At 36.6% G+C, this 115,343-nt stretch carries 117 protein-coding genes (2 of these 117 running past the window's edge); 43 read left to right on the plus strand and 74 right to left on the minus strand.

The window, feature by feature from the left end; translation table 11 throughout:
• Positions 1 to 912, plus strand: partial view of a PAS domain-containing protein gene (locus ACMAYS_RS04860; protein ID WP_392991225.1) — the 3' portion only. It extends 264 nt beyond the left edge of the window; only the last 912 of its 1,176 coding nucleotides appear in the window; its start codon lies beyond the left edge, outside the window; it ends in the stop codon at positions 910 to 912.
• Positions 902 to 1,282 (plus strand): response regulator, encoded by a 381-nt coding sequence (locus ACMAYS_RS04865; protein ID WP_412462853.1) that lies wholly within the window; start codon positions 902 to 904, stop codon positions 1,280 to 1,282. Before ACMAYS_RS04860 ends, ACMAYS_RS04865 begins: the two co-directional genes overlap by 11 nt.
• Here the strand turns inward: ACMAYS_RS04865 and ACMAYS_RS04870 are convergent.
• A complete protein-coding gene (locus ACMAYS_RS04870) occupies positions 1,279 to 2,193 on the minus strand; it encodes a universal stress protein (protein WP_412462854.1) in 915 nt (304 codons plus the stop codon). The two genes, ACMAYS_RS04865 and ACMAYS_RS04870, sit on opposite strands and share 4 nt — an antisense overlap.
• A gap of 137 nt (positions 2,194 to 2,330) precedes the next feature.
• Between ACMAYS_RS04870 and ACMAYS_RS04875 the strand changes: the two genes are divergently transcribed.
• Positions 2,331 to 3,731 carry a hypothetical protein gene (locus ACMAYS_RS04875; protein WP_412462855.1) on the plus strand — a complete coding sequence of 467 codons (1,401 nt, stop codon included), beginning with the start codon at positions 2,331 to 2,333 and terminating at the stop codon, positions 3,729 to 3,731.
• On the opposite strand, the gene ACMAYS_RS04880 is transcribed toward ACMAYS_RS04875, so the two are convergent.
• The 5 genes from ACMAYS_RS04880 to ACMAYS_RS04900 form a co-directional block, all read right to left on the minus strand.
• Complete coding sequence (locus ACMAYS_RS04880; protein ID WP_412462856.1) at positions 3,728 to 4,567, minus strand: methyltransferase domain-containing protein; 840 nt, start codon at positions 4,565 to 4,567, stop codon at positions 3,728 to 3,730. The two genes, ACMAYS_RS04875 and ACMAYS_RS04880, sit on opposite strands and share 4 nt — an antisense overlap.
• An 83-nt stretch (positions 4,568 to 4,650) precedes the next feature.
• Positions 4,651 to 5,046: a response regulator gene (locus ACMAYS_RS04885; RefSeq protein WP_392991216.1), complete on the minus strand. Its 396-nt coding sequence runs from the start codon at positions 5,044 to 5,046 to the stop codon at positions 4,651 to 4,653.
• The gene (locus tag ACMAYS_RS04890; RefSeq protein ID WP_412462857.1) at positions 5,043 to 6,353 is read right to left on the minus strand and encodes a sensor histidine kinase; all 1,311 of its coding nucleotides are present in this window, start codon (positions 6,351 to 6,353) and stop codon (positions 5,043 to 5,045) included. Before ACMAYS_RS04890 ends, ACMAYS_RS04885 begins: the two co-directional genes overlap by 4 nt.
• A gap of 87 nt (positions 6,354 to 6,440) precedes the next feature.
• Positions 6,441 to 7,634 (minus strand): DEAD/DEAH box helicase, encoded by a 1,194-nt coding sequence (locus tag ACMAYS_RS04895; RefSeq protein ID WP_412462858.1) that lies wholly within the window; start codon positions 7,632 to 7,634, stop codon positions 6,441 to 6,443.
• A 40-nt stretch (positions 7,635 to 7,674) separates the two neighbouring features.
• Entirely contained in the window at positions 7,675 to 8,286 is a 612-nt protein-coding gene (locus tag ACMAYS_RS04900; RefSeq protein WP_412462859.1) for a hypothetical protein, read from the minus strand.
• Between the two features lie 160 nt (positions 8,287 to 8,446).
• Between ACMAYS_RS04900 and ACMAYS_RS04905 the strand changes: the two genes are divergently transcribed.
• Positions 8,447 to 9,454 carry a cytochrome-c peroxidase gene (locus ACMAYS_RS04905; protein WP_103216634.1) on the plus strand — a complete coding sequence of 336 codons (1,008 nt, stop codon included), beginning with the start codon at positions 8,447 to 8,449 and terminating at the stop codon, positions 9,452 to 9,454.
• 5 nt (positions 9,455 to 9,459) lie between these two features.
• On the opposite strand, the gene ACMAYS_RS04910 is transcribed toward ACMAYS_RS04905, so the two are convergent.
• Positions 9,460 to 10,008, minus strand: a complete 549-nt coding sequence (locus ACMAYS_RS04910) for a GNAT family N-acetyltransferase (RefSeq protein WP_158246771.1) — start codon at positions 10,006 to 10,008, stop codon at positions 9,460 to 9,462.
• Positions 10,009 to 10,122: 114 nt separating this feature from the next.
• Here ACMAYS_RS04910 and ACMAYS_RS04915 point away from each other — a divergent pair, with 114 nt between their 5' ends.
• Positions 10,123 to 10,959 (plus strand): protein-L-isoaspartate O-methyltransferase family protein, encoded by an 837-nt coding sequence (locus tag ACMAYS_RS04915; RefSeq protein WP_412462860.1) that lies wholly within the window; start codon positions 10,123 to 10,125, stop codon positions 10,957 to 10,959.
• 8 nt (positions 10,960 to 10,967) lie between these two features.
• Here ACMAYS_RS04915 and ACMAYS_RS04920 read toward each other — a convergent pair whose 3' ends face one another.
• Entirely contained in the window at positions 10,968 to 12,332 is a 1,365-nt protein-coding gene (locus ACMAYS_RS04920; protein WP_412462861.1) for an ATP-binding protein, read from the minus strand.
• Between the two features lie 298 nt (positions 12,333 to 12,630).
• Between ACMAYS_RS04920 and ACMAYS_RS04925 the strand changes: the two genes are divergently transcribed.
• On the plus strand, positions 12,631 to 13,221 hold the full coding sequence (locus ACMAYS_RS04925) for an HAD-IB family hydrolase (RefSeq protein ID WP_412462862.1): 591 nt from the start codon (positions 12,631 to 12,633) through the stop codon (positions 13,219 to 13,221).
• 99 nt (positions 13,222 to 13,320) lie between these two features.
• Positions 13,321 to 13,965: a hypothetical protein gene (locus tag ACMAYS_RS04930; RefSeq protein ID WP_392991204.1), complete on the plus strand. Its 645-nt coding sequence runs from the start codon at positions 13,321 to 13,323 to the stop codon at positions 13,963 to 13,965.
• A gap of 4 nt (positions 13,966 to 13,969) precedes the next feature.
• Here the strand turns inward: ACMAYS_RS04930 and ACMAYS_RS04935 are convergent, their stop codons facing one another.
• From ACMAYS_RS04935 to ACMAYS_RS04945, 3 genes are all read right to left on the minus strand, one after another.
• Positions 13,970 to 14,890: a glutaminase gene (locus tag ACMAYS_RS04935; RefSeq protein ID WP_103216628.1), complete on the minus strand. Its 921-nt coding sequence runs from the start codon at positions 14,888 to 14,890 to the stop codon at positions 13,970 to 13,972.
• A gap of 69 nt (positions 14,891 to 14,959) precedes the next feature.
• Positions 14,960 to 15,709 carry a substrate-binding periplasmic protein gene (locus ACMAYS_RS04940; RefSeq protein ID WP_412462863.1) on the minus strand — a complete coding sequence of 250 codons (750 nt, stop codon included), beginning with the start codon at positions 15,707 to 15,709 and terminating at the stop codon, positions 14,960 to 14,962.
• A gap of 83 nt (positions 15,710 to 15,792) precedes the next feature.
• On the minus strand, positions 15,793 to 16,131 hold the full coding sequence (locus tag ACMAYS_RS04945) for a MerR family transcriptional regulator (RefSeq protein ID WP_412462864.1): 339 nt from the start codon (positions 16,129 to 16,131) through the stop codon (positions 15,793 to 15,795).
• 57 nt (positions 16,132 to 16,188) lie between these two features.
• Between ACMAYS_RS04945 and ACMAYS_RS04950 the strand changes: the two genes are divergently transcribed.
• A complete protein-coding gene (locus tag ACMAYS_RS04950) occupies positions 16,189 to 16,950 on the plus strand; it encodes an MBL fold metallo-hydrolase (protein WP_412462865.1) in 762 nt (253 codons plus the stop codon).
• A 16-nt stretch (positions 16,951 to 16,966) separates the two neighbouring features.
• Here the strand turns inward: ACMAYS_RS04950 and ACMAYS_RS04955 are convergent, their stop codons facing one another.
• From ACMAYS_RS04955 to ACMAYS_RS04965, 3 genes are all read right to left on the minus strand, one after another.
• A complete protein-coding gene (locus tag ACMAYS_RS04955; protein WP_392991196.1) occupies positions 16,967 to 17,716 on the minus strand; it encodes a type 1 glutamine amidotransferase domain-containing protein in 750 nt (249 codons plus the stop codon).
• A gap of 89 nt (positions 17,717 to 17,805) precedes the next feature.
• Positions 17,806 to 18,774: a cupin domain-containing protein gene (locus tag ACMAYS_RS04960; RefSeq protein WP_412462866.1), complete on the minus strand. Its 969-nt coding sequence runs from the start codon at positions 18,772 to 18,774 to the stop codon at positions 17,806 to 17,808.
• A 52-nt stretch (positions 18,775 to 18,826) separates the two neighbouring features.
• Complete coding sequence (locus ACMAYS_RS04965; RefSeq protein WP_392991193.1) at positions 18,827 to 19,126, minus strand: hypothetical protein; 300 nt, start codon at positions 19,124 to 19,126, stop codon at positions 18,827 to 18,829.
• Between the two features lie 197 nt (positions 19,127 to 19,323).
• Between ACMAYS_RS04965 and ACMAYS_RS04970 the strand changes: the two genes are divergently transcribed.
• Positions 19,324 to 20,316 carry a hypothetical protein gene (locus ACMAYS_RS04970; protein WP_412462867.1) on the plus strand — a complete coding sequence of 331 codons (993 nt, stop codon included), beginning with the start codon at positions 19,324 to 19,326 and terminating at the stop codon, positions 20,314 to 20,316.
• A 23-nt stretch (positions 20,317 to 20,339) separates the two neighbouring features.
• Entirely contained in the window at positions 20,340 to 21,305 is a 966-nt protein-coding gene (locus ACMAYS_RS04975) for a tRNA-dihydrouridine synthase (protein ID WP_412462868.1), read from the plus strand.
• Between the two features lie 125 nt (positions 21,306 to 21,430).
• Here ACMAYS_RS04975 and ACMAYS_RS04980 read toward each other — a convergent pair whose 3' ends face one another.
• The 10 genes from ACMAYS_RS04980 to ACMAYS_RS05025 all read right to left on the minus strand — a co-directional run bounded on the left by ACMAYS_RS04980 (position 21,431) and on the right by ACMAYS_RS05025 (position 30,227).
• Positions 21,431 to 21,730 (minus strand): hypothetical protein, encoded by a 300-nt coding sequence (locus ACMAYS_RS04980; protein ID WP_412462869.1) that lies wholly within the window; start codon positions 21,728 to 21,730, stop codon positions 21,431 to 21,433.
• An 8-nt stretch (positions 21,731 to 21,738) separates the two neighbouring features.
• A complete protein-coding gene (locus ACMAYS_RS04985) occupies positions 21,739 to 21,879 on the minus strand; it encodes a hypothetical protein (RefSeq protein ID WP_412462870.1) in 141 nt (46 codons plus the stop codon).
• A gap of 148 nt (positions 21,880 to 22,027) precedes the next feature.
• On the minus strand, positions 22,028 to 22,450 hold the full coding sequence (locus ACMAYS_RS04990) for an HIT family protein (RefSeq protein WP_412462871.1): 423 nt from the start codon (positions 22,448 to 22,450) through the stop codon (positions 22,028 to 22,030).
• Positions 22,451 to 22,490: 40 nt separating this feature from the next.
• A complete protein-coding gene (locus tag ACMAYS_RS04995; protein ID WP_412462872.1) occupies positions 22,491 to 23,090 on the minus strand; it encodes a GNAT family N-acetyltransferase in 600 nt (199 codons plus the stop codon).
• A gap of 996 nt (positions 23,091 to 24,086) precedes the next feature.
• Positions 24,087 to 25,088, minus strand: coding sequence for a hypothetical protein (locus ACMAYS_RS05000; RefSeq protein ID WP_412462873.1), 1,002 nt, complete (start codon positions 25,086 to 25,088; stop codon positions 24,087 to 24,089).
• Positions 25,079 to 25,972, minus strand: a complete 894-nt coding sequence (locus tag ACMAYS_RS05005; RefSeq protein ID WP_412462874.1) for a hypothetical protein — start codon at positions 25,970 to 25,972, stop codon at positions 25,079 to 25,081. Before ACMAYS_RS05005 ends, ACMAYS_RS05000 begins: the two co-directional genes overlap by 10 nt.
• Before the next feature lie 106 nt (positions 25,973 to 26,078).
• Entirely contained in the window at positions 26,079 to 27,533 is a 1,455-nt protein-coding gene (locus tag ACMAYS_RS05010; RefSeq protein ID WP_412462875.1) for a potassium channel family protein, read from the minus strand.
• Between the two features lie 58 nt (positions 27,534 to 27,591).
• Positions 27,592 to 27,807, minus strand: coding sequence for a hypothetical protein (locus ACMAYS_RS05015; RefSeq protein ID WP_412462876.1), 216 nt, complete (start codon positions 27,805 to 27,807; stop codon positions 27,592 to 27,594).
• An 8-nt stretch (positions 27,808 to 27,815) separates the two neighbouring features.
• Positions 27,816 to 29,462, minus strand: coding sequence for a hypothetical protein (locus ACMAYS_RS05020; protein ID WP_412462877.1), 1,647 nt, complete (start codon positions 29,460 to 29,462; stop codon positions 27,816 to 27,818).
• A gap of 102 nt (positions 29,463 to 29,564) precedes the next feature.
• The gene (locus ACMAYS_RS05025) at positions 29,565 to 30,227 is read right to left on the minus strand and encodes a hypothetical protein (RefSeq protein WP_412462878.1); all 663 of its coding nucleotides are present in this window, start codon (positions 30,225 to 30,227) and stop codon (positions 29,565 to 29,567) included.
• A gap of 372 nt (positions 30,228 to 30,599) precedes the next feature.
• On the opposite strand from ACMAYS_RS05025, the gene ACMAYS_RS05030 reads away from it, so the two are divergent.
• A complete protein-coding gene (locus ACMAYS_RS05030; RefSeq protein ID WP_412463091.1) occupies positions 30,600 to 31,427 on the plus strand; it encodes an Fpg/Nei family DNA glycosylase in 828 nt (275 codons plus the stop codon).
• Positions 31,428 to 31,430: 3 nt separating this feature from the next.
• Here ACMAYS_RS05030 and ACMAYS_RS05035 read toward each other — a convergent pair whose 3' ends face one another.
• Positions 31,431 to 32,036, minus strand: a complete 606-nt coding sequence (locus ACMAYS_RS05035) for a hypothetical protein (protein ID WP_412462879.1) — start codon at positions 32,034 to 32,036, stop codon at positions 31,431 to 31,433.
• A 31-nt stretch (positions 32,037 to 32,067) separates the two neighbouring features.
• Complete coding sequence (locus ACMAYS_RS05040; RefSeq protein WP_392991163.1) at positions 32,068 to 32,694, minus strand: hypothetical protein; 627 nt, start codon at positions 32,692 to 32,694, stop codon at positions 32,068 to 32,070.
• Between the two features lie 103 nt (positions 32,695 to 32,797).
• Between ACMAYS_RS05040 and ACMAYS_RS05045 the strand changes: the two genes are divergently transcribed.
• Positions 32,798 to 33,169 carry a hypothetical protein gene (locus tag ACMAYS_RS05045; RefSeq protein WP_103216611.1) on the plus strand — a complete coding sequence of 124 codons (372 nt, stop codon included), beginning with the start codon at positions 32,798 to 32,800 and terminating at the stop codon, positions 33,167 to 33,169.
• A gap of 154 nt (positions 33,170 to 33,323) precedes the next feature.
• On the plus strand, positions 33,324 to 35,087 hold the full coding sequence (locus ACMAYS_RS05050) for an ABC transporter ATP-binding protein (protein WP_103216610.1): 1,764 nt from the start codon (positions 33,324 to 33,326) through the stop codon (positions 35,085 to 35,087).
• Positions 35,088 to 35,097: 10 nt separating this feature from the next.
• On the opposite strand, the gene ACMAYS_RS05055 is transcribed toward ACMAYS_RS05050, so the two are convergent.
• Positions 35,098 to 36,450, minus strand: coding sequence for a hypothetical protein (locus ACMAYS_RS05055; RefSeq protein ID WP_146037754.1), 1,353 nt, complete (start codon positions 36,448 to 36,450; stop codon positions 35,098 to 35,100).
• A 203-nt stretch (positions 36,451 to 36,653) separates the two neighbouring features.
• Between ACMAYS_RS05055 and ACMAYS_RS05060 the strand changes: the two genes are divergently transcribed.
• Both ACMAYS_RS05060 and ACMAYS_RS05065 read left to right on the plus strand, forming a co-directional pair.
• Positions 36,654 to 40,610, plus strand: a complete 3,957-nt coding sequence (locus ACMAYS_RS05060; RefSeq protein WP_412462880.1) for a hypothetical protein — start codon at positions 36,654 to 36,656, stop codon at positions 40,608 to 40,610.
• A complete protein-coding gene (locus ACMAYS_RS05065) occupies positions 40,594 to 41,115 on the plus strand; it encodes an NYN domain-containing protein (RefSeq protein ID WP_392991158.1) in 522 nt (173 codons plus the stop codon). Before ACMAYS_RS05060 ends, ACMAYS_RS05065 begins: the two co-directional genes overlap by 17 nt.
• Here the strand turns inward: ACMAYS_RS05065 and ACMAYS_RS05070 are convergent.
• From ACMAYS_RS05070 to ACMAYS_RS05095, 6 genes are all read right to left on the minus strand, one after another.
• Positions 41,112 to 41,642 carry an NUDIX hydrolase gene (locus ACMAYS_RS05070; RefSeq protein ID WP_103216606.1) on the minus strand — a complete coding sequence of 177 codons (531 nt, stop codon included), beginning with the start codon at positions 41,640 to 41,642 and terminating at the stop codon, positions 41,112 to 41,114. The genes ACMAYS_RS05065 and ACMAYS_RS05070 overlap by 4 nt on opposite strands.
• 8 nt (positions 41,643 to 41,650) lie before the next feature.
• On the minus strand, positions 41,651 to 42,304 hold the full coding sequence (locus ACMAYS_RS05075; protein ID WP_392991156.1) for a hypothetical protein: 654 nt from the start codon (positions 42,302 to 42,304) through the stop codon (positions 41,651 to 41,653).
• An 8-nt stretch (positions 42,305 to 42,312) separates the two neighbouring features.
• Entirely contained in the window at positions 42,313 to 43,032 is a 720-nt protein-coding gene (locus ACMAYS_RS05080; protein WP_103216604.1) for a glycerophosphodiester phosphodiesterase family protein, read from the minus strand.
• Positions 43,032 to 44,702 (minus strand): hypothetical protein, encoded by a 1,671-nt coding sequence (locus ACMAYS_RS05085; RefSeq protein WP_103216603.1) that lies wholly within the window; start codon positions 44,700 to 44,702, stop codon positions 43,032 to 43,034. Before ACMAYS_RS05085 ends, ACMAYS_RS05080 begins: the two co-directional genes overlap by 1 nt.
• Positions 44,703 to 44,722: 20 nt before the next feature.
• Positions 44,723 to 46,153, minus strand: a complete 1,431-nt coding sequence (locus ACMAYS_RS05090; RefSeq protein ID WP_412462881.1) for an aldehyde dehydrogenase family protein — start codon at positions 46,151 to 46,153, stop codon at positions 44,723 to 44,725.
• A gap of 65 nt (positions 46,154 to 46,218) precedes the next feature.
• The gene (locus ACMAYS_RS05095) at positions 46,219 to 46,458 is read right to left on the minus strand and encodes a hypothetical protein (RefSeq protein WP_412462882.1); all 240 of its coding nucleotides are present in this window, start codon (positions 46,456 to 46,458) and stop codon (positions 46,219 to 46,221) included.
• Positions 46,459 to 46,701: 243 nt separating this feature from the next.
• Here ACMAYS_RS05095 and ACMAYS_RS05100 point away from each other — a divergent pair, with 243 nt between their 5' ends.
• Together ACMAYS_RS05100 and ACMAYS_RS05105 are read left to right on the plus strand one after the other, a co-directional pair.
• Positions 46,702 to 48,693 carry a transketolase C-terminal domain-containing protein gene (locus tag ACMAYS_RS05100; protein WP_392991150.1) on the plus strand — a complete coding sequence of 664 codons (1,992 nt, stop codon included), beginning with the start codon at positions 46,702 to 46,704 and terminating at the stop codon, positions 48,691 to 48,693.
• Positions 48,694 to 48,808: 115 nt separating this feature from the next.
• Positions 48,809 to 50,809, plus strand: coding sequence for an alkyl/aryl-sulfatase (locus ACMAYS_RS05105; RefSeq protein ID WP_412462883.1), 2,001 nt, complete (start codon positions 48,809 to 48,811; stop codon positions 50,807 to 50,809).
• A gap of 15 nt (positions 50,810 to 50,824) precedes the next feature.
• Here ACMAYS_RS05105 and ACMAYS_RS05110 read toward each other — a convergent pair whose 3' ends face one another.
• Complete coding sequence (locus ACMAYS_RS05110) at positions 50,825 to 52,711, minus strand: MFS transporter (RefSeq protein ID WP_392991147.1); 1,887 nt, start codon at positions 52,709 to 52,711, stop codon at positions 50,825 to 50,827.
• An 82-nt stretch (positions 52,712 to 52,793) separates the two neighbouring features.
• Here ACMAYS_RS05110 and grxB point away from each other — a divergent pair, with 82 nt between their 5' ends.
• Positions 52,794 to 53,441, plus strand: a complete 648-nt coding sequence (gene grxB / locus ACMAYS_RS05115; RefSeq protein WP_103216597.1) for a glutaredoxin 2 — start codon at positions 52,794 to 52,796, stop codon at positions 53,439 to 53,441.
• 2 nt (positions 53,442 to 53,443) lie between these two features.
• Here grxB and ACMAYS_RS05120 read toward each other — a convergent pair whose 3' ends face one another.
• Entirely contained in the window at positions 53,444 to 53,890 is a 447-nt protein-coding gene (locus tag ACMAYS_RS05120) for a DUF962 domain-containing protein (protein WP_392991146.1), read from the minus strand.
• A gap of 69 nt (positions 53,891 to 53,959) precedes the next feature.
• Positions 53,960 to 54,589 carry a 50S ribosomal protein L25 gene (locus ACMAYS_RS05125; RefSeq protein WP_103216595.1) on the minus strand — a complete coding sequence of 210 codons (630 nt, stop codon included), beginning with the start codon at positions 54,587 to 54,589 and terminating at the stop codon, positions 53,960 to 53,962.
• Positions 54,590 to 54,698: 109 nt separating this feature from the next.
• Between ACMAYS_RS05125 and ACMAYS_RS05130 the strand changes: the two genes are divergently transcribed.
• Both ACMAYS_RS05130 and grxD read left to right on the plus strand, forming a co-directional pair.
• Positions 54,699 to 55,352 (plus strand): alpha/beta hydrolase, encoded by a 654-nt coding sequence (locus ACMAYS_RS05130; RefSeq protein WP_392991145.1) that lies wholly within the window; start codon positions 54,699 to 54,701, stop codon positions 55,350 to 55,352.
• Positions 55,353 to 55,440: 88 nt separating this feature from the next.
• Complete coding sequence (gene grxD, locus ACMAYS_RS05135) at positions 55,441 to 55,830, plus strand: Grx4 family monothiol glutaredoxin (protein WP_103216593.1); 390 nt, start codon at positions 55,441 to 55,443, stop codon at positions 55,828 to 55,830.
• An 8-nt stretch (positions 55,831 to 55,838) separates the two neighbouring features.
• Here the strand turns inward: grxD and ACMAYS_RS05140 are convergent, their stop codons facing one another.
• The 3 genes from ACMAYS_RS05140 to ACMAYS_RS05150 form a co-directional block, all read right to left on the minus strand.
• The gene (locus ACMAYS_RS05140) at positions 55,839 to 57,296 is read right to left on the minus strand and encodes a two-component system sensor histidine kinase NtrB (protein ID WP_158246767.1); all 1,458 of its coding nucleotides are present in this window, start codon (positions 57,294 to 57,296) and stop codon (positions 55,839 to 55,841) included.
• Between the two features lie 105 nt (positions 57,297 to 57,401).
• Positions 57,402 to 58,154, minus strand: a complete 753-nt coding sequence (locus ACMAYS_RS05145) for a response regulator transcription factor (protein ID WP_412462884.1) — start codon at positions 58,152 to 58,154, stop codon at positions 57,402 to 57,404.
• Complete coding sequence (locus tag ACMAYS_RS05150) at positions 58,151 to 58,795, minus strand: hypothetical protein (RefSeq protein ID WP_412462885.1); 645 nt, start codon at positions 58,793 to 58,795, stop codon at positions 58,151 to 58,153. The genes ACMAYS_RS05145 and ACMAYS_RS05150 overlap by 4 nt, the downstream gene beginning before the upstream one ends.
• Before the next feature lie 168 nt (positions 58,796 to 58,963).
• Between ACMAYS_RS05150 and cmoA the strand changes: the two genes are divergently transcribed.
• Genes cmoA through ACMAYS_RS05165 form a run of 3 tightly spaced genes read left to right on the plus strand, consistent with a single transcriptional unit; the run spans position 58,964 to position 61,033 of the window.
• Entirely contained in the window at positions 58,964 to 59,716 is a 753-nt protein-coding gene (cmoA, locus tag ACMAYS_RS05155; protein WP_103216589.1) for a carboxy-S-adenosyl-L-methionine synthase CmoA, read from the plus strand.
• A 7-nt stretch (positions 59,717 to 59,723) separates the two neighbouring features.
• Positions 59,724 to 60,653: a tRNA 5-methoxyuridine(34)/uridine 5-oxyacetic acid(34) synthase CmoB gene (gene cmoB, locus ACMAYS_RS05160; RefSeq protein ID WP_103216588.1), complete on the plus strand. Its 930-nt coding sequence runs from the start codon at positions 59,724 to 59,726 to the stop codon at positions 60,651 to 60,653.
• Positions 60,653 to 61,033, plus strand: a complete 381-nt coding sequence (locus ACMAYS_RS05165; protein WP_103216587.1) for a YbaN family protein — start codon at positions 60,653 to 60,655, stop codon at positions 61,031 to 61,033. Before cmoB ends, ACMAYS_RS05165 begins: the two co-directional genes overlap by 1 nt.
• Here the strand turns inward: ACMAYS_RS05165 and ACMAYS_RS05170 are convergent.
• The 4 genes from ACMAYS_RS05170 to ACMAYS_RS05185 all read right to left on the minus strand — a co-directional run bounded on the left by ACMAYS_RS05170 (position 61,028) and on the right by ACMAYS_RS05185 (position 64,855).
• Positions 61,028 to 61,687 carry a Type 1 glutamine amidotransferase-like domain-containing protein gene (locus ACMAYS_RS05170; RefSeq protein WP_103216586.1) on the minus strand — a complete coding sequence of 220 codons (660 nt, stop codon included), beginning with the start codon at positions 61,685 to 61,687 and terminating at the stop codon, positions 61,028 to 61,030. The genes ACMAYS_RS05165 and ACMAYS_RS05170 overlap by 6 nt on opposite strands.
• A 3-nt stretch (positions 61,688 to 61,690) precedes the next feature.
• The gene (locus ACMAYS_RS05175; RefSeq protein ID WP_103216585.1) at positions 61,691 to 63,550 is read right to left on the minus strand and encodes a hypothetical protein; all 1,860 of its coding nucleotides are present in this window, start codon (positions 63,548 to 63,550) and stop codon (positions 61,691 to 61,693) included.
• Between the two features lie 97 nt (positions 63,551 to 63,647).
• Complete coding sequence (locus ACMAYS_RS05180; RefSeq protein ID WP_412462886.1) at positions 63,648 to 64,211, minus strand: peptidylprolyl isomerase; 564 nt, start codon at positions 64,209 to 64,211, stop codon at positions 63,648 to 63,650.
• Positions 64,208 to 64,855, minus strand: a complete 648-nt coding sequence (locus ACMAYS_RS05185) for a DsbA family protein (RefSeq protein ID WP_103216583.1) — start codon at positions 64,853 to 64,855, stop codon at positions 64,208 to 64,210. Before ACMAYS_RS05185 ends, ACMAYS_RS05180 begins: the two co-directional genes overlap by 4 nt.
• Positions 64,856 to 64,908: 53 nt before the next feature.
• On the opposite strand from ACMAYS_RS05185, the gene ACMAYS_RS05190 reads away from it, so the two are divergent.
• From ACMAYS_RS05190 to ACMAYS_RS05200, 3 genes are all read left to right on the plus strand, one after another.
• Entirely contained in the window at positions 64,909 to 66,795 is a 1,887-nt protein-coding gene (locus ACMAYS_RS05190; RefSeq protein WP_412462887.1) for a 7TM diverse intracellular signaling domain-containing protein, read from the plus strand.
• Positions 66,796 to 66,877: 82 nt separating this feature from the next.
• Complete coding sequence (locus ACMAYS_RS05195; RefSeq protein ID WP_412462888.1) at positions 66,878 to 67,816, plus strand: HD-GYP domain-containing protein; 939 nt, start codon at positions 66,878 to 66,880, stop codon at positions 67,814 to 67,816.
• Entirely contained in the window at positions 67,797 to 68,120 is a 324-nt protein-coding gene (locus tag ACMAYS_RS05200; protein WP_392991132.1) for a hypothetical protein, read from the plus strand. Before ACMAYS_RS05195 ends, ACMAYS_RS05200 begins: the two co-directional genes overlap by 20 nt.
• Here the strand turns inward: ACMAYS_RS05200 and ACMAYS_RS05205 are convergent.
• A complete protein-coding gene (locus ACMAYS_RS05205) occupies positions 68,103 to 68,477 on the minus strand; it encodes a hypothetical protein (protein ID WP_103216579.1) in 375 nt (124 codons plus the stop codon). The genes ACMAYS_RS05200 and ACMAYS_RS05205 overlap by 18 nt on opposite strands.
• 2 nt (positions 68,478 to 68,479) lie before the next feature.
• Positions 68,480 to 69,589: a ParA family protein gene (locus tag ACMAYS_RS05210; protein WP_392991130.1), complete on the minus strand. Its 1,110-nt coding sequence runs from the start codon at positions 69,587 to 69,589 to the stop codon at positions 68,480 to 68,482.
• A gap of 104 nt (positions 69,590 to 69,693) precedes the next feature.
• On the opposite strand from ACMAYS_RS05210, the gene ACMAYS_RS05215 reads away from it, so the two are divergent.
• Positions 69,694 to 70,230: an N-acetyltransferase family protein gene (locus tag ACMAYS_RS05215; RefSeq protein ID WP_412462889.1), complete on the plus strand. Its 537-nt coding sequence runs from the start codon at positions 69,694 to 69,696 to the stop codon at positions 70,228 to 70,230.
• 4 nt (positions 70,231 to 70,234) lie between these two features.
• On the opposite strand, the gene serS is transcribed toward ACMAYS_RS05215, so the two are convergent.
• On the minus strand, positions 70,235 to 71,515 hold the full coding sequence (gene serS, locus ACMAYS_RS05220; RefSeq protein ID WP_392991126.1) for a serine--tRNA ligase: 1,281 nt from the start codon (positions 71,513 to 71,515) through the stop codon (positions 70,235 to 70,237).
• A gap of 91 nt (positions 71,516 to 71,606) precedes the next feature.
• Between serS and ACMAYS_RS05225 the strand changes: the two genes are divergently transcribed.
• Positions 71,607 to 71,813: a hypothetical protein gene (locus ACMAYS_RS05225; protein ID WP_103216575.1), complete on the plus strand. Its 207-nt coding sequence runs from the start codon at positions 71,607 to 71,609 to the stop codon at positions 71,811 to 71,813.
• On the opposite strand, the gene lgt is transcribed toward ACMAYS_RS05225, so the two are convergent.
• Genes lgt through ACMAYS_RS05240 form a run of 3 tightly spaced genes read right to left on the minus strand, consistent with a single transcriptional unit; the run spans position 71,770 to position 73,956 of the window.
• Positions 71,770 to 72,567: a prolipoprotein diacylglyceryl transferase gene (gene lgt, locus ACMAYS_RS05230; RefSeq protein ID WP_412462890.1), complete on the minus strand. Its 798-nt coding sequence runs from the start codon at positions 72,565 to 72,567 to the stop codon at positions 71,770 to 71,772. The two genes, ACMAYS_RS05225 and lgt, sit on opposite strands and share 44 nt — an antisense overlap.
• Positions 72,567 to 73,034, minus strand: coding sequence for a DUF2489 domain-containing protein (locus ACMAYS_RS05235; protein ID WP_103216573.1), 468 nt, complete (start codon positions 73,032 to 73,034; stop codon positions 72,567 to 72,569). The genes lgt and ACMAYS_RS05235 overlap by 1 nt, the downstream gene beginning before the upstream one ends.
• 22 nt (positions 73,035 to 73,056) lie before the next feature.
• On the minus strand, positions 73,057 to 73,956 hold the full coding sequence (locus ACMAYS_RS05240) for a radical SAM protein (RefSeq protein WP_103216572.1): 900 nt from the start codon (positions 73,954 to 73,956) through the stop codon (positions 73,057 to 73,059).
• Here ACMAYS_RS05240 and ACMAYS_RS05245 point away from each other — a divergent pair.
• Positions 73,905 to 74,291 carry a hypothetical protein gene (locus ACMAYS_RS05245; RefSeq protein ID WP_103216571.1) on the plus strand — a complete coding sequence of 129 codons (387 nt, stop codon included), beginning with the start codon at positions 73,905 to 73,907 and terminating at the stop codon, positions 74,289 to 74,291. The two genes, ACMAYS_RS05240 and ACMAYS_RS05245, sit on opposite strands and share 52 nt — an antisense overlap.
• Before the next feature lie 3 nt (positions 74,292 to 74,294).
• A complete protein-coding gene (locus ACMAYS_RS05250; RefSeq protein WP_103216570.1) occupies positions 74,295 to 75,119 on the plus strand; it encodes an RluA family pseudouridine synthase in 825 nt (274 codons plus the stop codon).
• On the opposite strand, the gene ACMAYS_RS05255 is transcribed toward ACMAYS_RS05250, so the two are convergent.
• The 3 genes from ACMAYS_RS05255 to ACMAYS_RS05265 form a co-directional block, all read right to left on the minus strand.
• Positions 75,120 to 75,305, minus strand: a complete 186-nt coding sequence (locus ACMAYS_RS05255; RefSeq protein ID WP_392991121.1) for a hypothetical protein — start codon at positions 75,303 to 75,305, stop codon at positions 75,120 to 75,122.
• An 86-nt stretch (positions 75,306 to 75,391) separates the two neighbouring features.
• Positions 75,392 to 75,937, minus strand: coding sequence for a YceI family protein (locus ACMAYS_RS05260; RefSeq protein ID WP_103216568.1), 546 nt, complete (start codon positions 75,935 to 75,937; stop codon positions 75,392 to 75,394).
• Between the two features lie 93 nt (positions 75,938 to 76,030).
• On the minus strand, positions 76,031 to 77,050 hold the full coding sequence (locus ACMAYS_RS05265; protein ID WP_412462891.1) for an ABC transporter ATP-binding protein: 1,020 nt from the start codon (positions 77,048 to 77,050) through the stop codon (positions 76,031 to 76,033).
• A 124-nt stretch (positions 77,051 to 77,174) separates the two neighbouring features.
• Here ACMAYS_RS05265 and ACMAYS_RS05270 point away from each other — a divergent pair, with 124 nt between their 5' ends.
• Entirely contained in the window at positions 77,175 to 77,654 is a 480-nt protein-coding gene (locus tag ACMAYS_RS05270; protein WP_103216566.1) for a globin domain-containing protein, read from the plus strand.
• Here ACMAYS_RS05270 and ACMAYS_RS05275 read toward each other — a convergent pair whose 3' ends face one another.
• Positions 77,655 to 78,065 carry a hypothetical protein gene (locus ACMAYS_RS05275; protein ID WP_392991115.1) on the minus strand — a complete coding sequence of 137 codons (411 nt, stop codon included), beginning with the start codon at positions 78,063 to 78,065 and terminating at the stop codon, positions 77,655 to 77,657. It lies immediately after the preceding gene.
• Positions 78,066 to 78,129: 64 nt separating this feature from the next.
• On the opposite strand from ACMAYS_RS05275, the gene ACMAYS_RS05280 reads away from it, so the two are divergent.
• Positions 78,130 to 78,480, plus strand: a complete 351-nt coding sequence (locus ACMAYS_RS05280; RefSeq protein ID WP_103216564.1) for a NirD/YgiW/YdeI family stress tolerance protein — start codon at positions 78,130 to 78,132, stop codon at positions 78,478 to 78,480.
• A 15-nt stretch (positions 78,481 to 78,495) separates the two neighbouring features.
• Here ACMAYS_RS05280 and ACMAYS_RS05285 read toward each other — a convergent pair whose 3' ends face one another.
• Positions 78,496 to 78,792 carry a hypothetical protein gene (locus ACMAYS_RS05285; RefSeq protein WP_103216563.1) on the minus strand — a complete coding sequence of 99 codons (297 nt, stop codon included), beginning with the start codon at positions 78,790 to 78,792 and terminating at the stop codon, positions 78,496 to 78,498.
• Between the two features lie 111 nt (positions 78,793 to 78,903).
• On the opposite strand from ACMAYS_RS05285, the gene ACMAYS_RS05290 reads away from it, so the two are divergent.
• The gene (locus ACMAYS_RS05290) at positions 78,904 to 79,797 is read left to right on the plus strand and encodes a 1,4-dihydroxy-2-naphthoyl-CoA synthase (protein WP_103216562.1); all 894 of its coding nucleotides are present in this window, start codon (positions 78,904 to 78,906) and stop codon (positions 79,795 to 79,797) included.
• A gap of 35 nt (positions 79,798 to 79,832) precedes the next feature.
• Here ACMAYS_RS05290 and ACMAYS_RS05295 read toward each other — a convergent pair whose 3' ends face one another.
• From ACMAYS_RS05295 to ACMAYS_RS05310, 4 genes are all read right to left on the minus strand, one after another.
• Positions 79,833 to 81,980: a hypothetical protein gene (locus ACMAYS_RS05295; RefSeq protein ID WP_412462892.1), complete on the minus strand. Its 2,148-nt coding sequence runs from the start codon at positions 81,978 to 81,980 to the stop codon at positions 79,833 to 79,835.
• 35 nt (positions 81,981 to 82,015) lie between these two features.
• Positions 82,016 to 82,369 (minus strand): hypothetical protein, encoded by a 354-nt coding sequence (locus ACMAYS_RS05300; RefSeq protein ID WP_412462893.1) that lies wholly within the window; start codon positions 82,367 to 82,369, stop codon positions 82,016 to 82,018.
• Positions 82,369 to 83,799 carry a beta-Ala-His dipeptidase gene (gene pepD, locus ACMAYS_RS05305; RefSeq protein ID WP_412462894.1) on the minus strand — a complete coding sequence of 477 codons (1,431 nt, stop codon included), beginning with the start codon at positions 83,797 to 83,799 and terminating at the stop codon, positions 82,369 to 82,371. The genes ACMAYS_RS05300 and pepD overlap by 1 nt, the downstream gene beginning before the upstream one ends.
• A gap of 67 nt (positions 83,800 to 83,866) precedes the next feature.
• On the minus strand, positions 83,867 to 84,760 hold the full coding sequence (locus ACMAYS_RS05310) for a hypothetical protein (protein WP_103216558.1): 894 nt from the start codon (positions 84,758 to 84,760) through the stop codon (positions 83,867 to 83,869).
• A 166-nt stretch (positions 84,761 to 84,926) separates the two neighbouring features.
• On the opposite strand from ACMAYS_RS05310, the gene acnB reads away from it, so the two are divergent.
• Positions 84,927 to 87,488 carry a bifunctional aconitate hydratase 2/2-methylisocitrate dehydratase gene (gene acnB / locus ACMAYS_RS05315; protein ID WP_103216557.1) on the plus strand — a complete coding sequence of 854 codons (2,562 nt, stop codon included), beginning with the start codon at positions 84,927 to 84,929 and terminating at the stop codon, positions 87,486 to 87,488.
• A 50-nt stretch (positions 87,489 to 87,538) separates the two neighbouring features.
• Here acnB and ACMAYS_RS05320 read toward each other — a convergent pair whose 3' ends face one another.
• The 4 genes from ACMAYS_RS05320 to ACMAYS_RS05335 all read right to left on the minus strand — a co-directional run bounded on the left by ACMAYS_RS05320 (position 87,539) and on the right by ACMAYS_RS05335 (position 93,894).
• Positions 87,539 to 88,318 carry a hypothetical protein gene (locus tag ACMAYS_RS05320; RefSeq protein ID WP_103216556.1) on the minus strand — a complete coding sequence of 260 codons (780 nt, stop codon included), beginning with the start codon at positions 88,316 to 88,318 and terminating at the stop codon, positions 87,539 to 87,541.
• A 111-nt stretch (positions 88,319 to 88,429) separates the two neighbouring features.
• Positions 88,430 to 92,500: a tail fiber domain-containing protein gene (locus ACMAYS_RS05325; RefSeq protein WP_412462895.1), complete on the minus strand. Its 4,071-nt coding sequence runs from the start codon at positions 92,498 to 92,500 to the stop codon at positions 88,430 to 88,432.
• A 152-nt stretch (positions 92,501 to 92,652) separates the two neighbouring features.
• Positions 92,653 to 93,612 (minus strand): CDF family Co(II)/Ni(II) efflux transporter DmeF, encoded by a 960-nt coding sequence (dmeF, locus tag ACMAYS_RS05330; protein ID WP_412462896.1) that lies wholly within the window; start codon positions 93,610 to 93,612, stop codon positions 92,653 to 92,655.
• Positions 93,613 to 93,615: 3 nt separating this feature from the next.
• Positions 93,616 to 93,894: a metal/formaldehyde-sensitive transcriptional repressor gene (locus ACMAYS_RS05335; RefSeq protein ID WP_103216553.1), complete on the minus strand. Its 279-nt coding sequence runs from the start codon at positions 93,892 to 93,894 to the stop codon at positions 93,616 to 93,618.
• A 197-nt stretch (positions 93,895 to 94,091) separates the two neighbouring features.
• Here ACMAYS_RS05335 and ACMAYS_RS05340 point away from each other — a divergent pair, with 197 nt between their 5' ends.
• Positions 94,092 to 94,979, plus strand: a complete 888-nt coding sequence (locus ACMAYS_RS05340) for a transposase (protein ID WP_412462897.1) — start codon at positions 94,092 to 94,094, stop codon at positions 94,977 to 94,979.
• A gap of 15 nt (positions 94,980 to 94,994) precedes the next feature.
• On the opposite strand, the gene ACMAYS_RS05345 is transcribed toward ACMAYS_RS05340, so the two are convergent.
• Genes ACMAYS_RS05345 through ACMAYS_RS05355 form a run of 3 tightly spaced genes read right to left on the minus strand, consistent with a single transcriptional unit; the run spans position 94,995 to position 97,446 of the window.
• Positions 94,995 to 95,549, minus strand: a complete 555-nt coding sequence (locus ACMAYS_RS05345; protein ID WP_103216551.1) for a hypothetical protein — start codon at positions 95,547 to 95,549, stop codon at positions 94,995 to 94,997.
• A 9-nt stretch (positions 95,550 to 95,558) separates the two neighbouring features.
• Complete coding sequence (gene lysA / locus ACMAYS_RS05350) at positions 95,559 to 96,806, minus strand: diaminopimelate decarboxylase (RefSeq protein WP_103216550.1); 1,248 nt, start codon at positions 96,804 to 96,806, stop codon at positions 95,559 to 95,561.
• A 1-nt stretch (position 96,807) separates the two neighbouring features.
• Positions 96,808 to 97,446 carry a GNAT family N-acetyltransferase gene (locus ACMAYS_RS05355; protein ID WP_103216549.1) on the minus strand — a complete coding sequence of 213 codons (639 nt, stop codon included), beginning with the start codon at positions 97,444 to 97,446 and terminating at the stop codon, positions 96,808 to 96,810.
• Between the two features lie 140 nt (positions 97,447 to 97,586).
• Between ACMAYS_RS05355 and ACMAYS_RS05360 the strand changes: the two genes are divergently transcribed.
• A complete protein-coding gene (locus ACMAYS_RS05360; RefSeq protein ID WP_412462898.1) occupies positions 97,587 to 98,705 on the plus strand; it encodes a hypothetical protein in 1,119 nt (372 codons plus the stop codon).
• 96 nt (positions 98,706 to 98,801) lie between these two features.
• Positions 98,802 to 99,797, plus strand: coding sequence for an aspartyl/asparaginyl beta-hydroxylase domain-containing protein (locus ACMAYS_RS05365; protein ID WP_199177502.1), 996 nt, complete (start codon positions 98,802 to 98,804; stop codon positions 99,795 to 99,797).
• Here ACMAYS_RS05365 and gshA read toward each other — a convergent pair.
• Both gshA and ACMAYS_RS05375 read right to left on the minus strand, forming a co-directional pair.
• Positions 99,789 to 101,381, minus strand: a complete 1,593-nt coding sequence (gene gshA / locus ACMAYS_RS05370) for a glutamate--cysteine ligase (RefSeq protein ID WP_412462899.1) — start codon at positions 101,379 to 101,381, stop codon at positions 99,789 to 99,791. The genes ACMAYS_RS05365 and gshA overlap by 9 nt on opposite strands.
• 64 nt (positions 101,382 to 101,445) lie before the next feature.
• Positions 101,446 to 102,456 (minus strand): hypothetical protein, encoded by a 1,011-nt coding sequence (locus tag ACMAYS_RS05375; RefSeq protein WP_392991095.1) that lies wholly within the window; start codon positions 102,454 to 102,456, stop codon positions 101,446 to 101,448.
• A gap of 75 nt (positions 102,457 to 102,531) precedes the next feature.
• Here ACMAYS_RS05375 and ACMAYS_RS05380 point away from each other — a divergent pair, with 75 nt between their 5' ends.
• The 3 genes from ACMAYS_RS05380 to ACMAYS_RS05390 are packed head-to-tail and all read left to right on the plus strand — an operon-like array spanning position 102,532 to position 104,367.
• Positions 102,532 to 103,167, plus strand: coding sequence for a DUF3943 domain-containing protein (locus tag ACMAYS_RS05380; protein ID WP_392991094.1), 636 nt, complete (start codon positions 102,532 to 102,534; stop codon positions 103,165 to 103,167).
• The gene (locus ACMAYS_RS05385; RefSeq protein WP_412462900.1) at positions 103,154 to 103,879 is read left to right on the plus strand and encodes a hypothetical protein; all 726 of its coding nucleotides are present in this window, start codon (positions 103,154 to 103,156) and stop codon (positions 103,877 to 103,879) included. The genes ACMAYS_RS05380 and ACMAYS_RS05385 overlap by 14 nt, the downstream gene beginning before the upstream one ends.
• Complete coding sequence (locus ACMAYS_RS05390; RefSeq protein ID WP_158246763.1) at positions 103,876 to 104,367, plus strand: DUF501 domain-containing protein; 492 nt, start codon at positions 103,876 to 103,878, stop codon at positions 104,365 to 104,367. Before ACMAYS_RS05385 ends, ACMAYS_RS05390 begins: the two co-directional genes overlap by 4 nt.
• Positions 104,368 to 104,373: 6 nt before the next feature.
• On the opposite strand, the gene ACMAYS_RS05395 is transcribed toward ACMAYS_RS05390, so the two are convergent.
• The 7 genes from ACMAYS_RS05395 to ACMAYS_RS05425 all read right to left on the minus strand — a co-directional run bounded on the left by ACMAYS_RS05395 (position 104,374) and on the right by ACMAYS_RS05425 (position 113,001).
• Positions 104,374 to 104,790 carry a hypothetical protein gene (locus ACMAYS_RS05395; RefSeq protein ID WP_412462901.1) on the minus strand — a complete coding sequence of 139 codons (417 nt, stop codon included), beginning with the start codon at positions 104,788 to 104,790 and terminating at the stop codon, positions 104,374 to 104,376.
• Positions 104,791 to 104,798: 8 nt separating this feature from the next.
• The gene (locus ACMAYS_RS05400) at positions 104,799 to 105,323 is read right to left on the minus strand and encodes an FMN-binding protein (protein WP_412462902.1); all 525 of its coding nucleotides are present in this window, start codon (positions 105,321 to 105,323) and stop codon (positions 104,799 to 104,801) included.
• A complete protein-coding gene (locus tag ACMAYS_RS05405; RefSeq protein ID WP_103216540.1) occupies positions 105,311 to 106,423 on the minus strand; it encodes a hypothetical protein in 1,113 nt (370 codons plus the stop codon). The genes ACMAYS_RS05400 and ACMAYS_RS05405 overlap by 13 nt, the downstream gene beginning before the upstream one ends.
• A 91-nt stretch (positions 106,424 to 106,514) precedes the next feature.
• On the minus strand, positions 106,515 to 107,435 hold the full coding sequence (locus tag ACMAYS_RS05410; RefSeq protein WP_412462903.1) for a DUF368 domain-containing protein: 921 nt from the start codon (positions 107,433 to 107,435) through the stop codon (positions 106,515 to 106,517).
• A 5-nt stretch (positions 107,436 to 107,440) separates the two neighbouring features.
• Complete coding sequence (gene topA / locus ACMAYS_RS05415) at positions 107,441 to 109,966, minus strand: type I DNA topoisomerase (RefSeq protein WP_392991087.1); 2,526 nt, start codon at positions 109,964 to 109,966, stop codon at positions 107,441 to 107,443.
• Positions 109,967 to 110,053: 87 nt separating this feature from the next.
• On the minus strand, positions 110,054 to 112,264 hold the full coding sequence (locus ACMAYS_RS05420; RefSeq protein ID WP_412462904.1) for a LysM peptidoglycan-binding domain-containing protein: 2,211 nt from the start codon (positions 112,262 to 112,264) through the stop codon (positions 110,054 to 110,056).
• Positions 112,265 to 112,272: 8 nt separating this feature from the next.
• Positions 112,273 to 113,001 carry a tetratricopeptide repeat protein gene (locus tag ACMAYS_RS05425; protein ID WP_103216536.1) on the minus strand — a complete coding sequence of 243 codons (729 nt, stop codon included), beginning with the start codon at positions 112,999 to 113,001 and terminating at the stop codon, positions 112,273 to 112,275.
• 142 nt (positions 113,002 to 113,143) lie between these two features.
• Between ACMAYS_RS05425 and ACMAYS_RS05430 the strand changes: the two genes are divergently transcribed.
• From ACMAYS_RS05430 to ACMAYS_RS05440, 3 genes are all read left to right on the plus strand, one after another.
• Positions 113,144 to 113,371, plus strand: coding sequence for a DUF4911 domain-containing protein (locus ACMAYS_RS05430; RefSeq protein ID WP_392991082.1), 228 nt, complete (start codon positions 113,144 to 113,146; stop codon positions 113,369 to 113,371).
• Between the two features lie 99 nt (positions 113,372 to 113,470).
• The gene (locus ACMAYS_RS05435) at positions 113,471 to 114,841 is read left to right on the plus strand and encodes a hypothetical protein (protein ID WP_103216534.1); all 1,371 of its coding nucleotides are present in this window, start codon (positions 113,471 to 113,473) and stop codon (positions 114,839 to 114,841) included.
• 98 nt (positions 114,842 to 114,939) lie between these two features.
• Positions 114,940 to 115,343, plus strand: the 5' end (the start) of a protein-coding gene (locus ACMAYS_RS05440; RefSeq protein ID WP_103216533.1) for a thrombospondin type 3 repeat-containing protein. Its footprint extends 550 nt past the window's final position; 404 of the gene's 954 nt are visible here — the first part of the coding sequence; the start codon lies at positions 114,940 to 114,942; the stop codon falls past the right edge of the window.

Consider the following 115,343-nt stretch of genomic DNA (forward strand, 5'->3'; position numbering starts at 1 on the left):
CATAAGAAAGGTCATTATATTTATGTGTGGGAGCAAGGCATCGGTATTTATGAAAATGGCAACCTAATTGCTATTGAAGGCTATATTTGTGATATCACAATTAAAAAACTTACAGAAATGGAGCTAATGGAGATCGTTGAAAAGCAAGCAAAAGAACTTCTTAAGAAAAAAGAAGGTGAAATTGAAAGAGCGAACTTTCAACGCATTTTAGAGCTCACAAAAGGAATGGCCCATGAATTAAAAAATCCTCTTACATTGACATTAAATTCTTACCAAATACTTAGAGCTGAGATTTTCAGAAAAGAGCGTCGTCCAGAGAGAATTGATATGCTCCTGTCTGTTATGAAAGATGCCAATACTCGAATAAATGATATCGTAGAAACAATTGATTTAACTTTTCGTTCCGTATCTAATATCAAAGAAATTTTCAATGTAAGTAAACTAATCGAAAAAAGTTTAACTATCGATTATAAGCAAGAAATAAAAGAACAAAATATACACTTATCAATTTCCGAAGAAACCTCTAACTATAACCTATTCATAACCGGGCAAAACTTTATTCAAGCTCTAAAAAACATAATAAAAAACTCAATCAATGCACTTCAAGAGAGTAGTAAAAACAACAAGAGAGAAATAAGTATAAATATCGAAATTGATAATAACAATCAATCGTTATTACTTAAAATTAAAGATACGGGAATAGGCATCTCACAAGAATATGTAAAAAGTGTCACTCTCCCCTTTTATTCTGCAACCTCACAAAAAACGAGTGGTGGATTGGGGCTGGCAATTGCAAAATTCTTACTACATAACGATAAAATTGATATTTCATTTAAAAGCGATATTGGTAATTGGACAGAAGTTACTTTAAGTATTCCAAAGGAAAGGTGGAGGCATAGCGATGGCGATTAATATACTCTTTGTTGATGATGAAGAAGCTCTACTTGAACTTATCGAAATGATATATGAAGAAGATGTTCTAGCAGGAAAGCTAAGTACACAATTTGCATTATCAGGAAAGGAAGCTCTTACAAAACTAGCGAGTGATAAAGGTATAGACATAACTGTACTCGTCACCGATATAAATATGCCTGACATGAATGGTATAGAACTTGTAAAAGAAGTTAAAAAGAAATATCCACATATCATCATCTATATGATGTCTGCTTATGGCGATCAAAAAACACTAGAAGAAGTGAGTGAACTTGATATTAAGCACTACTTTAATAAGCCTGTGGACTTTAGTGAACTAAAATCAACTATTGAACAAGATCTAAGCTAAACATGTAGAAGATAAATATTGCAATCAGTTCTTTTCATTATATCTAAAGTAACACTACCAAGTGAAAGGTGTTCAAAAATATAATGCTGTGGTTTTAAAACCACAAGATCTGACTTTACTTCTTTAAGTAACTCTTCAAGACGACGTGCTGGTTCAGCATTGAGAATCATCTTTAATGTATAGCTCGCTTCAACACCTTGTTTCTTTAACAGTGCCTGTGCCTTTTGAAGCTCATCCTCGGCCCCCTTATGAAGCTCAGACATCTCATTAGAAAGGACTTCTCGAGGAAATGGCCCATCAGGGAATACTTCCAAATTATAGCTCACAAAATTAATTGGAACGATACAATCCATATGAACTTTAGCGTTGTTACATTTTGCAAGATTTGCAACTTTTGCCAAATCATCTTCATCAATTGACTCATAAGGAATAAGATAAGTTATTTTTTTAAATGTATCGACTCCAGATTTATTGATAAGAACATCCTTATTCAAATTAAAAAGAGATTTTTCTGCAAATGTATTGAGAAAGAATCGATGTAGGTCACCGTGATGACTGGCACCGACAGACAGGACCTCCATTTCAGGGTCTTCCTTCAAATGCTCAATTCCTTCATTTATTGATCCCTCGAAGTTTTCAAAATCAATATCTTCTTTATCAATATCAAGACGTCCAAGGGTTGCGTTCACCATCTCTAAAGATGTTTCTTCAATTCTCTTTTTCCAAATAGGATCTTCAATTCGACGCGATAGGGCCGAAGACGTGTGAAACTGTTTTTCTATCTGAGGAGAAATTGTATCGATATGGTAGAGAGAAGGTTTTAATCCTAGGGCCTTAGCAAAATTAAAACCTGAACGAATATTTTTTTCAGAACCTTCATGAAGGTCTGAGCAGATAACCAGTTTTTTCATGCTGCCTCCAAGTATATATTATTTGGCAAATGGATTTAATAAAACTTAAATTAACTCTATATATTCAAAGATTGGACTGCTATCACTTGTACTTTAGAGCCAGTTAACTTGGCGCTAGACTTGCTATGATAATACTCATGAAGTTGATGAATACTAAAAATCACATCCTTAGCGTGATGTACGTCTTATTATTATGTCTAATTCTTGGTCAGAAGTCTACATATTGTGCAATTATTGACAATAATAGCGAGGACAATATCTACGCTTCCCAAAAAGACAAAGAGCGTTTTGAGATAAAGAATCTAGTTAACGAGACGGGATTTGATTATGGGATAGACCTCAGTGATCAAGACCTAGAAGAAATTGCTGAGAGTGTTGGAAAATTTAAAATTTCTACACTAAGCTTTTCAAAAAGTCGCTTTAATCGTGAAGGTGCCATCGAGTGGTATCATAATATTCGTAACGTTAGTAAAGTATTTTACAACGTTATAACTGATCATAAACACTACAATGAGCATACTGCGGTTAGAGCTTCAATAAATATGGCCCATCAGCTTGTTTCATGGTGGATAACTCGAACAAATTACACCCTAGTACATGAAGTTGCTCATGGTGAGGCAATAAAAGAATTCGGCGGAAAAGATATCAAGCTATGGGTTGGAAACGACTCTTTTGATAGTGTTGGTGCATTCTATCTAGCATTCATGTCAACATATAATCGAGGTGCTATTAGCTACACAGTAGATACATTAAGTCCTGAGCAAGAAGCAGCTATTTCAGCAGCTGGCATTAACTCACAACTGCGTTTAGCAGAAGAGATTGCAGAAGAAAGTATTATTAATCGCAGGTTTGATCAAAGTGATGCCCTTCACTATATATTGAATAAAGTCATCTCGACAGTTTACTATCAATACGATCCAAATTCGAATATGAGTGACCTCGCCCACTACGCGCAAGCACTTCATCAGCAAGGAATCATCCATGCAGATGAAATTGATTCTACAAAAGAGTATATCTCGAATATTTCTTTCTTAGCGACACTCTTATCAGGTAGAACCTGGGAGGCCGTAAACGCTTTTAGTGACGAAATTATGTTAAATAAACACTACACTGACACGTATGCATTCAAAACACCAGTGGGCGAAGTAACATGGCCAGAATTAGCAGCATTCCTAAACAATAAAGGAGTTAGTGGAAAAATCTCAGCGAGCCTTCTAACAGAATCTCGCATGACATATCACTTTTCATTTGAAACACCACTAATTGGAGAAACAGCTAACGAAGTAGGTTTAGGATTTACATATAAGTCAGATAGTTGGCAAACAACAGTTAAGACATATTTTAACGATCAAGATGGCCGTGGTGCTACAATTAGATCTCAATACGATGTTGGAAGAAAAAATGGATTTTCTTTCTTTGCTGAGGCCAAGGCCGAAAATGGTACACTTAACCAAAGAAGGCATCAATACAGCCTAACAGGACAAGAAAGTAACGAATTTGAAACTAGTTTTAATATTGGGGTTGAATACCGTTTCTAAGAACGATAGAAATTTACAACGCGTCCCTTTTGCTTGCGGCTTTGATGAGATTCTAACTTCTCAAGGCCAGCAAGATTGTCCAGTGCATTCAGCATAATTTCATCCCAACCAGAAATAAATAGCAGATAAAACTTGGCCCCAGAATCAATTAGATCCTTAAAGTGAGCAATAAGCCTTGGAACGTTATCTGTACCAACTGAATCGTAGAGATAGTAAACATCACGGCCGGCAAAAGCCTGAGGATTTTCTAGGAAATCACAAGTTTCAAATTTAACATTATCTAGTTTAAAATAGCTAGCAACTGATTTTGTGAACTCGACTCTTTCCTCAACTAACTCAAGACCTAGATAATCAAGCTTCTTATCCATCATTAAGGCTATATAGAGCAAAGCACGTCCTGTTCCAGAACCAAGATCACATACACTTTTTATATCACTTCTAGAATTGATAAAACTAATCAAGAGATCAAGATCATCATAGCAGGCCGTATAAACGTGATAATTTTCTCCAAAGATAACATTATCATCGTCACCATTACACTCATTCCCCTCTTCATATTCTTCAGGATAAAGATGTTCAATATCTATAATACGAAGAAGCCTGTCATAAATTAAATCACGGAAACTTGGATCAAACTCACCACGAGCAATAATTTTTTTAACAGATTTGAAGATCTCGGTCATGAGTGGGAACTCAATATTATCAAAGAACCTCTCTCTTAAAACAAGAGCATCTCGACTATTGACCTGACAAATCTTATTTAAAAACTTGCTTTGTTGATCGATCGGTCCTGCTAGAACCTTTTTCCATTTTTTATCGGCTTTTTGAAAGAACATATTTTCAAACTAGCACTTATTTTTGGATGAGTTAACTAAAACTTTTGAAGAAACACTTAAACATTGAAATTATTCACTGTATTTCAAGTTCTAAGTTCAGGATAGCGTTCACTCATTAAATTAATGAGTTTATCGAAATCCACAGGTTTTTCAAAATAATCGAGGGCACCTAGCTCTTTTGCCTTATTTCTGTATGCGTTACTTGAATAGCCTGAAATCATTATCGTATCGATATTTGGAAATCTATGATTAACTTCTTTTAATAATTCAAAACCATCAATACCAGGCATATTGATGTCTGTTAATATCAAAATAATATCCTGACCATCTTCACTCTCCAAAATCTCTAAAGCATGGGCACCAGAAGTTGAAAAAGAAAGAAGCATTTTATTGGCCTTAACCCAGTCTTCAAAAATATGCTCAAAGATGAATAGCACATCCTCTTCATCATCAACTAAAAGTACATGAACCCTAATCACGAAATCTCCTTAGGAAAACGAATCTTAAAAATTGTAAACTCGCCTTCTTTTGACTCGACAAAAATCTCACCATTATTCTTCTCTATAATCGATTGTATGATAGGCATACCAAGCCCAGAACCTTCCCTTCCTGACTTTGTCGTAAAAAATGGCTCAAAGATATTATTTAGGAATTTTTTTGGAATCCCTTCACCGTTATCTTTAATTTCGATTAGTATATAATGATCTTGATCAAAGGTTTGAACAGACAACAAGGCCTGACCATCTATATTCTTAAACTTCTTATCTAGAGAATATATTGAGTTTTCGAAAAGATTTAAAAAGACTGATTGAATATCATTAGTGAATACATGTAAATCTTCACTTGTATTTAGAGAGTATTCAAATTTGAGATCAACACCATCCGTTTTCAATGAAGAAGCATGATAGGCATACTTGAAAGACTCTTCAATAAGCTTATGTAATGAATACTTTTTCTTTCCATTAACCCTGGTATCCAACATAACATCTAGGATATTTTTAATTCTTAAGCTATGGGTTGAAATTATATCAAGCGCTTTACTCAAATCTTTTGAAACTTTACTATCATCACCACTCAAGCGCTCATTAAGAACCGTAGCAACCTTACTTGCATTTAAAATGAGATTTAGAGGATTCCTAATTTCATGAGCAATGCCTGTAGTTAATCTACCAAGCGCGGCCAACTTTTCTTGTTGAAGCATTGTCTCATGAGACTTTTTTATGAATTCTTCTTTCTCACTTACTTCTTTTTCAATAATCTCATTTAAGTCAGCAATTTTTTGATTTGCGTTCATCATAGCAAGCTCGACACCGATGCGACTTGCAAATAAATCAACAGCTGTTGCCACAAAAGTAGGATCTTTTATGGGAATTGTACTCAATAGAACAATCAAGCCGAGAAAATCGCCAGAAGGAAGTAAGACAGGAGCACCAATATAAGCGTCGACCTCCATATTCTGAAGCATTAGATCTTGTGGATAGTCTACGCATACATTCTCAGGATGCATGCAAACTCGTTTCCCCGTAATTACATCATGACAAGGAGTACCCTCAAGATCATATTCTAAATTATCAATAAATTGCCCATTAGATATAGCAAAATCTGTAAGAATAATATTGGGATCACCTTCTTTAGGGCGACCGACAAAAATAAAATCAATCTCTAGATAGGTAGCAATATTCTTTAAGAGACTCTTTATGTAATCTGCACCACTTAAGTGCTGATTTATATTATAAATCTCTTTAATAATTTTAATTTTATCTTTCTCATCCATTAGGCTTACCATGACGCCTCACTTTATTAACGATATTTCATTATAAAAGAAATGCATAAGACATGGGTTTAAGAAATCTAAAGAAAAGTTTGGATGATATTAGCGCCTTCGACGACCTTTGTATCGTTTCTTGGCCTTAGATTTAGATAAAGGATAATCATGATGAAATGGATGATCTAATACTTGAGAAATATTCTTTCCAATAAGCTTTTGAACATTACGAAGAAAAGGCAAATCTTTTTCACTACATAATGATAGTGCCACCCCCTCTCTTCCGGCCCTTGCTGTTCGTCCGATACGGTGAACATAGTATGTTGCATCTTCCGGCATATTATAATTAATAACAAGATCTACATCATTGATATCAATACCTCGAGAAGCAATGTCGGTTGCCACAAGAACTCGAATGGCACCAGAAGTAAAGTCTTCAATCGCCTTATTCCTCTGTCCTTGCGTTAAATTACTATGAATCTCCCCAACACTAACATCGCTGCGTGCAAGAAGTTCAACAACTTCAGAAACAGCATACTTGGCCTTACAAAAAATTATAATTCGCGATTTTGTTTTATCCTCTAATAAACTTAAAAGGAGATAATTCTTATTTTCTGCCAATGTAAAATAAACAGATTGTTCAATCTTATCTACTGTTGAAGATTGCGCAGCGACTTCAACTTTTACAGGTTTATTTAATATTTGATTTGCTAGTGTCTCGATTTCTTTTGGCATAGTCGCTGAGAATAGAACTGTCTGATGTATACTTGGAAGCCTACTCGCTATATCAACAACACCTTCATAAAATCCCATATCAAGCATCATATCCGCTTCATCAAGGACAAAGGTTTCAACTTGGGATAATTTAATGAATCCTTGCTCCATTAAGTCGATAAATCGCCCAGGAGTTGCTACGACAATATCGACGCCTTCATTTAGAGCAACTATTTGCGGGGCACTACTGACCCCGCCCATGATAACAGTCGAACGAACGTCGCCCTTTTTTGAAAAGGAGAGAATACTTTCGTTAATTTGAGTTACCAGCTCTCTCGTTGGGGCAAGAATAATAGCACGACAATGATTAGGCATAAGCTTTACTTCATTTGAGATGAATTTTTCAATCATTGGTAAAGAAAAAGCCGCGGTTTTCCCAGTTCCCGTTTGTGCGATTCCTAATAAATCACGGCCTTCAAGTAAAGTGGGTATCGACTTCTCTTGTATAGGAGTAGGTTTAACATGGCCAATATCAACAAGTGCATCTTGAATACATTTGCTTAGCTTAAAAGAATTAAAATCTACCATAGAGATTTATCTCGCATTTCACTCTTCTTGAAGAAATAGATTATTTAGAAACAGCTCTTGATTTTCGAGCAGGTACAACTTCTTGTTCATCAACGACATGACCATTTTCATAGAAGTATCTAAGAACACCTGTCTCTTTTGTTGAAGGCCTATAAACGCGGCCGTCAGCTGTCGTACACTCTGACTCAGAAGCGTTTGGCTCACAGAAGACTTGGTGTTTGATTGATTCTGTCAGTCCACCGTACTCTTTTTGTATTTCTTTACATTGAGGATCTTTAGTTGGTGCAAGTTTCCCACCTTTATAAACAAACCCACACTTATTAGAAAAATTCACACCATTGATAGTTTGTGTGACGGAGTTAACTCTCCCCTCATTGTCGTATGTGAATTTTGTCCTGACTTTATCAACTGTTTCCTCTAAGAGATAGTCACCGCTTTTCCAATTTGCAATTTTAAATGAGTACTTAGGATGAACCTCGCCATTGTCGGCCACACAACTAAATGTCGTTGTCTTATTCTTACCATTCACTTCGGTAAGCTTGTAGAGATAACCAGATGGACACTTTTGCGAGTGTTTATAATGATCGACCTCATTTCTAGCAGTGACTGATGTGGAAGTTATTAAGATAAGAAGAATACTTAGTTTTTTCATAAGTACTTTATCGGTTCAAAATTCAACTTACTTTAGTATTTTAGTCAATCATCTTAGTAAATATATGAAATTATTAAGTTTTAAAAAATTATGTAACAAAAGATGCTAATGCTTCGAAAGACTAGAAAACATAACTAATAAACCTGATAAGAGGAAGAAAATGAAACAAATATTATTAATTGGTCTAGTATTATTCACATCCTGCAAAACGACAAGGCCACCATTATCCGAGTTTTTTGGAGAGAGCTTAAATAAGCTCACTTATTTTGGTGAGAATAAACCAAAAGAAGAAGTTATCTCCTTAGGGCAAAAGCTTTTTTATGACACGCGCTTAAGTAAGGATGGGACTGTTAGCTGTTCAAGATGTCACCTACCACAGCTACACTTCTCTGATGGCCTTCAAAAGTCTAGAGGGACAAAAGATCGTTCTGCTCCTAGAAATGCACAAACGTTAATAAATACTGCAGGTCAAATCTCACAACATTGGGATGGAAATAGACAAGATGTTGAGGAGCAAGCAGCAAAGTCATTCTTTATCAAAGTCCCTTTTGACCTTGATAATGAAGAGCACTTAAAAGAGAAGTTAATTAGCAATAATTATGCTCAAGATTTCTTTAAAGCATTTAATGTAAAACTAGAAAGTGAAGATGCGAAGTCTCTTGTTAACTTATCTGCAAAAGCTATTGGTGCATTTGAGAGAACACTTGTTGGGCCATCTCGTTTTGATGATTATCTTGATGGAAATGTTAAGCGTCTGACAGTACAGGAAGAGAGAGGACTTAAGAAATTCATCGATTATGGCTGTATTGGATGTCATAGTGGTCAACTTGTTGGTGGTGAGATGTATCAGAAATTTGGAGTTGTTGAAGATCCTTACAAGTATACAAAATCCGAAAAAAGGGACCTAGGCCGTTATAATTTTACAAAGAATGAAGATGATAAAGAGTTCTTTAAGGTTCCACCGCTTAGAAATGTAACTAAGACTGCTCCATATTTTCACGATGGAAGTGTTGCAAATCTTGACCAGGCCGTCTACATCATGGGTAAGGTTCAGCTTGGAATCGATATTGCAAAACAAGATCGTGACGATATTATCGCTTTTCTATCTACTCTTGAAACAAAAGAAGAGATTATGAAGCAATTATCGGAAATACCAAGTTTGCCTTAACTTAGTTATTCTTTCCAATTTGGATTGATTTTACTAGTGAGAACATGGTCTTGCCAGCTTCCTGCAATCATAAGGTAGTTTCTAGCAATGCCATGTTCTTCAAATCCAAGGGATTTAAGAACTTTACTACTTCGAATATTTTCAGGAATATAATTGGCCTCAACTCGATGAAAATTTAGTTCATTAAACATATAATTGATCCCACAAGAAAGTGCTTCGTTCATATATCCAAAGCCTTGAAACTTCTCACCTAATTTATAACCAACACGACAATTCTGAAAAGGTCCACGCTCAAGTGTTGTGAAGTTAACCATACCTATTAATTCACCACTTTCTTTCAAAAAAATATTGAATCGAACCGATGTCTTATTTTGAAACTCATCTTTGGCATCTTGAATCTTCTTTGCCCAGTAATCTAACATGAAAAAGTCATCGGGTTTCTTGGGATCCCATGGAGCAAGATGGTTTTCATTATTTTTGTAAAATTCAAGAGTGGCAACTTCATCACCAAGTTCAGGAATTGCTAAAAGAAGTCTTTGTGTTTCAATTTTCATTAATAAAATATAAACGAAACAAAAACTCATGACAACGAAGTCCTAATATTTCTTAAGTTCTTACTTTACCAAACTTGCTTTGAGAAAATTTCAATTTTTCAATAATCTATACTCATGAATGAGTTAATTAAAAATCATCAAGATCGATTTATCGCTCAAAATACTGGCCTATCAGAAGAAGTGATCGATGCTTATTACCGAATTCCTAGACATCTTTTCATCTCTAAATTTAAGGATTATCCAGATAACTGGGTCGACTTAGATGATGATAATTTGGAGCGCTACCTTCCTCTACTCTATGCCGACCACCCACTGGCGATATTTGGCAACCAAGAAGTTGTCTCAACAATTTCTCAACCTTCTTTCGTTCTAACAATCCTCGATTTATTAAATTTGGAGCCAGGTCAAAAAGTCTTTGAACTTGGCTGTGGAAGTGGATGGAATGCTGCCTTGATGGGACATATTGTAGGAAGAGAAGGAAAAGTTATAAGTGTTGAAATTATTCCAGAACTAGTTAAGAGGGCCAGAATATCATTAGATAAAATGGGCATTAAAAATGTAAAAGTAATTGAAGGAGATGGAACAAAGGGCTTCCTTGAAGATGCTCCTTATGACAAAGCAATCTTTACGGCCGGAGCTTATGATCTACCTAGTGTTTTTCATAAACAATTAAGAGATGATGCTACTCTCGTTTTTGTTCTGAAAGGAAGTCTTGAGGCGGATGTGTTATACGTATTAAAAAAAGATGATGTAGAAGGGTGCTTTATTTCAACCAAAGCAATTGCCTGTAGCTTTGTACCAGTCATAACGAGTTCAAAGCATAAAGTTTCAGAATTTAATCTTTCGATGGCCCTAAATCATACTCTTAAAATCTATCCAAATATAAAGGAAGTGGATATCCCCTGCCATCACATGATGAAACAACACGATTCTCTTTTTGTGTGGGTATAAATATTTTATTAAGCGACTTCTTTGGAAATAATTACTTTTGTACCACGACCTAGCTCTGAAACAAATCTTACATTAAGAGCTAACTCGCGACATACTTTTCTGATGATAAAAAGGCCAAGGCCTCGCCCTTGTTCACCATGAGTTCCAAGAGTACTTTTAAAGAGTTTATCCTCATTTCTATTAATTTCGTTAACAAGACCTGAATCAATCCCGATACCACTATCTTTACATGAAAGGAAGAACTCGTTATCAGTCATTTCAATTCGAAAACAAACCTCAGAATCTTCAGGCGAAAATTTAATTGCATTTTGTAGGATATTACCCAAGATACTATCTTTAAAGGCCTCTTTATTGGTTCTGATAGTAAAGCTCTTATCAATCTCTGATTCAATTCTTAACTTAATATTCTTCGCTACTGATTGATCTTGGTATTCAAAAATTAATTCTTCTAATAAGTCCCAAACAACAACATCAGTCATCAAAAATGAGCTAGAATTATCATCAACCACATTTCGTGTATTTTCAATTATTCCCTTAACCGACTTATAATAGATATCTAGTTTTTGACTGGCCTTTTCAATTTCGCCACGTGCGATTAATCTCTTCACATGTTCAACAATGAGCATTTTATTAGCAATATCGTGACTTATGATTCTATTGGCAAGTAGAACCTCTTTATGGGCCTCGCGGATTTTCCTTTCGGCCGTCTCAAGCTCTAAATTCTTTTTTTCAAGATCATTAGTATGTTGAAGATTTTCAATTATAAGATTCTTATAATACTTATCGAGCTTAAATAACCTTAGGATAACAATTTGGAGGGATGCAAAGATTGAAGGCGCCCCCATGTGCTCATTAACGTGATAAATTAGAATATTTTTATCTTGGCTTATTTCGACATCCCATGACATCGAATCAGACACTAGCTTTGGCAAGGCCAAGAAAACGATTCGATACATATCCACAAAAACTGGAAAAATATCTTCAGGACGATCAAAGGTCAGCTTAATATCAAATGTGGTTTTGCCTGTTTCTATTAACTCGATCTTAACTGCGTCTGTATAGAACGTCTTAAATGAGTATTTTAAGATAAAGTCACCCACAAAGCGAAAGCTGATCATTCGTGAAAGAATATCTAAGACACGTTTTACGTACTTATTAGTGAGTCCATGTTTCGTCATCGCCTCGTAAAACTTTTCATATTTATCATTTAAAGCTTCAGTAATGAGACGGTAATCATTCCACGTCATATACTTTTTTTCATCGCTAATAATGTCATAGTCATGCCCTAGATTTTCAAAGAAAACCTTTGGATCATCATTATTTTCAACGATGTAATTTATGTATGCATGGACTGCTTTATTGCTGACGTTCAAATCTTCCCCAAATTTAGTGGAATACTACCCCATAAGACTTATTTAATCTAGAGTATTGAGCAATTCTTATCTCAAGGTTAACCATATAAGTAGCTGATCTTTTAATGAAAAATTAACCAAAATTAAAACTATGAATCTGTTTTCCTGCTAATATAAATTTAGTGCTAGTTCTTGTTGGAGAATGACCACTCTGCGTACAGCATATCGTTGCGTGTGCGGCATAACAAAAAAGCCCTTCTCACTGAGTAGGGCTTTTTTATTTCATGACATGCCGAATACCTTACCTTAGAATTTCTAAATGAATTTGGCCCTCTTTGATTTTGACGGAACAATTACCTTCAAAGACACATTTACAGAATTTATTTTCTATTCAGTAGGTCCTAAGAAATTACGTCTTGGAAAGCTCCTACTATCCCCTTTTATTCTTGCTTATAAGTTAAAACTCTTATCAGGCCCAACGATGCGTGCGCTTATCGTTAGATATGCCTATTCAAGACAAAGCACCACAACTCTTAAGCACCAAGGCCAAAACTTTTCTCAATCATTTCTTCCAAAGGTTATTAGAACTAATGCACAAGAAGAGATCGATCGCCATAAGAAGCTAGGAAACAAAATTGTTATTGTGTCGGCCTCTTTGGATCTCTATCTTGCTCCTTGGTGTGAAGCTAATGGTTTTGATCTTATTTGCTCTTGCCTAGAATCTAAGGATGGCAAATATACAGGAGGCTATTACGGTGGGGACTGTACAGGCCATATGAAGGCACAAAGGGTCAAAGAGAAGTATGACCTATCTAGTTTCGATAAAATCTACGCATATGGTGATACGGCCGAGGATCAACAGCTACTAGAACTTGCTGATGAGCGCTATATGTGTTGGACGAAAATCTAAGTTTTCAGTCAATAAATTATACATACATTCAACTCTACGCTGTACTTATCCTAGCCCCCTAATCTATATTAAATAAAAACGGGTTACCTAGGAATTGTTATGATTAGAAAATACATCATCATCTTTGCTCTTTCATCATTTGCATTTGCTAGTGAAAGTGAATTAAGTGTTGCGACTAAAGAACTATGTAAGAAGATTGGTAAAAACCATGCGCAAGACACTGTTCTTTGTAACAAAATTATTAAAAATGATGGGCCTCTCGATATCAATGTAATTCCTGTCTGCTCTGAAATTGCAAACCACTCAGTATTCTATGGCATGACTTGTGTAGAAAAAGCTGCGGGTAAAAAATTTCCAAAGAATGCCACTCAAAACTGCATTAATATCGCAAAGAAAGTTAAAGAGAATTCAGTCAATGCTATTGCTTGTGTTGAAGTTTCTGTAAATAAAGAATTTGATAATAATATTTTAAAAACGTGTGATGTATTGGCAAACTACTCAACGTTTAATGGGTACCACTGCCTAAGTTACGCAGCTAATTCGAATTTTAGTGCCCCTGCTGCTGAATTTTGTACAGCAATGGCAAAAGAGACAAAAGATTTTGCAACTTATACATTTAATTGTTTGGAACTAACGGCAGATAAGAATCTATCTGAAGACGACTTGGCCCCATGTTTTGAAGAGTTACTTAATGGTGGAGAATTCGCTCCATTCAAAGCAAAAGAGTGTCTGCTACAATTTTAAGTAATTAGTAGATCGACTGCTCAGAATAAGTTGTAAATAATTCCAAAGCTTCGATACCGGCCAGAGAGTTACCAGTGGAATCTAAAGCAGGAGACCAAGTTGAGATAGACATTTCATTTGGGATAACGCCGACAATTCCACCTCCAACTCCAGACTTAGCAGGTATCCCTACTCGGTACGCAAAATCACCGACTGAGTTGTAAAGGCCACACGTCATCATTATGGCATTCATTCTCTTATTTTGGCTCTTAGTTAATATCTTTTTTCCATTCCACGGGTTTTGCCCATTTGAGCTAAAAAGCCTAAACGATCTGGCCAGATCAACGCATGACATTTCAATGGAACAAATCGTTGTATAAATATCAATTACCTTCGATACTTCATTATTGATATTGCCATAGCTTTTCATGAAGTACGTTAGCGCATAGTTTCGATTGGCAGTAGCAAGCTCTGACATTCTAACAGATTCATTAATAAAGATATTTTCGTTTCCACTTAACTCACGAATAAATTTTAAAACTTCATTTACAGGATCTTTATAGAGATCAATAAGTGTGTCGATAACAACGATTGCACCGGCATTAATAAATGGATTGCGAGGAATTCCTTCTTCGTTTTCAAGAAGAACAAGAGAATCAAAACGATTTCCAGATGGCTCTAGGCCAACACGTGACCAAAGTTTGGCGTCTAGTTTTTGATAAGCTAGAACAAGAGAAAAAACTTTAGAAATAGATTGAATAGAAAACGCTTTTTGGGCATTCCCAATAATATATTCGTGTCCATCATTAGTACAAATAGACATTCCAAATTGATTAGGATCAATCTTTCCAAGCTCTGGTATATAGTCAGCAACTTTACCTTTTCCGATAATAGGTGAAATCTCGGAATAAATCCTTTCTAAAATATCTGTATAATTCTCTTCCATGACTAGTAATATAGCTTCAAAATCTTATTTTTTTAATTTTAATTTTAAATATTATGAAACTCTTACTTACTACTTACTTAGATTTGAGAAATCAGGCATTTCATGATTCCACTTTTGATAGATTTTTTCGAGCTCTTTTGACTTTAGAAGAGTTTCCATATTCTTATCGAAGATCTTAATTAGCTCTTCAGACTTCTTTGTGCGAGCGTATCTAACATAGAGGTTCTTTGTAATAACAGGCTTCATTACGTACTTGGAAGGGTCTAGCTTTAGCGCCTTAAATTTCGGCATAATCGTATTTTTAGAATCAATGAAGAAATCAATACGTCCCTTGTCTAAAAGCCTAAGACCATTATCCGTATCCTGAAGCTCTTTCCAGTCCACCTTAGTTTTTAAATATTTGTGATAATCATAACCACGAACCCAATAAACTCTTTTACCAGCTAAACTCTTTGGGCCCTGCCAGTCTTTTAAAGTCCCCTTTTTGAAGACGACTAGTGTGTACTCAACATCGATTGGATATTGAGGGTAAATTGACTCTTTGACTGTATTGTATGCTCCAAGCATGGCATCTTTGTGATTTTCATTCACATACTTAACGGCCCTAGGCCAAGGAACGAAGGTATAGTTAACTTTGATATCAGAGAGTGAATAAGCTTTCCTAACAACTTCGAAGTAGAGGCCACTTCCATCCTTATTTGTAAAATCTTTCCATTCAGGCGTTGAGATCTCAATTGTTTTAATCTCACTTGCAATACTCAGATTAGACCATATAAAGAGAATAAGAAATTGTATTAGAAGGTGTTTTGTCTTAACCATAACAATTCAAAGGCTATATTAACCAAATAGTATTGACAAGAAGGTACGCGCCACTTTTTCAAGATATCAGTATGTTAGATGGATTAATTTAGTTTTAAAAACTTTTCGATCTTCTTTAACTTGGCCTTATCTTCACTAATTCTATCTTTAATAATGGCCTTCTTCTGTTCAAGATTCTTTTTGAAATTTTCACAAGGCTTACCCTTTTTAATAAAAGAGTCCATCCCACGTTTAATCTCACTTAGTGTAAAGCCCAATTCCTTTGCACTAGAGATAAAACGAATCTCTTTCAAGTTTATCTTTGTATAGATCTTATAACCATTAATATCTCTTTGCGGAGGTGATATTAATGAGATCTTCTCATAATAACGAATCGTATCTCTTGATAAACCACTAATATTCTCAAGTTCAGAAATATTCATATTTTCCCTTTACTGTGGAGTTACTCCATACCCTATTATAAATTCAAAGGAGCTTATATGTTAATAACTCAAGTGCGAAATGCAACAATTTTGATTAGCTACAAAGAAAATCTTATTTTAGTCGACCCAATGCTTGCTAATAAAGGCATGCTGCCACGTCTTCGTATCTTTGGTTCAAGCGTAAAGAACCCAACAGTTGAACTTCCGGAAACGTTTCATCAGCAAAAGGGACAGATCACTCATGCCTTAATTACTCATTGTCAAAAAGGGCATTTCGATCATCTTGATAGTGCCGGTAGAAAATTTTTAAGAAGAAAAAATATCGCTACATTTGCGACTCAAAAAGATGCAAAATACTTAGAGTCAAAAGGAATCAAATCATGGCCACTTGAAAAAGAAGATAAATTCTTTGATGGTTCAATTCGTCAAATTCCGGCCCAACACGTAAGAGGCTTTCTCTATCCTTTCCTTGAGCATGGAGTTGGTTATTTTATTAAATTACCAAATCAACCTTCTCTCTACCTTATGGGAGACACTGTTCTTACACCTCGAATTATTGAGTTTATCAAACAAGAACAACCTGACTATATCGTAGCGCCTACAGGAGTTGCCCAATTTGATATTGGCTCACCACTACTTCTTCCTAAGAAAGACATAAAGAAATTAATCGAGATAAGCACAGGAACAATCATTGCAAACCACATGGATGCTCTTGATCATTGCCGATTATCACGAAGGGAATTAAAGGAATTAATAGGTAAAGAAGCAAGTAAGAGAGTCATCATTCCTGAAGATGGAGAGACTATTAAACTAAATTAGGGGGGCGAAATGCCCCCTACTTCTTTATCAGCTCAATCACTTTTAGAGTTGCTTCTTTGGCAGATGCGGGATTTTGCCCTGTAACCAATCTTTCATCGACGATAACATTTTCACTCCAGGCCTTACCATAGATATGCTTTCCACCTCTTTGAGCAAGCTTTTCTTCTAGTAAGAAAGGAATGATATCGAGTTGCTCGATCAATGCCTCTTCTTCTCTTGTGAAAGCAGCGAACTTCTTCCCATCAATAAGATACTTTCCATTTGATAATTTGATATCTGAAAGCGCGGCCGTTCCATGACAAATTGCTGAGACAACTCCACCCATTTCATAAAGCTCTTTTGAGATGCGATTGACTTCTTTATTATTGGCGAAGTCCCACATTGCACCTGAGCCACCACTATAGATCACAGCTGCATAATCTTTTGGATTAATCTTTGCTAGTGGAATCGTGCGAATAACCTTGGCCATAAGACTCGCATCTTTTAAGAAGCGATCATTATAGCTGTCCTTTTCGGCAAAACTATTCATATCAATCGGTGCACTTCCACCTTGTGGACTGGCGATATCAACTTTAATACCGGCCTTAATTAATTCGTAATAAGGATGTGTTAATTCCGGTAACCAAAAACCTGTCTTCTTGCCAGTGTTTCCTAATTTATCATGGCTTGTGACAACAATTAGGACCTTCTGGTTTGTTTTGGCCTGAGTGTTAGTTCCTAGACCAAGAGTAAGTAGTAAAGCTGAAATTTTAAATAACATACGCATATTTTCTCCTTTATCGTTTGTTGATTATGGAGTTAATATAGCGTGGCCATTTTTTGATTTCCTTTACATAGGTTGAAAAGTTGATTTTTTTAAGAACGAGAAGCCTTTTCTAACCACAATTCACCCTTCTGGCGCATTTCTTCGTTTCGAGCAGGGTGCTCTGGATAGTAGATCTTATCATTGTCAGGCTCACACTCCCCTGCACAGAGATAGTAAATAAAGTCGCTAGATTTATTAATAAGGGTGTGGGCAACACCTGAGCCGGCCTTAAAATCAATGCCAGTAAATGGTTTAACAACTGACTCCTGACCATCTAAGTAGACATGAGGCTCACCTTCAAGAACAAAGACAAACTCCTCTTCCACAGAGTGGGCATGTGGCCATGACGTCCTCTTCCCCACAGGAATTCGTTCAAGCCAAATTGCGATATTCTTCATCCCAAATTTTCGGCTTAAGCAAACACCATTTGAGAACGTTTCAGTATCTCCTGGATAAGAAAAGCTATCATTCGTTAGGTTATCAAATCCATTATAGACCTCAATAGAATCATCTCTTAAGCTCTCATCAAATGTACCAGGCAGTCCATCATGTCCCCCTAGAATTTGCTTGGGCATGTCGTCCCACCACTTATCCCCGCACTCAGCTTTTAAACTTGGATCTAAGTGAAAGTGGTATTGGTTATCAGGTTTAGTTCGATCCCCTGAAACAAATAGCTCACAAGGAGAATCATAATTATTGATAAAGCAGTGACCGACACCTGTCCCCGCAGGAAAGCCAATGCTGTCACCTTTGCTCATTTTTTTAATCTTTCCATTTAACCAAAGATCAATTTCGCCAGAGATCACATAGACAAATTCTTCTTCTAAGCTTTCTGCATGAGGCTCAGATGTTCGATACCCCGGTGGAATTTTAAAGTAATGTGCCGCAACTCTTTTTAATCCAAAGTGCTTTGACATATTTGCATTTGTTCCACCAACCTTTAATTCTTCATTAAAGTGATCATCATTGATCTCTGTAATATCAACAAAGTGGCCTACATCTTTCAAATCTCTTTCCAAATCTAAGTCCTAGTTAAACTAATTTCTCTTAGTATAACCGAAACAGAAAATTTTAGAAATTAATGCAAGAAAACTTTTGTTCAGCAGTCGCCATTATACTTGGTGATTGGAAGTCAATACGATGATGAAACTTAACGTCGTCATGTAGCCTAAAGCTCTCGCCCCCACAAATATTAACAATAGAATCAAGGGCCATTTCAAATGCATCTAGCTCAGCATGCTTACCTGCTAATATATTAGCGACTCGTGAATGAGTGTGAAAGTACAGGGCCTTCCCCTTAGCGGTGAAAATATCTTGTGCAAAAGTATTTAGTGATAAGAGCGCACAGGCCATGATAATGATAGATTTCATTCTTTCCTCCATTTAGTTGAACTAATAATGATCAAACTTTATGGATAAGAAAAATAAGTATTAAGTGATTATATAATAAGATTATTTTATTTCTTACCATCGTAGCAACACTATATCCAGAGGAGGTAATGGAACCCTATTTCTGGCATTCAAATTGCTCTATATATAGCTAAACTACCTATAATTAAGGGATTTATATGAAGCTTTCACTTATAAATTTGATTAGTTTAATGACAGTGTTTACTTTTAATACACTAGCAAGTGACTGCGATTTTAATAAGAAGAGCATCGACCCTTCAGCTGAGATCATCGGAAATATTAAGCTTATAGAAGTTGCGACAAATGCCCTTCGTATTAAGAGAGGCAATCTTGATATCAATACAGACCTAAGCGAAATTAAAAAGATCGATCGTAGAAAGCAAAAGAATAAGAATTCACCAAAGATATTAGATGCGGTAGGAAGAATTGATATTCGTTTTTCAAATGGAGATAGAGCGAGCTGTTCGGGAACATTAATTGCGGCCAAACCGGGACAATCTAGCCGTACAATTAGCTCCGCTGGACACTGCTTTGGAAATACAAAGACAAAGTCAAAGTATGATATCAAATATATTACTTGGACAACGACAACTAAGAGTGGAAAGAAAATCGCAGCAGACCTTACTCTAGAAGACTTAAACCTTGACCATGACAATGCTCTACTTTCTATGAAGTACAAAATTCCATTTTCAACGATTACACCTGCTCTTTATGAGAATGAAGTGGCCTTCGACCCAAGTGATATGATTTTCTATAATGAGAAATCAAAAATTATCGCTGCCGGTTATAGCACTGATGACTACCTTGGAAAGAATGGAGAGGTCTTAACTTACGACGACCAAATTACTTACAACCACCTTAATAGGTCTTTATCAGACGAGTTAAATCACATCTCAAGTATTACTTTTGAAACTGTTTCATTTTCTGGTGCAAGTGGCGGTGCTCTTCTAATCGATACAGATCTTTCTGAGGAAGATATCGAAAACCCATACAAGCAAACTTACTATATCGGTACACTCATTCAGGTTGGAGGTAATGGTGCTGAAATATATGGATACAAAAATAGAAGCACAGTGGGAAGTGATATGACAATTTCAAGATCGTATCAAATGCTTAACCCTGAAATTATCAATCATTTGAATGACAAATAATAAATTTAGAGTAATAAAGACAAATGAGTTTTAATGATCACCTGGTCCTCGCCCCTATTCGCGGCGTAACCAACTATGTTTATCGCAATGCCTTGGAGCAGACCTTTTCTGGCGCTGATAGTGCCATCGCTCCTTATATCGTGACGAAAGAATCAAATGAACTCAATGAACGTCAAATCCACGATGTTCTTCCCGAAAAAAATCTCATTCCTACAACGGCCCAAATTCTTACAAAGGAAATTGATCAATTCCTCTATGTGGCCAATATCTATAAAGACTTTGGTGTTAAGAAAGTTAATTTGAATATGGGCTGCCCATATCCAATGGTGGCCAATCGAACAAAAGGCTCAGGACTTCTTCTTCATCCTCAAAAAGTAGAAAAGCTCTTAACAGGAATTAAAGAAAAATGTCCCATCGAATTTACGGTTAAGATTCGCCTTGGGCGTGAGGATGTCTCAGAAATTAAAGAGATCATTCCCATGATTAATAAATTAGAAATTAATGATTTCACAATCCATGCTCGCTACGGAAAACAGATCTATGTTGGCGGTGTTGACCTTGATGCTTTTGAAGAGTGCCTACCTCTTTTAAATACACCTCCTTGCTATAACGGTGACATTAATACAGTTGAAGACTTCAAGACTTATAAGGCAAGATTTCCGCAGATTAATCGCTGGATGGTAGGACGCGCGGGCCTTTCAAATCCTGCCCTCATGGCACAAATCAAAGGCTCAAAATTTAATGAGCAAACTTATCTCGCAAAATTCATTGAAATGCATAAGCTTATGACTGAAGAATACCTCTCAATGGATAATGCCAAATCAGACTACCTACAAAAGATGCGCGGCCATTGGCTTTACTTCAAAGATATCTTTGAAAATGAGCATAAGGTTTACAAGAAAGTGAAAAAGGCCAAGTCCATCGAGCATTATAATGACGTTGTAGAGTGGATCTTTGAGCAGGATCTTAATCCTGATTTTTTGGATTAATTTGTTTTCATCATCTAAGCAACTGAAAGCTTATTTAAAGGAGCTTTTGATAGTGGCGTTGATCCATTCAAGGAACCTTTTCGTTAAACTAGGTAAAGAAAAAGCATCTGGAACTATTTATTGAATTAACTCCAAGATAAAAAGTACCCAGCAATCATTAGAAGCCAACCAACAAAGTAAAATAAAGAGTTCTTTTGGTCCATAAGATCACAACCAAATGAGATAAGCTTTTTGTTCTTTATTATTGAAAATTTGGCCTTTAGAAAAAGTCCTAGGCCAATAAATGAAATTATGAGTCCCCAAAGATTAGGTTCTTTGTCTTTAATGTATTTTAGATAATATAATATGATAAGCAGCGGAATTGTCGGAGCAACCAGAGCGGCATGTATTTTTCCAATAAACGTTTGTGTATACTTATATTCCATAGACTCCTCTAGATGAGAAAGCGGATAAAGACAATAATTAGAACTATAACAAGTAGCCACAGCTCCCAAAGATTGAAAATTAATTCAATCATATCTTTTTTAAATTCATCTTTTGATTCGGGCCCAAATCTGAACTCACCGTCTTTCATAATGATATTTTATCATAGATTCGCACTGTCTAAGTTTCTGAAATCAAAGCATTATCCAAATTCGACTATAACCACACTTGCCCAATCCTTCACTGGCCTCAAAGGGAAAGTACCTAGAACTTTAAATGAGAATTACTCGAGAACTGTTTTAAAGTTTATCTGCTATTAACTTAGCCGATTCATTTAACTTGTCTCTTGATGACTCATCAGGATCAGTGCTTGAAAAGCCCATTCGATGACCGTCACCTGTGAACCTTGGCGCTATGTGAAGATGAGAATGTGGAACTTCTTGGCCAGCGATTTCTCCGTCAGAAAGAAAAAGGTTCGCTCCCTCGCAAGGTATGCCAGACTTCTCGATGGCCTTGAGTATATTTTGAGCTACTTTAAACATCTCACCGACCATATCACTATTTACGTAAGAGAATCTCTCATGGTGCTCGTTAGGGATAACAAGTACATGCCCTTTATTAATCGGATTGAGGTCCATGAATGCCGTGACCTTGTCACTCTTGTAAACAAAGCTGGCATCAGCTTCACCTTTTAGGATTTTACAAAATATACAGTTATCCATTTCTCCCCCTCAATTCCAATGACGTTGCCAAATGAGTCTTCTAACTGACAGATAGTCCTATTAATCTCTGAACATAGAAAGACCCTCTACAACCCCTTTGACTTCGTCGATTAAACTCTCTCTCTAAGATTGCCATAAGAACAGAATCTCTATATTCCCCGCGAACAAGCATATCCTCTTTAAGGTAGCCTTCTTTAACCATACCAACCTTCTCTAAAACCCTTAAAGAACCTAGGTTTTCAGGTGAAGCAGTAGCAGTTTTCTTATTCAAACCCAAAGTATTAAAACCAAACTCAAGTAGACCATTTGTAGCCTCACTGGCAATTCCCTTACCCCAAAAATCACTTCTTACCCAGTAACCAATATCGGACTTATTATAACTACTAACTCTAATCCCAATAGCACCAAGAAGTCGCCCAGTATCAGTCATTGTAATGGCCATTTCAAATGACTTTCTTGGCATCTCACTTTGTTGACTAATACACATATTGATAAAGTGAAGTGTATCTTCTTCTGTATTTAGCCCCCAATGTTGGTACTTATAGATCTCAGGCTCTTTCACTAAATCATGGACTTCCTGAAAATCACTCTCAGTAAAATCACGAATTGTTAGTCGCTCTGTTTGAAATATTTTATTCACTGGCTTTCCCTGTACTGCAAAACTACACCACAGAGTTATTGTAATACGCTCTACTCAACGTGTCATTCATTAGTACAGTATTAATGTGAAATGAACCTCACAAGTTTTAATACGATTAGCTTTGGTTTCAGTCTATAATTTTGGTTCTAGGTGCCTTTTCGTAGACATTGCTTAAAGAAAAAGCACCTAGAACGATATTTCAATTATAAACTCGCGCATTGTTTTTCATTAATTACCCAACTGTAAAAAAAAAGCACAAAACAACACCTTGTGCACACCATCAAACCATTTTAAAATTAAAGAATAGAACTGTACCTATTGTAAAACTCAACCCGACCAAAATTAATGAATCATATATATTATATGTGGCTCCAAGGATCCCCCTTATTATTTGAACCAAGCTTTCATTCGTTAATCCAAACAATAAAAAAAATGAAAATAGTATAAATAAATAGATCAAAAAGTATGAACAAATTGTATGCAAGTGAATGGAGTGTTGATCAGATAAACTCCAAACAAAAGAAATGAACAACAGAATAGGATATACATAAAGCATAAATTTTTTCACAATTTTTTTAACTCTACTTATTATTCCGTTAGCGGCTTCTTCGGAAAAAAAGAACCTTTTGGCTTCCATGAAAATAACTAAAATCAAAAAAACACTTACACCTACAATTGAGACTTTATCTGTTATGCCAATATTATGATTACTAAAATAATCTAAAATATTTTGTTTTGGATACCTAGTTTTAAAATCAATATATCCAAGCGACAAGTATACATAATTAATTAGCACAGTTAATGGCAGTAATATTCTTAAACAATAATTCATAATAACCTTACAGTCCTTTATTTAAATCAACGTACACAACTCTTAATTTTGGCCCAGGTACATTTTCATTGACTTTGCGTAAAGAAAAAGCACCTGGAACTTATTTTCTACTGAACATTCCTGTAGTTTCCTAAATCCACTGATTACTCTGATTACGTTGATTACTAAAATGGAAGCTTATGAAACCAAACTGAGTTATAGATTGTCATACAATTTTGTTTAAACCATTCTGACCACAGAAGAGGATTCTTCTCTATCAATCTATTATTATTTTCATAATCAAACATCGCAGATAAGAATTGCTTTATAAATGGAGAAGATTCATCTAACCATTCGCCATAAAGCTCTTCACTATCCCACCACTTCGTATTACTAGGGTGTCCCCCAAATAAGGAGCGTACTTCATAAATTTGATTCACCCAATTCTGAATATCCTCTTCGAGAGAGTAAAATTTAACAAAATCATCTCTTCTACATTCAAGCTTACGTTCAAGTAGAAACTTATGCCCAATATCTATTACTTTATCTAAAGCTGTAATTGCCTCATCAAAGTATCCGTGATTTCTTAAGTCTATGAAGCGAAAATAGAAATATAATGCTCTCTGAATAAAAGGGTCCATCCCGTTTATCTTATTAATCCAGTTGTCAAAAATGGCATATTTATCATTATCAAAATCACAAGGAAAATTAAGTGGTGTTGAGTTTAAAAAAGACCTTTCTGATATCCTAGGACTTCCTATATATTCAAAAGTTTCATCAAAAGTTAAGGACAGTGCCCCAAGAGATTCAATCGCTCGACCTCTAGTTACATATTGATTAGCAAAGTGAAAGAACCATGAAACGTGGTCATACAGCTCCTCATTATTTATTACTTTTCTCCATCCTCTTTTCCAGAATGGTCCTTTAACACCGATAACAAAGCTCTTGTCATCTCCCCCCCAATTATATAAGCCGAGAAATGAATGATCTCCACAATATTCAATTAGAGGCTTTGTATCAATCTCTCTAACTTCAAATATCTCTGAATTATCTCTTTCAGATAATGAAGCAACACACCTCTTCAAACAAGGAACAAGCTTATTAAGATGTTTCTCTGAAATGTGATGTTCACTATATCGTCTATAACTACTATAGAACTCATTTAGCTTAGCTTTACTCATGGCCATTTACTCGTATCATAACAATCTGGATTAGAATCAATAGGTCTGGCATATGGTGAATTAAAGTCGTAATTCTGAAGAAGTATCATTTCAATAAGAGGTTCTGAAAGCTTAAAATTAGAAATCCTTCTAAGGTTCCACATAACAAGTCCAATATCTCTAGTATAATTCGCATAATTTACAAGCTCTTCCACTGAGATTGATAAGCAAGGAGGGTCAAAATGACTTAGGTGATTACGAAGACCTTTTACAATTCTTAAAGAGTCTAATTCATTTTTAAATTGAGGTAAATGCACTCCAGTAATTTGATAAACCCACTTCAATTTATCATCAAATCTTCTTCCATGTCTTTCGCCAAGAACACTCTTATCGAATTTCCAGTTTGGGACTTGTCCATACTCTGCAAGCAAATACATTTTATTCAAAGTCATATCAACAACGGATACTAGCTCATTAATTAACATTCTAAAATTAAGAAACCACTGGCTATCTATCTTCACAGCATCATGGCTATTCACAGCAAGCTGTTTATAGAGAAATACAATATTCTTACAGACTGTATTTACTAAGTTTGAGCTTGCTAGTCCTTCCCTATTTAGCACAGGAGAGATTGGGAATGTCTTTCCTAATTCAGAAAGAGGTAAGCCTATTTTCACTGAACCATCAGATACATTTATAGGCTGTGGCATAGACATTTCAACACCTGTATCAATATAATTAGTCCCATGTGGAAAATTAAAGATTTTACTATCAAGAGTTCTTCTTGAATGAAGATGATTCAACAAGAAGCGATATTCTACTTGCCCCGATTGAGTCCCGCTTTTATCTTGCCAAGTAAAACTCTGGGTACCTAACTTTTTTAGCTTTCCAATACTATAATTTTGATTCAATGAAGTATTAATTATATATTTGGCTAACTCTCGAGTTACTTTATTCGGTGTTGTCTTGATGTTTTGAGTTTTGAAATATGATATATTCATAGACGATTAACTATACTTACAAACGATTTATAAGAGTATATTCTCCACCAGAAACTTCTATCCTATAACAAGTAAGAGTCTCATCATTACCCCTAAAAGATTCTTCAATTTTTATTAATGCATCCTCTTCACTATCGAAGTAATTAATTTGAAACTTTAATTCTGATATTGATTTTGATTGTATTAACTTATTGAGTTTATCCTTAAATGAATTCTCAATAATATAAAAATAACGATTGAAAGGTGGACGATATCCACTTCCTTCATACATTACCTTCTGTTCAGGTAGAATGTGTATACCACGAGCACCATCACAAGATACAAATCTAAAGTTATATAAAATTGTATCTTTATACTTCAAACTATAAGTTGATGCCCTAGACTCCGTATCATCAAATTCTTGGGACCACGGTTCTTTGAAATCTACAGAGTTATTACCGACGATTATTTTAAATTCAGGATTAGGAATATAATAATAACTTTCAACTCCAGTTTCAGGATCTTCTGACCTAGTCCAATGATCATGCTTTATTAAATGTTTCTCAAATTGCTTCCACGGCTTGGTAAATAAGTTAACAACATGAGCAAAGAAACTACCTGACAATAGCCCCATAAAGACAATCCCCAAAAAGGACTCAAACACAGCTAAGATTCTGGCAGTATTCGTTACAGGTGTAACATCTCCATACCCAACCGTCATAAAAGTAATACCGCTATAATAAATAAACAGTGGGAACAAATTGCTAACCTTATTTAGGATAGGTTTCCCCTCGACTAAGGACATGTAAATATTTGTCAATGAGTTACTTGGCTTTAAATGAAAGTAACTCCAATCTTGACCTGAAGTAATTGAACCGCCAGTTTTCTTAATATTCATAATATCTAGAGAAAGAAAATCCAACGCTTTGTGTGGCCCTGCAACTTGAGTTTGACTACCATTTTTTGGTTCAATTTTAAAAAGAGGATTTCTCTTAGGGTAAGAAACGTGTGGAACAGCCTTAAAGAGGATATATCTTTCGATATGGTCTTTATTATAATTCTCAAATCTAAACTCTAATACTCCAGAGTCTTCCTTCTTCTCATTTGTATGCTGTGAATAATTAACTGAATATGATATCTTTAATATATTTTCTTCAAAACGATTATACGAAATAGAAACTTCCTCAATAACGTAGTTAGGCTTATCTTTATACGAAGAGAAAGATACAGGTGAGGCAAAAGAAAACTTACACTTATTCAACGACCTTTCTAAAATATAAAGTTTTGAGTTTTCTTTACAAAAGTCATCAAAAAACTCTTCTACAACATTCTGCTCGAATGAACTGCCTACAGTATAATTCACTACAAAACTTTCGTTCATCTTCATAAAAATAAAAGTGAATCCAAGTATTATTAAAGGGATAAGAAATAAATAAAACTTAAAGTTCAAAAATATTTCATGTTCTTCTATAAAACGACCAAGCTTTTTCATTTTATTGACCTTCATACTAATTGTTTTCAACTGAACGCATCATAAAAATTAGAATTATTTAACCCATATAAACAAATGAAGTAACTAGCATTGGTTCTAGGTGTCTTTTCGTTGACCTTGCGTAAAGGAAAAGCACCTGGAACTGCATTTTTATTTTCTTTGGTCTTGACCCCTGCATACCAATTGAATACCCACGTTGACCTTGCTCATTTGTTTTAACCTCAACAATATACTGACCACCACAATGCCCAATTTCTTCAAAATCTTTATTCATTTACAATCTCACTTAACATGCCTAAACATTAAACCCAATGGACTTTCTTTCGTTTTTCGACTCTCATCCAAAATATCTTTTCCATTTTCAATTAAATCTTTCATTTTTGGTATATCGAACAATTCTTCTAATACATAACCAGATAAACCAAAGATAGGGTGTACTGAAGTTGCAGCACCTACCACAATTGCACCTTTAGCAAGCCACTCTACAAAATCTTGTGTACCCAGTTTCCATTTCTTTTGCTTTAAGGCTTCAATTTGAGAATTGTAATCTTTAAACATGCCTGTTAGATTTTTTGCTACTTTTTCTCCTTCACTAGCAAATACATCTTGCGATAAATGTCGAATATCGCCAAGACCTTTTGAAAGCATATCTCTTATTTCATAAAGGGCACCATTTTTCCTCATTTCAATTAAGGCATCCACAGGAACATTACCGAACCATTGTAATTCACCAGACTGCTCAACTAGTTTTTGTGTAACTATATGCTGTTTACCAGCTAGTCCATCAGAGGGAGAATTATATTCTAATTTCCATTGGAAATATTCCCAAGAAGTTGGTGCATCTATAATTGGAGTTCCATTTAATCTTTTACTTTTTAAAAGTAAATCATTTGCCTGATGCATTCTACTAAAAATTTGCCCTAACATTGCATCTTCAAATCCAACTCCACCAAATGAGCCTATAAAATCATCTAGATATCTTTGAATCTGATGCCGTTTATCACCTTTCCATTCCAGGTCAAATAAGAGACGTTCTGGATTAGCAAGAACTTTAAAAAAGCTTTCTATCGTGTTGTGCTTTTTAATAAAATCGTGCATATCGTTTATGGACGTAAAGCTTGTTCCAAAAATTTTACTTCCATGCGCGAGAACATCAGGCTGAGCAAGTCTTTTAAGAAAATCGTTATGGTCTCCATAGATTCCGGGGTCTTCCGGCAGTATTAGAATTATAGGAACATCAATTTCTGCATCTGCTAACTCTTTATATTGTAAAATATTTAAAGCGTGCTTAATGGCAAAATACACTTGTTGCTTATGGGGGCCAGCTGCAAATATGTGTCCAGCTCGAACAAAAGGGTCTGGAAGTACAATTGTATCAACGTAGACTCCAACTGATGAAGCAATGTTTTGAGAATGCGATGGAAACATGTCCCCGCCAAAAACAACTTTAGCGGAATTTAGTTCTTGAATGTGATAATACGCGGGTTCAACACAGTTTTCCCAAAACTCGAATATTGCAGCAGCAAAATCTTTCACTTGAGGCAACATACTTTTAACTTTTTCATCATCGTCTGAAAAGTAAGTCGCAACTATATGTGGCGTTGCTTTTGCTTTAATCATGTCTTTGTAAAGCCAACCAAAGTTTCGTTCAAATATTTCAAAATATAATTTCTGTATTTCGGACAGAGGGTTTTTATCTTTCAACTCTTGGATGCCTTCAAAGTGCGTAACGGCCAAGGCCATACTTCTTATTCTTCCATCTACCGAATCAACATCAACGACACCATCATCAGCAATTTTAACTTTTAATAGGCTTTTTCTAACACCTTCAATAAGGTCTGGTGCTATCTTGACCTTTCCTGCCTCTAGGTTTCTTTTTAGAACCTTAATTCTTCTATCTAGTTTTTTTCTATACTCTTCATCTGTCATGATTCATCCCCAAAAATTATATTAATGATTCTTTGTTCCAGGTGCCTTTCGTTGACCTTGCATTAAGAAAAAAACTATTTCTTTAATTAACAACTTTTTCACTTAACTCTCAAAATACTCTCTCAAGCTAACATCAAGAACAACCACATCATCACCATCATCAAACTTAAAGTTATTATTACTATCTTTCTTTACTTGTATGTATATCTTCTTAAATTCGTAATCAACTCGGTAGCTAATAACATCGGTCCCTTCAGGAGATAGAGCCACTTTACTCTTCCCGTCAAAGTCAGATATAAAAAGTCTATATCCATCTTTTGAACTTAAAATTTTGTCCGAATTAAAATCTGCATCTACTTTTGAGAAAAAGATTCGATCTAATTTATTCTTAGTTGGTTCACCGTCTCGATCTTTATTTCTTGGTATTGCAAAACCACCAATAACTTCTCTTGCGTCAAATAAGTCTTTGGACTTTGATGTATTACGATTAATGATTTTTAAATTTGAAATTGAACAACGATAACAACCCCATAAATCAGAGCTTAAAAAAGATGTATACTTCTCATTGCTACCAGATGACTTAAAGCTCTTGTAAGAATTTCTATCCTTATCAAAGTTAACGACATATGAAACAAGATATTTATCATTAGAAGCTGTTACAGGAACAGAGACATACTGACCTAGCTTCTCATTGCTCTTTCCCTTATTTAAATCGACTTGATTAGCTGTATTACTTCGGGATGCCGTAAGACTTGAATAAATCATGAAGCTTAAAAAGATAATAAATAAGATATATACAATAAATTGCAATACATGATTAATTTTTATGAGTTTATTCATAATTCCTAACATAGTTGATTATTATAATCCCACATCGCCATCCGGCCCCAGAAACTTAAGACTCAACAAGCTTCAAATATCAACAATTTTAAGTAGATACAAATGCGAATAAAGTCTCTAATAACAAAATGAGCACCTTACAACTCTTACCTAAACCCTTCCTTTAGAAATAAAAATGTAAACTTTTTTAAAAAATTTTACGTGAAATGGTAATTGCGAATTTTTAAGTGGCCATGTAAAATGGCAACGAATTAAAAGCAGAAGATTATCTCCGCCCAATATCACAGGAAGTGCGCTATCCCAGAATTACCCGAAGTCGAAACCATCAAATCACAAATCTCACACGTTCTCCCAATGGAGATCGAAGACGTCGCATACTCGGACGTGAGTGATTCGATTGTGAAAGATAAGGACTTCAATCCTAAGGGCATGACTCTTGAGCGAGTGGAGCGCCAAGGAAAAGTTCTGCGCTTTTTCTTCACTGATCAAGACGGAAATGAATGGCGTGCAATTTCAGGACTAGGGATGTCGGGATCGTGGCGAATTGCCACGCAGCCAATTACAGAAAAGCACACCCACATAAAACTCATTGGAACAAATGCAAAGGGGCCTCTGCACTTGGGCTACATCGACCCAAGACGCTTTGGAGTTTTTCATCTCTACTCTCCACCAAATGAAGCGACTTGGCTTACGCGCTTAGGACCTGATGTTTCAAAAGCTGAGTTCACACTTGAGTATCTTTTGATGCTTAAAAAAGAAAGGCCTAATAAAGTTTTAAAGCCGTTTCTTTTAGAGCAGAACTTTTTTTCTGGTGTGGGAAATTACATGGCCAGCGAAATATGCGCACGTGCGGGAGTTCGCCCAACTCGTAGAATGAAGACACTTACAAAGCTTGAGCTTGAAAAAGTTTTTATGGCAGTAAAGATTGTTTTAGATGATTCCATTAGTACTGGTGGTACGACTTTCTCAGGTGGCTACCAAGATGCGTTTGGAGAAAAAGGTGAAGGCGTAAAAAACCTTGTTGTCTTCTATCAAAAGATTTGTGGACTTTGTAAAGAGACAGAAGTTAAGAAAATCACACTTGCTCAACGTGGGACTTACTACTGTCCTCACTGTCAGAAATAAGACTTACTCCACAATTAGATAATCTTCAATCTTATAATGATTTAATTGATTTACTAAATAGAGTCTTCCCTTCTTTGTGATGATACGAAAGAAGTCATTTCCTATTTCAGGGTCGCGAAGTTTTTTTCTAAGACGACTTAAACTCACATCCATTGTGTTCTCACTAGTTGAACCAAAGAGAATATCTGTAAGCTTTCCCTTTTCTCCGTTACCCGCGCGATTGATGAGACGAAAGAGTTCCATGTCAGTTCGGCTTATGATGTGAAAGAGTTTGTAAATTTCCATTAAGTGAAAGCGGCCATAGAGGGCGTCGATAAACTCCTGCTCCCCCATGCTCTTTAGCACACACAGGTTTCCGCCAAGCGGTAGAAAGCGATTTAGGTTTGGCTGAGTAAAGTCATCGATCACATAGACAAATTTTAGAGTGGTATATTTGATTTCTTCAATGAGCTCATCTGGAATTGTATCGAGTTCAATAATAAGAAGTTCTCCAACTCCTGTTTGAGAAGGTAGGACATCTAAGTATTCAATGGTAAGTCCGAACGCTTCTTCAATAGCATCCGCATGAAAGAGTTTTCTCTTATCACTTGTGTATGCCAAAATTTTCATTTCTACCTCTAAGTAATTTTACTTGAAACGACTAGGTAGGAATCTTAATTTTTTCTAATAAATGTTTTGGTATTTCGTAATTCGTTAAACGACTGACCACATAGAGTCTTCCGCTCTTTGTGATAATACGAAAGAAGTCATCGCCGATATTTGGATCACGCAGCTTCTTTCTTAAACGACTTAAATTTACGTCCATCGTACTTTCACTAGTGGAGCCAAAAATAAGTTCACTTAATTTAGACTTCTCTCCATTACCGGCCCTTAGGATAAAGCGAAATAATTCAACATCGGTATGACTAACTAGGTGAAGTATCTTAAACATCTCCATTTGATGAATACGACTTGTTAGAATTTCCATAAAGTCTTCAAATGGAGTGCCCTTAACAGCAAATAAATTTCCACCAATTGGAAGCAAACGATTTAAGTTGTGCTGCTTGAGCGTATCAACAATTGTTACAAATTTAACTCTCGTATACTGCGCCTTCTCAATAATATCATCAGTGATCTCATCGAGGTCTAAAAGCAGAATTTCTCCAGGGCGAAGATCAAATGGTAATTCATCTAAATACTCAAACTTGGCACCATAGAGGGCCTCGATTTCCGCCTCCCTAAAGATTTTCTTATGATTAGATGTGTAAGCCTTTAATTTTATTGACATAGTAAACCTTACGTATTTGTAAGTAAATAATATTGCCTAAACATATTATCATCATGTTGTACCAATAACAATAGTTGGTAAATAATAAAACTGGAGGTTATGGATGAAAGAAAGAAGAGTGTTTGAGAACATCGCTGAATTAATTAGAGTCAAAAGACGTTCTTTATCACCTAAGGTGTCACAACAAGGATTGTCGTACCGCCTAGGTTATAAGAACGGGCAATTTATAAGTAATATTGAACGTGGGCTTTGCTCAGTACCACTACGTTCACTAAATACTGTATGTAGTGTTCTAAAAGTATCTAAGGAAGAACTTAAAGAAGTACTACTAAAAGACTATGAGCAAACTATTGATAACTACTTTGCAGAAGCTGCCCAAGAAGAGGCAAGCACTATTGTAGAAGCGAGGGACGCTTCTTCTAAAGATAAGGAACGAAAGGGAAATTTTGAATTTGCCAGCAGTTTAGTAATCTAAGTAAGTCACTAGGAAAGGTGACTAAATTCCCCTCAGGTGTACTTAAAAAGCACTTCGATTCAATATAATCTGAGTACACCTGAGGAACTTTTTTCAAATTGAGAATAATAGGCCATAATGCATACACATAAAAGTACACGCATACGAGGTCTAAATGGAAACTCAATCCCCATTACAAAAACTAATCAATCATTTTAAAAATAAGCGCGGCCAAATTTATACGGCCTCGTTCTTTTCAGTTTTAAATAAAGTATTCGACATTGCTCCTCCCCTTTTAATCGGTCTTGCCGTTGATACAGTCGTCAAGCAAGAAGACTCATTCCTTGCAGGCATGGGAGTGACAGACAAAGTCGAACAAATCTACATTCTAGGTTTTCTCACATTTGTGATTTGGGCCCTGGAGTCATTATTTGAATACTTATTAAAACTATGGTGGCGTGGACTGGCCCAAGAAGTTCAACACGATCTTCGTATGGAAGCCTACGATCATCTTCAAAACTTACACATCTCTTTCTATCAAGATAATAACTCTGGGAATTTAGCGACAATTCTAAATGACGACATCAACCAACTAGAGCGCTTCTTAGATGTTGGGGCCAATGATATTATTCAAACCCTAACAACAGTTGTCTCTATCGGTGGAATCTTCTTTTATCTTTCTCCGCAAATTGCCCTACTATCATTAACACCTGTCCCATTTATTCTTTGGGGAAGTTTCTACTTTCAAAAGAAGGTACAACCTCGCTATCAAAATGTTAGAAGTGAGGCCGGACTACTTGCGAGTATGCTTGTAAATAATATTGCAGGGATGATGACGATTAAGTCATACGTTGCTCAAAGATTCGAATATGACCGCTTAGAGAAACAATCAAATCAATATGCTAAGGCCAATAAAGATGCCATTCGCGTCTCTTCTTCTTTTAGTCCAATCATTAGAATGGCCGTTCTTTGTGGATTCCTCTTCACTCTAATCATCGGTGGTATCGATGTTCTTGATGGTAAGCTAGAAGTTGGTTCTTACTCTGTTCTAATCTTCTTAGTACAACGACTACTTTGGCCACTAACAAGACTTGGTGAAACTTTTGATCTTTACCAAAGATCAATGGCCTCAACATCTCGAGTGATGGAGCTAATTGAAACAGAAGTTAAAGTAACTGATGGTGATAAAGAGCTTGAAGAATTTAAAGGAGCTGTTGAATTTAGTGGTATTAACTTTAAATACGATGAAGAAGACAACACTGGCCTTAAAGATATCAATCTTAAAATTGAAGAAGGACAAACTATTGCTCTCGTAGGCCCTACAGGCTCAGGAAAGTCCACAATGCTTAAACTTCTTCAGCGTTTTTATGATCCACAAATTGGTTCCGTTAATTTTGATGGCCACAATATTAGAGAGCTAAAGCAGAATTCACTGCGCTCTCACATTGGGTTTGTCTCACAAGAAACTTACCTCTTTCATGGGACTGTCTTAGAAAATATCATCTACGGCTCGCAAGGAGCATCTGAAGTTGATGCCATGAGGGCCGCAAAACTTGCAGAGGCACATGACTTTATCGAGCTTCTACCTAACGGCTATCAGACAATCGTTGGTGAGCGCGGCCAAAAACTTTCAGGTGGTCAAAGACAGCGTATTGCCATTGCACGTGCCATCTTAAAGGATCCGAAACTTTTCATTTTTGATGAGGCCACAAGTGCCATTGATAATGAAACAGAAGCGGCCATTCAGCGCTCTCTTAAAACGATCACAAAAGGACGCACTACTGTCATGGTTGCCCATAGGCTTTCAACAATTATTCATGCGGATCAGATTTGTGTTTTAAATGAAGGAAAGATTGAACAACGTGGAACTCACGAAGAACTAATTGCTCAAGAAGGTCTTTATAAAGCACTATGGAGTGTTCAGACAGGAACTGCTTAGAAAGCAAATTTTAGAAAGCAAACTTCAAAGACGAATAGATGGTGTCGTTAGCTCGGTAAGCCGACCAATAAGAATTCTTATTTGGCGACTTAATCAGCTCGGCACCTAAATTTAAACTAGCAGCACCACGCCAAAAAGCATAAGTCGCTTCAGCTTTTAAGATGATATCATCGCGATCAAAGTCATACTTTAAGTCCCCCATCACATTGATGAAGTCATTAAAATAATAACGCCCACGCATACCAAGAGCATTACTCCACTTCGCAGTATCAGAGAAGAAATCATCTGATCCACGCTCATTATTTGTCAGAAGGTTGATATAGTTTAAAGAAAACATATAGTAACCTTGATTGACGTTAAATGAGACAGAGGCGTAACTTTCTTTTTCGTAGTTAGGCTCAATATTGAAATACTCAGATTCGAATTTCTTATTTTCTTCACGGCTAAAGTCAACAACCTTAAAGTCGTTTCCAAAAGTCGCCGTCGGATCACTCATATCAACACCGGCAACCATTTGCACGTCACCTAACTGCTGCTTATATTGAATCCCATAATAAAGATGGTGGTTAACAACCGGTGAAGCATCAACTGCAATAACGTCGCGATCTTGGTCAAAGCGAGCATCAGCATTCATCTGAAGACTATTTTGTGGCTTATAGATAAAGAAGGCCGAAAGCTCAGAACTCTTCTGCTCATTCGTTCCAGAAAGTCTAAAACCAAGAGACTTATTCTTTACAACATCATTATAGATATTAGGCATATCGATCGTGTAATAAAGAGGAAGAACATTACCTTCAAGCACAGTGTACTTTGGTGGAAGTCTTACCCACTCACTCTTACTCGATACATTCCCATCTTCAATTTCAAGCCCTGGATTCATTCCTGGAACAAAGAAGTATGAGAAGAAAACTGAAAAATTTAAATTCTTATTAAATTTGCGATCGTATTGAATACCAACTAGACCTTCTTTCTTTTCAGAAAGTAAGTAGAAACCTTGGTTTGGATTTAGGGTACTAAGTAGCCAGTAATCTTCGTTCTCATTCCATCTAAGAAGCTGACGGCCAAGAGAGATACGATTATCTTCATCTTTAAACTCAATATAAGCTTCAGGCATTGAAAAGTTGAAAGCAGGCTCTTTTGTAACATAGGCCCTAGCAGCAAATTCACCATAAACCTTACCATTCCACGCTCTTGTCTCGTAATTTCCTTCGATTTGGGCCCAGTCGTCATACTCAGACTTTTTAGCTGGGTCATTTAATCGTTGAAATTTCTCATATGACACACTTCCATCTAGCTGTGCGTAGACAGCAAGGCCAGAAAGCGACACGCATAGTAATGTAATTTTTTTGATGAATTTATTCATTAAAGTTAATTAAATCAGAAAAGATTCGTAAATAGAAGTCTTTAACTCGGATTTGGTATCTATTACCTTGGGTGTTAACACTTTTGACAGTATAGTGTTAGGAATTGTGCACACTTTTAACGCATTACGTAAAAACATTTCAAAATATTCGGTTATTCCTTTTCATTTAACTAGAAATTTTCTAGAATTTGGGTGAGGGAATTATGATTAAACACAATAAGTTATTGAAATTACGAGATTTCATTACCTACCTTCTGGTAGCACTACTAGTTTCGTCTTGTGGTTTCGTCAACGATGACCCTGTCGAAGGTGCAGACATCGCCGAGTATGACGGAATTTCAGCTAGTTGCAAAATCGACACGGATCGTATCAAAAAATTATTCGAAGTTAATATCGAAAAAGACCTTAATTGCGTTCAAGATACACTAAATAAATTCAAATATGTTGAGTCCAGAGATAATCGTTTCTTCTTCCGTGAAGATATCGTGAAATTTGCTCGCAAGTATATGGATAACCCAGCAGGTTCTGCTGACGATATTATTGAAGGCCTTGATCTTCTTTTTAAATTAAACACTCTTTTACAAAGAGATATTCCGGGACAAATGTCTCGCACGAAGATTGATTCTTTCTTTCAAATCCTAAAAGAGTTTAACCGTTCAGCTGTTAAGATCGTTGCAACAGTTAAAGACCTACAAGATGTTAAATCAAAAGAAGATTACTATAAGACCTCTGCCATCTTAAGAGCACAGGCCGATGCGTTTTCTTCAAACTTAAATGAAATCCTTCAACAAATTCCTGGACCTGCACAGGCCATCGATATTCAAAGTCTAATCCTCGACATTACAAGAGACCTAAAAGACTTCAAACTTGGTAAGGAACTTCTAAACTCTCTTCTATTTGCTAAGAAACTATTTCTTGGTGGTTCACGTATCTACGTTGACTCAGATGAGTTTGCCCAACTTTTTACTTTCTTCCCAGTTTTCCTACAGAATACAATCGATATCTTCTTCCTTAAAAAGGAATACTTCGAAGATGGATCAGAATACTTCAACAAGCTTGCTAATAACCTAGAAGAGCTTAAGCTCTATGTTTACGAGCACCAAAAAGAAGAAAATATCATCACGATTGCCGATATCAACAATATCATTGATGAATTCTTTAACGAAGATGATGACTTTATTTCAACAATTCTCGGTACGACTAAAGATACCAACGTTAAACTTAAGTCACTTATTCGTTTTGCAAAGAGAGATCTAATTCGTGGAAACCCAGAAGTTTTCTCTTATGCTGACGTTGAGCTATCTCTTGGAGTTGTTAACGTTGCACTTAGATCTTTTGAGTCAGTAAATGTCTTAAATGATCTAGTTAAAGACATTGAAGAGAAAGACTTCAATAGAAAAGTTGAGATTAAAAAGCAATTCCGTGCAGAAGTTGGGCGCCTAAGTGAGAATGCAAAGAAGTTATTAGACGAAGATATTTCAATCCCTCGTGACCACGAGATGAATGTTCTTAAGTTCGCTAATGATACAATCAAGCTTTATGACATCGACCTAATCGAAGATGTTGTTAAGTCATTTATGGCACTGAAAGTAGTAACAACTGGTGGTAGCCGTGAAACTCTCCTATTCCCAGAGTTAATGACACTTTTGACAAAGACAGATCCACTTGCGGCCCTATTCTTTGACCTTAAGTTTCTTGCAAAGGAATATCTTGAGAAGACTCCACTAGAAAAGAACAACTTTTTCTTAGCTCAAGTTAGATCAGTTCAAGACCTTATTCTAAGTGATCTTGAAAATGACCAAGTAATTACTGTTACAGATATTAATAAGCTAATTGAACAATTCTTTAGTAAGCCAGAAGACCTTGATAAGGGAATCGCCATTAAGAATCTTGTTCTTAACTATAAAGATAATATTCTAAGGCTTGCTCCAGAAATTGATTATCTTTCATTTAAGCAATTTAAATCAACTGTAAATGTTGTTGCAATCGTTTACCGCTACCTAGCATTCCTTGATATGCACATTGAGAATGTTAAGCTATTTAAAGACGAAGACTCAAAGACAGCAAGAAAAGTTATTTCGAGAAAGGAATATGTAAATCAATTCCTTTCGATTAAAACGGAACTAGCTAATTACCTACTGGATAAAGACTTTGTTAACCAAGATGGTCTTATCAAGTCACTTATTGCTCGTCTTAAAGAATCAAGCGGAATGTTTAAAGAACCATTTAACTGGAAGCTTTACTCAGAGGCCATGGCACTTAAAGGTCTAGTACTAGGTGGAAATAACCTTATTCTAAATCGTGATGATCTTTATTATTTAACTGAGAAATCAGAATCACTAGCAGAAGTACTTTATGATGCCTTCTTCACGGACTTCTCTGATGATACTCAATCAGTTCAAAATATTGCAAAAGTTCTTGAGCTACTACGTAAGACTCGCTCAATCTTCCACCCTATTGAAGAGAAGAAGAATTACTTTACAGCAAAAGAGATCCTTTCATTTGGTGATGAACTAATTAAAGAGCTTAATCGCAAGTCGGATAATCCAAAGGATGAAAGTGAACTTCTTAAAGTTTCAAATTTTAAGCGTACACTAATCGACTTTACTCAGCGTATTTTTGATCCAATCCCTCGCTCAGAGCTGATGTATCCAATTCCATGTAAACCAAACCCAGCTTACGATGCCGATAAGCAAGGTAGTTCTAAGTGGATTTGTTCAGAGCTTGATCCTCCGGGAAGTGAGAATTTTGACCTAATGATTACAAGTGATGCTGTTAATCGCATCCTAGATATTGCAGATAGTGCATTTGAGACACTTTTATTCTCAGACTCAACTTTCCAATTCTTTGACGATAGAATGAATTCGCCTAAGCCTCTTTATATTGATCGTCGTGAGTACCCAACGGAGAGAGAAGTTCCAGAGTATAAGTACATCACTAAGAAATCATATGTTGTTCTTATTGAAGAGTTTACTAAAGTTGCTCGTGACTATCGCTACTTTAGAAATAAAGACGGATTCCCTACTTATCAGGCGAATATCGTAAGAAACAAGACTGGTTTCAATTCGATCATGCTCTTTAGAAATGTGCTTCCACACATGCTAGAGGGATATAAGACAGAGGGTGATACAACTCCTCCAAGACAGTCAAAAGGTTTATCAGATAACCAACTTAACAACGCACTAGTTGGACTTAAGGCCGCTCTTGAAGAAATGGGACTTTGGACTGAAGACTTTAAAACTTTTGGTGAAAATATTCTTCTTCTATCGGATCTTTTCCAGGCAACTTCTGGTGGTGACCTATTCATTAACCTAGATGAAGTAAGTGAGTTTATCGAACTTATCTTTACTGCAGCTAAGATCACGACTCTTTTAGAAGAAAATCTTTATGAGAAGAAAGAGTGTGACACTAGAGTTGATGAAGCAGGCTTCTCTGTAATGGACTCAAAGTGTATTCGTACAAAATTCTTTGATAAATTATTTGGTGAGAGCGAGCTGAATCTTTCAAAGTACTTCCCTCGCCTGAAAGAGTATGTAAAGAACAACAGCAGAGAGCATGTTGTTGAATTTATCAAAGGTGTTGAGATCTTCTCAAGAAGTGTTGAAGATGTTGATAAGATTTGGTGGAGAAAGAAAGACTTCACACTTGTTATTGGCGCAATGTTAAATATCGAATCGACTTATATTCGTTTTGATAGAAATGCAGATAATAAACTAGACCGCGGTGAATTAGATCGTGGTTATAAGGATGCATATAAGAACGCAATCATTAGTATTGCTAAACTAAAAGGTAAATTAAAGACCTTTGGACGTACAGCATTTTTCTACCTATTAAAGTACCATAAAGACCCAGGTGTAGTTAATATCGCTTGGACTCACGTATGGTTTAAGAAATACTTCAATGATTTTGAGGCCAAGCGTCTTGATATCAGTGAGCTATTGAGATTCTTAGTTGACAAGCGTAAGCCAGAAGATCCTTCTATTATGTTTAAAGAAGAATTAGCTGCTTGTGCTCTAGGTAGATCTGACGTTGATGAAGATGAGCTAAACGAGATTTTCAAAGGAATGAGTATTGAAATGATCGAGGCTCAAATTAAGAAATGTCACGCTGACTACGTTCAATCAAACGGAAGTGAAGCATTTTATGGAAATTTTCATTAATCAAACTGTTGCCATCCTAATCGATGGCAACAATATCGAAAGAAGTATTCACAGCGTAACAAATAACTCAAATACCATGGTTAATTTTGATACGCTCATCCCAAAACTCTTAGATAATCGAGGGCTAAATCGCCTCATCTATTTTAGAGAAGGAAAGAATATCTCTTCTAAACTAACTGAGCGTCTGCACAATCACTACTATGGATCAGTAATTCCATGTCATAAGAGTGCCGATATCCCTCTGACAATTAAAGCGACACAGCTTGCCTCGAAGGTTGATACGATTATTATCCTTTCAGGTGATTCTGATTATATCGAATTAGTTCGCCACTTAAGAGCAGAAGGTGTCCGTGTTGAAATCGCCTCAATTCCTGAGACGACTTCGAGCCTGCTTGTTGAAGAATCAGACTATTATCACGAAATTGATGAAAGTGATTGGTTTGAACTTCAAGGCCAGACAAGACAAACAAGACCTAAGAAGTATAGCAAGAACAAAAGAAACTAAGACTTAAGTAGGTATCGACTTAGACAAAGCTCCGAAAGAGAGTGATCTATTTCCTGTAGTTTATCTTTTAGATCATTTACAGCAACAAGTTCTAGCTCGATATCTTCATCTTCATCAAAGTTTTGTTTCCCATCTGGGCGACAATTCTTTGCGAGATAAAAGTGAGCAGTATTGCTCATAAAGGCTGGGTTAACACTTACAGGCCCTAGACTTTCCCACTCGTCACTAATATAGCCAGTCTCTTCTTCTAGCTCTCTTTTAGCTGCAGCAAGTGGATCTTCTCCTCGCTCAACTGCACCGGCAGGAGTCTCGATTGTGATTACATCTTTTCCAAAGCGATACTGCTTAACAAGAACGACTTTATTGTCTTCGGTAATGGCAACAATATTTACCCAATCAGCAAGACGGATAATATCATAAGGGCCTGCACCAATTGGTTTTGTAGGATGATTGGCAACAATGGTTTCATACAAAAAGATATTTCCGCGGTAAACGTTCTTTCTCTCTTTAATAATCCATTTTTCCATTACGGCCCCTAAAACTCCATTAGCATGGCGGCGTCATTTGCCTTTGTCGCCTCTAAGATTTTCTCATTTGTGCGATCTCTTAGTTCAAGATACTTAATGAAAGCATCTTTTCCAATTTTTTGAAGTAGAAGATCGTCATACTTTTTTTGAATTTCACGATCAAACGCCATTTCTTCTTCAGTTGGATTATAAGTATAGTTTTCACCATACTTTTCTTCTAATTGATCATGCATTTCTTCAAATGCTGAAACCTTATCATTGAAAAGACCCTCTCTCATACTGAGGTAATCTTTATATTCTTTCTCAGTAAGCCCAAGGTCATTAATAAATAACTCTTTTACATTTGTAAGCCACTCTTCTTCAAGGCGATCAAATTCTTCTTCTTTTGCCTCTAGCCTTCTTTCAAGTTCTTCATCATCAACAACATCAAGATCTAGGTTAGGAGTTCCCTCATTGGCACCAAGTGCTTGGGCCTCCTCACTTCCTGCAGCAACTTTTTTAGCAGGAGTATCCTCAAATTCGACGACATTAACTTGAGAAGTCATCACTTCTAGAGAGTTTTTATCGTTAGCAATATTTGTCTTAGATTGTTTTGTATTGAAAAAGTAGAAACCACCAGCTGCGATGGCAAGTATGATAATTGTAATTACGATTTTTTTCATAAATTAACTCAAGGTTTAATATTCTCAAATATAATATTAGCACCTAATCGCTTAGCTGTCCTCATTTGTTCTTTAGTTCTTACTGTCCAAAAGACAATATTATTAAAAGTAAAATGCTTGATAATGCTAAGCTGTAGCTTTGAGTATGTATCGATATCTAGTCCAATATAATCTGGCCTGATAACTGGAATAAAAGTCATATTCTCAAGAATCTTTTGCTTTAGAGGATTAAGGCTTGTATCACTAAAATCTCTTGTTACAAGTAGGCCCAAAATAACGGCCGGATAGTGCTTTCGAAACCACTTTAAACAAAATGGATTAAAGGATTGAATCGTATAATCCCCTTCATAGCCTTGAAGAAGTTTCATGACTTCAGACTCAAGCTCTCCATTGTGTTCGATAACCTTCAATTCAATGATAAGTGGAACTTGTCCATTAACAAGATCGAGGACTTCCTTAAGAGTAGGAATCTTCTCTTTTGTTTCTTTGATATAGAGCTGTTTTAGGCTATCGAGAGTGTATTGAGATACTTTGCCATTGCTGCCCGTTAGACGCTCTAGGGTTTCGTCGTGAAAGACCACCACATGGCCATCACTTGATAAGTGTACGTCTAACTCAATAGCATAATTATGTTTAATGGCCGCCTTAAAAGCGGCCATCGTATTTTCAGGTTTTTTTTCGTCGTGTAAACCACGATGAGCAATATAAGTATCGAGATAAAATGTCATTATAATGTTCTTAAGAACATACGAAGATCCGATTTATCCTCATCACTAAGTAGTTCATTACCCTCTTTATCCGTAAAGATTCGTTCGTAGTGACCTGAGTTTGAAAGCCCTGGTAACTTTGTATTGTAGTAAGCTTCTCTAATTCTGCGCTCCTCAGGAATATCCATTCCAACAGGAAAGCCATTACAATCATAATCAAAGTCTAGCATCGGATCAACTGCTGGGATCTGATAGAACTCTTTTACTCTTTGCGCTGGCGGAGTCATTAGCTCACAAAGATTTGGAATTGAATTATTGTGCATATATGGCCAACGGGCCCAGATTCCGTTTAGTGGTGGTGGTACATATCCTTTTTGTGGCTCCACAACAGTCTTCATCCATTTAGAAATTGCTAATTCATTTAAAGCCTCAGCAAAGTATGCTGTACCTTGATAGCGAAGAGGATCTGTTCCAACATCCTTAACAGGCGTCTTTTCATGATAGATAAGCTTTTTCGTCTTAATTTGTTCACTCTTGGACATAAGTGCAGAAAAAGGAAGATCCCAATTCTTCTGGTATTCTCCGTGACATTTCTGACAACGATTCTCAAAATGCTTTTGTCCTCGCTTTGCTGATTCAATATCAATACGTGACACATCAAAGAAGTCATCAATACGTGGTGCTTTTGTTGAGAAGGCCGCAGCCGTAAGCTCTTTGATAATTTCAGGATTATCTTGTAACCATTTTTCTAATTCATATAAATCTGTTCCACGCCCAAGTTCATTCCACAGGAAATTTGTGAAGATTGGGTTACCTGCAACAATTGATCCATCTGATAGCCAACGAGTTTTATACTTAAGCGTCCACCATGGCATTGGCTTAGAGTCGGCAACTGTTGAAACAAGAGGATTAAATCTTGGAAAGACTTCATTAAGTTTAGACTTTGATGCGTACTCATCTTGTTTACGATGAGCAAGAGAGAGAGCAACTTGAGGAAGTGAAGTATCAAGTCCAAGTACCATTGGTGATGTTGCTCCAACAGAGTGGATATTCTTCTTTGTTCTCTTAAGCATTGCAACTTCACCATCTGTTGCATTTGTTACTTTTTGAAATGTCTTCGTCGGAATAAATGGAAGAAGTTTTTTTGCTTTAACAAAAAGTTCATTGGCCTTCACTGTTTTATTTGTTAGGCCCATAACAGTTGTTCCAAAAAGGCTTGCTGAGTGACAAGTGGCACAGCTAAAAGTTAGCCCTTTTCCCCACTGAGTATCAACAATACTAGCTCCCATATAATAATCAGGCTTGTGCCCTTCTGGATAAGGGATACGATAAATCCCCGTTGCATCTTCATTATTATATGGATTAAGTCCTAGCCATTGATAGAAAGATTCAACACTATTAACACCAAACTTCTTTTCACCAAGTGTCGTTAAAACAAAGTTTACAAATTTTTCGTCGCGTAGTTCAAAGAAATTATTAAAAGCTTCATATGGAATAAGAAGTCCTGTTACACTAACTGGCCAAACCAGTGCGTGCTTTAGTCCATCTTGAGTTACTTGTTCGTATTCATCTTGAGATAGTTGGTAGAGGTTTTCGCGATTCTCACCCTTTTCAATTTTAGCATCACGTCCCCAATCTGGTGCGTATGAAAATGCAGATAAACTAATTAGTAGTAAAAGTAGTGATTTCATCCTCTCTCCCCTCTAAATTTTTAGAATAAGATTAACTTCTTTCGAGTGTAATCTTCCATCGCATACGCGATCCCCTCACGTCCAAGTCCAGAATCTTTTATCCCTCCATAAGGCATGGCATCCATGCGAAATCCTGGGACGTTATTGAAGATAATTCCTCCAACATCGATTCTTTGACTTGCTTCCTTCATATTTACTAAGCTGTTTGTAAAAACACCAGCTTGGAGTCCATATTTTGAATCATTTACAAGCTCAATGGCCTCTGAAAATGAGTCATAAGGCTCTAAAATCACGACAGGACCGAAGATTTCCTCTGAAACAACCTTCATATCCAAATCTGTATTAGTTAAAACTGTTGGAGCATAAATATGGTGGTCTTCATCAATAATATGCCCACCACACAGAAGCTCGGCCCCATTTGATATGGCCTCTTGTACCCACTGATGAATTCTCTCAAGAGCACCTTCATTGATGACAGGGCCATTAATCACACTCTCATCTTTTGGGTCACCTGAACCAATTGTCTCGACCTGCTCAAGAAATAATTCAACAAATTCATCAAAGATTTCACTGGCAATAAAAACTCTCTGAGTTGAGATACAAATTTGTCCTGAATATAAGAAAGAGCCATTAACGATTTGAGCTGTCACAGCTTCCATATCTTCAACGTCATTAACGATAACGGCCGCATTACCACCAAGCTCAAGAAGACACTTCTTCTTTCCACTTAAGGCCTTTAGCGCCCAACCAACTTTTGCACTTCCCGTAAAAGAGAAAACACTAATTCTTTCATCTTCTAAAAATCTTTGTGCAAGAGCATCTTCACAAATAACAATATTCACAACTCCTTTTGGAAAACCAACTCTTGAAATTAGCTTTGCAAAAGCAAGTAGAGTAATTGGAGTTTGTGGTGATGGTTTAACAATAATGCTACATCCGACAGCAAGTGCAGGAGCGATTTTATGAAGTGCAAGGTTTAGTGGAAAGTTAAATGGAGAGATACCAAAAATAATCCCTTCCGGTTCATGGCGAATAATGGCCATCTTATCTGCACCAGGCCCATATGAAAGGTCAGGCGTTTCACTGCTGTGATGACGAGCTTTTTCAGCAGAGAGCCTAATTGTTTCCACACAACGAGCAACCTCACCCTTTGCATACGATATTGGCTTTCCCGCTTCCATACATATTAAATGAGAAAAGAACGAAGCCTCTTCTTCTAAAAAGTCAGCAAGCTTAAATAGTAATTTACTTCTTTGGGCACTATCAAAATTTTTATATTCTTCGAATGCATTTTGTGAAGATTGAATAACCTTTTCGTATTGGTGAGAAGCTAAGAGATCAACTTCATTTAAAATACTTTGATCGTATTTATTAAGGACTTCAATAGAGCTTTCACCATAGAGAAATTCATCATTCACGAACGAGGAACGAAATTGCGAAAAATTTTGCATAAAAAAACCACCTTGCTAAGGTGGTATTGTATCTATTCTAAAAATAATGGGTCAATTAATATTGCTTAAAAATCAAATTCACTACCAGCGTGTTGAGTCGATAATTCATAACTTAATGAAGGATTATCTTTTAGAAAGAGTTCTTCTCCACCCATAAATAATTTGATGGAACACAGATAGCAAAGTTTAATTTTAACTTCTCTTCCATTGAGGCTTGAGTATAGTCTTGCCTTAATCATTTTACTTCTGCGAGGTCCGTTGGCCAAAGACCAGTTACGCCCTGCAGCTGAACACGCATCACACATAGCTATCACCTTCATGTTATTTCAGATACATAAAAACTGTTTAACAACGATTTCTATAGATTTTATCGTCATTCTAAAATAAAACTTAATAAATTTATAGTTACTGTATTTTCAAGCACTTAGGTTTTACACATTTGGCCTAAAGTGCCAATCTAATGGGTCAGCAAATATTCTCTGGCCAGAAAAAATTCCCTCATGATACCTTTTATAAGTTATTGAAAATCAACGAATTCGGAGAAGTTAATGACTGCAACTATCAGCCCATTAAAAGTAAAAAATCATCTTGCAACGGCACCAACAAATGCCCCAATCTATGCAACTAAAATTCATAACTTAGCGGGAGAGGAAATCACTCTTGCAGACCCAAAAGCAACAAGAGCTCTTGTGGCCCTAATGAATCAACACGCAGTTATTGGTGGAGCAGCTTGCCACTGGGGTGGACCTGCGGCCTTCGCAGAGATGATGAGTGCTCTTCACTCGATTATGTTCTCACAAGGACCAAATTGGTTTGAGAAATTTAACTTCGTAAACGATGCTGGTCACGCAGAAAATGGAATTTACGCTCTTCGTGCAAATCTTGGTTTTGATGGACTTACATTTGAAAGTCTAAGAGGCTTCCGTTCAATAACATCAAAACTTACTGGTCACGGTGAAGCTCACTTAAATCCAGAAGGTGTTTTCATTTCAAATGGCCCACTTGGTTCAGGACTTCCTCAGGCACAAGGTCTTGCTCTTGCAGATAAGGCAATTGGAAATGATCGTGTAACTGTTTGTACAATCTCTGATGGTGGTTGTATGGAAGGTGAAGCTCGTGAAGCGATGGCCGCAATTCCTGGTCTTGCACAAAAAGGTAAAATGAATCCATTTGTTATGATTATCAGTGATAATAATACAAAACTTGGTGGGCGTATTACTGAAGATAGCTTCGATATGAAAGGAAGCTTCCTTGCTCTTAGAGAAATGGGTTGGGATCTTGTAAGAGTTGAAGAAGGACACGACCTAGAAAGAGTTTATCAAGCAATCGAAGAAAATATTGCAAAAGCAAAATCAAATGAACTTAAGCCAATTGCTCTTGTTATCAAAACAATCAAAGGTTACGGTGTAAAATCAACTGAAGAAGCAAAGTCTGGTGGTCATGGTTATCCTCTTGGAGCATATGATGAAAAATTAATTTCATTTCTTGATGAAATTTATACTGGTGAAACTTGTCCAGAAGAGTTTAAAAATTGGGCAAATGAAATCCTATCTTCAAAGCCAGCTCCAAAAGAGGCTTCTAAGTCTTCGGCCCCTTCAGACAAGGTTCAGCCAGGTCTTGCAAATGCTATGATTAAAGCAACAAAAGAAGGGCTTCCAGTTTTTTCTGTAACTTCAGATCTTGCAGGTTCAACTGGTGTTTCAGGCTTCCATAAAGAATTCCCTAATCACTATGTTGATATTGGTATTGCAGAATCGAATATGGTTTCAACAGCAGTTGGTATGGCAAAACAAGGATTCATTCCTGTTGTTGATACTTTTGCACAATTTGGTGTAACAAAAGGAAATCTTCCTTTAATCATGTCTCAGCTTTCTCAAGGTGCTGTGATTTGTTTGTTCTCACATACAGGTTTCCAAGATGCTGCTGACGGTGCTTCACACCAAGCAACAACTTACTTCTCTGCTGTAGCAGGAATTCCAAATACAACAGTCATTGCTCTTTCAACGAAAGAAGAAGCTGAAAGCCTAATGTATCAAGCAATTAAGAGATACGAAGAAGCAGTAAACAAAGGAAAAACACCAGAAACAACTGTATTTTTCTTTGGCCGTGAAAAACATCCAGTTTCATATATTGATGGTGCAAACTACGGTTGGGCCAAAGCTCAAGTTCTAAGACAAGGTACGGACGGAATTATCGTAACTCACGGTCCACTTGTACAACAAGCTCTTAAAGCTGCGACAGAACTTGAAGCAAAAGGTAAAAATATTACTGTTATCAATAATCCATTTATTAACAAGATTGATGTTGAAACATTCAAGGATCAGCTAGCAAAGAATGGAAATAAAATTGTAACTGTTGAAGATCACCAACTAACAGCTGGTGCTGGAGCAATGCTTTGTCATGCTCTAAAACAAGAAGGACTTGAATTTAATCTGAAGTCACTTGGAAATGATGGCCACTTTGGTCAGTCTTCATACACTGCACTTGAGCTTTATAAGAAATTTGGCTTTGATGCAGATGCAATGATTAATCAATTCTAATTAAATATAGGCCTCAGAAATGAGGCCTTTTTTATTACCTTTCTTAGGCCATTTTAAAATACGCTAAAACCGATATCCCCTTCAAGTAACTCTAATAATGCAATAAGGAGGAATCGTGTTTCATTCCAAAAAATTACTCTATCTCATTACCCCCGCCCTACTCTTAATCTCACTACTAGGTTGTACCCGAGCTGAAAGATATTCATTCACTAATGATCCTAAGCCTGCATCAAGACACACTCTGGATTCTCACAAGGCCGTTTCCCAAGAGTTAAACTTTGATGATGATCGAGACTTTAAAGATTCTCAAAAGGGTTTTATTGCAAAACTTGAAGGGCCAATTAAATCAAAAGATGGAATGAAAGAGATTTTTGATCCTGCTAAATTTCCTTCCCTCACACAAGGAAAGCCACCTGAAACAGTAAACCCAAGTCTTTGGCGTCAATCACAGCTTACGTCAATTAATGGGCTGTTTCGCGTCTCTGACCATATTTACCAAGTCAGAGGAATTGATCTTGCAAATGTTTCCTTTATTCGTGGAAAAAAAGGATGGATTGTTATTGATCCTCTCATGACAACAGAGACTGCAAAGACAGCTTTAGAACTCGTTAGAAAGAATGTAGAAAATCTACCTGTAACGGCCATTATTTTCACACACTCTCATCTTGATCACTTTGGTGGAGTCTATGGAATTGCCAGTAAACGCGAACTTGAAAGCGGCAAGATTCAAATTATCGCTTCCAAGGATTTTGTCTATGAGGCAGTAAGCGAAAATGTTATTGCAGGAACGGCAATGAGTCGACGTGCAGAATATATGTATGCACGAACATTAGATTTTGGAGCGCAAGGATCTGTTGGTACAGGACTAGGAAGCTATACCGCCAATGGTGAATATGCCATTGCGAAGCCGACGACAATTATTGATAAAGACAAAAGCTTAGTTGTGGACGGCGTAACCATTGACTTCATGTTTACACCAGGCGCAGAGGCACCAACAGAAATGATGGCCTATTTTCCAAGAGACAATGCACTTTGTGGTGCAGAGATCTTAAGCCATACAATGCATAATATACAGACCCTAAGAGGAGCTCAAGTAAGGGATAGTCTTGCGTGGTCTAAGCATATTCAAAGGGCCCTTGAAAAATATAACAAGGCCGAAATACTTTTTAATTCACATCACTGGCCGACCTTTGGAAATGATCGCGTTGTCTCACATATGGCCTCGCAAAGAGATCTGTATAAATTCATTCATGACCAGTCCGTCAATCGCTTAAATAAAGGTCTTTCTGGAACCGAGCTATCTGACAGTATTAAATTAAATAGAAACCTCGCCAAAAACTTTGCCAATCGTGGCTATTACGGAAGCCTAAGTCACAATACACGTGCAGTATACGATAAATACCTTGGCTTCTTTGATGGTAATCCTGCTCACCTAAATCCGCTCCCAGAAGTAGAATCAGCAAAGAGAACAATTGCTTATATGGGAGGAGCCGGAGACGTCTTAGAAATGGCCATCAAAGATTATAAAATTGGTGAGTATCGCTTTGTTGCGGAAGTTTTAAATAAACTCGTCTTTGCCCAACCAAAGAATGTTAAGGCAAAGCAGTTACTTGCTGACACTTATGAGCAATTGGCCTATCAATCCGAGAATGCGACTTGGAGAAATTTCTATGTTCAAGCAGCTCAAGAATTACGTTACGGAGTTGGTCGGCCAGCACCGGCAACGGCTTCACCTGCAATTTTATCTCAAATGGATACTGAATTACTCTTAGATTATCTCTCTGTTAGAGTTAATTCTGAAAAGGCCAATGGTACAGACTTAACACTTGAATTAAATATTACAGATAGAAATCAAAGGTATTACTTAACCCTTAGAAATAGTGTTCTTAACTATTCAAAGAAAAGACCTCAAGAACAAAATCGCCAGCTCGCTTCAGATGATAATGCATCAATTAACTTAAAGCATGGACAATTAGTAAAGCTTGCAATGGGAGCAGTTTCCTTTGCTGAGCTTGATGAGAAAAATATTAACTATAGTGGGGATAAGAAAGTTTTCGATGCCCTTAATGAAACATTAGATACTTTTCCTAATACATTTAATATCGTGACACCTTAAAAAAAAGCCTCTGTTTTACAGAGGCTTTTTATATTCAACGACCATTTTTTCTTCTAGATCTTTATAACAAAAATTTTCAGGTGTAATAGAAGGTAGAATAACTACTTTGATTTTTCTACGTTTTAAAAAATTCCAACGGATTCCTTTAAAAACACCTTTTCCAGAAAAAGAATAGAAACTTCCCCATAGACCTTTAATAACAATTGGAACGACTTGAGCATTCGTTTGCTCTACAACCTTCTTAATACCTGGCTGATACTTTCTAGGCTCACCATCACGAGTAATCCACCCCTCAGGAAAGAAGCCTACACAGCGCTCTTCATTTAGAGTGCTATTTAGTTTTGAATAAGCTTCATCAAGAACCCTTGGGTCCTCTCTTCTTGTAGCGATCGGAATCAAATGTCCCTGCATAAAGAATTGCTTAAGCCCTGGAATATTATAATAGCGGTGGTCAATTACCCAGCGAATAGGTCTTGGAGAAAGACTCATGACAACACCCCAGTCAACAAATGATGTGTGGTTGGCAGCAATAACAAGCCTTCCTTCTTTTGGAATATTTTCTTCACCTTCAATTTGAATATCATAAAGAAAAGTCGTAAAAAGCTGCACAACAAAGCGCCACATTTCTTCATGGAAGAAGTAGTAGCAAATTCCTGCATAGATCAGATTAAGGGCACCAAGAATGAGTAGATTATCTAGAGCCGTTGCGCCAGCACTCTTAAGAAGAATAATTGAAACAGCTGCAACAACCATAAAGATAGCATTCCAAATATTATTGGCCGCGATTGTTCTCGCAAGCTTCTCAAGAGGTGCACTATGCTGCATAAAAGTTAATTGTGAGATATAGAAATTCCCACCAAATATTGTAATAAGTAGAAGATCTATAATTGCTCTTAGAGCAAGTGGTTGTGCAAAAAATTCAGCAGGTGGCATCAAAGCGCCTGTCACTGACATTGGCCACTGTGTAGAAACATAGTAAAGATCAAAAACAGCTAGCGACATCCCCACTGCTGCAACAGGAACCATTCCCACTTCAATTCTCTTACCAGATAGCTTTGAGCAAATCCAAGAACCAAGCCCCATCCCTACTGTGAATGTTGCCATAAAGATTGAGGCAACCATTTCACTTCCGTAGAAAACATTTTTAATAATGGCCGGCATAACTGAAAGAACAAATGAGCCTAGAAACCAGAACCATGAAACTCCCATCATTGCACGGAAAGAGTTCTTCTCTTTTACAGAGTTAATGAGAAGTTGAAACGTTGGTTTAACAAATGTGTAATCAATTTTTACATCATTATTAATATCGTTAATTTTATTTTGAAAACGTGCTGTAATAACACCAAGTACCGCAAATATTAGGATTGCAAAAGCGGCCGTATCAGTAGCATCAGGTGCTGCAGCGGCAAGCCCTCCAATGATTGTACCAATAAGAATTGCAATAAAAGTTCCTCCACCAATAAGTGCTGTTCCTGTCGTTAGCTCTTCATCTTTTAAAATTGTCCTTAAAGACGAGAACTTAACTGGTGAAAAGAATGACGACTGAGCACCCATTAAAAAGAGTGTAAACATTAACAGTCCGTAACTCTCTGTAACGAAACCAATCGCTCCACAAAGCATAAATGCAAGCTCAGTAAATTTTGTTACCTTAATAACTTGCGCCTTGTCGTAGTGATCTGAAATTTGACCAGATGTAGCAGAAAATAAAACATAAGGAAGAATGAAAGCACCACCAGCAAAGGCAACTAATGATTCTGCACCAAGTCCAAATAGTGAGACATTCTTATATGTAATTAAGATAATTAGAGCATTTTTAAATACGTTATCGTTTGCGGCACCAAGGAACATCGTCCAAAATAGAGGCCAAAATTTTCTTTCTTTATAGAGCATTGCTAATGACATTGTTTTTCCTTAAATAATTCTTAACAATATTGTACTATTATTTACTAATACGTAATGACGCATAAACCCGAAAGGAATTTATATGAAACTATATCACTATATCCATTGTCCATTTTGTGTAAGAGTTCGCATGGCACTTGGTTTCTTCGAAATCGAGTATGAATCAATTGTACTAGATTACAATGATGAGAAGACACCTGTCGAGCTTACTGGCACAAAGATGTTACCAATTATGGAAATTGATGGCGTCATTATGAACGAATCACTTGATATTATCAAGGCCCTTGCAATTCACAGCGATAAAGATTTGAATCTATCAAAATTAGATAGCGAAAGCTTTAAGCTGCTTAATGATTACCTCGATCAACTTGGAAAAGATGTTCATAACTTATGCATGCCTTACTGGGCGTGGTCAAAAGAGTTCACTCCAGAGGCAAGAGAATACTTTATTAATAAAAAGTCTGCTAAGCGTGGCCCATTTCACTTACTTGCGCAAAATAAAGCAGAATACTTACATAGCTTTGAACAAACGCTGACTCAGCTTCCAGCAAAACTTTTACCTTACTATGAAAGCGACAAGTTTACGATTCTAGATATCCTTCTAGCATCACATATTTGGGGAATGTACATCTTTCCAGAGTATCAATTTCCTCCGCAAATTCACATCTACCTTCAAAAGGTGAAAGAGCTAACAAACTTTAATTATCACGAAGATTTCTGGCGCAACTAGCGCTAGGACTTCTTACCTAGAAAAATCCAAATAGGTCCAATAAGAAGGAATTGAAGATCTTCAAAAAAAGAAGGCTTCTTTCCTTCTATTTTGTGACCAATAAACTGCCCAACCCAAGCAACAACAAAGACAACAATCCAAGTAATAAAAAAATATTCCGCTAAAAAATTAACAAGAAAGAATTGTGTTAAGAGCATAAATGGAATCACTAAGCTAAGAGCGACAGTGATGGCCTTTAAATTTTTTAGTGAAAGATAGAAAAGACTAGCAAGAATAACAAAGGCCCATGCCCAATTAAAATAGCCAAAGATCGCAGGCTTTGGAATCGCCCAAAGCATTCCCAATAGTGACCAAGTAATCAATGGAACACATACTTCGTGAATGCGTTGATTTGTTTTATTCTGATGAGATTCACCGTACATCTCAAGCCACGTTTCTAAACTTCTCATTGAGTATGCTCCAAAAAACAAAGGGAGACCATTTGGTCTCCCCTCATTATATCATAATTGATTTTTAAATTATGAAGCTGCTTCTTCTTTTTCTTCAGCTGCGTCAGCGTGAGTCTCAACAACCATTTCAGTTTCTTCAACTTCTGGCTCAACGACAACTTTCGGAAGGTGACAAGATACAACTGATGCAGTTGGATCGATAGACCAAGCTAGACCAGTTGGTAGAGAGAAGTGCTCAAGTGCCCAGTGTCCATCAAGCTCAAGACCAGTGATATCGAATTCTAAGAATTCTGGCATATCTTTTGGTAGACCTTCTACTTCAACTTCATGCATATTGAAGTTAACTAGACCACCAGCTTTTGTACCAATAGCTTCACCTACAAAGTGGATTGGAAGAGAAATAACTACTTTCTCTTTTGCAGATACTTTATGGAATGAGCAATGTACAAAGTCTGTCCCGAGGTGACCTCTTTGAACATCTGCTAGAGTTACAAGGTGCTTCTTACCTTCAAACTCTACTTCAAATACCTTTCCAGAAGTATGTAGGAATTTTGAAAGACCCTGCTTTGGAACCATAAATTGAGCTCCTGCAAAACCTTTTCCATAAATAGTTCCTGGAATATATCCGTCTTTTCTCATTTGAGTTGTTGATCTTCCCGGTTTTCTTGTTTCAACTTTTAAAATACTAGTTGTTGACACATTTTCCTCCTGTGTTCCGTGGATTCAATAGATAGTATTCTATCGACCGTTCATAAAAAAAATTTAGAATAAACTTGAATAAAAACACACAATCACCTATTTTTCTCCTATGAAAACTGACTTAAACACACAACTACTAAACTCTTTTTATATCCCTGCAAGTGACATCACACCTACTAATGCCCAGAAGGTTATGATTATCTTACACGGCCTAGGCGATAGCCTTGAGTCTTACAAAATATTCACACAAGAAATAAATGTAACCGGTCTAAGTTACTTGCTCTTAAACGCGCCAAAGAAGTACTACTTCGGTTACAGTTGGTACGATATTCCACCTAATAATCCAGTGCCTGGTATTGAAAACAGCGTAAAAACTCTAACCAAGATTATTGATGAGATCGTAGAAAAAAATAGCAATATCGACTACTCGGACATCTTTATCGGTGGCTTTTCTCAAGGTGGTTGCGTGAGTCTTGAGACGGCCTATCAACTCGATCACAAACTAGGAGGAATTGTTCTAATGTCCCCTAGAATTTATCCAGAAAGAAGGCCTCAGCAATTGTCAAAATGCCTCAAAGAAACGGCCATTTTTTGCGCTCATGGAAGCCTTGATCCAGTAATTGATATTAATCAAACAAAGGCCGGAATTGATCATCTTGTAAGCCTAGGGGCCAATGCACAATTCCATGCCTATGAAATGGAGCATGAAATTGATATTGATGAAGTGATTCAGCTACGTAACTGGTTGAATGAACATCTATAATTTCTGACACTTGCCCTAAGCTATTTCCAAAACTACCATTATTAGGTAAGATAGGAGCAAATGAAACTCAGGAAATAAAGGAATCAATATGAGCGATAATCCATTCAACATTCTAGGTAAAGAATCTACTCCTATCAATCAAGGAGAAGCTGTTTCTGGTGCCGATAAATCAAAAGAACTAAATGAGCAAATCGAAGCACTAATTGGATCTGCTGACCTTTTCTTATTCATGAAAGGTACACCTGATATGCCAATGTGTGGTTTTTCAGCAAATACAATTGCAATGCTAAACTCTGTTGGTAAACCTTATAAGACTTTTAACATTTTAGAAGATATGGATATTAGAGAAGGTGTAAAAGTTTACTCTAACTGGCCAACTTACCCACAACTTTACTTCAAGGGTGAGCTTGTAGGTGGTAATGATATTATCACTGAGATGTTCCAATCAGGACAACTACAAGAAGTTCTAAATAGCTAATTGATTATTTAAGCATCGACGCTAGGCCTTACTATGTTTTGGCCTAGCGATATTGAAAACGTTGTATACTCAAAGTCTTTTTCAAAATCTAAAATCATATTATTTTCTAATGCTAACTTTTTCGAAATACTAAGGCCAAGACCTGTTCCCTCACCGACATCTTTCGTTGTGAAGAATGGTGTGAAGATATCTTTAGCAACATTATCTTTAATCCCATCACCACCATCCTGTACGTAGATAGTGAACTGATCTAGCATTGACTCTTCAACCCAAATTTTTATCCAACATTTCTCAAGAGATTCAAATTGATGAACCGCCTGATAAGAGTTAGTGAGCAAGTTTAAAATGATTTGATAGAACTCATTTTTTTTACACGCTACTTCTAAGTCACTAAACGGATTTTTAAAATCAATATAAATTTCTCGACCAGTTTGGGCCTGAAATAACCCCAATGAATCCTGTATTAAGTTATCAAGGTTATGTATCTCTTTAGTAATTGAGTTTGAGGAGCGAGAGTAAATCTTTAAACTATTAGCAATATTTTCAATGCGATCCACTTGCTTAATAATACTCTCTAACTTTTTCATATAAGAAGGATCGGAATCCTTGATCTTACCAGCATAACGATCTTTCAACTGTTCGGCCTGAATGCGTATAATACATAATGGATTATTTATTTCGTGTGCAATTCCTGCAGACATTTGTCCAAGAGAGCGCCATCTTTCAAATTCTTCAAATTGCTTTTCTTGCATTTTCAAAGTTACGCGATTGATATGTTCTTGATGAACATCGCGAATTTGAACCATATAACGTCCAACACCTTGAATAACAATATAGGTTACACTAATACGACAAAATCTTTTTTTAGAACGACGCTTGCGATAAATAGGATGAGTAACTTTTAAGGCCACGCCGTCCAAACGTTTTGCTTGTTCAAAAGTATTTAAGAAGAACAAATACTCTTCATCATCAAAGATAACTTCTGAAAACTTGTTTCCCACAAGACTTTGCTTTGTCACCTTATTTATATCTAAGATCACAAGTTGATTATTAAGAATGAATAAATCATCATCGGTGGCGGTATAGAAATTTTTGAACAGAGTCGAGATAAAATTCTCAGCTCCGGCATTAATATTACGACTGTAAACCTCAATAAATGACGGGCTTGTCCCTGTAGCTGAATAACCTGGCTGTAGCCAAATCTCCCACTGATCTCTTTCGCCTAATAAATTGATTGATTCAGAAAAGAAGTGGCAAGCTTCACCATTCTTTACTCTTTCGACTTGTTCAAGAAAGAACCCCTTCTTTTCATCAGGAGTATATTGAAATAAATTAGTGCCAACAGTTAACCCATAACCGAGATATAAATCATTCACATAAATGCAATCTCCATCAAAATCGATGTGACAGTAATGGATATTCGAATTTAATAGCTCCTTGCGAAAGCTACTATTCGGTTTATTCACTTGGCGTCTCGTCTCAATCATAGCGATAATGATTGTTTTAAATCAACTTCTTCTAAATATAAAATCGCCTCTATTTTATTAGAGGCGATTTATGTAAAAAAAATATTAATATGTATTTTCTGAAACAGAATTATCACTGTCATTAGAACTAGATGAAACATTTGACTCATCTGAACTTGCAGCTTTTTCATATGTATCAGGAATAAGTGACCACTTACCGCCACCTTCTGAACGAATAATATAACCGTAATCATGAAGCTTTCTTCTTAGGTTATATAAGTGAACATCCACTGTTTTTGGGTGAACAGTTGTATCTCCCCAAACATTATCTAAGATATCATCGCGACTTACGATACGATGTGGAGAATTAATAAATAGTCCCAGTAGTTGTTTTTGTTTACTAGTTAAGTGCTCTACTTCTTTACCATCTAGCAGCATCGACTTGTGAGCAATTGGTTGAACCATTCTTCTTGGACTACCATTAAATACATTCTCAATCTTAACGATTAACTCATTTTTCTTAAATGGTTTTGTTAAGTAATCAAGTGCACCTTCCATAAAACAGAATCTCAGTGCATCAATATCATCGATACTTGAAACGATGATAAATGGAATCACCATTAAACGACGATCTTTTGAATGATTTAAGTAAGTCATGAAGTTACCATCATCAAGCATAAGATCTGCAATGATTAGTGCTGGATTCTTTTCAGTATTTGATAGAGCATTTTGAAACTCTTCAATAGAAGTAAAAAATCTTAAGTTGTTGTAGCGGTGAACGAGAGTTTGTTCGTAAACAAAACGACATCCCTCATCATCCTCTAAAATCCAAATTTCCTTGTCCGTTGCCATTGTCATAATTCAAACCTCACCGATAAATTGTTGTCCCCATCAAGAATTTCGTAATCCTTTCCCTTTGCTAAAAAGTTATGAATTCCGATGTATCTTCTTAATGATTTTTCGTTTTCGTCACCTAAGTTTAAGATGGAATCTAACTCTTGTCTTAAGTATTTGTTTAATTCTGACTTAATAAAAATTAATTTTCTTAACTCGTCTTTAATTTCTAAGGTGATATGGAATGTATTTCTTCCTTCTTTTTTTGCCAAAGTTGAGAATAAGTGGGCAAAAGAGAACAAGATTTCACATAAATCGTTAGCTTGTGAACCTTTTACGGTTACATCATTAGCAATATTCCAAGTTAAATCTGCAAAATGTTTCTTTAAGTAGATACGTGCTTGACCGAAGGCCCTAGTAGCGATTTTGCTAATTGGAACTTCTTCATCTAAGAAATAAGGTGTTGATTGCTTAAGAAGATTTAAATCATTCTCAAAGCGTTCAAGACCTTGATTTAATTTTTTAACAAATGGGTTATTTTCATCCTGATCCTGCATCAATTCATCAATACAAAACCTAATTAAATGCATATGACCCGAGTAATCATGGGATAAAACTCTTAGCGTTTCGTTAAAAGCTTCTCCTCTATCCAATTCATTATTCATAGAACCTGCGCTGTTTTTTAATATATATTTTGTTTACATACCAATAAATATTGCTTATTCATAGTAAAAAATCACGCATATCAGTAAATCATTGAAATTAAAGAAGAAAGAAGGAGTATTTTTTATACTAGATTGGACAATATCCAAAAGATATTCTAGTTTCGCCACATGGAAAATAAATTTTTAAACGCTGGCAAAGACGAAGTTTTTGCAAAGAAAATTGAAAAAATATCAGATTTTGAATTCAATCAAGATGTGGCCTCTGTATTTGATGACATGGTATCGCGAAGTATTCCAAATTATCATGAGATTCATAAAATCATCATCGACCTAACAAGACGCTTCTATCAATCTGGAACAGTTTATGACTTTGGTTGTTCGACAGGAACGACGATGCTTTTAATGGCCGATTACTTTCGCCAAAACGACAAAGAGCTTCCACAATTTATCGGTATTGATACTTCAAGACCGATGCTTGAAAAGGCGGCACAGAAGCTTAAGTCTCACGGTCTACAAGATAATGTTGAGTTATTAGAAGAGTCGATCACTGATGTAAAAATTGAAAATGCCGGTATGGCAATCATGAACTACACTCTTCAATTCCTACCAGTTGAAGAGCGCCTTAATGTTCTTAAAAATATCTATAACGGGCTTAATGATAATGGCTGTTTTATTTTGGCCGAGAAAATTATCTGCCAAGATGAGCAAATTGATAATCTTTTGATTGATCTTTATTATGATTTCAAACGTAGAAATGGATATAGTGAGATGGAGATTGCTCAAAAACGAGAGGCCCTAGAAAATGTCCTGAGGCCCCTAACTCCACAACAACAACTTAAAATGTTAGATGAAGCAGGCTTTAAGAAATCTGAAATGATTTTTAGATGGTATAATTTTGCTTGTTACCTATGTATCAAATAGGAAGAGAATGGATAGTTTAGAGTATTTAGAAAAATTTGGTAATCGTGTTGATATTGAATCTTTAAGACAACTTAAAGCAGACAAGCTTCAAATGTTTCGCACAAAATATCAGAAAGAATACAAAGAGATCTTTGATGTCATCCCATCTCTTCAAGAGAACTCGAGCGAAACCCTTGAGACTGCGACAAAGCTTATTCCATGGCGAAAAGGACCTTTTCAAGTTGGTGAGCTTGATATTGATGCCGAATGGCGCTCAGATAAAAAATGGGAAAGACTAAAAGAATCTCTTCCAAATTTAAAAGATAAGGTTGTTTTAGATGTAGGCTGTAATAACGGCTACTATATGTTTGAGATGGCCAAACAAGAACCAAAGTTAGTTCTTGGAATTGATCCTGTCTTACACAATCAGGCCCAATTTGAATTCATTAATCACTTTAAGAAATATGATAATTTAAAATTTGAATTATTTGGTATCGAAGATCTTCCAAACTTTAGATCATTCTTTGATGTTGTTTTCTCGATGGGCGTTCTCTATCATCACCGTCATCCACTTGAGCAATTAATCTCCATCAGAGAATCTCTTGTTCCTGGAGGAGAAATGATTATGGAAACAATTGGTATTCCAGGAGAGGAGACAATCTGCCTATTCCCAGAAGATCGTTACTCAAAGATGAGAAATGTATGGTTTCTTCCAACTCTAAGCTGTCTTAAGAATTGGATTAATCGAACAGGCTTCATTGATATGGAAGTTGTCTCTGTTTCAACGACAAATTTTGAAGAACAAAGACAAACGAAATGGTGTCCTCCACCACATCAATCCCTTGAGGACTTCTTAGATACTGAAGATCAAACGAAAACAGTAGAAGGCTATCCTGCTCCAGTAAGGTTTTGTATTAGAGCAAAGAAAAAGCCGAATTCACCAATAAAGACTTTTTAATGATTAATAAGAGCAGAAAGGCCATTTACCTTAGTTTCGGAATTGCATTTGTGATTCTTGCTTTTATTGGTATTTTTCTTCCTCTTATTCCAACAACTCCTTTTCTTCTTTTAAGTGCCTACTTCTTTTCGCAAAGTAATGAAAAGTACTATCAGTGGCTACTAGATCATAAGATTTTTGGCCCAATTATTACTGACTGGAATAAATATGGAGTTGTGAGTGTAAAATCTAAAATCATTGCCATCTCAATGATCGTAGCACTCTTTTCATATACGCTAATTTACGTTGAAGTGAATCCGACGATAAAAGTTATCGTTTCATTAATTGGTATTGGAGTTATTGTTTTCTTGCTAACAAGACCGAGTAAAAGAAAGTTATAGTTTATATTTTTGGCCCTTTTCAAAAATATAGCACTCTCCATGAACAACAATTTCTTCATCAGTAACGACTAGGCCACTCCCATCAGGACAAGCATAAATTGGAAAACGAGAGAATATAGAATGTCTCTTTAACTCGTCATCGTAGCGTTTTGATTTACGATAATGAGGAAAAAACTCGAAATCAATAATATTCATGGCCTTAAAGTCTGTGACATCATCGTCATTATCATCACGATCCCATGGCGGAAATGATGCTGTCATAATATTTGGAGTCGTAATAATTGCACCAGCTGAAAGGCCTGTTAAAATTCCACCATTTTCGACATAATCGATGAGTTCTTCAAACATCCCACTTTCTTTTAAGTGCTTTAAGAAATAAAACGTATTACCTCCACCGAGATGAATCACGTCACTTTGAAGTGCCTCTTCTTTGAGAGTTCTGTCAAATTCATGATCAACAGGAAGATGGATAAACCTTTTAAAACCTATTTTCTTATAGGCCATAATTAAATCGATAAAATCTAATTCTGATTCGTAGGAACCTGCTGGAATAAAAGTTATACTTGGAGATTCACTATTACAAAGCTCTAAGATATGTTCGTCAATTTCGACATTATCACAAAAGTCGCCACCACCATATAATCCAATTTTCATTTCTTAGATGCCTTCTCTATAGTCTCTTACAATTTTAAGAAGTTCTTTTACAATTGGTTTTAAATGTTTTTTCTCGTTTGCCACACGATCACTCTTTGGACTTACATTATCAGGGTCAAACGTTTGGTGTTCTCTAAAGTCACGAACAACATTGAAGATAGTAAGTGGGTCAAATTTCTTATACTTCTTCATCATAGAATCGACGATACGAGCAATACTATCACCTGTTACTCTTTCAAACTTGTTTATAATCGATGAGCGCATAACAACTTCAAGAAGAATATCATCAAATCTCTTCTTAGATTTTTTAGCAACAAGATGTAATAATTCAATATAGGAATCTTGAAATGCATCGATTTTATTTGCACGATATGTATTAATCTCTAAATCAGATTGACTCGCATAACTAGACTTAGCGATATTGATAAATTCATCTCGTGTAATCCATTCACCACGGCTTAAAATAAGCTGAGGATATTCACGTAGAATATCTCGCATACTAAAAATGGCATCCCAGCAAATACCATCACTCACCTCATAAAGACCAAAGCTAGATTTTGCCTTTTCAAAGTAATAGAATGGCTTTTGTAAATTTTCAATCTTATGTGAGTGCTTCTTTACCAGCCAATCATGATACTTCGGAGAAATCCCAATTTTAGAAATTAGGTTATACTTCTTTTGAGTTTCAAAAATTTCATCAAATTGTTCAAGGTACTCACTAGTTGAAAAATCAGCTATCGCTTTCTTTTCTTTTGTTTCTAAAAAGTCCACAATTTGAATAAAGGACTGAACAATATACTTCGCCTTATCTTTTTGTTCTTTAATGGTAGTGGAATAACGTTGAACATCATCGAATCGGTATTCATGATGATAAAGACCAAACTGTCTAATCGAACCATAATCGATGATACCACCATTCATAAGAATATTATCGCCATCCCAATCAAGCCAACAAAAGATATAATCATCTTCAAAATTAGCAGCAAGCTTTGCAAATACTTCCACCTGTTTCTTTAAAAAATAACGATATCTTGCCTTCGCAGTTTTTGGGACTCTTTGCCATTCACCATTAATCTTTTGGCGATCAATATAGTAATTAACAATATTTTTTAAAGCATCATAATTGGCCTGCTTTAGATGATTAAACATATGAGAAGGTCTAATTAAGTTACTATTGGCCCTAACATTAATTGAAATATTGTCTTTAAATTTAATGATGGCCAAACATCTCTCTGTCTCATAGTTATTCTTTTGCATAACTTCAGAGAACATTAGAGTTGCTAGTCCTTCATCAAACTCAGAGTAGCCACATCCATACGAAATAGATGGATCACCTGTTTTAAAGTATTTATTTTGTATATGGGTTGCAGGTGATAACTTTGTTGCTCCAGTTCCCTGACTCGAGATATCCCAAGTAAGCCCATTGTGATCAACTGTACCATTCCAGATCGAGCGTCCATCACCCGAAGTCTTTCCCTGCTTATTTGGATGTTGTAGCTGCAAGTAGCGAGTTGCCATATAGCGATTTGGCAGAATCTCATCTTCTGGATACTCGATCCCATTTTCAATATCGTATTCATTGATAATCACAATCGAGAAAGTCTCAAGAATTCTTTGGGCCAAATCTTTAGTCAAAGTATTATCATGGCCTTCAGAAATTAAACCCATCTCTTTTGCCAATTCAAAATTAAAGTAAGCAACACTTCCCCCATGTCTTTTTCGGACTTGATACGTGATAAACGAATCCGGACAACTTTGCTGCAGAGGATGTTTTCCATTAATTTGACTAAATTTAGAATAATTTAAATTCGATTTACTAGATAACTTATTATTTGTTTTGCTACTTATCTTTAATGAGCCCATACCCAGATTATATCTTAACTAAATCAGCAAATTCTTCCCTACGAAGAATTTGCTATTTATAAATGCCATATCTGAGTATTTTGGTTTGTTTTGAGAATTAAGGTAGGACGTAAACCTTCTTAATCTCAATATTTGAAGCTGGAAGATTTTGAAATGGACCATTTCTTCCAGTTTTTGACTTCTTGATTCTATTAACAACGGCCATTCCACTAACAACCTTTCCAAATACAGCGTAACCATACTGAGATGGAGTCGGCCCTGAGTGATCCAGGAAGTTATTATCTTTTACGTTAATAAAGAATTGAGAAGTTGCAGAATTAATCACAGAAGTTCTTGCCATTGCAATTGTTCCAAGAACATTACTTAGGCCATTTGTTGCTTCGTTCTTAATTGGCTTTTCTGTTTTTTTCTTCTTAAGACTTGTATCGTATCCCCCACCTTGAATCATGAATCCGTCAATAACACGGTGAAAAATAGTTCCATTGTAGAATCCAGAATTAACGTAGCTTAAAAAGTTTTTTACTGTTTCGGGTGCCTTTTTATCATACAGCTTAATAGTGATGTCCCCATAATTTGTCTGCATCATAACCTTAGTGTCTGCATGAACGCTTAGGCCAATTAAGATAATAAAAAGTAGTTTTAATTTCAATTTCAATTTCATTTTTCTTCCTCGAAGAATTTTTTAAAGTTAATAAATTCTTCGTGTTCATTATAATCTAAAAATTTATTTTTAGCGAGAAAGTCTATATTGTGGTTCCCCCAATAAAAATCATCGTCAACTTCAAATGTTGGAACACCAAAGACGCCTTTATCAAACGCTTCATTGATAACAAGCTTTAATTCTTTCTTCAAATTACGATCACTATCTAAACGTTCATACTCTTCTAGTGTCAAACATTTTTCAGTAATAAATTCTTTAAACTGATCATAGTCATTAAAATCATGACCGTATTTCCAACCAAAATGAAATGTATTAAGAATAAAGTTTGCCTGTTTTAATTTATCATCCCTAAGTCCAAGGGCCATTCTTAAGTAAGGTAAAGAATTGAACGGAAGCATTTTTGGTGAAGTAAGTTTTACTTCCATTTTATCCGCTGTCCTTAACGCCTCTTTAAATAAGTAGAGTGCTTTATTCTTAGTTTGTGCAGGAGCACTCATCTCATTTAATGCAAATAGCCTTCCCACCATCACTGGACAGAAGTTAATTTCATATTTCTCAGAAAGAAGCCCTGCGTCTAACTGCAACATACTTAAGTATGAGTAAGGAGATGTAAAATCAAAGTAGAAATTTAAGTTTTTTTTCATTTATATACACAATTGTTATTTAAAGATTGGTTCAAAAAAATTATACTCTCTTCGTGATCAAGTTCATTTATCGTTTCTTATTATTGCTTCTTCTTTTCATTCCAGCAAAAGAAATTCTCGCTACAGAGTCAATTGTACAAATTAATAAAGAGACTTTCAAAGATCAAAATCATAATATTTCAAAATATGTTGAATATAAGCTATCTGATAATAAAGAATACACACCAGATGGATTCACGACGAACGATAAAAGTGTTTTAAACTTAGAATACACAAATAAAAATATTTATCTACGCGTTCAATTTAAAAACTCACTCGAGCATTCTGTACATAAAGAGCTGTATTTTAATACTCACACTTTTAGATTAAATGAAGTTTACTTTCTCAACCAAGACAGTAAGCAACTTTCTAATTTTCCTAAAGATAAAATCAATTCAAATACGACACTCCATAAATCGCTAAGTATCGATCTAAATCCAGGAGAGAAAAAAACGATTGTTATCAAAACTCATAGTCTTCATAAGTTTGATACAAAGGCCTTGCTTGCTGATACTAAATATATTCAAAAGACAGAGCAAACCAGGATCATTAGCTTATCTATTTATCTAGGCTTTATGTGTACGTTATTAATATATAACCTGATTCTTGGAATGATAAATAAAGAATCAATCTATATTGTCTACTCAGTCTTTATCTTTTTTATGATTAACTCTGTCTTAGCATTATCTGGATACACACAAGGAGTTCTTTCTTTAGACAACCATATTAAATACCTTGGTGTCTATGCAATGATTTCATGTAACTACTTATATAAGTTTACAAAAGATCTCTTGAGTATCGACTTCTTTAAGAAGCCTATTATTAAGAAGACAGAAAAAATTTATGCTCTGATATCAATTACTCTAATCACCTCAATCGTCTTCTCTTTCTTTGATTCTTATAATTTTATCATTGGACCACTTGTCGATATTTACATCTTAACACTTGTGATCTTCATTATTTATATTTCGATATATACAAATATTACAAACCCAACGATTGAATCAAAAGTCTATCTTCTTTCATGGCTCATCATGAACGTTGGAATCTTTGCTTATTTTGCGACTATCTATGGATTCTTTACCGATAATGACTTCACTCAAAACTCTATCCTCTTAGGAAATATGGTTGAATCATTTACTCTTTCAATTGCCTTAAGCCTTAAGATAAACAGGCTACAAAAAGAGAATGAAATTAGCTTTATAAAGAATCTAGATAAGCAGAAATATATTCGCTTACTAAGAGTTCTTTCACACGATATTGCAAATTCTTTATTTGTTATCATTGGTTATTCAAGCCGTTATATTCGACGTGGTTACGTTGAAGAAGCTAGAGCGTGGCCAAAAGTCTATTCGGCCTGTATGCACATTAAAGATATTCTCGATAACGTTAAGGCCGAACAGGAATTAATTAATAATGAGCCACAGCTTGATTATGTAGAGATTAAGAGTTTACTGGATAATATTCAAACTATCTTTACACCTCAATGTGAACGAAAGAAAATCTCAATCGAGGTTCCTGAGATTAAACAAGAGCTTAGAGTTTATTCAAATCTCGCCATCCTTACTCATCAGATTCTTGGAAATATCATCTCCAACTCAATAAAATTTACTCAAAACAAAGGAATGATAAAGATCTCATGTACGCAAGTGGATCAAGCTTTAAAGCTAGAAATACAAGACAACGGTATAGGGATAAGTAAAAAGAAGCTTGAACAAATCTATAATAAGATTGATACGGGAATAAGTTTTGGAACTTTAGGAGAAAAAGGTTCCGGTTTTGGTTACTTCATTATTCGCTCATATTGCGAATTACTTAAGATAAAGTTCACAATTGAGCGAAAACCCGTAGGTACTCTAGTCGCACTTTATATCCCCCTTAATAGTCCACAGAAGCTATAAGTTCAGATAGTTGTATAAATTCCTAATTCACCATAAAATTAAATTAATAGACTTTATTATTAGTTTTAATGAAATAGGATTTATGAATTACTACCCTCTAAGAATCACAACGATTGAGCCAGAAAGCGTTATACCGTTTGATTTGTATATTTACTTCAAAGAGACTTATCTTAAATATCAAGATGCTGGTACGGCCATATCACAAGAGAAGCTTGAAAAGCTAAATAAACAACAAGTAGCAAAGTTCTATATTCTTGAAAATGAAGTTGATAAATATCAGCAATATATTAAAGATCTTCTTGATTCAAAAGTTCAAGACTTTGATCTTCCTCTAGAAGAGAAAGTTGAAATTGTAGATGGTGCTTGTAAAACAGCGATTGAGCAGTCACTCAATGCACCAGAAAAAGAAGAAAATTACCAAATGACTGAGATAGCGGCAGCACAGCTTAAAAAAGTTCTCTCATCTGGCCCTGATGCTTTGAAGAAGTTCTTCGAAAAGAAAACAATCGATTCAAATTTAATTATCGAACACTCAATGAATGTTGCGACTCTTGCAACGAGACTTGCAATAAGAGTTGGTTGTAATGATAGTGACATCTCAAATATAGCCACAGCTAGCCTACTACACGATGTTGGTATCACGCGATTAAATAGCCAAGACCAAGAGCTATTTAAGAAACCAAAAGATGAACTCAGCGATGATGAAAAAAGAGTTTACGGCCTTCACGTAAAAGATGCAGTTAGTGCATTGAAAGACAAACCATGGGTAACAAAAGGTGTTCTTGATCTAATCGTAAACCACGAAGAAGTAAAAGGTGGTTCAGGACCAAATAAACTTAAGACATTGAGTTTGCCGATCATGATTATCTCACTCGTAAATACATACGACAAAATGGTTACAGTAAGTAAAATGAATGCTCGAGACGCACTTACAGAACTTACAATGAATCAACTTAATCACTATGAGCATGATGTGATTAATAAATTTAAGGATGTCTTAATTGATGAAGGTATTGTCTAGTCTATTCGTTTTAGTTCTTCTTCTCTCATCTTGCGACACAAAAGTCGTCGATGAGAATACTTGTGATATTGAGTCGATGAGATGCTATCGCGGTTATCCTCAATCATGTGACTTTATAAAAAAATGTAGTGGAATAAAGCATAAATTTACAAAAGCAGTATGTTCTAATGCTTTCAATGAACTCTTTAGAGGAGCAAATTCTAAAGATGTAATAAAAAAATACTCCCCTAAGATTCTTCATTGTTTCAACGATAAAGAGTTTCACAACTTCAATATCGATATGAAGCTAAGACCTAAAGATTGAATCTCTAAGTCTTTTAAATAGTGATCGCTGAGTTTTGATACGAGTTCTCGACTTGAGCATATTTTTAGATGAATCTAAATTAACAAATTCTTTTTCACGATTTTCAATATACTGATTAATCTCTAACTCTTTTTGTGCACTTGTGAAATTCTGACGAAGCTCTTTTGCGTGCAATTCATTTTTAGCAGTTATTTCTCTAGCTCTTTTTACGGCCTGATTAGCAACAGAACTCTTTTGGGCCTGAAATTTTCCGTCCCAAGGCCTTTGCTGCTTCTCTAATACTTCCTCAACGGCCGAAACAACTTCAACTTTCTTGGCCTGCTTCTTAGCTGTAATATCATTTAAACCAATGGCCATAATTAAAACCTATTACTTAAATTTCCAAAGTTAGCTTGCCCAAGTCCACCAAAAACTCTTGCCTGATGGGCCGGAAGTTCCTCTTGCTCAGACTTTCTAGTGTGATAGTTCGAAATCGCATGATGAATTTGCTTAAATAGCTCGACTGTATCCTTTGCAATGGGCTTTCCTGCTGCATGTTCTGCAATTGAAAGATTAAGGGCCATTGCCTCTTCAGCAGATACAGACTCTTTAATACCAACAGTCGTACAGCCTGCAACATTCTGATAGTACCAATTTAGAATATCGTTACTAAGTTTCTTATTCGTAGAATACTTAGTTGGAACAAAAATTGATTCAAAATCGAGTCTCATTTCATCTTTAAATTCTTTTAAAAAGTGAGAGAAAACTCTGAAGTTTCTAAAATTATTAATTTTACATTCAAGTGGAGAAACAAGAGCATCACTTGCTACAAGAGCATTAGTTGTCAGCTTGTTCCAGTTTGGTGAACAGTCCATAATCACAAGATCAAAGTGTTCTTTTAAAGGATCGATAACTCTTTCCTTTAACCAAAATTCACGACGGTTAATATTATTAAGAGAGTCGTTTAAGGCAACAAGCTCTGGCGTCTCAGGAATAATAAAAAGATTTGGTAATCCAAGCTGAACAATGACTTCATCAAGAGTTGCCTCACCAGAGAAGTAATCACAAAGACCTTTTGTTTGATCTAATTTTTGAATTAATTCATCAAGGCTACCACTGTCATCAGACTCAGTGTCATAACCAAGTGACGTCGTTACATCTCCTTGAATATCAAGGCCTACGACACAAACGCGCTGTCCGTGAAGAGCAGCTGTGCGTGCAAGATTTAGTGCTAGAGTCGACTTAAGAACTCCACCTTTTGTTGTGAATACACAAACAGAAGTAGGCTTATCAAATTTTTTGAAATAACCAATTTGTTCACCAATTTGTGGAAGTAAATTAACCGGCCATCCTTTTCTAAAAATTGCTCCACTTCTATACTTGCGAGAAGCTGGAATTTGCCCCGAAGATTCAAGATCTTGAATATCAAATTTTAGATTTGGGTCACCATATATATCGGCCACTTTTTTAAGTGGGTAGAAATTATCCATTATTAAGTCTCCTCCATAAGTACTTTACTTATAATTTTACGCATTTAGTGGAGGCTGTGTCAAAAAAATCATACTCACAAATAAAGCTATGATACTATTTGGATGTGGAAGCTCTAGCTCTTGATCATATTTACGACTTTAAAGGACACAAGGCGCAGATTCGCGAGATTAGTCCATTTGACAAGAAAATGCTTCTTGAAGGTTTGCACGAGATGGAGCCCAAGTCTATCTATCATCGTTTCTTTGGTGCAAAGAAAGGTTTAACAGCAAAAGAGCTTATCAATTTAACTGAATTTGATAAGAGATTTCATTATGCCATTGGCGTGGCAACGATTACTTCCCCTGCTCATCCAATGGGGGTTGCCCGTTTTGATATTCACCGAGATAATTCAAAAGTTGCAGAATTTGCGATAACAATCATTGATAAGTATCAAGGACTTGGTATTGGAAAGGAGCTACTAGGTTTATTAATCTTTGAAGCAAAGTCTCGAGGGATTAAAATTCTTGAGGGTGAGATGCTCAATACAAATACCCAAATGATTGCCTTGGCCCAATCCATGACAAAGACGCATGGATGTGAGCTCAAGTTATCACGAAGTGAACAAGGAGTTCAGACAATAAGCCTGATCCTTCCCTCTTAATCACCTACTGGCGGTTACGCCCTTTAAGAACTTCTTTTCCGCCCATATATGCTCTAAGTTTTTCAGGAACATAAACAGATCCATCTTCTTGTTGATGATTTTCAATAAATGGAACAAGAATTCTTGGCGTAGCAACCATTGTATTATTTAGCGTGAATACGTGCTTAACGTTTCCATCAGCATCTCTGTAGCGAGTATTTGTTCTTCTTGCTTGCCAGTCATGAAGTGCTGAACATGAGTGTGTCTCACGGTACTTTTCTTCACTTGGTACCCAACATTCAATATCGTACATACGAAATTTACCTGCACCCATATCACCCGTACAAACTTCAAGGATTTGATATGGAAGCTCAAGCGCCTTACAGAATTCTTCTGCTGCTTCAAGAAGTGACTTGTGCCATTTTTCAGACTCTGCTTCATCACCTTTACAGATTACGAATTGTTCTGTTTTTTGGAATTGGTGTACACGGATTAGGCCCTTTACATCCTTTCCATAACTTCCTGCTTCCCCTCTAAAACATGGAGAGAAACCTGCATATAAAATTGGAAGATCTGATTCACTTAGAATCTCACCACCGTGTAGACTATTTAATTGAACTTCAGCTGTTCCTGAAAGATAGATATCGTGCTCAGGAATATAGTAAGCATCTTCTCTTCCTGTCGGGAAGTGACCTGTACCATATAGTGCATCTTCTCTTGCCATCGATGGAGATGAAACAAGTGTAAATCCCTTTTCAGTTAGCATATCTAGAGCAAGACGGTGCATGGCCATCTCTAAAAGAACCATGTCATTTCTAAGAGAGTAAGAACGTGAACCACAAACTTTTGCGATATTTTTAAACTCTGCCCACTCATTCATTTCTAAAATTTCAACGTGGTGTCTTGGTGCAAATGAGAAATTTGGTTTATCACCTTCAACACGACTAACTACGTTTTCACTATCGTCTTTACCAACTGGTGCATCTTTTGATGGAACCATTGGAACAACGTACATCAGTGCCTTAAGTTTTTCTTCAAGATCACTAATTTCTGGATTCATTTCCTTAAGCTCGTTGGCAATTTCCTTACCTTCAGCAATAAGTTTTGGCCTGTCTTCGTTAGATGCCTGAGGGATTAATTTTGAGTGAGCATTTCTCTTCTCTTGTAAATCCTGCTGCTTTGTCTTTAATTCAGAGAGTTTCGAGTCAATTGTCAGTAGCTCATCTAGGTCTAGACCGATACGCTTATTTGCAATTACCTCTTTCATTAAATCAACATTTTCTCTGATAAATTTGATATCTAACACTATGCACTCCAGTTTATTTTTATAGTTGTTAGAATAACCTAAAACCACTAAAATTGACACTCTAAATTGCTTTAAAATCAGGGAGTTACTCATGGCATCATGTCGTTATTGTGGAAAGGAAATTACTTGGATGAAAGATGGGCGTAAAAACGTTCCAGTCGAAGGAGACGGTGCTGTCCACAAGTGTGAGAATATGATCAATGCCCGTAAGAGCTTCCGCAAAATCACTCCAACAGAGATCGATCCAGAACTACTTAAGCAGTATGAGAACGCGATAAATGAGAAGGCCAAAAAATAATAGCGGCCCCAATCAAAATCATTGCTAGACAATAGAATTGTCCCACAGAAAACAGGTTAAAGAAGAGCCCAATTTGTGGATCAGGAGTTCTAAAGAACTCAACAATGAAGCGACCAATTCCATAAATGATAAGAAAAAGGCCAGAGTTTAAAGCTGGTCTTTTTAAATTCTTTTTCAAAGTAAATAAAATGATAAATAGGACAAATCCCTCGAGGAAGGCTTCATAAAGCTGTGAAGGATGGCGAGGGCTTGAGTCGTAAAGTCTTGGAAAAATCACTGCCCAAGAAACATCTGTCACTCTCCCCGCAAGTTCTCCATTGATAAAATTTGCGATTCGCCCAAACATAATGGCCGGGCCTACACTTGTTAGGACAATATCTGTTAGGGCAAAGAATTTAAGTCCGTGCTTTTTAGCGTAATAATATGTCCAAAGAGCTCCACCAATAAGTGCACCATGAAAGCTCATGCCACCTTGCCAAAAATAGAAAACGCGCTTTAAGTCTTGTGCATAGTAATTAAAATTATAAAAGAAGATATAAAAGAGCTTTCCACCTGCAAGCATCATAAAGAAGCCAGTGAATAAATAATTTAGATAGTGATGAAAAGAGACACTTAGTCCCTCTCTTTTTATGAGGTATTTTCCTAAATAAAGTGTCCAGAAGTAGCCAAAGAAGTAGGCCAACCAATACCAAGCAATCTTAACTCCCAAAAAATCGATAGCAATTGGATTAAGATTGTGGACATAGTATTGCATTAATTAACCGTGAGATTTGTGATTAGCTTATTACACTCGTTAGTTAAATTATCCATGTGTTTGTCTTCAATTGCAAATCTCTCTTTATCTTGTGAGAAACGCTCTTGTTTTGATAGCTCTTTTCGAGATTGGTGAGTTGGGAAATGTTTAATTTCCTCATACATTGAAAAGATAATCGGATACTCTTCGTTTTCAACAAAGTCCACGCGGTCAATAAGCATTCTTAAACGAATACAGGCTTCACTTGCCTCACATTGTTTTTGAACAAAGGCACGAGCAATTGTAATAAGACTATCGCGCACGAATGCCTGGCGCTCTTTTTCCTTTGCTTCCATCTTGTCATGTTCAGCAATGCGCTTTCTCGTCTCTTCTTTAAGCTTAATATAGAAAAAGCCTACCCCCATTGAAAGGATAAATACTAAAACTGATAAAATGATAAATGCGATATTGTACTGTTCTTGAGTCATGGCCAATTTATACTGCTAAATCCTACATATGTGAAGGTTTTGGTGGATATGTTCCCTCTGGAGCTTCAACAAACCACTGCTTAACCTGCTGAATTATCGTGGACTGATCTTGAGGAAGACTCCCTCCAATTGGATACATATTTGAGACGTGATTAATTCTAAGTAAAATTTCTCGAGAGGCTTTTATCCCAGAGAGAATGTCGTGCATCTCCCCTAGTATCTCCTTAGTCGTAAGCATTTCAAAGCCTCGTTGTACCATTCGGTAATACGGAGTCCCCTCAACCGCCATTGTCGTAAGAAATGACAGGTAATCTGGTGAAATTTCAGAAAGAACTCTCGCCGTCTCGGCCACATGGGTCTCTGTATGTTTCTTCCCACCAAGCCCAAGCATGGCAATCACCGATAATTTCATCCCTGCATCCATGACTTTTTTTGATCCATCAATCATATCTTGGGCGCTATTGCCCTTAACCGTCATATGGAGAACCTTGTCACAACCAGACTCCATCCCAAGATAAGCGATTCCAAGCCCTGCTTCCTTTAGGTAACGAAGCTCATCTTCTGATTTATCCAGCATATTCTGAGCTGTTGCGTAGACACCGACGCGAATATCCCCAAACTCCTCGCCAATTGCCAAAAGACTTTTGTAGAGGTCTTCAGTTGGTGCCCCAAGCGCATCTCCATCACATAAAAATACTTTAGAGGGACGCATCTCAAATCGACGATAGTAAGCTGCCGCCTTTCTGATATCCTCGATTACCTCGACGCTGTTTCTCTCTTTATAAGTCTTAGATCGATACATATTGCAATATGTACATTTATTATTGGAGCAACCAATGGTTTGTTGTATAAGGAGAGAACGCCCTTCAGATGGAGGACGGAAAACAGGTTCGTGATATTTTATCGGGAAATCGTAAAACATGGCGCTACCTTAATCGATTTGGATTATTTATGAAAGAATATATCATTGAATCATATGCAGAGAAATACCTAGTTACTTCTAATATTGAACCTGAGTTCAATATTCTTTGTGATACGAAGTCGATTGCTCACCACCTGGCCCTATCTCTTAATTTAGGAACAATGGAGACTCCACTTCAAGGCCCTGAGCTTTTCACATTAATTGGAAATGTTCGCGGTATAAAAACATATAGCCTATCTCTTGTTTCACCAAACCTTAGAATTGATGAAGAGGCCGATATTAATGACTGTTGCCAGAGTGGATGCAGCGGTTGTCCTTACTTTAACGGATATTAATTTATGACTAAATTTAGCATTACGGCCAAGGCCAATACAGATACAACAGCAGCGGACCTACTTGCAGAAAAATGTGCGAAGTCAGGAATTGAGCTTTCAAAAATTAAGATCAAAAATCTTATGAAACAAGGTGCTTGTTGGACAAAGACTGCAAAGCCAGAACGTATTCGCAAGGCCAAGACAGAAATAAAGCGCGGCCAAACAATTAAATTATATGTCGATCCAAATATCGGTGAATTCGATATGAGTTCAGTTCAATGTATGCATGAAACTCACCACTATGGCGTTTACTTCAAACCTGCTGGACTTCTATGTCAGGGGACAAAGTATGGCGATGAATACACAATTCTTCGCGAAGTTCACAAGCGCACTGGTCGCGAACCTTTTCTCATTCACAGGCTAGATAAAGAAACAGCAGGCCTTATGATGATTGCATATACAAAGAAAGCTGCTCGAGCGTTTTCTGATCAAATTAAGAATCACAAAATTCAAAAGACGTATCAGGCCGAAGTCAAAGGGAAGCCAGAAAAAGTTAAGCGTCTTGAGAGTGTTATTGATGGAAAAGATGCTGTTCTAGAATATGAAGTGAAGAAATACCTCGATAAAACTGCTCTTGTAGAAGTTAATCTTATCACAGGCCGTAAACACCAGATTCGTATCCAATTTACTGAACTTGGTTTTCCAGTTATGGGAGATAATCGTTATGGTAAAGGTAATGGAAACGACACAGGTCTTGCCCTTATCGCTTCAAAATTAGTTTTTGATGATCCGTGGAGAAGTGGAAATTTAGTGACTGTTGAGCTTCCTGAAGAAAAGAGATTATTTTAATTACTTCTTTGTATTTTTAATACTATCTAACGAGATATTCTTAACTTTCAAGTTAAGCTCTTTCGCAATTGATTTTTTAACGAGTTCATTTTTATAGTCGACGATTGGATTCTTACTTCTTCTATTGATTGGAAATAAGTATTGGTCTTTTTCAAAAAATGCGATGTCGATTCTTCCGGCTTTCATACGCCAAAACTTAACATAGATTAAACTGACGTGCATCTATTACTTAGACTTATGCTACGTGTTCATTTTTAGAATGTAATATCAAGCTATTGAACATTGAATTCTAAATCAACTTTGTCGTGAATAACCTTATCTGCCACAGTGCCCAATAAAGATGATCGATATTTAATGCCAAATTTTGTTCGGTCAAAGCTAACTTTCCCCGTGGCCTTCTTTCCATCGTAGATCATATCGAATGTTAGTGGACGTGTAATTTTCTTAATCTTAAAGTCAGCAACGACTTTATATTTATTCTTTGCAATCTTTGTAATTGATTTTGTTTCCATCATCGCCGTTGGATATTTTTCGATCTCAAAGAAGTCACTTTGGCGAAGATGATTTTGTAGCTTATCCTTCCACTCACCTTCAAGATCACGCACATCGATTGTATTCATCTGCACAGTAAAAATTCCCTTAACAGGTTCTCCTTTATCATTGTGCTCAATCGTTCCTTTTTGAAATTTAACATGGCCCCAGTGCTTGCCACCAACTTTACTTGCATGCCATTTCAAAAAGCTTTTATCTGTATCGATCTCTTTAGCGAACGCTAGAATAGAAAGTAAAATACAAAAACCGATAATCAGCAACTTCATTCACTATCCTCCAAAAACATAACAACGTTAATAGTTGTAAGTATTCTAAGAGAAAACGAGATGCGCTAATAACTAAGTTTTCTTAAAGTTTGGTTAAACCGGTAAAAGAAAGGCATTCTCAAGATCAATAGCTAGTTTAACTTGTGAGCCAATGCTCACTTGAGAAGAGTCGGCCAATTGGAATCTTAGAATTTTTGCATTCATTGTCGCAACTTCAACAAAGTCATACTCTCCGTGCCTAATTATCGACTTAACTCGTCCTTTTAGTTGTCCCTCACCTTCAACAAGCTTTAGGTATTTTGGACGAAAGGCCAGATAAACAAATTGATTATTTGTTTTGAGATTATCAGTTACTTCAAATTGACCAAAGTCGTTCTTAACAACGACACGCTCACCTTTCCTCTCTGTGATTGGTCCTGCAACGAGATTAATCATTCCCCCGAAACGAGCGGCATCAATTGAGAGTGGCCTGTCATAGAAGTCTTGAGGCCTTTGATATGTTTGAAGTTTTGCTCCACTAAGATAAATAATTCGATCACTTAATGAATAAGCTTCTTTCAAGTTGTGAGTGACAAAAAGTAATGAGATTTCATTTTCTTTGAAAATTTCAAAAATTTCATGGCACAAGGTAGCCTTTAGAAATTCATCAATATTAGAAAATGGTTCATCTAGTAAAAGAACGTCTGGTGCAACAACCATTGATCTCGCAAAAAGAAGTCTTTGCAATTGTCCCGCCGAAAGTTGATCGAGCTTCTTATGATCTTTATATTCAAGGCCAAAGATTTCAATCATATCACGTACGCGATTCGTATCAGCACTTGGCTCATGGGCCAGTAAATGACTTTCAATATTTTCAAAAACCGTTAGGTCCCAATTAAGATTATCAACACCTGAAACCATCTCAATTTTTAAGTTCTCGGCCTTCTCAACTTCTCCACTTAAGGGAGTTAGCTTTCCCGTAAGAATACTAAATAAAGTCGTCTTGCCTGTTCCAGAAGGACCAAGAAGTGTTAAAACCTCACCCTTATTGAGATCGAAAGAGATCTTATCAAACTGACAAATTGATTTTTGATCAAAATTATAAGTTAAATTATTTACCGCTAATACTTTCATTAACCCTAGACTCTCCCAATGAAGACAATCTGTAAATACAGGGTTTAAGCAGAATTTAAGAAATCTTTGTTCAAAAGAAAAAATGTTGCCTACGACAAGTAAATTAAACCCCTAAGGAGTCTTTATGAATTTTGACAAGGATCTGATTATTGAATCATTTGCGAGAATTGAGCCCAATTTAAAAAATTTCACAAATGCTTTCTTTGATAATGTCGTTATTCTCGAACCAGGTATGCAGAAAGTATTTGCTCATGCTGATCGAGAGCAACTAAAGGCATCCTTTATTAGGGCCCTAAGTATAACAATAAATAATTTAAAGAACCCGGAATACCTGAAATACTACCTGCAGGGACTTGGCGGAAATCAGATTAAATACGAAGTTTCAGAGACTTATTTTCCAATATTTGAAGAAGCCTTCATTCAAACATTAATGCTTTTTCATATGAATTCTTGGACTCCTAAACTAGAGACAGCATGGCGCGATTGTTTCTACTATATCGCAGAGTATATTTCTGACGGCATGGTGGATGCGACCCTGCGTAGAGAGTTTGAAGAATTTTTAGAGAAGAAAGAACATGTCGACTCTTTTAAAAAGGCAGCCTAACTACTTTCTAAAAAGTGTTGATTTGATTGTTAAATAATCACTACCTTCTTGCCACGTTTCACTTACTTCAACTTCATCTTCTGCAACGAAGTAGAAACGTAAAGTAAAGCCGTCTTCTTTTGAATAAATTGTAAGCTCGTCATTGTTAATGAAGCCAGAAACCTCTCCTTTGTAATAAAGAAGCGGCCCTCTTACCTCAAAGACAGAATAGGGATATTCAGCACTAAGGCCATTACAATTATATCCACCCTCTTGTATTTTAAATTTCGAAGCATCGTAAAAAAGCTTAAAATAGATTTGAGAACATTTTTGAGTTGATTTTGGAGTTTTTGCAACACCTTCACCAATCCATTTCCCACCAATACTAGCAAATGATAATTGAGTAAATAATAAGAGAGTGATTAATTTCATGAGTTAATTATCTCTAGCTCTTGCCCTATAGTCAAAGGCCAACGACTTAAATATAATAATTGCTATGAATAAATTATTCCTTACCACGCTAATTTTTATTTTAACTTCTTGTGGCAGTTCAAAAACATTTTTGGGCCAAAAACAAGGAAGTGTCTACTCTTCGACAATATTAAAGAGAAACCCTAGTGATGGTGCAGAAGTTGCTTTAAAAGCACGAATTCATAAGAAGCTCAAAAATAACTACTACCTCGTTCAAGACCAAGAGGGCATGATTCTCGTGAGAATTCCTGAGAAGTTATTTGGCCTAGATACTGACTATAATTATCAAACCCTCTTTCTACTGAAGGGTGAAACAGATAACGAATCAAAGCACTTCTATGTTGAAATAGAAGAGCTTGAAGTCATTAAGCCTTAGTCAGCTATTTGCCTACTAATCCTCTGAGCGACAAATATCATCTCCGTAGCGACGACATTCACCATCTGAAGCACGAGAGTCGCAATAAGGAGTACAGGCCGCATTGATTCCACAGAAATCTTCTTTATACCTACGACATTCGCCGTCAGAAGTTCTTGAAGCACAATGGGCAACGCATCGCCACTGACGATCCTGAGGTGGCCTGCCATCTTCAGTACAATAATAGCGAGTACCATCCACAACGACAGTTACATCTGCACTCACATTGGAGGCTAAAAAGAATAGAAATGTAATAAGAATGAGATTTTTCATCCATCCATTAACTCACAACCCTGACATTTTGTTTAGACTGGCCGCACATAAAGTTATGAATGACACTTTAGCTCAGGCATTTTATATTGAGCGAAACAATAAGGAGATCACATGGTTTCAGATATTTTTGACCCAAGTGCTTGGAAAGAAGTTGAAGGCTTCGATTTCAAGGACATTACATACCACCGCGCTGTAGATCAAGGGACAGTTAGGATTGCATTCAATCGCCCAGAGTGTCGCAACGCATTTAGACCTCAAACTGTTGATGAGCTTTACCGCGCCTTAGATCACGCAAGAATGTGGAGTGATGTTGGTGTTGTTCTTATTACAGGAAACGGGCCATCACCAAAAGATGGTGGTTGGGCATTCTGCTCAGGTGGCGATCAAAGAATTCGTGGAAAAGACGGATATAAATATGTTGATGGTGACGGAACTCCAGACCCAGCAAAACTTGGAAGACTTCACATCCTTGAGGTGCAAAGACTAATTCGTTTTATGCCAAAAGTAGTTGTTGCAGTAGTTCCTGGTTGGGCAGTTGGTGGTGGACATTCACTTCACGTAGTTTGTGACATGACGATCGCTTCAAAAGAGCATGCAATCTTTAAACAAACGGATCCAGACGTTGCTTCATTTGACTCTGGTTACGGTTCAGCATATCTTGCTCGTCAATGTGGACAAAAACGTGCACGTGAAATCTTCTTCTGTGGTTTCAACTATAGCGCCGAAGAAGCATTTCAAATGGGTATGGTAAATAAAGTTGTTCCTCATGCAGACCTTGAGAAGGTTGCGCTTGAGTGGGCCAAAGAGATGAATTCAAAGTCACCAACAGCAATGCGTATGCTTAAATTTGGATTCAATCTTCTTGATGATGGTTTAGTTGGTCAACAGCTTTTTGCTGGTGAAGCAACTCGACTAGCTTACGGAACTGCTGAAGCACAAGAAGGCCGTGATGCTTTCGTTGAAAAGCGTGAAAAAGACTTCTCACAATTTCCTTGGCATTACTAAAATAAAACGGGGGCCTCCATGCCCCCTCGTTCTCTCTACTTCCATGAGAAAATTGTTGATAAATATTCTTTTGTTGCATTTTGACCTCGATCAATTATTGTCACCCCTATTTGATAGAAACCTTCAAGATCATATTTTCTTTTAAAAAAATTCTCGCTGAAATGACTTGATACAGTAAATTCATCGATCGTTTTACGGTCCAATATTTCGGATTCATTTTCACCAGAGAGGATCACTTGATAAAGAGTGTACTTATAAAATAGTTTATCAGCACTCACACAATTATCATCGGCATCTTTAAAGTGGAATTTTGGTAATTGTTTTCTAAATAATGGTGAATAATCAATTCGAGCAACTTCTTTTTCATCAGGAGGGGTAAAATCAAAACGTATAGGATTTGTCTCGATAATGACTGATTTTCGATTCCTCTTATCAACTGATTGAAAGTATACTTGAACCTCTTCACACTCTTTATAACCTAATCTAATTAAATCATGGCCATCAAGAAGTAGTTGATTTGTATTTTGCGGGAGTTTCTTCCATTCAACTTGTAGATAACTTTCTTTAGAGTAGTATCCGTAGTAAATCTCATTTACCTCTGACTTGTATTGATGATTCCAATAAAACCTTAACGGAGCCACCTTTGAGCCCCAGTTAGGAACCGGAGATTCATGAATAAAGCGATATGGAAATGCGACGGAGTAGCTATAGTTAACATCAATCACCTGCTTTGCACCTTGATAACTTTCGAAGAGATTTACTTCATAAATTTCATATTGATTTCTAGAAAGCATATGAGAACTAGAGTTGATCATCGAGTAATGTCCATTAAGACAATTAACCTGTTCAACATTTTCATTGCTCACATCAAGTAAGCGAACATAGCTCCCTTGAGAACAGTCGCCTTCGATTAGATGATCCATCGAAAAGATATCAATTCCTTTAGGGGCAAGTCTAATATCATCTGAAGGAATATAATCAAATGAAGTTGAAAAATTATTTGTTTTATAATCAATATAGAAGTCATGGCATTCTGCAAAGATGGTTGTCTCCCCCTCAAGATCATATTCTTCAGGATAAACAATAAATGCGCCATCATCTTGTCTTAGAGGGATGTTATGGCCATTAAGAATAATATTCTCTGATTTTTTTGTGTATAACCTTACATGACCATTGAGATAAGAGCGACCACAGGTCCCACTGATAATATGACGACCTCTTGCCCCTTCATCGTACTTTCCTTTAGGAGCAATAAAGTGAGGTGAAGTTTCGGCTTGCTTAAAATAATAAAACAACATTCTAAGATTTGATCGAAAGTCCCCATTTACCCCTTCGATAGGAACCTGGTAAAGCATTTGTCCAGACTTCTTTCGTGCCAAAATATCAAGTTTATAACTGAAGTTTCCATTGAGACAGTCAATAATATTCCCATCAACACTAACGCGATCAAAACCTTTACAAGTACCGATGATATCGAGGTTATCATCAAAGACACCGACGATAGTCTCACTTAGAAAAATTGAATGATCATCATTTCTAAATTTAATTGGCCTAACAGTAAAATCAGAACTGTTACCATATTCATCAACTTGATTAATATAAAGATAAGTCTCAATACTTTCGGCATTGATTTTTGAAAAATAGATTGGCGCAAGAAATATACCGTTAGAACAACCTGCAGTTTTCACAAAGTCTGCAATATAGCTACCTCTTATAAAGACCGTTCCTTTTTTCTTACATCGACCAGAAACGTAAATAGTACGCCCGTAGTAATATCCGGCCATCGGCGTATCAACGACAACTTTTCCAGGCTTCTTTGTCACCACATTAGGAATTGAAATGGTAATTGAATAACCATCTTGAGTAATAAAAACGTCCTGGCGACCTTCGATATTATCTTGAAAGAATAAAACCTTGCGATACTTGTCATCAAAGCATTGAGAAGTGTATGCCTGATCTCTTGCCAAGTTATTTGAAAAAAAAGATATCAAAAGATTATTTGTACATTCCCCTTCAATAACAACTCTTTGTCCATTTAATCTTCTAGAGACTAAATGTGCTGTAAGGGATCCTTTTACAAGTTGTTGAGTAGTATTGACAGAACTAATCGTACGACTACGTTCTTGGCAGCCTTCAAGAAGAAAGATGAGAATAAGAATGGTGTAAATATACTTATATTCCACACCATTCTTATCGAGATTACGTCATTTTATCGAACTTAAAATTGATTAAAAATTGCCGTTAAAATTAATACGATAATTAAGTTACCAAAGAAAATTATATCTCTGAGGCTTATCGTTAAATTCAAGGCCTTAACAATCTCACTTTTTGAAGGAGATTTACCATTCTTTAACTGAAGTTGTTTAAATAGCTTCGATTCGATTTTCTTTTTAAAGTGCTGATCTTTAAAAAAAGCGATCCTCAGTCCAATTATAAGACAAACAAAGTATAACCACAGATTAGAAACCCCTAAATCTTTAGCAAAAATGTAAGTAATAATCATTGGTATTTGAACTACGATCAAATAAACAAAGAGAGTTAGAATATTATTTTGTATGCCAATAGTGAGCATTACATTAGCCTTTTAACGACTTCTAAAAATAAAAGCCAAGTCTTTTCAACTGAAGCAATTGAAACTTGCTCATCAGGAGAATGGGCACCAGTAATCGTCGGGCCAAAGCTAATGATGTCTACATCAGGCATCGCTTTAGAAAGGATTCCACATTCAAGACCTGCGTGAATAGATGAAATCTTAGGAGCTTTACCTCTTAAGTCTTTAAAGACCTCTCCTGTAATTGAAAGAATCTTAGATTCTGGATTTGGTTTCCATCCAGGATATGCTCCTTCAAGAATGGCCTTCCCATCGAGATCTTTTTGAGCTGAAATCATTTCTTGAGCAAAGTTATCTCTCGCCTCTTCACTCGCACTACGAATGAGATTTGCCATATTAAACTTTCCAGCTTCAAGAGTGATAACACCTAAGTTTGTCGATGTCTCCACGACACCTTCAAAGTGTTGATCCCAAGCTTTTACACCGTGTTGACAATTACTAATTGCAGATAGAACTAGCTTAGAGTCCTCAATTGAAAGAGCATTTGCTTCTTCATTTAAAGTGGCCAATTCAAATTTTAGGCCACCTTCTGCATGTTGATTTTTCTCCCAAAGAGATTCAAAGTTTTCACGAATCTTTGGAAGGTTCACTTCGCTTGTATAGAAGTCAACAAAAGCTTCTCTTGCAATAGCATTTCTTAAAGAGCCGCCCTTTATTGATACAAGTTGGATATCATCAACGCCTGCAAAAACATTTGGGATTAACTTATTTGCATTAAGACGGCCACGGTGAATATCAATTCCAGAGTGCCCACCTTTTAAACCTTTAATTGCAATTCTTTGACGTACGCCTTTAGCAGCTATTTGATTAAATTCTTTTTCAAAAATTAAATCAACACCACCGGCACATCCAATAATTAGCTCATCTTCTTCTTCAGTATCAAGATTAAGCATAATCTTACCTTCGAAGTGATCACCCTTTAGCCCAATTGCTCCATGCATTCCTGCTTCTTCACAAGCTGTAAAAACACATTCTAATGGAGGGTGTGCAATATCTTTACTTTCAAGAAGTCCCATCGCAAAGGCACAACCAATACCATTATCCGCACCTAGAGTTGTTCCATTTGCACGTACCCAATCACCATCGATAATCGTCGTGATAGGATCTATTTTGAAATCATGTAAGTTACCTTCATTTTTTTGAGCAACCATATCAAGATGGCCTTGAAGGATAATAGGAGCCGAGTTCTCCCCCCCTAGCTGACCAGGCTTTTTGATAATGACATTGTTTACTTCGTCACGATATGTTTCTAAACCTAAACTCTTTCCAAATAGAAGTAATAAAGTTTGTACTGCCTCTTCGTGGTAGCTGGGCCTAGGAGTATCTAGTAATTTTTGAAAATTTGACCAAACATATTTTGGACTTAATTGATCGACACGTGATTGATTCATAAAATAACCTACTTGTTATGTTTATAAACAATCTACTATGAAGATCAATTTTAGCAAAGCCCAAAAGCTATGCTGCTTCTTCGCCATCATCTTCCTGTGAAAAAGGAAAATGTGGAAATTGAGGGTGATTTTGCGCTTCTTCAATTAAGTACTTATCGACAATATGTGGACGCCAACTCAAGTAAACACCATCAAATTTATCGAGACTTAAGTTTTCATCGTAATGGGGGCTTCTCTTCACATCCATATGATAGATATCGATACTGCCTTCTTTTTCAAAGTAATTTCTAAGGTTAGAGCCTCGAGATAAGTAGAGTTTGCGCACCGTCGACACGTCTGCAGCAGATTCAATATTCAAAATGATATTATAGTGGCGATAATCCACTGCTAGATTGATCGAATTACACTTTAAATCTGGCTTATAGTCATATCTTTTACAATCACTTGTCCCCAAATTATGAATGAGCAATACTTTTTCAAAGATTGCTCCACCATGCTTTTGTGCTGCTCTTGCGCGAGATTTCGAAATCGTTATGGAAGCGGCCCCTTTATAGCGCAAAAAGTCAAAATCAATTCCTGCAACAAAACCTGGTCGCAAGACATCATTAAGTAAGAGAGTAAAATCACTCTCATCTGACATGGCCACTAAGTGAGACAACTTAGAAGTGCTTATGGCCAAGTAGCGTTTTTGGCCATAGATATTCTTTAGCTCAACAATCGCCTTTGTCCCTGCATAAACTTCAATCCAATTTACTTGTTTTCTTGTTTGAAGCGCAATGTCACCAAAGATACCTGAATCAGGCCCTCCCATTAGGACATTACAGCCAAGACTTTTCATTAAGAGCTTAGAAAAATGCTGCACATAAGATTTATGTACATTTATATATTCTAACAACTCCTCTTTAAAAAAGATTTGTTCACATAATTTTTCCAACTCTAATTCGAATTCTTGCTTTTTCATGTCTGACCTATCGTCTTCCAAACGATACGCACTGAGTTAAAAAAAGTTAATTTAGTCAAGCCTCCTTAAAGCTGATAACGACTAGCAAAAGGCCCGAAAAGATGATAAAAAAGCATGTATAAATCAAATACAAAAAACTGAATTTAACTCAAAAAGTCGAGGATCTATGTCTAATTTTCTAGAAGATTATCACGCACATGTTGAGGAAAGGGCCAAAGAAGGTATTCCTCCATTAGCATTAACAAAAGAACAAGCAACAGAAGTTGTAAAACTTCTTGAATCTGAGCCAACTCAGGAGCTTTTAGATCTTTTAAAAGATCGTATCAATCCAGGTGTTGACCCTGCTGCACAAGTAAAGGCAAGCTTTCTAATTGGTATTACAAAAGGTGCACACACTTGTTCACTAATTTCAAAAGAATATGCAGTTGAATTATTAGGTACAATGGTTGGTGGTTTCAACCTTCAAGGCCTAACTGATATCGTAGCAGGAAGTGATGAAGCACTTGCAAAGCTTGCTGCTAAAGAATTAAAAAACCTTCCTCTTGCAGTAAACGTTTTTGATGACGTTAAAAAACTAGCAGATGGTGGAAATGCTATTGCTAAAGAGATCATCGAATCTTGGGCAAATGCAGAATGGTTTACTAATAAGCCACAAGTTGATGAGTCAATCAAAACTGTCGTTTACAAAGTAGACGGTGAAATCAATACAGATGACTTCTCTCCTGCTCCATTTGCATTTACAAGAGCGGATATCCCTCTTCACGCAAATGTTATGGGTGGATCACTTTTCCCAGAAGGTCCAAAGCAAATCTCAGACCTTAAAGAAAAGTTTAACCTTCCTGTTACTTTCGTTGGTGACGTTGTTGGTACAGGTTCTTCTAGAAAGTCAGCAATCAACTCTCTTCTATGGTGTATTGGTGACGATATTCCTTTCGTACCCAACAAGAGACGTGGTGGTGTTATTATCGGTCAAACAATTGCTCCGATCTTCTTTAACACTGCTCAAGACTCTGGTGCTCTTCCAATCCACGGATTTGATGTATCAGCGCTTACAACAGGAACAGTAATTGAAGTTCGTCCACTTGAAGGAAAGATCCTTGATGAGAAAGGTAGCGAACTTGCAAAGTACGATGTTGCTCCAGAAACAATTCTAGATGAGTATAGAGCTGGTGGTCGTGTTCCTCTAATTATCGGAAAAATGCTAACAGATAAAGCAAGAGCGTCTCTTGGACAAGGAACTGCTGATGATTCAGGAATCTTTGCTAAGCCACACACAACTCTTGCACACGAAGGTCAAGGTTATACTCTTGCTCAAAAAATGGTTGGGAAAGCATGTGGAGTGACAGGAATTCTTCCAGGTACTTCATGTCTTCCAAAAATGACAACAGTTGGTTCACAAGATACAACTGGGCCAATGACAAGAGATGAGATGACTGAGCTTGCATGTCTAAAGTTCAATGCTGATCTTGTAATGCAATCATTCTGTCACACAGCTGCTTATCCAAAGCCAAGTGACGTTATCACTCACGCAACTCTTCCAGAATATATCAGAAACAGAGAAGGTGTAGCACTAAGACCAGGTGATGGTATTATCCACTCTTGGCTTAACCGTCTTCTAATTCCAGATACTGTTGGTACTGGTGGTGACTCTCACACTCGCTTCCCTCTTGGAATTTCATTCCCAGCAGGATCAGGGCTTGTCGCATTTGCTGCGGCACTTGGTGTTATGCCACTTGATATGCCAGAATCAGTTCTTGTACGTTTCACAGGAAAGTTACAACCAGGTATCACTCTTCGTGACGTTGTTAACATGATTCCTTACCAAGCAATTCAAGAAGGCCTACTAACTGTAGAAAAGAAAGGTAAGAAAAATATTTTTGCTGGTCGTATTCTAGAAATGGAAGGTCTTCCAGATCTTAAACTTGAGCAAGCATTCGAACTTACTGATGCAACTGCAGAAAGAAGTGCTGCTGGTTCAACAATTAAACTAAGCCGTGAAACAGTAGTTGAATACTTAAGATCAAACGTTGCTCTTATGCAGTCAATGATCGCAAACGGTTTTGGACACGTTGGAACACTAGAGAGACGTATCGCAGAAGTTAATGATTGGATTGAAAATGGTGAGCTGATGGAAGCGGATGCAAACGCTGAGTACGCTGCTGTTATCGAAATCAATCTTGATGAAATGAAAGAGCCAATCGTTGCTTGTCCAAACGATCCAGATGACGTTAAGAAACTAAGCGATGTTCAAGGTGATAAAATTGATGAAGTATTCATCGGTTCTTGTATGACAAATATCGGTCACTTCAGAGCGGCAGCAACTGTTCTTGAAGGTCAAGGTCAAGCTGATGCAAGACTTTGGATTTGTCCTCCAACAAAAATGGATCAAGATCAACTAACAAGAGAAGGTTTCTACGCGAAGTTCGCTGCTGCTGGTGCTAGACTTGAAATGCCAGGTTGTTCACTATGTATGGGTAACCAAGCACGTGTTAAAGATGGTGTAACAGTGTTCTCAACTTCAACTCGTAACTTCAATAACCGTATGGGTAAAGATGCTCGTGTTTACTTAGGATCTGCTGAGCTTGCTGCTATCGCTGCAAAACTTGGTTACCTACCAAAACCAGATGAGTACCTAGAGATGATGCAACCACTTCAAGGTAAGGACGATTCAATCTATCGTTACCTAAACTTTGATCAGATGGAAAATTTCTCAATTGATGAAGCTTAATAAAAGCAACATAGATAAAAAAGAAAGGGAGCTTAATAGCTCCCTTTTTTTTATTCGCAAAATTCTTTAATTACTTTCTTAACTCTTTTGATCTCAACTTTCCTTCCCGTGTACGGAGCAAACTCTCCATACCAACGATTATAGTGAAAGAATTTATCTCCATAATTGTAGCGAACCTTTTGCAGCTCTCCAGGAAAATTACTATCAACTGCATAAAGAGTATAACCTGTTCTCGTCTTCTTCATATCCACAACAAGCCAAGCGTGAGCATCGATTCCCTTAATTTGTAATTTCTGATAAGTCACATCACCTTGATTAACAACGCGATCATAAAGTCCATCCATCATCTTTCTCATACCATTTTCGCTTCGCTTAGCTGTTCCAAGTAAACCAATCACCCACTGCTGATTAATAAACCCATCAGTTCTTTGCCAGGCCTCAAGTTCATTTTGAATTAAGTGATCATTATCAATTGAGAACTCTCTTAAGTTTCGATAACCAGGAATCTCAACGACACTACGGCCTCGACGAATTGCTTTTATGATAGTCTTCGCTTCATCTTCTGATGGTTTCGAATACTCTGGCCTAAAGATTCCAAGATAAAGGGCATTACGATGAAAGCGCGAGTGCCACCAACAAACACCACCATTAAGAAGGCCTCCGTAATTTCTAAAGCCCATGTGAGCACTTATCTTTGTCATCATCTGATTCCTAACAAAGTGCTTATTTTCTCTTTCTTTACAGAATTTCTGCTTAGTCGTTTGGGCCATGGCAGAATGTGCGCTAAATGTTGTTAACGCTATCAAAAGTGATAGATAAATAGATCTCATAGAATCGTCCCGTGTTTTTGTTCTAGATGGATTTTTATAACGCATCGCCACCAAACTCAAGGGAGCCTATAAAATCTTCTGTAAAACCATGGGAGTCTTTTGTAATTACGACTACTTAGATTGTTTGCTTTGACAAATCTTCGCTTTCGGATTCATTTCACAAAGAGCTTGCTTAAGCATCTGATTCTCTTCTTCAAGCTTTTTAGTTCTGGCCTCAAGAGAAGCAATATCTCTTCCTTGATCCTTTGAAATAGAAAATAAACTCTTAACGGCTTCAATAAGCGGCGCAACTAATTTTGCGTAAGCAACACTTAAATAACCATTCTCATCTCTTGATACGGCCTCAGGAAATACCTTCTCTACGTTTTGAGCAATAACACCGATATCTCTTCCTTCTTTAAAGTTCTTTTGAGGAAATTCATCTTTTCTCCACTCGAAATAAACTCCATCTAGAAGAGAGAGCTTATCTAAAATTGAGATTTCACTAGAGATCGATGTCACTTTCTTTTTGAGACGCTCATCAGATGTTGAGTCAAAGGCTGCTGTCCCTCTAACTGATCCATTTACATCTAAGGCAAAGGACCCACTTGGCGTAGTTGTAAGAATCCCTACGTTTCCATTTGTTCCGTTTACATTTAGCACATCAGTAAGAATGGCATCCCCAACTGATAGATTAATGTCTCCAGCAAATGCATGCATGCGCATTCCATTAGCTGTTTCAGGTGCTGAGTGAAATAGCATGACATCAGACCATGAAGCATCAGGAAAATCTGCGGCCCAGTCATAATTTGAATTAAGAAGCGCAAAACCGGCTTCTGAACCATCCGCAAGGAGTGTGAAGTTTACTTCAGAAGAAATTCCAACATTAGAATCTTGAATTTTCATTTCCGCATGAGAGTCCGAAATATGAAGATCGGCCGCTGGTGTATTTGTTCCGATCCCAACATTACCACCAAGGTTTACATAGAGACCTTCATCTAGACCAGAATAAGAAATATAATTGGCCCCAATTTGAAAGTTCTGCGTGGCCATGTGACTTCCAAGATCATCACCAGATACTGTAAGATCCGCAGGTTCCCACTCAGAAAAAGAACCATTCCAAGTTAAGACTTGTCCGTTAGAAGGAGGATTTGGAGATACACTTCTAGATTGTAATGTCGTATCACTTGCAGGAAGATTATACAGGTTTGTTGCATCTAAGGAAGGCAGTTTACCATCTAATTCAAGACGAAGTAACTCTCCACCCGCATTTGATGTTAATAGAGTTATGTCGTAATAGTCACCAACATCAGAAATACTAAAGTCAGTGCTAAAGTTAAAACCTTTAAATTGAAGTTCGCTACCATTCTTTTGTGCAAATACCCCGTAAGAACCACCGAGATTACTGGCCGTATTGACTTCACCTGCGGCAGCAATACCTGTTAATTGTGAACCATCGATAGCAGGTAGTCGTCCAGAAGCATCAAGACGTAGTAATTGGTTTGCTCCATTAGAAGTATTAACTCCCACTTGAACATCATTTACATTTTCAGTAATAGCAAGGTCACTCGTTACTGTCAGACCTTTTAATTCAAGATCAACACCTGTTTTTTGTTTAAATAAGCTAGCACCACCGACACTAGAAATCGTATTAGACTCCCCACCTGCTCCCGCACTTATTGTTTGCGGCTCCCATTGAGAAGCAGTGTTATTCCACACAAGGGCCTGCCCATCAGTAGGAGCAGTAGAAGCAACGGCACGAGATTGAATTGTATTATCCGATGTAGCAATACCAGTTAACTGTGAACCATCAACAGCAGGTAAACGTCCGAAAGCATCAAGTCTTAAAAGCTCGTTGGCCGCATTTGCAGTTGTTACATTAATTTGCACATCATTAGTATTACCTGTCAGAGTAATATCACTTCCACCAGTTAAACCTTTAAAGACGAGATTGGTTCCAACTTTTGCTTGGAATAAACCTTCTCCTCCAGCACTAGAAGCAGTATTGGCTTCACCACCGGCACCACCAGTAACAATTGTAGTTGGCTCCCATTGAGAGCTTGTACTATTCCATAAAAGAGCTTGTCCATTGGCAGGAGCAACAGCAGATACTGTACGAGATTGAATTGCTGTTGCATCAGAGCTTCCACCAGCAATTCCTGTTAGAAGAGATCCATCAATCGCAGGTAGACGACCAGAGGCATCCAGTCTTAAAAGTTGATTTGCACCATTTGATGTATTGATCTGTAGATCAACAGTATTCGTACTACCAGAAACAGTGAAGTCTGTAGATCCTTGAAGACCTTTAAGAATTAAATCAACACCCGATTTTTGCTTGAAAAGTGAAACTCCTCCAGCACTTGAGATTGTGTTATTCTCACCAGATCCACCACCAGAAATAATCGTTTGTGGCTCCCACTGTGAAGTTCCGTTATTCCATACAAGCGCCTGTCCATCGGCAGGAGCAGTTGTCGCAACATTGCGAGTCTGAAGAGTTGTCGCATCAGAGCTTGCAGCAGCAAGTGTTTGAGGCTCCCACTCTGAAACAGAATTATTCCAAGTAAGAACCTGGCCATCAGTTGGCGCAGTTGATGAAATATCCCTCGTTTGTAAGCTAACAGCATCACCTGATGCAGAAGCCGCAATACCAGTTAAAAGAGATCCATCTAGTGCAGGAAGACGTCCGAAAGAGTCAAGACGAAGAATCTGTCCCGCTCCATTTGAAGTATTTATTCCGATTTGAATATCATTTGCATTTCCTATTAAAGAAATATCAGTAGTATTTGATAGCCCCTTAAAGACTAAGTTTGAGCCTACTTTATTTTGATAAATTGCTTCGCCACCTGCACTTGAAGCCGTATTAACTTCACCACCAGCACCGCCAGCAGTAATAGTCGCAGGCTCCCACTGCTGACTTACATCATTCCATAAAAGTGCCTGACCATTTGTAGGTGCAGAAGCAGAAACATCTCGTGATTGTAAAGTTGTATCCCCACCACCTGCTGCGATTCCAGTTAGCAAAGAACCGTCGAGTGCCGGAAGACGACCAGAAGAATCTAATCTTAGAAGTTGATTGGCACCGTTGGCCGTATTGATTTGAAAATCAACTGTATTTGTACTCTCATTAATAACGAAATCAGATGAACCTAAAATACCACGCATAACAAAGTCCACACCAGACTTCTGCTTAAAGATAGAAGCACCAGATGCTGTCGACATCGTGTTAGTTTCACCACTTCCACCACCTCCACCAGAGATGCCTGTTAACTGGGAACCATCAAGAGCAGGTAGTCTTCCAAGAGAATCAAGTCTTAGAAGTTGGTTTGCACCATTTGCTGTGCTTATTTGAAGACCAAGAGAGTTTGATCCTTCAGTAATATTAATATCAGAAGATGGAGAAAGACCTTTAAACTGAAGCTGACTACCAACTTTTTGTTTGAAGATTGAAGTTCCACCAGTTGAGTAAACTGTATTGGCCTCTCCAGTTCCACCTCCACCACCGCTTGCGATAGTTGAAGGAACCCAAGAAGAATTAGTACTGCTCCAAACAAGTGCCTGGCCATCAGTAGGAGTGATATTCGAAACGAGTCGATTGTGAATTGAAGTTGCATTTGTTGAAGAACCGCCTTCATCTGTACCAATAACCCAATTTGTTCCATTGAACTTTAAAATTGAGCCTGAGATTGCTCCACTTGTATCTGTATCGTAAAGATCATCAACTGTAAGATTAACCGCACCTAACTTTCCATTAACAGAGGTAACGCTAGAAGTTGGTTGATTAGCAGGTGCCCACTTTCTTGTGATGGCATTGTATTGGAGTATCTGCCCATGAGAAGCACCAAGATCTGGAAGATCAACATTAATCGTAAACGTGCTTGCACCATTTGCACTTTGCAAAGTCATCGTAAGAATTTGATTTAGAGGAAGAAGAGTATTCGAAAGAGCATCTGCAATGATTTCTCCCTCATTTTGCGATCCAATTGAAAAGTCTGAAGTCGTCCCACTCTTATCAGTGATGCGAATATTTTCAACCTTATGAAGACTTGAACCTACAATTCTAAGCTTATCACCTTGAACACTAATATTGCTTACCTGAACTTCTCCACGTGAATTTTCACGACGTTGAATCTCAGGCACACAACTAGTAACCAGTAGCTGTAGGCATAAAATATGAATGTATGATTTCTTAAATATCTTCATCATTTCGCCTCTTTATCGACGAGCTCAATTAAATTCGTATGAGAATTTTAATACAAATTAAAAATCGGCAAATAAAGTACTGAAATGATAAGAGGTAGACTAAAAAGATGGGGCATTGCTGCCCCAAAAATACGGCATATTAAATACTTATAAAATTATGAATTTGTACAAAGACGCTCTTCCACAATGAGATGAGAAATATTGTACTTAGCTAAAATTTTCTCGCGGTAGTATTCACTCCCCTTCAAATTACAATTGTAAATCATCACTTCACAAGCATGAGCATTTGGAGCAATTCTCCAGAGGTGAAGGTCTGCTATTTCTATATCTTCATCGTAAGAGAAAAGTTTTCTAATCTCTTCCTCATCAAATAATTTAGAGTTCCCATCAAGTAGTTCCCAGACTGTATCTTTAGCAAGTCCCCATGCCCATTTTAAGATAACGATGGCACCTAGAATTCCAATAATAGGATCGGCCCAGTTCCAACCAAAATACTTTCCAGCAAAGAGTGCTGCAATGGCCATGACAGAAGTTAGAGCATCGGCAATAACATGAAGAAGTGCTGAGCGGTGGTTGTGGTCATGAACGTGATTTTTGTTGTGGGCATGTCCGTGATCGTGGTCATGATCATGGCCGTGACTATGTCCATGATGATGATCATGGGAGTCCCATAGAAGAACTGCACTTAGGATATTTACAATTAAACCAATGATGGCCACAAGGATGGCCGTTTCAAATTTAATTTCCATTGGATTTAAAAAGCGGCCAATAGATTCAACTCCCATCACAATAGCAACAATTCCCAACATAAGCGCACTTGTGTAGCCTCCCAAAGGAATCATCTTACCTGCACCAAAGCTAAGCTTTTCATTAATTTTTTCAGAACGTGCCAAGCGGTAAACGATAACAGTTATCCCAAGTGCACCAACGTGAGAGCCCATATGCCAGCCATCAGCAAGTAAGGCCATTGACCCCGTAAAATAACCATAGCCAATCTCTGCTACCATCGTGACAAATGTTAAAAGAATAACAAGCATCGTTCTCTTTTCATTTGAGCCTAGACGATCATCTTCTAGGACATAATTATGTGGTTCTAAATGTTCTTTATGTTTCATACTTTACTTCCAATAAGTTTTTATTAAATTTACTAATTCAATTGCAGCTTCATCCTGAGGAGTCTTTGGATCAAGTGGTGAAACCATCACATGGTTCTTCACATGTTCTTCAATCAACTCTCCAGTTAGGCCATTAAGTCCACCGCGACACGCGGCCAGAGTTTGTAAAATGCTGTAGCAATCCTTATCTTCTTCAAGAGCACGCTCAACCGCTTCAAGTTGTCCCTTGATACGTCTTATTCGCGTGATAATTTTTTTCTTATTTTGATGAATATGGGCCATCGTTAACCTCCGCTCACTATACTATACCCCAGTATAATATATAAAGATAGAGCGAAGAAACACCCTGTAAAATCATAAACTGGTCCTTAAAAATGGTGTTATGGGATTCTAAAAAAATTAGAAGCATTGTTTTCAAAGTAAGTAATTTTAAATACTTAACATGAACTAAGTAGACCACCTCTTGCATAACTTTCCATATGAAAGTTATCTGCCCTAATAAAACATGTTCATTTCCAAATAATATTATTAAAGACGGAAGTTATTTTCGTGCGGACGATTCTCGCAAGATTCAACGCTTTCGTTGTAAAAATTGTGGAAAACGATTCTCTCGCGCAACCTACAGTGACCACTATAGGCATCGCAGAAGGCGAGATACTTCGACGATAGAGCACCTTCTTTGTTCAAAAGCATCGATGAGGCGAATTGCAAGAGTCCTACGTATTGATCGTAAAACCATCGCCAGGCGCATGGATATTCTCGAAAAAAGAGCGCTAAGAAATCATGCAAAACTTATCAAGCATCTAGAAAATAATAAAATATCTCACATGCAATTTGACGATATGATCACTCATGAGCACACAAAGATGAAGCCTCTTTCAATCTCTCTTGCCGTAGACAAGAAGACTCGTTTGATCCTTGGAGCCGAGGTTTCACAAATTCCAGCATTTGGTCACCTCGCAAAAAAATCACGTAAAAAATATGGATATAGACCGAGCTTTCACGAAGTTGGGCTAACGCAATTATTTGAAAAAATTTATAAAACGATTGATATCGACGCTACCGTTAGCTCAGATATGTTTAAGACCTATCCCAAGTTTATTTCAAAATACTTATCATCTTGCACATATAAAACTTACGAAGGTGGAAGGTCATGTGTTGCAGGTCAGGGAGAATTGAAGAAGAAAGGTTATGATCCGCTATTCATCTTAAATCACACCTGTGCGATGTTTAGGGATTCAATTAATCGGCTTGTGAGAAAAACATGGTGCTCCACAAAGTCTCCGAGAAGACTTCAGCAGCACCTAAATATCTTTATAAGCTATTATAATTTTAAGTATCTACGCTATGAGATTAACACCATTTGAAAGGGCCAGTTATTATTAATCAAAGCTTTGTCTAAAGTATGAACGAGGAAATTTTAAAAGCTCAAGTTTAGGAATATTGAAGTCCCCAATTTTTGTATCATTGAGTGTTACGGCATAGAACTCATTCTTGCCTTCTTTTCCAATAACGAAAACATTTAACTCCTCACCTTGCATGAAGAGCTTGTGTTCACCAAACTTACGGTATTCACCAAAGGTAGTCTTTTGATCTTCAAGTGGAAGTGTTTCCGGTCCTAAAGGTAGACGAAAACGATAACTACTAACAAGGTTTCCAGCAACAATCATGGCATTACCGCGATTAAGTTTCGTTGTGGCCTTGTTAATGAAGTAATCCATAATATAAGCGATAAGATCGACATCTTTTAAATTAAGGTCATAAATCTTTTGTTCGTTACCTTCTAAACGAGACTGACGATTTAAAATCACTTGTGAAATAAAAACATTTCCTGAAGGATGTAAAATACGAACGGTATTACCTTGATCCTTTGAAATATCCCAGGCCCATTCTGTTGTTGGAAAAAGTGGTGTTAGTGTTACAGTTTTTGAATTCATATTTGGATCCTAATCACATTGTTCCAAGTAGTAAAGATCTTGGTAAGTTTCTCGCTTTCTTATTAAACGATTTTTATCGCCATCAACAAGCAACTCACATGCTCTTGGTCTTGAATTATAATTACTAGACATCGTAAAGCCATAAGCACCACAAGAGCGAATTGCTAACAACTCTCCCTCACTTAGTTCAAGCTCCCTATCTTTTGCAAGATAATCCCCTGTCTCACATACTGGGCCAACGATATCAAAATTTTCTTTTATTCCTCTAACTGATTGATCGACTTTGATGACTTCTTGCCATGCTTGATAAAGGGCCGGTCGCATTAAATCATTCATTGCCGCATCAACAATAGCAAAATGCTTCCCCTCATTTTCCTTAATGTACTCAAGCTTTGTCACAAGTATTCCCGCATTAGCAGCAATCGCTCGACCAGGTTCAAAGATAAGTTCTAACTCAGGATAGTCCTCAAGGCTCTTAATTACTTGAGCAAGATATTCACTTGGATGAGGAGGAACTTCATCACGGTATTTAACTCCTAATCCCCCTCCTAGATCAATATGCTTAAGGGGCGTACCGTTTTTTCTTAGAGTATCAACTAATTGTTTTAGCCTCTCTAATGCCTCTAGAAAAGGACCGATATTAGTAAGCTGCGAACCAATGTGGCAGTCAATGCCTTCGACACTGATCGAGTCTAATGAATGTGCGATGTCATAGACTTCTTGCGCTTTTTGAAATGAAATACCAAATTTATTTTCTTTTAAACCTGTTGCAATATATGGGTGCGTTTTAGCATCGACATCTGGATTCACTCTAATTGAAACCGGTGCCTTCTTTTTCATTTTTTTAGCAACTTCATTAATTCTTCTAAGCTCAGCTACTGATTCGACATTTAAGCATTTAATACCTTTTTCAAGTGCAAACTCAATTTCATCATAAGACTTTCCTACCCCAGAAAAAACCGTCTTTGATGCTTGTCCACCTGCTGCCAATACTCTTTCAAGTTCACCACGAGAAACGATATCAAAACCACTGCCCATTGCGGCCAGTTCTTTTAAGATATTAATATTTGAATTCGCCTTAACTGCATAACAAATTAAATGACGATGCTCTTTTAAAGGTTCTTGAAAAGCTAGAAAGTGTCTCTTAAATGTTTTCAAAGAATAGATATAAAGTGGAGTTCCATACTTTTGAACAAGATCGGCTACTTTATTATCCTCTGCAAATAATTCATTTTCTCTATAATTGAAAAAATCCATTTTAGTCCTTATCTACTTCTCTAGTTATTAAGCTGCATTCATACAGCATTCCTAATCCGCCATTAAATGATATTTTTAAGAAACCTTGGCCTTCTTCTTTTAATTTAAAACCGTACTTCTCATGCATCTTAATAGAGGTTTTATTTTTTGCATTAACAACATAATAAGCTTTCGTTGAAATTTGCCCAATGTGTTTAAGTCGCTCTTGAGTTAAGAGATCACCAATACCACGGCCACGATATTCTGGAAGAACAGTAAGTCCCATAAGATACCAACCGACAGGTGCTTTGTACTTATACTGATTGACCATTTCTTGTGTATAGAGAATTGATCTTCCATAACCAACTATTTCTTCATCAAGAATGGCAACAATCAGATGAAAACCTTTTAAGTTTCCACCACGGGCCAACTCTTTTTTCGTTCTTTCAAAAAAGAAAGAATAATCAAGGTTTGGATCAATATTATTTTCATTAATAATACGAGCAATGGCCTGAGCATCATCATACCTAGCATATCGTGTTTTTATTTCGTCAGGTACAGGCCTAGACTTGTGATCCACAATATAAGGACAGTATGAATTATACTCTTTATATGTTTTAGACGATGACTTCAATGTTTGAGTAATTAACTTTTTAAACATAATTTAATCTATTATAGCTCATCCATAAAAGTGGTGGAGATTATTAATTCAATTAATAAAGTTTTTATTTTAGATGATGTTCTTATGTGTTTTAATTGTGACAAATACAAACTATTTAACAATGACCGACCAATTTACTCATGAAAAAAATATATAAAAAGATATTCATAGGCTTGGCCCTTACTTTCATCACTGGCCTAGTCATTCTTATCCTAAATTATAAATGGGTGATCAAAAAGTCTCTTGCCATGGCGGGAGTAAGAATAGAGCAAGTTGAAAAAATCAGTATAGGCCATTGGGCCCTCCATAACTTGAGCTATCAAATAGATGAAAAGAATATATTAAAAATCAAAACTGTTAATATCGACTTTTTAGAAATTGATGTCGATGCAAAAAATATCGATCGCTATTTGCAGGCGCTAAATTCCAAAATAAAAGTGAGGGCACAAGAAATTCAATTACAAAAATTCAAACTTAAAAGCATGAATTGCTTTGTTCATAAGAAAGAAGGGACAATAATTGAAGTAAGCCAAATTTTTATTCCTGACTTTGGTTCTAAGAATCGAGGTAACCTAACTTTTAACTTAGTAAATCTAAAAGATATTCGTTTCAAATATAACGATCTTGATATTAACAATGTCATTAAATACTTTGATGCATCTTTAGGGCTCTCTGGATTAATTAACATCAATGCACAAGTGAATGGTGATATCAAAGCAAGTGTTTCAGGAAAGAACTTAGTCTTAAAAGGCTTTAGGGTTGATGATGTTATTACAAATTTTTTAGACACTCGCAATATTGGAATCATCGACGCCGCGGCCGTCTTGGCCTTAGGACCAATAGGCCTTCTCTATACAAGTGCGGCCAGCCTTGGACAAACGATTGGAGGTTTTCGAGGAGGAGACACAAACCTTAAGCAAGTCAATGCTGCAATAACACTTACGGGAGATCTTATAATCTTTGAAGATGTTGCAGTGGCAACACAAGAGCACTTAATCATTGCTCAAGGTGGAGCCAATATTGAGAAGCAAACTTTTAAAGATCTCGTTGTTTCAGTAATTGATGAAAAATATTGCCCGGAACTGCAACAGATTATTAAGGGAACATTTTCAAAACCAGAAATTTCAAAAACCAAGGCCTTCCTCGACACGGCCACGGCCCCAGTCTCAAGTGTAACTAGTTCAACATTCCAATTTGTCGGCGTTGGAAAATGTAAGCCAATCTATAAAGGCGTTGTTAAGCATCCTGAGCTAGAGTGAACAGTTTGCAAAGAGCGCAAAATTTAAAATGACACATTACACATAGTGAGAAAAATCATGGAGGAAAGCGGCTCCTTGAGGTATATTTGATTCTAATTGTTAAACTTAAACGAGGATAAGACTATTAGCGTTATATCTGTACTTATTTTTCTCTTTCTTTTTGGTATTGCCTCTATGGGCTATGTCTACGCTTACCGTGGAACAGAAAGATATGAGAGCTTAAACTTCTATCTCCGCAAAGGCTGGCCAATTTTTGCACCACTTAACTGCCTACTTTATATGTTCACTAAGAAGAGAGCAGCTAAGCCAATAATGAATCTTGCAGACTTTCCAGAGTTAAAACTAGTTCAAGATAACTGGGAAACAATTCGCGATGAGGCGGTAAATCTTAGAGAAAATGGATATTTTGATAAAGTAAAAGATCCAACTTCAAGTGCATATTACGACATTGGTTTTAGAACTTTTTATAAATACGGTTGGTCTAAATTTTATCTTACTTGGTATGGAACGACTTTAAAGTCAGCAAAAGAGCTGTGTCCAAAAACAGTTGAACTTGTTTCTAAAGTTCCTGGTGTAAACGGTGCCATGTACTCAATTCTTCCAGTAGGATCAAAACTAACAAAGCACTTAGATCCAGTTGCCACATCACTTCGCTACCACTTAGGTTTAAAAACACCTAACGATGATCGTTGTTATATTAATATTGATGGAACTGACTATTCTTGGCGCGATGGAGAGGCCCTACTATTTGATGAGACCTATCTTCACTTTGCTTTCAACAATTCTGAAAATGAAAGAATTATCCTTATGCTTGAAGTTGATCGCCCAACGAATATCATAGGAAAAATCATTAACTTTATCTTTAAGCTGATTATGAGAATTACTCTCGTTCCAAATGTTCCGGGAGATCAAAGAGGACTAGTTAATGCCATCTTTGGAGCAGTAACACCTACTCTTTTAAAAGTAAGAACTCTAAAAGAAACAAACCTGGCGCTATATAAAATTATTAAACATACAGTAAATCTAACATTACTAGCAATTGCATTTGGTTTAATTTACTTAGTGCTAACTTTTATTCAATCGTTATTTTGAAAAACTAGAAGCAACATAAGCGGCGACGTATTCTTCAAAGTCTACGTCGTCTAATTTCTCAAAGTCCACCTGACGCTGCATCGATGCATTCTTCTCAAGCTCTAATTCTTCTTGAAATACATGATTTACTTCTACAGCGGCCAGCTCCTTACGATGCTCTAGCGCAAGATCCTTCATCGCCTGAATATGACCTTTCTTTGAAACAAGATCAAATACTTTTTGTGAAAGAGTGTTAGCAGGATCAATTAACTTACGTTGCTCTTCAATAGCAAAAAGTAATGCTTTCTTACGCTCACCATCTGATATAGCATCAATGACTTCGGCCATTTGATTAAAGAATGTTGCTAGATATTCTTGGTAATTTCTTTTCTCACCATCAACGCTAATTTCTAGGCCAGGCTTTCTTCCCTGTTTAACAATAAGCTGATTATTATCCTCAATCTCATTATAAATTTCACGATTGCATCTATCCGCTCGCAAGAATAGGCACGACAATAAGAACGCATCTAAGAAGTCCATTTGAACTTTGGTAATTCCATTCTTTGCAAATGGGTTAAGATCGAGAAGTCTAACCTCAATATATTCAATCCCCTTGCTTCTTAGGCTAGCAAGAGCACTCTTGCCAGGAGGAGCAATTCTTTTAGGTCTAATGATTGAATAGAATTCATTTTCAATTTGCAGAATGTGAGTGCTAATTTGCTGAAGCTCTCCTTTCTCATTCCTTAAACCAATCTTATCAAAATCTGCAAAATTCACTTGCAGAGCTTCTTCTAAACTATCGCAATAACTATCAAGACCGTTATAACAAATTCGAATACCGTTTTGAGAAGCACCTGTATAACCAAGTCCCCCCATCCTTAAGCATGTTCCTTCTTTCGAGCCAAAAGTTTTGCCATATTTCTCATCTTCATGAATCACATCTAGTGAATGTTTCTTACCACTAAGGAAGGACTCATGAACAGAAACAGAGTTTCCAAAAAGATATAAGAGAATATTTGAATAACTTCTAAAGTTTCGACAAAGATTTAAGTATTCCTCATTAATAAAAAGTTGAAGCGATAAAGAGCTTCCACTTAACTCATGCCAATTTTTCCAAAATTCATCTGTCATTGAAAAATTGTAATGAAGTCCCGCAATCGCCTGCATTGATCTTCCATAGCGAAGGCCAAGACCAGAGCGATAAAGAGTCTTTAAACGGCCAGAGTTACTCTCTCCGTAGTAAGCAAGCTTAATATCTTTATCTTCCGGTAAGATACAAGGCATTGATGATGGCCAGATGACTTCACTTGAATCTTGTTCTAAAACATAGTGTTGAAGATTTCCCAGAGTTTTTAAAGTTTCATCATTTGATTTTGAAACAGGAGTGATGAACTCAAGAAGACTTTCTGCAAAGTCGGTAGTTATCCATTTATGAAGAAGTTTTGAACCAAATTTTGGGTCATGATCGGAACTTGCAAGCTTGCCATCTTCAACCATTACACGAAGGCCCTCTTTCTCAAGTCCTTTATTTACATTAAGGATTGAATCACTTCCGTATTTTTCTTGATAGTTTTTGAGTGCTTGCTTATTAATTTTAACCGTCATAAATCGTCCTATATTTCGCATCTATAGTACGCTTTCAGCATTACGCAAGCAAGCTAATCTTAACCTAGTTAAGATTCCCAATACTTATTGGCAGCTCATAATTTATTCCAAAGGCAAAGTCATCATTCTTCGTTTGCCCTAGCATTAGAGCGAAGTTAGACGCGCTATCAGCATAGAAATGAAATAATGCAGGATATAGATTTAAACGAACCCTAAAGTCTTCAGAACTGTTCATCAATAGTGACGCAGCTTGTCTTCCCATGGTTTCAAGAAAGTAACCATAAGCAAAGCGCCCCTTCTGCTCTAGTGGATCAGTAAAGGCCATCCCCGCAGCAACAGAATGAGAAAGATCTCCGTTATCGTAAGTAAGCCCTACTAGATTCATCATTCCCATATAAAGGAGCGGCCTAAACTTATTAAAGTGTAGAAGCTTAGGACGCATAATATAATTTAGACCAACGTTAAAAAAGTCCTCATGCTCAACATCATAGACTGGCATGAAGTGCCAAGTTGTCATCCCCATTTCATCAACCATGAAATTCATAAATGGATCATTTAATCCAAGTAGAAATGCCGCCACGTCATAGATATATAAGTCTGCAATATGATCAAGTGCAGATACTTCAGGTTGAGTTGTTTCATTGGCCTCATTACCAAAGTGCATCGCATAGGTCACAATAAACGAAAAAGTCTTGGCCCATTTAATTCCATAGTAATCAGAATATTCCATGAGCTTCTTAGTCTCGTAAGCTCCACCGAATGTATGTAAAAAAATATTAGGTAGGACGCGATTACTTAGAAACTCTTCCTTTAATAAAGTATCAAGGCCACCATTCTTCTTAATCGAATGAATAGGATCTTTTACCTTGTTCCAAACAATCTTATGTTTCTCAAAATAGTCCTTCTGATTGAACCAGTAAGGATTTTGAATGACATCAAATGAACCGTTAATATAGAGCTGAATTGGAAACCAAGGACCATCGGTTTTCTCATTAAAAATAAGATAATTTGAGCTTTGAGCTATAACTTGAACAGAGGTAAATAAAATTATTAAAGAATAGATTAATTTTTTCATATTTATGATTAACTGGCTTAATTATCGCAATGTATTATTGGCCATAATGTAGCTTAATTTATATAAGAACACATCGTGAAAAGCTTTATTATTTCTATATCTTTTACATTACTTGCCCTGTCACTGCAAAGAACTTCTTTTGCAAAAACAGAGTATTTCTACCAAGATCGAGACCATACTAAAGAAGAAATTTTTAAAGATGTTGGATTCGTCTTTGGTATCTCTTTAATCGCTTATCCACTAACTCAATGGGATACAGTAAGAGAAGAAGGTTCATGGGATGTTTACCGAAGTAATTTTGGAAAAATAGTTTTTGATCGTGATGAGCCTTTTTGGAACTATATGGTTCACCCTTACACAGGCTCTCAAATGTTTCTTTACTATCGTGCCCGAAATTATCGATACGCTGATGCTCTGGCACTAACTTTTGTTTCAAGCACAATCTTTGAGTTTCTCATCGAAGTTTATACTGAACCAGCTTCTGTTCAAGACCTTTATCAAACACCTGTACTAGGTGCGGTTATGGGCTATGGATTCGAAAAACTATCAATGCAACTCCTAAACGGAGATAGTAAAGTTGGGCATTTCTTTGGTCACCTTATTAACCCAATGACTTTATTTCCTTCAATTTTTGAAGGGACATCATACGCAGTCATTGCGCCAAATATTGATAAGAAATCAATTGGATATTACTTTCATGCAGAATTTTAAACTGATCATAATATTCATACTTTCTATAACTTCTGCCTATGCACAAAAAGGACCTTATGAGTTTTATCTAAGAGCAGGGTTAACTTTTCAAAATACTATCTTTAACGAGCTAGATGACGATCAGTACGAAAATAAATACGATATCGAAGACCGTGAAGAATCAAAGGCGCTTGGAATGTATACACAATTTTCATTTCGCTTAGAAAGAATTGAGATTGGACTTGAGTCACATACAACATTTGGGCGAGGGCGAGACTTACGTTTCGCATACGAGAATAGAGTTCTTGAAGGCGAAGGAAATTTTAGATCCTTTAATATCACTCCTACGATACGAATTAACTCAGATGTTTACGAAATTGATTATTTAGACTTTATTGGATTCAAAACTTTCAAAGCATATATCAAATTTGGCCCTAGCTGGCTTCTAAACTCACTTGACCTAGATGACTTTAATATTAATACTAATGGTAAGTCACTTAAGATTAATTATGATTCATTTGGTGGAGCACTTGCGATCGGCGTTGAACAAGTAAAGACAGTTGATCACTTTCCATTCTTTGCAGAAGTTTCAGTTGCCGCTTATCGATCTTACAAGGCTACTTTAGTCGATCGTACAAACCGAACGAAAGTAGAAATTCTGCAAGAACAAAGTGCACGAGAAGATATTAATTCATTCTCAATTTTTTACACAATAGGAGCATCTCTATTTTGAACACACAAGTAACTGATAAAGATATTGAACAAATTGAAGCTTTTCTAAAAAGAGAGGCCAGAGGTATTCTTGAGGTTTCAGCAAGAACAGCTGATGCAAGGCCTGCTTCAATAAAGGTTACTCCAGTTGTTGATAAGGTTCCATTTCCAACAATCTACTGGCTAGTTGATCCTGTTGTTTACAAGGCCATTAGTCAGATTGAGGGACAAGGATTTACAAAAGAACTTCAAGCAATGATTGATGCAGATGAAGAACTTAAAGAGAAAGTTAAAGCTATTCATGAATCATATCGTGATGAAAGAGTAAAACTCTTTAAAGAAATGAATCTCGAATTACCAGATAATATGATGCCGATGATTACAGATACTGGAATCGGAGGACTTAGAGACTTTTATCACCTTAGGTGTCTTCATATGTTTTACGCCTACCACTTAGTTCGCCCTCACGTAATTGGTGAAATGGTTGATCGTAAACTAAAACAGTCTTAATTCAATTTAACGATTTGCTGTTATGTGATGGTAAGTAAAGCCAAGACTCCACACTAAAGATACTCCTAGGTGGATATAGGCTGACCATTGCCTTAAAAGATCATTATCACTTACCTGAATTAGATAACCCGATAAACTCATAGCAACAAAGAGTCCTATAAGAAAAATTCCTGATGTACGAGATTTTTTATAACCACTTAGAATTCTTTTGTAGATATGATTTGAAAAGATTGTACCGACAAAGAATAGTAGAAAAGGTACCGACAAGATATGTAGTTTTTGCATCCAAATAGAAAGAGGATGAGTTTCAACTCCCCACTCTCCTTGAATCTCCATAAAGTACTTGGCCACAAAATAGATTGTACCAGTAACAACAATGAAGTAATTTGAGGTAAATAGGTTATTCTTTTCTGAAGGAGTCATAGCTTAAACTAGATTATATCTTTTTGGAGATATAGCGACAACCATACTAAAAATTTTGTACTATTTGAAGAAAGCGTTGCCCCCGAAACAATATCAATTGAATCGGGCTTCTGAGATTTAAATCGAGATAGCCAATTTGATTTCACCTTATATTCTGAAGGCTCTTCAAATTTAACAATCGCTAAACTTTCAATATTATTTTTAACCACGTGAACATGGAGAACTTGATTCTTCGTTCGAACAGTATCTGTAAAGACGAAGTCATAAGACGTTTCATTCTTACATTCTCTCTTAAAAAACGAGTAAAAACGACGAATATCACGTGTAGGATACTTCGATTTGATTGTTTCAAACTCTTTATCTGTTAAGAATTTAGACTTCTCAACAAACGAACAATCAGGATACTTCTTTGAAAGAGTTTCCTTGATTCCAGCAAAAGCTTCTCCCTTCGCCAGAAATAAAAAAACAGTAAAGAGGAAAATCCCCTTTACTGCCTTTATATTGAATAGATTTGAAAATCTTAGTATTCCCATCCGATCCCGAAGTTTACTTCTTCTGATTCACCTGCATTAGATGCATTGTTTAGTTTTGTGAAATCAGCTTTGAAAGAAACTTTATCAAGTGGCTTATACATAATACCAGCTGTGATATTTTCTTTATCGTTTGCTTTATCAGCTACACCAACAGATGAGTCAACTTCATCTTGAGTGTTATAACTTTCGTATCTTACATATGGCATAATTGAGTAAGTTTTACCATGAGTAATATTGTAAGCTAGATCAACATAATAACCTTGCATTACGTCAGCTACAACTTTTGATGTTGCTGCTGAGAATTCTTTACCATCAAGAGTTGAGTAAACATATAATGCCTTCACTGTTAGGCCTTTGTAGTTATATGCTAAATGAACATCGTAGATATTGTGCTCACCTTGTGCTGCACCGTTAGTTGTACCTACATAGATTGATGTCCCTAGATCTAGACCAAAGTCAAAACCATAGTCAACTCTAGCAACGTGTGACCAGTGACCAGCAAGAGCTTGAGCACCTTTTTGACGTCCACCACGTACACCTGTCTCAGAGAAACCATTCGTTCCATCCCAAGACTTTAGAGAGTTCATGATATAGTACTTATATTCAAGATTATTCCAAGTACCGTAGATCCCTAGACCGTTTTCACGCATTGTTGTTGGGATAATTGCATTTTCAAGTCTTGGACGCTTAACACCAATAAAACGAGTTGGCTCGTGCTCAGTGTTTACGATACCGATTGGAGTAAGTAAAAGACCTGCTTTAAAGTTTAAAAGATCAGAGTGAGCATAACGAATTTCTGCAAATTCAGTATAGATTTCATCAGCGTGCTCAATTTCGATCTCAGTCATGAAAGACCATTTGTCGCTAAACTGATAACCTACGTAAAGAACGTTTCTTAACGTGTCCCACTGTGCAGTACCTTCACTATTGTCAGTGTAGATAATCTCACCGTAACCACCAAGGCTAACCTTTGACGATAGGCCCTTAGCTTGCATACTTTGTACTTCTTTAGAAAGAATATCAATTCTTCTCTCTAACTCTTGTGTTGTAGCAGCACTAACTGTAGTTGCTGCAATTAAAGCGATAAACAACTTCTTCATTTATTCTCCTATTAAACTTTTTGTTTGAATTACCAAACGGATGTTAATGAGAATTAAATAAAAGGTCAAGTCACTAAACTAGACAATATTTTTAGTTGTTTCTATTCGCGCTACGCTCGAGAATGAAGACAAATAAGAAGCCGATGACAACCAGCACAACAGCAAGAATATCTTCTGTTGTCAGCGCCGTTGGAAAATAAAGGCTCTCTGATAAGACCTTCGTCTTGCCACGAATCACAACAGACTTTGTCACTTCTCTCCAAGGCCAAACCTTAGATAAAGTTCCAAGAAGAATCCCTACTAAAAATGCCATTGTGCGCTCGCGGAAATTCTTCATAAAGAAGTTTAAAACCTTAGAAAAGCTCACAAGACCAGTTAAACAGCCAAGAGCAAAGACACCAATGATAACGAGAGCACCTTCTTGAAATGGATTTTTTAGAGCACCTGTTACGTATTCATACTTTCCTAAAATTAAAAGAATGAATGAACCTGAAATACCAGGAAGGATCATGGCCGTAATTCCGATAAGGCCACAAATATAAATAAACCACAAGTCAGTTGGAGTTGTTACCGGAACAAGTTGTGTAATAGCAAAACCAATAGCTCCACCTAGGGCCACCATCGCTAGGGCCACAGGGCTCTTACGATCCTTTAAGTCTCTTGCAATCACAATGATTGAAGCTGAGATTAAACCTAGAAATAATCCCCATGTAGGAACAGGGTGATAATTGATTAGATAGTGCATTAGCCTTGCTAAAGAAAGCATGGCACCGAGTATCCCTATTGCCAAAGGTATAATGAATTTTAAATCAATCTTCTCTGAAACATTTTTAAAATTTAATGTCACCACATCTTTGATAAGATTTTTATCAATGGCCGCAACAGTCTCAAGAAGCTTGTCATAAATACCAGTTATAAATGCAATTGTTCCCCCAGATACACCTGGGATTAGGTCGGCAATGCCCATAAGAAAGCCCTTGCAAAAAACAAGGGCCATATTTTTATTGATCATATTATTTACTCTTTATTCTCTTGTGCTTCTTCTTTTGCAAATGGAGTATCTTCCCAATCAACAGAGTGTTTACACTCAGGACATTGAAGCTGTTTTCCCCATCTCTTTGTTTCTTTAACGCCCATTACGCCAAATCCACAAGCAGGACAATCCATTACTTTAGGCTCATTCCAAAGAGCTGTTTCACATTCAGGATAATTCGTACATCCGTAGAAGATCTTCCCATAACGAGATTTCTTCTCAGCAAACTTTCCTTTTTTACATTTTGGACAAGTTACATCGATTGTATATGGAAGTGTCGTTTCACATTTTGGATATTCTTCACAACGAACAAAGCGACCAAACTTACCTTTTTTAACCTCAAGACGTTTTCCACACTCAGGGCACGGATCTCTAAACCAATCTTTTGGAAGTATTTCAATTTTACCGTCAAGGTGCTTTTTAAAATCGTGAGTAGAAGTACAATCCGGGTAGTTACGACAAGCAAGGAACTGACCATTACGTCCCCACTTAATCAGATACTCTCCGTCTTCACATTTTTCACAGTGAATTCCAGTTGGGATTTCTTGCTTCTTGAGGTTTTTCATTTCCTCTTTTGCTTTTTCAAGAGTCTTTTCAAAACCTTGCCAGAATTCCTTAAGTACCTTCTTCCACTTAATTTCACCGTCTTCAATCTTATCAAGTAGCTTTTCTACATTGGCCGTAAAAGCAACGTTCATGACATCTGGGAATGATTCGATAAGCATTTTACAAACAACAGTTCCAAGCTCAGTTGACATGAAACGGTTTTCAACCTTTTCAACGTAACCACGATCTTGAATATTTGAAATAATTGAAGCATATGTCGATGGACGTCCAATTCCCTGCTCTTCTAAAGCCTTAACAAGTGAGGCTTCATTAAAGCGTGGAGGAGGAGAAGTCCAATGTTCCTGCTCAGCAGGTCCATTTTTTGCTGGCATTTGTTCGCCGACCTCAATAACTGGTAGCTCACCTGTTGCCTTTGGTGTGTCGTTATCATCCTCATCATCATTCCCACCACGACGAGAAGCTTTCTCTGCAGCAGCTTCCATATAAACAGTTCTAAAACCTGGAAACTTAATGATTGAACCATTGGCCTTAAAGAAGTGACCTTCACATTCAAAAGTTACGGCCGTTTGATCAATAACAGCTTGGCTCATTTGAGAAGAGATGAATTTATTCCAAATAAGCTCATAAAGTTTTTGTTCATCTGGCTCTAAATCACCTCTTAGCTGATTTGGAGTATATTCAAGAGATGTCGGTCTGATGGCCTCGTGGGCATCTTGAACCTTACTACTTCCCTTCTTCTTATATTCAATAGGCTCCGGTGATAAATACTTTTCACCGTATTGATCTTTTACGTATTCGCGTAGTGCATTTAATGATTCAGGCTCAGTTCTAACAGAGTCCGTTCTCATATAAGTAATAAGACCGACTGTACCAAAGTCAGTTGTTGCAATCCCTTCATAAAGTTTTTGCGCAACCATCATTGTTCTTTTTGCTGTGAAGCCTAACTTATTGGCAGCTTCCTGTTGAAGCTTTGATGTCGTAAAAGGAGGTGTTGGGTTTTGTTTTCTCTCACGTTTCTTAACGTCAATTACTTCAAACTCTTTCCCATTAACATCTTTTACAATTTGTTTTGTGAACTCTTCATCAGTTAGTTCTGTTTTCTTCTTGGCATCTTCACCATAGTATTTGAATTCAAAAAGAGTTCCATTTTTTTCCATTTCACCATGGATAGAAAACCATTGCTCTGGAACAAAAGCTTTAATTTCGTCTTCTCTTTCAACAATAATTCTAAGGGCAACCGACTGAACTCGCCCAGCAGAAATACCACGTTGAACCTTATCCCAAAGGATTGGTGAAATCTTATAACCCACTAGACGATCAAGAACTCGACGAGTCTTTTGGGCATCATACATATTAACATTTAGCTCTACTGGATTCTCAACGGCATTCGTTACAGCATTCTTAGTAACGGCGTTGAAGATTACTCTTCTAATCTTTTTACGCTTACCAATTTCTTCAGCAAGATGGAATGCAATGGCCTCTCCCTCACGGTCCAAGTCGGGTGCCAGGAAGATTTCACTTGCATCTTTTGCTAATTCTTGAATTCTTTCGATTTTTGCTGCTTTACCAGCTATAGGAACAAGGTCGATCTCGAAGTTTTCTTTGATATCAACACCTAGTTTAGACTTTGGAAGGTCTTTAATGTGTCCGTTTGAGGCAACAACTTGAAAACCACGGCCAAGATATTTCTTAATCGTTTTGGCCTTTGAAGGTGATTCCACGATGACTAGTTTGTAGTCTTTTTCTTTAGATGAAGAAGCTTTCTTTGCTGTTTTTTTGGCCGTTTTTTTAGCAGCTTTCTTTGCTGTTTTTTTAGCAGTTTTTTTGGCAGTCTTCTTCTTTGTTGTTTTCTTTTTACTTGTTGTTTTTTTTGCTACTTTTTTCGAGGCCTTGTCAGAGGCAGCATTTGTTGTAGCTTCACTCACAACTTCTGATTGTGTCATGACGTTCACTTTCTCCTGTTATAAAAAAACAAGGTGCGTTACAGGAACGCACCAAGGGTATCTTAACATATTTTTTGCTAGCATAGATTAATTTGAGTCACTATTCAATAGTTCTTCAATTTCTTCGATGTCATATGGAGTCAATCCGTAAGGGTTTTCCTTAGTGTTCAGATCTTCATCCATATATTTTAGACCTTCTTGTGATTCAATTTCATTCATTGAAGGTAGTGCGTTAGGATCTTTAGCCTTCACACCTTTCTCAATTAAATTCAGGTCTTGACGCTCTAAGTAAGTATCTTCGTCGATCTTTTGCTCATTTAATTTTGTTTCAGCATCAATCAATTCTTTCTCAAGCTTCTCTAGTTCTTTAAGATCTCGAGCTTGTTCCTTAATGATCGACTTCTCTCTTTCTTGGCGTTCAAGTTCTTCAAGTTCATCCTCTTCAAGACGAATTTCATCAACTTGTTTAAGCAGATCTTCCCCAAGATTGTCTAAGTTTAGCTCAACATCAAGTTCTTCAAGAGCAAGGTTTTCTTGCTTACCAAGATTCTTTGCACGTGTGTTATTGCGTAACTGCTCGGCCATCTTTGCTGTCGCTTCAGATTTTGTCAGAGCAATATCTCCAAGATCAAGCCCTGAGTTACTATAAGAAACAACTGCCGTAGCAAAGTTATCAGTTACAGTAATAACAGTTGCCTCACCTTTTACATAAGTAGGTTGTGAACTAATTTGTTTTCCTGTTCCTCTATCCATAAAAGAGTAAACTTCAAAAACATTTCCAAGCTCAACTCCGTCAACTCGACCTCTGTCTAAATAGACAACACTTCCAAGGGCAAGCCCACGATCTTGTTGCTTATAAGAACCGATAATCGCAGCTTCAATACGACGTGGGTTATAAGTCTTAAAGATCTTAGCAATCTTTGGAGTATAAACAGTAAGCCTAGCTCCACGCTCAATAGTTTCAACAATTTCGTCAACAGCAACTTCCCACTTATTATCTTCTAACTCACGAATTGCCTTAACTTGACCAAGAATTGTATAGCGTAAACCTTCACGATCCGAGATACGGTGAGATACTTTTCCATCTGGTTGATAAATTGAAAACTTATCACCTGGCCTAACCTGTACACTCTTATCAAACTTAACGTAGATATGTTGGTCTTTGTGAATTAAAACCGACTCGTCTTGCTTATCTGAGATATAACCTAAATCTTGAATATGATTAGTTGTAAGAAAAGTATTTAAATAGAATCCATGAGAAACAGTGATCTCTTGTCTTTCAATCGAAGAAATACCATTTTTGTCATATTGAGTATCTGGCTCTTCAATAATGATACGAGAAATTGGTGGCGCATACTTTTTATAATCAGTATTTAACTCAATCTCAGTCATTGAAAGAACATCATCATAAGAAGACTCTGTTAGTGATTGAAAGAATGCACCTTTGTTTACAAGTGTCCTTCTCTCTTTTAACCAATCTGATTTTATATCGTCACCATATGCTGAGAATGCACCAGATGAAGCAACCTTAACGTTCTCAGAACGACGAACTTGACTTCCATCATCCTCAAAAGAACCAAAGGCAACTTTTGGAAAAGAACTCTCACTACCAGTAGAAAATACTAGAACTTGTCCTGGCTCAATTTCGTGTGGATTTGTAATCTGAGGGTTCATCGACCAAATTTTTGAATAATAAAAACCTGATCCAAAAAGATTTTGTGAAATCTTCCAAAGCCAGTCGCCATCTTGCACGATATACTTATCGACTTTTGCAGCTGTTGCAAGCTCATTCCACTCTTCTTCTGGAATTTTCTTTTCAACAAATTTTGCAAGTTCTAGAAGCTCTTTCTCTTCCTTTCCTACATTAAAAAGATTTTTATCAATTGTTACATTTTGATTACTAACATTTTTTTGTGCAGCTTTTTCAGGCTCTACAATATCAACATTAGACTCTTGTGTTTTTGTATCAACATCTTTTGCAAGTATATCAATCTCTTCAAGATTATCTGCGTTCTCTAAATTATTAGCATCAATCTTTTTAAGATTTTCATCAGTAAGAACTTCCTCGCCAGGAAGTGTTTTCTTTTGATCACTTTTAATTGAATTTAATTCGTCTGAAAGGACTTCATCTGAAACATCCGTTTGCTGAGGCTGATCTGTTTCTTCCTCTAAAAGCATAAGAAGGTCTTTATCATCTAAAAGCTCTAGATCCTTAAGATCATCTTGCGCACGCACTTGTCCCATGCTCATGAGAAGAGATACGATACAAAAGAATAAGCTTAGATTTTTCTTCTTCAAACTATGCCCTATGCTTCACCAAAGAAATCGTGAAGGATTGAATAATACTTCTCTTTCTTCTTTGCTAATTTTAATTTATCTGTACAAACAATTAGTCTTCCTAAACTCTTAATAACAAGACCTGAAAAAGCGTGTTGTCTAAGAATTTCTTCATATAATTGCATAGCAAGATCAAATTCTTGTTGTGCAAAAAGCATTTCTGCTAGATAAAACTTTGCTCTTACTTTAATTTGGCTATGTCTTGACCCCTCAAGATCTTTTAAAATTGTTAACGATTGATCAAGGCGATTTTGGGCCATTAAACCTTCGGCCTGTTTTAAAAGATTTAATTCTTTTTGTAGAAGAACATCGTCAGTTTGTTCTTGCTTCTTTTGTGCTACCACTTCATTAGCAAAAACATCTACAGTCTCAGCAACATTATTACCTTTTGCACCTTGTAGATCATCAATCATACTCAGCTGTACTTGCTCGGCAGACTCTTTGCCACCTTTGGCCTTGTATTGCTCTGCTAAGCTTGGTGCTTTAGTATCTTTTAAAAGCTTGTCGTACTTTTCTAGAAGTTGATCGTACTGGGCCTTTGGAACCATTTGTTGTTTAGCTGCTACTTGCTTATCTTCTTCAATTGGATAGCCTTCTTCATCAAAAAGAGTTTTTCTTTTTGACCACGAACAAGATGTCGTTGCCAAAGCTAAAATTAATACTGAAGTGAGTGGAAATCTCTTCCTGAAATCTTTCACTTGTAGTCCTCCATGACTTGATAAAAGAGTGGCCTTTAATAATATTTTAGGTTACAAAGCGTTTAAGTCAATGAAATTTCGTGCATAGGCAAAGACTGCCAAGCCAAATAACTAAATAAAAAACAAACTTGTCGAGTATTTTATGAGTGAGATATTTAAAACAATTGTAAGAGTACCAAAGAAAGAATCAGCATATTTCTACTTTCAACTTGAAGCAAATGAAGGCCTATGTTTCTACTCAACAATCGAAGGCGACAAGCACGAAGGCCATCGCGACATTGTTGTTCAAGCACACCCTAGTCTTGTGCCTGAAGTTAAGTACTTACTGAATAAATTAGCTCAAGAAATTGATCTTCAATTTATTGACTAAATTTTGTACATCTACGAGAAGTTTTCAAACCCGACTAACTCAATCAAATTAAATGATATAACTCCCAAAAAACCGTAAACCAAAAAACGGAGAGAGATTATGTCACCAGCAATTAAAAAAGTTGCTAATACTACCCTATGTGTATTGGCCTGCCTTCAAATGGCATCTTGTAAGGTCGTTACCAATAAAGGCATCAACAATCATTTTAATGATTTCAAGCTAAGCCTTGAAAGCTCTGAAAAATCAAACTTATCTGACTCTAAACTTATGATGGCAAATGAGTTACAGATTAAATCTGAGCAAATTGCGAAACTCATTAATAGTGCTCCAAAGCTTGAGACATGGACTGATTCGAAACAAACTTATGGCTCTAACGATCGCAAAAGAAGAGTTCGTACAGTTGAAAAATATAATGAGAGTAAAGAGAAAATTCGTAATTGGATGAAGCAAGTAAAAGATCTAACACTTGATATTCACGCGATTACTTTTGATGCTGGAAAAGACTCTTACCGTAAAGATGAAAATAATCGTCTCATTAATACACCAGAACAAATGGCGCAGAATGAAGTTCTTGCACTCTACTCTCTTACTTATATGAGAAATCTAAGTGAAGGTTATTCAAAACGTTCAATCGGTTATATCGAAGAGATCTCTTCTGATAAAATGCAACGTTTTACTGAAAATGATGAAGCATTCAAACTTGAAGTTCTTCAACAGCATATGGCCTATATCGGAATGATGAAAATTATCGACCAAGATGCTAAGAAGACTCTTACTAAGCTAAAGGCGATGAGAGATGCAAATATTCTTTCTCCAGAATTAAGTGAAAATATCAACAATCTTCTTAATACTGGGAAGCAAGAAAATGCTGAAAAACTTGAAAAATTCAGTGAGTATAAAAAAGAAGCTCTAACACAAGAGCAAAGAGCTGAATTTGATAAGGCCCTAATGACTTACGAAAATGTATTTGGAAAGAAGTCACTTTTATTTGATCCAGCGAATCCAGATCACCCTCTTATGCACCTATTTGTTGTTGCCTCAAACCTTTCTTGGGGTTTAATTAACACAATGGTTGGTGGAGCATTTGTTGCAACTAAAGTACTACTAGTTCCAGTAAGCCGTGGAGTTAACTTATTCATAAACTTCCTTGAAGCAGTAACACCATACCGTTATGCAAGAATGATTGAATTTGATCTTCCACGTATCAGAATTGCTGCTTCAAAAATGCAGATCTACGCTGACGTATGTGGACTTGGTATTGTTCCAGGTAAAATGTCTGCAGGACTTTTTGAATTAGACTTCTGCTCTGGATACCGTTTCGCTTCTGGACACGAAGCTGGTCATGCTAAACAATCAGCACTACTTGGACCTCTATACTTCCCTGCTGCGATCCTATCTTATGCACTAGTTGGTGGACATGGTGGTTTTATTGAAGCATGGGCAGATATTTGGTCAGCTCACTACCACTAAGAAATGGACTAACTAGCTAAATGATTTTCAATAAGAAAAACATATTTAAGAATTCTCTAAGGGGCCAACTCTGGCCCTTAGGGATTTTCGCTATTTCGATGCTTTTTGCAAAAAGTGCATTTTCAATAACTTTCAATCTCATTTCTATAAATGAAAAGCTTCGCTATACAATTAATCAAACTTTCATAGAAAAAGATGTGATTAGAAATGATAACTACTTCATCTTTCTCGATCAAGACTTCGATGGAATCCCAGATGCTATGGATAATGACATTGATGGTGATGGTTACGACAATATCATTGATGAATTTCCAGAGGATAAATCAAAAGTAGGAAGTGATATCAATAACAATGGCATTATCGACTTTGTTGATTTTGAGTTTAGCGACAATATTACTGACGAAGAGAGATCTGAGGCAAGTTCATTACAACTTGAGATTTATGATGATTATAATGTCCTAATCATCCCAGCTGCAGAAATTAGTTTGAAACAAATCCGTCT

It is taken from the genome of Halobacteriovorax sp. RT-2-6 (genome assembly GCF_047085025.1).
In the GTDB taxonomy this organism is placed as follows: Bacteria; Bdellovibrionota; Bacteriovoracia; order Bacteriovoracales; family Bacteriovoracaceae; genus Halobacteriovorax_A.

Coding starts and splice junctions, on each gene's coding strand:
- ACMAYS_RS04865 (WP_412462853.1), top strand. CDS start 902: ATGGCGATTAATATACTCTTTGTTGATGATGAAGAAGCTCTACTTGAA.
- ACMAYS_RS04870 (WP_412462854.1), bottom strand. CDS start 2,193: ATGAAAAAACTGGTTATCTGCTCAGACCTTCATGAAGGTTCTGAAAAA.
- ACMAYS_RS04875 (WP_412462855.1), top strand. CDS start 2,331: ATGAAGTTGATGAATACTAAAAATCACATCCTTAGCGTGATGTACGTC.
- ACMAYS_RS04880 (WP_412462856.1), bottom strand. CDS start 4,567: ATGTTCTTTCAAAAAGCCGATAAAAAATGGAAAAAGGTTCTAGCAGGA.
- ACMAYS_RS04890 (WP_412462857.1), bottom strand. CDS start 6,353: ATGGTAAGCCTAATGGATGAGAAAGATAAAATTAAAATTATTAAAGAG.
- ACMAYS_RS04895 (WP_412462858.1), bottom strand. CDS start 7,634: ATGGTAGATTTTAATTCTTTTAAGCTAAGCAAATGTATTCAAGATGCA.
- ACMAYS_RS04900 (WP_412462859.1), bottom strand. CDS start 8,286: ATGAAAAAACTAAGTATTCTTCTTATCTTAATAACTTCCACATCAGTC.
- ACMAYS_RS04905 (WP_103216634.1), top strand. CDS start 8,447: ATGAAACAAATATTATTAATTGGTCTAGTATTATTCACATCCTGCAAA.
- ACMAYS_RS04910 (WP_158246771.1), bottom strand. CDS start 10,008: ATGAAAATTGAAACACAAAGACTTCTTTTAGCAATTCCTGAACTTGGT.
- ACMAYS_RS04915 (WP_412462860.1), top strand. CDS start 10,123: ATGAATGAGTTAATTAAAAATCATCAAGATCGATTTATCGCTCAAAAT.
- ACMAYS_RS04925 (WP_412462862.1), top strand. CDS start 12,631: ATGAATTTGGCCCTCTTTGATTTTGACGGAACAATTACCTTCAAAGAC.
- ACMAYS_RS04930 (WP_392991204.1), top strand. CDS start 13,321: ATGATTAGAAAATACATCATCATCTTTGCTCTTTCATCATTTGCATTT.
- ACMAYS_RS04935 (WP_103216628.1), bottom strand. CDS start 14,890: ATGGAAGAGAATTATACAGATATTTTAGAAAGGATTTATTCCGAGATT.
- ACMAYS_RS04940 (WP_412462863.1), bottom strand. CDS start 15,709: ATGGTTAAGACAAAACACCTTCTAATACAATTTCTTATTCTCTTTATA.
- ACMAYS_RS04945 (WP_412462864.1), bottom strand. CDS start 16,131: ATGAATATTTCTGAACTTGAGAATATTAGTGGTTTATCAAGAGATACG.
- ACMAYS_RS04950 (WP_412462865.1), top strand. CDS start 16,189: ATGTTAATAACTCAAGTGCGAAATGCAACAATTTTGATTAGCTACAAA.
- ACMAYS_RS04955 (WP_392991196.1), bottom strand. CDS start 17,716: ATGCGTATGTTATTTAAAATTTCAGCTTTACTACTTACTCTTGGTCTA.
- ACMAYS_RS04965 (WP_392991193.1), bottom strand. CDS start 19,126: ATGAAATCTATCATTATCATGGCCTGTGCGCTCTTATCACTAAATACT.
- ACMAYS_RS04970 (WP_412462867.1), top strand. CDS start 19,324: ATGAAGCTTTCACTTATAAATTTGATTAGTTTAATGACAGTGTTTACT.
- ACMAYS_RS04975 (WP_412462868.1), top strand. CDS start 20,340: ATGAGTTTTAATGATCACCTGGTCCTCGCCCCTATTCGCGGCGTAACC.
- ACMAYS_RS04980 (WP_412462869.1), bottom strand. CDS start 21,730: ATGGAATATAAGTATACACAAACGTTTATTGGAAAAATACATGCCGCT.
- ACMAYS_RS04985 (WP_412462870.1), bottom strand. CDS start 21,879: ATGAAAGACGGTGAGTTCAGATTTGGGCCCGAATCAAAAGATGAATTT.
- ACMAYS_RS04990 (WP_412462871.1), bottom strand. CDS start 22,450: ATGGATAACTGTATATTTTGTAAAATCCTAAAAGGTGAAGCTGATGCC.
- ACMAYS_RS05000 (WP_412462873.1), bottom strand. CDS start 25,088: ATGGCCATGAGTAAAGCTAAGCTAAATGAGTTCTATAGTAGTTATAGA.
- ACMAYS_RS05010 (WP_412462875.1), bottom strand. CDS start 27,533: ATGAAAAAGCTTGGTCGTTTTATAGAAGAACATGAAATATTTTTGAAC.
- ACMAYS_RS05015 (WP_412462876.1), bottom strand. CDS start 27,807: ATGAATAAAGATTTTGAAGAAATTGGGCATTGTGGTGGTCAGTATATT.
- ACMAYS_RS05020 (WP_412462877.1), bottom strand. CDS start 29,462: ATGACAGATGAAGAGTATAGAAAAAAACTAGATAGAAGAATTAAGGTT.
- ACMAYS_RS05025 (WP_412462878.1), bottom strand. CDS start 30,227: ATGATTTATTCAAGTCTTACGGCATCCCGAAGTAATACAGCTAATCAA.
- ACMAYS_RS05035 (WP_412462879.1), bottom strand. CDS start 32,036: ATGAAAATTTTGGCATACACAAGTGATAAGAGAAAACTCTTTCATGCG.
- ACMAYS_RS05040 (WP_392991163.1), bottom strand. CDS start 32,694: ATGTCAATAAAATTAAAGGCTTACACATCTAATCATAAGAAAATCTTT.
- ACMAYS_RS05045 (WP_103216611.1), top strand. CDS start 32,798: ATGAAAGAAAGAAGAGTGTTTGAGAACATCGCTGAATTAATTAGAGTC.
- ACMAYS_RS05050 (WP_103216610.1), top strand. CDS start 33,324: ATGGAAACTCAATCCCCATTACAAAAACTAATCAATCATTTTAAAAAT.
- ACMAYS_RS05055 (WP_146037754.1), bottom strand. CDS start 36,450: ATGAATAAATTCATCAAAAAAATTACATTACTATGCGTGTCGCTTTCT.
- ACMAYS_RS05060 (WP_412462880.1), top strand. CDS start 36,654: ATGATTAAACACAATAAGTTATTGAAATTACGAGATTTCATTACCTAC.
- ACMAYS_RS05065 (WP_392991158.1), top strand. CDS start 40,594: ATGGAAATTTTCATTAATCAAACTGTTGCCATCCTAATCGATGGCAAC.
- ACMAYS_RS05070 (WP_103216606.1), bottom strand. CDS start 41,642: ATGGAAAAATGGATTATTAAAGAGAGAAAGAACGTTTACCGCGGAAAT.
- ACMAYS_RS05075 (WP_392991156.1), bottom strand. CDS start 42,304: ATGAAAAAAATCGTAATTACAATTATCATACTTGCCATCGCAGCTGGT.
- ACMAYS_RS05080 (WP_103216604.1), bottom strand. CDS start 43,032: ATGACATTTTATCTCGATACTTATATTGCTCATCGTGGTTTACACGAC.
- ACMAYS_RS05085 (WP_103216603.1), bottom strand. CDS start 44,702: ATGAAATCACTACTTTTACTACTAATTAGTTTATCTGCATTTTCATAC.
- ACMAYS_RS05090 (WP_412462881.1), bottom strand. CDS start 46,153: ATGCAAAATTTTTCGCAATTTCGTTCCTCGTTCGTGAATGATGAATTT.
- ACMAYS_RS05095 (WP_412462882.1), bottom strand. CDS start 46,458: ATGTGTGATGCGTGTTCAGCTGCAGGGCGTAACTGGTCTTTGGCCAAC.
- ACMAYS_RS05100 (WP_392991150.1), top strand. CDS start 46,702: ATGACTGCAACTATCAGCCCATTAAAAGTAAAAAATCATCTTGCAACG.
- ACMAYS_RS05110 (WP_392991147.1), bottom strand. CDS start 52,711: ATGTCATTAGCAATGCTCTATAAAGAAAGAAAATTTTGGCCTCTATTT.
- grxB (WP_103216597.1), top strand. CDS start 52,794: ATGAAACTATATCACTATATCCATTGTCCATTTTGTGTAAGAGTTCGC.
- ACMAYS_RS05120 (WP_392991146.1), bottom strand. CDS start 53,890: ATGAGAAGTTTAGAAACGTGGCTTGAGATGTACGGTGAATCTCATCAG.
- ACMAYS_RS05130 (WP_392991145.1), top strand. CDS start 54,699: ATGAAAACTGACTTAAACACACAACTACTAAACTCTTTTTATATCCCT.
- grxD (WP_103216593.1), top strand. CDS start 55,441: ATGAGCGATAATCCATTCAACATTCTAGGTAAAGAATCTACTCCTATC.
- ACMAYS_RS05145 (WP_412462884.1), bottom strand. CDS start 58,154: ATGACAATGGCAACGGACAAGGAAATTTGGATTTTAGAGGATGATGAG.
- ACMAYS_RS05150 (WP_412462885.1), bottom strand. CDS start 58,795: ATGAATAATGAATTGGATAGAGGAGAAGCTTTTAACGAAACGCTAAGA.
- cmoA (WP_103216589.1), top strand. CDS start 58,964: ATGGAAAATAAATTTTTAAACGCTGGCAAAGACGAAGTTTTTGCAAAG.
- cmoB (WP_103216588.1), top strand. CDS start 59,724: ATGGATAGTTTAGAGTATTTAGAAAAATTTGGTAATCGTGTTGATATT.
- ACMAYS_RS05165 (WP_103216587.1), top strand. CDS start 60,653: ATGATTAATAAGAGCAGAAAGGCCATTTACCTTAGTTTCGGAATTGCA.
- ACMAYS_RS05170 (WP_103216586.1), bottom strand. CDS start 61,687: ATGAAAATTGGATTATATGGTGGTGGCGACTTTTGTGATAATGTCGAA.
- ACMAYS_RS05175 (WP_103216585.1), bottom strand. CDS start 63,550: ATGGGCTCATTAAAGATAAGTAGCAAAACAAATAATAAGTTATCTAGT.
- ACMAYS_RS05180 (WP_412462886.1), bottom strand. CDS start 64,211: ATGAAATTGAAATTGAAATTAAAACTACTTTTTATTATCTTAATTGGC.
- ACMAYS_RS05185 (WP_103216583.1), bottom strand. CDS start 64,855: ATGAAAAAAAACTTAAATTTCTACTTTGATTTTACATCTCCTTACTCA.
- ACMAYS_RS05195 (WP_412462888.1), top strand. CDS start 66,878: ATGAATTACTACCCTCTAAGAATCACAACGATTGAGCCAGAAAGCGTT.
- ACMAYS_RS05205 (WP_103216579.1), bottom strand. CDS start 68,477: ATGGCCATTGGTTTAAATGATATTACAGCTAAGAAGCAGGCCAAGAAA.
- ACMAYS_RS05210 (WP_392991130.1), bottom strand. CDS start 69,589: ATGGATAATTTCTACCCACTTAAAAAAGTGGCCGATATATATGGTGAC.
- ACMAYS_RS05225 (WP_103216575.1), top strand. CDS start 71,607: ATGGCATCATGTCGTTATTGTGGAAAGGAAATTACTTGGATGAAAGAT.
- lgt (WP_412462890.1), bottom strand. CDS start 72,567: ATGCAATACTATGTCCACAATCTTAATCCAATTGCTATCGATTTTTTG.
- ACMAYS_RS05235 (WP_103216573.1), bottom strand. CDS start 73,034: ATGACTCAAGAACAGTACAATATCGCATTTATCATTTTATCAGTTTTA.
- ACMAYS_RS05245 (WP_103216571.1), top strand. CDS start 73,905: ATGGAGGACGGAAAACAGGTTCGTGATATTTTATCGGGAAATCGTAAA.
- ACMAYS_RS05240 (WP_103216572.1), bottom strand. CDS start 73,956: ATGTTTTACGATTTCCCGATAAAATATCACGAACCTGTTTTCCGTCCT.
- ACMAYS_RS05250 (WP_103216570.1), top strand. CDS start 74,295: ATGACTAAATTTAGCATTACGGCCAAGGCCAATACAGATACAACAGCA.
- ACMAYS_RS05255 (WP_392991121.1), bottom strand. CDS start 75,305: ATGAAAGCCGGAAGAATCGACATCGCATTTTTTGAAAAAGACCAATAC.
- ACMAYS_RS05260 (WP_103216568.1), bottom strand. CDS start 75,937: ATGAAGTTGCTGATTATCGGTTTTTGTATTTTACTTTCTATTCTAGCG.
- ACMAYS_RS05265 (WP_412462891.1), bottom strand. CDS start 77,050: ATGAAAGTATTAGCGGTAAATAATTTAACTTATAATTTTGATCAAAAA.
- ACMAYS_RS05270 (WP_103216566.1), top strand. CDS start 77,175: ATGAATTTTGACAAGGATCTGATTATTGAATCATTTGCGAGAATTGAG.
- ACMAYS_RS05275 (WP_392991115.1), bottom strand. CDS start 78,065: ATGAAATTAATCACTCTCTTATTATTTACTCAATTATCATTTGCTAGT.
- ACMAYS_RS05280 (WP_103216564.1), top strand. CDS start 78,130: ATGAATAAATTATTCCTTACCACGCTAATTTTTATTTTAACTTCTTGT.
- ACMAYS_RS05285 (WP_103216563.1), bottom strand. CDS start 78,792: ATGAAAAATCTCATTCTTATTACATTTCTATTCTTTTTAGCCTCCAAT.
- ACMAYS_RS05290 (WP_103216562.1), top strand. CDS start 78,904: ATGGTTTCAGATATTTTTGACCCAAGTGCTTGGAAAGAAGTTGAAGGC.
- ACMAYS_RS05300 (WP_412462893.1), bottom strand. CDS start 82,369: ATGCTCACTATTGGCATACAAAATAATATTCTAACTCTCTTTGTTTAT.
- pepD (WP_412462894.1), bottom strand. CDS start 83,799: ATGAATCAATCACGTGTCGATCAATTAAGTCCAAAATATGTTTGGTCA.
- ACMAYS_RS05310 (WP_103216558.1), bottom strand. CDS start 84,760: ATGAAAAAGCAAGAATTCGAATTAGAGTTGGAAAAATTATGTGAACAA.
- acnB (WP_103216557.1), top strand. CDS start 84,927: ATGTCTAATTTTCTAGAAGATTATCACGCACATGTTGAGGAAAGGGCC.
- ACMAYS_RS05320 (WP_103216556.1), bottom strand. CDS start 88,318: ATGAGATCTATTTATCTATCACTTTTGATAGCGTTAACAACATTTAGC.
- ACMAYS_RS05325 (WP_412462895.1), bottom strand. CDS start 92,500: ATGATGAAGATATTTAAGAAATCATACATTCATATTTTATGCCTACAG.
- dmeF (WP_412462896.1), bottom strand. CDS start 93,612: ATGAAACATAAAGAACATTTAGAACCACATAATTATGTCCTAGAAGAT.
- ACMAYS_RS05335 (WP_103216553.1), bottom strand. CDS start 93,894: ATGGCCCATATTCATCAAAATAAGAAAAAAATTATCACGCGAATAAGA.
- ACMAYS_RS05340 (WP_412462897.1), top strand. CDS start 94,092: ATGAAAGTTATCTGCCCTAATAAAACATGTTCATTTCCAAATAATATT.
- ACMAYS_RS05345 (WP_103216551.1), bottom strand. CDS start 95,549: ATGAATTCAAAAACTGTAACACTAACACCACTTTTTCCAACAACAGAA.
- lysA (WP_103216550.1), bottom strand. CDS start 96,806: ATGGATTTTTTCAATTATAGAGAAAATGAATTATTTGCAGAGGATAAT.
- ACMAYS_RS05355 (WP_103216549.1), bottom strand. CDS start 97,446: ATGTTTAAAAAGTTAATTACTCAAACATTGAAGTCATCGTCTAAAACA.
- ACMAYS_RS05360 (WP_412462898.1), top strand. CDS start 97,587: ATGAAAAAAATATATAAAAAGATATTCATAGGCTTGGCCCTTACTTTC.
- gshA (WP_412462899.1), bottom strand. CDS start 101,381: ATGACGGTTAAAATTAATAAGCAAGCACTCAAAAACTATCAAGAAAAA.
- ACMAYS_RS05375 (WP_392991095.1), bottom strand. CDS start 102,456: ATGAAAAAATTAATCTATTCTTTAATAATTTTATTTACCTCTGTTCAA.
- ACMAYS_RS05385 (WP_412462900.1), top strand. CDS start 103,154: ATGCAGAATTTTAAACTGATCATAATATTCATACTTTCTATAACTTCT.
- ACMAYS_RS05395 (WP_412462901.1), bottom strand. CDS start 104,790: ATGACTCCTTCAGAAAAGAATAACCTATTTACCTCAAATTACTTCATT.
- ACMAYS_RS05400 (WP_412462902.1), bottom strand. CDS start 105,323: ATGGGAATACTAAGATTTTCAAATCTATTCAATATAAAGGCAGTAAAG.
- ACMAYS_RS05405 (WP_103216540.1), bottom strand. CDS start 106,423: ATGAAGAAGTTGTTTATCGCTTTAATTGCAGCAACTACAGTTAGTGCT.
- ACMAYS_RS05410 (WP_412462903.1), bottom strand. CDS start 107,435: ATGATCAATAAAAATATGGCCCTTGTTTTTTGCAAGGGCTTTCTTATG.
- topA (WP_392991087.1), bottom strand. CDS start 109,966: ATGACACAATCAGAAGTTGTGAGTGAAGCTACAACAAATGCTGCCTCT.
- ACMAYS_RS05430 (WP_392991082.1), top strand. CDS start 113,144: ATGAGTGAGATATTTAAAACAATTGTAAGAGTACCAAAGAAAGAATCA.
- ACMAYS_RS05435 (WP_103216534.1), top strand. CDS start 113,471: ATGTCACCAGCAATTAAAAAAGTTGCTAATACTACCCTATGTGTATTG.